General features: G+C 31.4%; 130 protein-coding genes, 1 tRNA gene and 3 pseudogenes (1 of these 134 only partly in view). 73 read left to right on the top strand and 61 right to left on the bottom strand.

Annotated elements, in window-relative coordinates; all coding sequences use genetic code 11:
- Both psbC and psbD read right to left on the bottom strand, forming a co-directional pair.
- On the bottom strand, positions 1–71 hold the 5' portion of the coding sequence (gene psbC / locus HA143_RS06750) for a photosystem II reaction center protein CP43 (RefSeq protein ID WP_209084895.1). Its footprint begins 1312 nt before the window's first position; the window shows 71 of its 1383 coding nt (coding positions 1–71); it begins with the start codon at positions 69–71; the stop codon falls past the left edge of the window.
- Positions 55–1131, bottom strand: coding sequence for a photosystem II D2 protein (photosystem q(a) protein) (psbD, locus tag HA143_RS06745; RefSeq protein WP_012008034.1), 1077 nt, complete (start codon positions 1129–1131; stop codon positions 55–57). Before psbD ends, psbC begins: the two co-directional genes overlap by 17 nt.
- Positions 1132–1308: 177 nt before the next feature.
- Here psbD and HA143_RS06740 point away from each other — a divergent pair, with 177 nt between their 5' ends.
- On the top strand, positions 1309–1866 hold the full coding sequence (locus HA143_RS06740; RefSeq protein ID WP_209084893.1) for a photosystem I assembly protein Ycf4: 558 nt from the start codon (positions 1309–1311) through the stop codon (positions 1864–1866).
- A gap of 47 nt (positions 1867–1913) precedes the next feature.
- Positions 1914–2519, top strand: coding sequence for a peptidylprolyl isomerase (locus HA143_RS06735; protein ID WP_209084891.1), 606 nt, complete (start codon positions 1914–1916; stop codon positions 2517–2519).
- Here HA143_RS06735 and ilvN read toward each other — a convergent pair.
- Positions 2516–3040: an acetolactate synthase small subunit gene (gene ilvN / locus HA143_RS06730; protein WP_209084889.1), complete on the bottom strand. Its 525-nt coding sequence runs from the start codon at positions 3038–3040 to the stop codon at positions 2516–2518. The genes HA143_RS06735 and ilvN overlap by 4 nt on opposite strands.
- A gap of 3 nt (positions 3041–3043) precedes the next feature.
- Complete coding sequence (locus HA143_RS06725) at positions 3044–3988, bottom strand: alpha/beta fold hydrolase (protein ID WP_209084874.1); 945 nt, start codon at positions 3986–3988, stop codon at positions 3044–3046.
- Between the two features lie 93 nt (positions 3989–4081).
- Between HA143_RS06725 and petM the strand changes: the two genes are divergently transcribed.
- The 4 genes from petM (at position 4082) to infA (ending at position 5826) form a co-directional block, all read left to right on the top strand.
- The gene (gene petM, locus HA143_RS06720; protein WP_011132786.1) at positions 4082–4180 is read left to right on the top strand and encodes a cytochrome b6-f complex subunit PetM; all 99 of its coding nucleotides are present in this window, start codon (positions 4082–4084) and stop codon (positions 4178–4180) included.
- 57 nt (positions 4181–4237) lie between these two features.
- Complete coding sequence (locus tag HA143_RS06715; protein ID WP_209084872.1) at positions 4238–5200, top strand: NAD(P)H-binding protein; 963 nt, start codon at positions 4238–4240, stop codon at positions 5198–5200.
- 54 nt (positions 5201–5254) lie between these two features.
- Positions 5255–5467, top strand: coding sequence for a hypothetical protein (locus HA143_RS06710; RefSeq protein WP_209084870.1), 213 nt, complete (start codon positions 5255–5257; stop codon positions 5465–5467).
- Between the two features lie 92 nt (positions 5468–5559).
- Positions 5560–5826, top strand: coding sequence for a translation initiation factor IF-1 (gene infA, locus HA143_RS06705; RefSeq protein ID WP_209084868.1), 267 nt, complete (start codon positions 5560–5562; stop codon positions 5824–5826).
- A 13-nt stretch (positions 5827–5839) separates the two neighbouring features.
- Here the strand turns inward: infA and trxB are convergent, their stop codons facing one another.
- The 3 genes from trxB to HA143_RS06690 form a co-directional block, all read right to left on the bottom strand.
- Positions 5840–7216 (bottom strand): thioredoxin-disulfide reductase, encoded by a 1377-nt coding sequence (gene trxB, locus HA143_RS06700; RefSeq protein ID WP_209084866.1) that lies wholly within the window; start codon positions 7214–7216, stop codon positions 5840–5842.
- A 79-nt stretch (positions 7217–7295) separates the two neighbouring features.
- A complete protein-coding gene (locus HA143_RS06695; protein WP_209084864.1) occupies positions 7296–7520 on the bottom strand; it encodes a hypothetical protein in 225 nt (74 codons plus the stop codon).
- A 166-nt stretch (positions 7521–7686) separates the two neighbouring features.
- Positions 7687–8265, bottom strand: a complete 579-nt coding sequence (locus HA143_RS06690; RefSeq protein WP_209084862.1) for an EF-1 guanine nucleotide exchange domain-containing protein — start codon at positions 8263–8265, stop codon at positions 7687–7689.
- 128 nt (positions 8266–8393) lie between these two features.
- Between HA143_RS06690 and HA143_RS06685 the strand changes: the two genes are divergently transcribed.
- The 4 genes from HA143_RS06685 to HA143_RS06670 are packed head-to-tail and all read left to right on the top strand — an operon-like array spanning position 8394 to position 12345.
- Positions 8394–9524, top strand: coding sequence for a Re/Si-specific NAD(P)(+) transhydrogenase subunit alpha (locus HA143_RS06685; RefSeq protein ID WP_209084860.1), 1131 nt, complete (start codon positions 8394–8396; stop codon positions 9522–9524).
- 13 nt (positions 9525–9537) lie between these two features.
- Positions 9538–9831 (top strand): NAD(P) transhydrogenase subunit alpha, encoded by a 294-nt coding sequence (locus HA143_RS06680; protein ID WP_025926772.1) that lies wholly within the window; start codon positions 9538–9540, stop codon positions 9829–9831.
- 8 nt (positions 9832–9839) lie between these two features.
- Positions 9840–11279, top strand: a complete 1440-nt coding sequence (locus tag HA143_RS06675) for an NAD(P)(+) transhydrogenase (Re/Si-specific) subunit beta (RefSeq protein ID WP_209084847.1) — start codon at positions 9840–9842, stop codon at positions 11277–11279.
- The gene (locus HA143_RS06670; RefSeq protein WP_209084846.1) at positions 11260–12345 is read left to right on the top strand and encodes an alpha/beta fold hydrolase; all 1086 of its coding nucleotides are present in this window, start codon (positions 11260–11262) and stop codon (positions 12343–12345) included. Before HA143_RS06675 ends, HA143_RS06670 begins: the two co-directional genes overlap by 20 nt.
- Here the strand turns inward: HA143_RS06670 and HA143_RS06665 are convergent.
- The 5 genes from HA143_RS06665 to HA143_RS06645 all read right to left on the bottom strand — a co-directional run bounded on the left by HA143_RS06665 (position 12332) and on the right by HA143_RS06645 (position 19473).
- Positions 12332–12676, bottom strand: a complete 345-nt coding sequence (locus HA143_RS06665; RefSeq protein ID WP_209084845.1) for a (2Fe-2S) ferredoxin domain-containing protein — start codon at positions 12674–12676, stop codon at positions 12332–12334. The genes HA143_RS06670 and HA143_RS06665 overlap by 14 nt on opposite strands.
- A gap of 2 nt (positions 12677–12678) precedes the next feature.
- Entirely contained in the window at positions 12679–13908 is a 1230-nt protein-coding gene (locus HA143_RS06660; RefSeq protein ID WP_209084844.1) for a 1-deoxy-D-xylulose-5-phosphate reductoisomerase, read from the bottom strand.
- Between the two features lie 82 nt (positions 13909–13990).
- Positions 13991–15460 carry a cysteine--tRNA ligase gene (gene cysS, locus HA143_RS06655; RefSeq protein WP_209084843.1) on the bottom strand — a complete coding sequence of 490 codons (1470 nt, stop codon included), beginning with the start codon at positions 15458–15460 and terminating at the stop codon, positions 13991–13993.
- A gap of 24 nt (positions 15461–15484) precedes the next feature.
- Positions 15485–18415 carry a DNA polymerase I gene (gene polA / locus HA143_RS06650; RefSeq protein WP_209084842.1) on the bottom strand — a complete coding sequence of 977 codons (2931 nt, stop codon included), beginning with the start codon at positions 18413–18415 and terminating at the stop codon, positions 15485–15487.
- Positions 18412–19473 carry an efflux RND transporter periplasmic adaptor subunit gene (locus HA143_RS06645; protein WP_209084841.1) on the bottom strand — a complete coding sequence of 354 codons (1062 nt, stop codon included), beginning with the start codon at positions 19471–19473 and terminating at the stop codon, positions 18412–18414. The genes polA and HA143_RS06645 overlap by 4 nt, the downstream gene beginning before the upstream one ends.
- Positions 19474–19617: 144 nt before the next feature.
- Between HA143_RS06645 and ychF the strand changes: the two genes are divergently transcribed.
- From ychF to HA143_RS06615, 6 genes are all read left to right on the top strand, one after another.
- The gene (ychF, locus tag HA143_RS06640; RefSeq protein ID WP_209084840.1) at positions 19618–20709 is read left to right on the top strand and encodes a redox-regulated ATPase YchF; all 1092 of its coding nucleotides are present in this window, start codon (positions 19618–19620) and stop codon (positions 20707–20709) included.
- A gap of 6 nt (positions 20710–20715) precedes the next feature.
- Positions 20716–21411 (top strand): hypothetical protein, encoded by a 696-nt coding sequence (locus HA143_RS06635; protein WP_209084829.1) that lies wholly within the window; start codon positions 20716–20718, stop codon positions 21409–21411.
- A 20-nt stretch (positions 21412–21431) separates the two neighbouring features.
- Positions 21432–23168, top strand: coding sequence for a carbamoyltransferase C-terminal domain-containing protein (locus HA143_RS06630; RefSeq protein ID WP_209084827.1), 1737 nt, complete (start codon positions 21432–21434; stop codon positions 23166–23168).
- 9 nt (positions 23169–23177) lie between these two features.
- Complete coding sequence (locus HA143_RS06625; RefSeq protein WP_209084825.1) at positions 23178–23342, top strand: hypothetical protein; 165 nt, start codon at positions 23178–23180, stop codon at positions 23340–23342.
- Between the two features lie 89 nt (positions 23343–23431).
- Positions 23432–24706: a hypothetical protein gene (locus HA143_RS06620; protein ID WP_209084823.1), complete on the top strand. Its 1275-nt coding sequence runs from the start codon at positions 23432–23434 to the stop codon at positions 24704–24706.
- Between the two features lie 116 nt (positions 24707–24822).
- Positions 24823–25140: a hypothetical protein gene (locus HA143_RS06615; protein ID WP_209084821.1), complete on the top strand. Its 318-nt coding sequence runs from the start codon at positions 24823–24825 to the stop codon at positions 25138–25140.
- A gap of 22 nt (positions 25141–25162) precedes the next feature.
- Here the strand turns inward: HA143_RS06615 and HA143_RS06610 are convergent, their stop codons facing one another.
- Both HA143_RS06610 and HA143_RS06605 read right to left on the bottom strand, forming a co-directional pair.
- Positions 25163–26062 (bottom strand): tetratricopeptide repeat protein, encoded by a 900-nt coding sequence (locus HA143_RS06610; protein WP_209084819.1) that lies wholly within the window; start codon positions 26060–26062, stop codon positions 25163–25165.
- A gap of 350 nt (positions 26063–26412) precedes the next feature.
- On the bottom strand, positions 26413–27129 hold the full coding sequence (locus HA143_RS06605; RefSeq protein WP_209084817.1) for a hypothetical protein: 717 nt from the start codon (positions 27127–27129) through the stop codon (positions 26413–26415).
- A gap of 122 nt (positions 27130–27251) precedes the next feature.
- On the opposite strand from HA143_RS06605, the gene HA143_RS06600 reads away from it, so the two are divergent.
- The 4 genes from HA143_RS06600 to HA143_RS06585 all read left to right on the top strand — a co-directional run bounded on the left by HA143_RS06600 (position 27252) and on the right by HA143_RS06585 (position 43315).
- Complete coding sequence (locus HA143_RS06600) at positions 27252–29510, top strand: TolC family protein (RefSeq protein WP_209084815.1); 2259 nt, start codon at positions 27252–27254, stop codon at positions 29508–29510.
- Positions 29511–29518: 8 nt separating this feature from the next.
- On the top strand, positions 29519–32437 hold the full coding sequence (locus tag HA143_RS06595) for an ABC transporter transmembrane domain-containing protein (RefSeq protein WP_209084813.1): 2919 nt from the start codon (positions 29519–29521) through the stop codon (positions 32435–32437).
- A 17-nt stretch (positions 32438–32454) separates the two neighbouring features.
- Complete coding sequence (locus HA143_RS06590) at positions 32455–33435, top strand: HlyD family efflux transporter periplasmic adaptor subunit (protein ID WP_209084810.1); 981 nt, start codon at positions 32455–32457, stop codon at positions 33433–33435.
- 265 nt (positions 33436–33700) lie between these two features.
- Complete coding sequence (locus HA143_RS06585; RefSeq protein ID WP_209084809.1) at positions 33701–43315, top strand: FG-GAP-like repeat-containing protein; 9615 nt, start codon at positions 33701–33703, stop codon at positions 43313–43315.
- Positions 43316–43358: 43 nt separating this feature from the next.
- On the opposite strand, the gene HA143_RS09845 is transcribed toward HA143_RS06585, so the two are convergent.
- A complete protein-coding gene (locus tag HA143_RS09845) occupies positions 43359–43808 on the bottom strand; it encodes a type IV pilin protein (protein ID WP_209084806.1) in 450 nt (149 codons plus the stop codon).
- 105 nt (positions 43809–43913) lie between these two features.
- On the opposite strand from HA143_RS09845, the gene HA143_RS06575 reads away from it, so the two are divergent.
- The 3 genes from HA143_RS06575 to HA143_RS06565 all read left to right on the top strand — a co-directional run bounded on the left by HA143_RS06575 (position 43914) and on the right by HA143_RS06565 (position 45278).
- Positions 43914–44147: a DUF6447 family protein gene (locus tag HA143_RS06575; RefSeq protein WP_209084798.1), complete on the top strand. Its 234-nt coding sequence runs from the start codon at positions 43914–43916 to the stop codon at positions 44145–44147.
- 344 nt (positions 44148–44491) lie between these two features.
- Complete coding sequence (locus tag HA143_RS06570) at positions 44492–44671, top strand: hypothetical protein (RefSeq protein WP_209084796.1); 180 nt, start codon at positions 44492–44494, stop codon at positions 44669–44671.
- Positions 44672–44675: 4 nt separating this feature from the next.
- On the top strand, positions 44676–45278 hold the full coding sequence (locus HA143_RS06565; protein WP_209084794.1) for a YSC84-related protein: 603 nt from the start codon (positions 44676–44678) through the stop codon (positions 45276–45278).
- 68 nt (positions 45279–45346) lie between these two features.
- Here the strand turns inward: HA143_RS06565 and HA143_RS06560 are convergent, their stop codons facing one another.
- The gene (locus tag HA143_RS06560; RefSeq protein WP_209086668.1) at positions 45347–45508 is read right to left on the bottom strand and encodes a hypothetical protein; all 162 of its coding nucleotides are present in this window, start codon (positions 45506–45508) and stop codon (positions 45347–45349) included.
- 141 nt (positions 45509–45649) lie between these two features.
- Here HA143_RS06560 and HA143_RS06555 point away from each other — a divergent pair, with 141 nt between their 5' ends.
- Positions 45650–45949: a cytochrome B gene (locus tag HA143_RS06555; RefSeq protein WP_209084792.1), complete on the top strand. Its 300-nt coding sequence runs from the start codon at positions 45650–45652 to the stop codon at positions 45947–45949.
- A 787-nt stretch (positions 45950–46736) separates the two neighbouring features.
- On the opposite strand, the gene HA143_RS06550 is transcribed toward HA143_RS06555, so the two are convergent.
- The 4 genes and pseudogenes from HA143_RS06550 to HA143_RS06535 form a co-directional block, all read right to left on the bottom strand.
- Positions 46737–46916 carry a hypothetical protein gene (locus HA143_RS06550; RefSeq protein WP_209084790.1) on the bottom strand — a complete coding sequence of 60 codons (180 nt, stop codon included), beginning with the start codon at positions 46914–46916 and terminating at the stop codon, positions 46737–46739.
- Between the two features lies 1 nt (position 46917).
- Positions 46918–47028: pseudogene (locus tag HA143_RS06545) on the bottom strand (chlorophyll a/b-binding protein); the annotation flags it as partial.
- A 53-nt stretch (positions 47029–47081) separates the two neighbouring features.
- Positions 47082–47342 carry a chlorophyll a/b-binding protein gene (locus tag HA143_RS06540; protein WP_209084788.1) on the bottom strand — a complete coding sequence of 87 codons (261 nt, stop codon included), beginning with the start codon at positions 47340–47342 and terminating at the stop codon, positions 47082–47084.
- A complete protein-coding gene (locus HA143_RS06535) occupies positions 47342–47548 on the bottom strand; it encodes a high light inducible protein (protein WP_011376777.1) in 207 nt (68 codons plus the stop codon). Before HA143_RS06535 ends, HA143_RS06540 begins: the two co-directional genes overlap by 1 nt.
- Before the next feature lie 304 nt (positions 47549–47852).
- Here HA143_RS06535 and HA143_RS06530 point away from each other — a divergent pair, with 304 nt between their 5' ends.
- Positions 47853–47981, top strand: a complete 129-nt coding sequence (locus HA143_RS06530) for a high light inducible protein (RefSeq protein WP_011863249.1) — start codon at positions 47853–47855, stop codon at positions 47979–47981.
- A 72-nt stretch (positions 47982–48053) separates the two neighbouring features.
- Here the strand turns inward: HA143_RS06530 and HA143_RS06525 are convergent, their stop codons facing one another.
- The 5 genes from HA143_RS06525 to HA143_RS06505 form a co-directional block, all read right to left on the bottom strand.
- On the bottom strand, positions 48054–48791 hold the full coding sequence (locus HA143_RS06525; protein WP_209084786.1) for a type 1 glutamine amidotransferase: 738 nt from the start codon (positions 48789–48791) through the stop codon (positions 48054–48056).
- Positions 48788–49117, bottom strand: a complete 330-nt coding sequence (locus tag HA143_RS06520) for a heat-labile enterotoxin alpha chain (RefSeq protein ID WP_245210906.1) — start codon at positions 49115–49117, stop codon at positions 48788–48790. The genes HA143_RS06525 and HA143_RS06520 overlap by 4 nt, the downstream gene beginning before the upstream one ends.
- Complete coding sequence (locus tag HA143_RS06515; protein ID WP_209084784.1) at positions 49098–49388, bottom strand: inward rectifier potassium channel; 291 nt, start codon at positions 49386–49388, stop codon at positions 49098–49100. The genes HA143_RS06520 and HA143_RS06515 overlap by 20 nt, the downstream gene beginning before the upstream one ends.
- Positions 49389–49501: 113 nt before the next feature.
- Positions 49502–49639: a hypothetical protein gene (locus tag HA143_RS06510; RefSeq protein ID WP_209084781.1), complete on the bottom strand. Its 138-nt coding sequence runs from the start codon at positions 49637–49639 to the stop codon at positions 49502–49504.
- 262 nt (positions 49640–49901) lie between these two features.
- Positions 49902–50171 carry a DUF1651 domain-containing protein gene (locus HA143_RS06505; RefSeq protein WP_209084779.1) on the bottom strand — a complete coding sequence of 90 codons (270 nt, stop codon included), beginning with the start codon at positions 50169–50171 and terminating at the stop codon, positions 49902–49904.
- 150 nt (positions 50172–50321) lie between these two features.
- On the opposite strand from HA143_RS06505, the gene HA143_RS06500 reads away from it, so the two are divergent.
- From HA143_RS06500 to HA143_RS06490, 3 genes are all read left to right on the top strand, one after another.
- Complete coding sequence (locus HA143_RS06500) at positions 50322–50504, top strand: hypothetical protein (protein WP_011863245.1); 183 nt, start codon at positions 50322–50324, stop codon at positions 50502–50504.
- Between the two features lie 73 nt (positions 50505–50577).
- Positions 50578–50739, top strand: coding sequence for a hypothetical protein (locus HA143_RS06495; RefSeq protein ID WP_179852273.1), 162 nt, complete (start codon positions 50578–50580; stop codon positions 50737–50739).
- Between the two features lie 53 nt (positions 50740–50792).
- A complete protein-coding gene (locus HA143_RS06490; protein WP_209084771.1) occupies positions 50793–51215 on the top strand; it encodes a cupin domain-containing protein in 423 nt (140 codons plus the stop codon).
- A 44-nt stretch (positions 51216–51259) separates the two neighbouring features.
- Here the strand turns inward: HA143_RS06490 and HA143_RS06485 are convergent, their stop codons facing one another.
- The gene (locus tag HA143_RS06485; protein ID WP_209084769.1) at positions 51260–52963 is read right to left on the bottom strand and encodes a protein adenylyltransferase SelO family protein; all 1704 of its coding nucleotides are present in this window, start codon (positions 52961–52963) and stop codon (positions 51260–51262) included.
- Positions 52964–53367: 404 nt separating this feature from the next.
- On the bottom strand, positions 53368–54711 hold the full coding sequence (locus HA143_RS06480; protein ID WP_209084767.1) for a sodium-dependent transporter: 1344 nt from the start codon (positions 54709–54711) through the stop codon (positions 53368–53370).
- Positions 54712–55143: 432 nt separating this feature from the next.
- Between HA143_RS06480 and HA143_RS06475 the strand changes: the two genes are divergently transcribed.
- The 3 genes from HA143_RS06475 (at position 55144) to HA143_RS06465 (ending at position 57562) form a co-directional block, all read left to right on the top strand.
- A complete protein-coding gene (locus tag HA143_RS06475) occupies positions 55144–55443 on the top strand; it encodes a hypothetical protein (RefSeq protein ID WP_209084765.1) in 300 nt (99 codons plus the stop codon).
- Positions 55444–55522: 79 nt separating this feature from the next.
- Positions 55523–55879, top strand: a complete 357-nt coding sequence (locus HA143_RS06470; RefSeq protein WP_209084763.1) for a hypothetical protein — start codon at positions 55523–55525, stop codon at positions 55877–55879.
- Between the two features lie 378 nt (positions 55880–56257).
- Positions 56258–57562 (top strand): NRAMP family divalent metal transporter, encoded by a 1305-nt coding sequence (locus HA143_RS06465; protein WP_209084760.1) that lies wholly within the window; start codon positions 56258–56260, stop codon positions 57560–57562.
- Positions 57563–58314: 752 nt separating this feature from the next.
- Here HA143_RS06465 and HA143_RS06460 read toward each other — a convergent pair.
- Positions 58315–58680 (bottom strand): hypothetical protein, encoded by a 366-nt coding sequence (locus HA143_RS06460; RefSeq protein ID WP_209084758.1) that lies wholly within the window; start codon positions 58678–58680, stop codon positions 58315–58317.
- Between the two features lie 233 nt (positions 58681–58913).
- Here HA143_RS06460 and psbF point away from each other — a divergent pair.
- The 5 genes and pseudogenes from psbF (at position 58914) to HA143_RS06435 (ending at position 61342) form a co-directional block, all read left to right on the top strand.
- Positions 58914–59211, top strand: a pseudogene (gene psbF / locus HA143_RS06455) (cytochrome b559 subunit beta, long form).
- Between the two features lie 788 nt (positions 59212–59999).
- Positions 60000–60413 carry a hypothetical protein gene (locus HA143_RS06450; protein WP_209084750.1) on the top strand — a complete coding sequence of 138 codons (414 nt, stop codon included), beginning with the start codon at positions 60000–60002 and terminating at the stop codon, positions 60411–60413.
- A gap of 208 nt (positions 60414–60621) precedes the next feature.
- Positions 60622–60897 (top strand): DUF3764 family protein, encoded by a 276-nt coding sequence (locus HA143_RS06445; protein ID WP_209084747.1) that lies wholly within the window; start codon positions 60622–60624, stop codon positions 60895–60897.
- Positions 60894–61124 carry a hypothetical protein gene (locus HA143_RS06440; RefSeq protein ID WP_209084745.1) on the top strand — a complete coding sequence of 77 codons (231 nt, stop codon included), beginning with the start codon at positions 60894–60896 and terminating at the stop codon, positions 61122–61124. The genes HA143_RS06445 and HA143_RS06440 overlap by 4 nt, the downstream gene beginning before the upstream one ends.
- A 2-nt stretch (positions 61125–61126) precedes the next feature.
- Positions 61127–61342, top strand: a complete 216-nt coding sequence (locus tag HA143_RS06435) for a DUF2839 family protein (protein ID WP_209084743.1) — start codon at positions 61127–61129, stop codon at positions 61340–61342.
- A 348-nt stretch (positions 61343–61690) separates the two neighbouring features.
- On the opposite strand, the gene HA143_RS09840 is transcribed toward HA143_RS06435, so the two are convergent.
- Positions 61691–61822: a hypothetical protein gene (locus HA143_RS09840; RefSeq protein ID WP_257469949.1), complete on the bottom strand. Its 132-nt coding sequence runs from the start codon at positions 61820–61822 to the stop codon at positions 61691–61693.
- A gap of 225 nt (positions 61823–62047) precedes the next feature.
- On the opposite strand from HA143_RS09840, the gene HA143_RS06430 reads away from it, so the two are divergent.
- The 4 genes from HA143_RS06430 to HA143_RS06415 all read left to right on the top strand — a co-directional run bounded on the left by HA143_RS06430 (position 62048) and on the right by HA143_RS06415 (position 63559).
- Entirely contained in the window at positions 62048–62323 is a 276-nt protein-coding gene (locus HA143_RS06430) for a hypothetical protein (RefSeq protein WP_209084740.1), read from the top strand.
- 283 nt (positions 62324–62606) lie between these two features.
- Positions 62607–62777 (top strand): hypothetical protein, encoded by a 171-nt coding sequence (locus HA143_RS06425; protein WP_209084738.1) that lies wholly within the window; start codon positions 62607–62609, stop codon positions 62775–62777.
- Between the two features lie 193 nt (positions 62778–62970).
- Positions 62971–63261, top strand: coding sequence for a hypothetical protein (locus HA143_RS06420; RefSeq protein WP_209084736.1), 291 nt, complete (start codon positions 62971–62973; stop codon positions 63259–63261).
- 151 nt (positions 63262–63412) lie between these two features.
- Positions 63413–63559, top strand: coding sequence for a hypothetical protein (locus HA143_RS06415; RefSeq protein WP_209084734.1), 147 nt, complete (start codon positions 63413–63415; stop codon positions 63557–63559).
- 165 nt (positions 63560–63724) lie between these two features.
- Here HA143_RS06415 and HA143_RS06410 read toward each other — a convergent pair whose 3' ends face one another.
- Positions 63725–63868, bottom strand: coding sequence for a hypothetical protein (locus HA143_RS06410; RefSeq protein WP_209084732.1), 144 nt, complete (start codon positions 63866–63868; stop codon positions 63725–63727).
- A gap of 589 nt (positions 63869–64457) precedes the next feature.
- On the opposite strand from HA143_RS06410, the gene HA143_RS06405 reads away from it, so the two are divergent.
- Both HA143_RS06405 and HA143_RS06400 read left to right on the top strand, forming a co-directional pair.
- Entirely contained in the window at positions 64458–64769 is a 312-nt protein-coding gene (locus HA143_RS06405; protein WP_209084730.1) for a DUF3303 domain-containing protein, read from the top strand.
- Positions 64770–64832: 63 nt separating this feature from the next.
- Complete coding sequence (locus tag HA143_RS06400) at positions 64833–65000, top strand: chorismate-binding protein (protein WP_209084721.1); 168 nt, start codon at positions 64833–64835, stop codon at positions 64998–65000.
- A gap of 655 nt (positions 65001–65655) precedes the next feature.
- On the opposite strand, the gene HA143_RS06395 is transcribed toward HA143_RS06400, so the two are convergent.
- Both HA143_RS06395 and HA143_RS06390 read right to left on the bottom strand, forming a co-directional pair.
- Positions 65656–65820 (bottom strand): hypothetical protein, encoded by a 165-nt coding sequence (locus tag HA143_RS06395; protein ID WP_209084718.1) that lies wholly within the window; start codon positions 65818–65820, stop codon positions 65656–65658.
- Between the two features lie 11 nt (positions 65821–65831).
- Positions 65832–66017 carry a hypothetical protein gene (locus HA143_RS06390; protein ID WP_011376708.1) on the bottom strand — a complete coding sequence of 62 codons (186 nt, stop codon included), beginning with the start codon at positions 66015–66017 and terminating at the stop codon, positions 65832–65834.
- A 318-nt stretch (positions 66018–66335) separates the two neighbouring features.
- Between HA143_RS06390 and HA143_RS06385 the strand changes: the two genes are divergently transcribed.
- Entirely contained in the window at positions 66336–66974 is a 639-nt protein-coding gene (locus HA143_RS06385) for an SOS response-associated peptidase (RefSeq protein ID WP_209084716.1), read from the top strand.
- A 57-nt stretch (positions 66975–67031) separates the two neighbouring features.
- On the opposite strand, the gene HA143_RS06380 is transcribed toward HA143_RS06385, so the two are convergent.
- From HA143_RS06380 to HA143_RS06355, 6 genes are all read right to left on the bottom strand, one after another.
- Positions 67032–67181 (bottom strand): hypothetical protein, encoded by a 150-nt coding sequence (locus HA143_RS06380; RefSeq protein WP_209084714.1) that lies wholly within the window; start codon positions 67179–67181, stop codon positions 67032–67034.
- A 113-nt stretch (positions 67182–67294) separates the two neighbouring features.
- Entirely contained in the window at positions 67295–68017 is a 723-nt protein-coding gene (gene rluF, locus HA143_RS06375; protein ID WP_209084712.1) for a 23S rRNA pseudouridine(2604) synthase RluF, read from the bottom strand.
- Positions 68018–68341: 324 nt separating this feature from the next.
- Complete coding sequence (locus HA143_RS06370; protein WP_209084710.1) at positions 68342–68656, bottom strand: hypothetical protein; 315 nt, start codon at positions 68654–68656, stop codon at positions 68342–68344.
- A gap of 419 nt (positions 68657–69075) precedes the next feature.
- Positions 69076–69225, bottom strand: coding sequence for a hypothetical protein (locus HA143_RS06365; protein WP_209084708.1), 150 nt, complete (start codon positions 69223–69225; stop codon positions 69076–69078).
- Positions 69226–69408, bottom strand: coding sequence for a hypothetical protein (locus HA143_RS06360; protein ID WP_209084699.1), 183 nt, complete (start codon positions 69406–69408; stop codon positions 69226–69228). It abuts the gene before it with no gap.
- Between the two features lie 689 nt (positions 69409–70097).
- Positions 70098–70547: a DoxX family membrane protein gene (locus HA143_RS06355; RefSeq protein WP_348534784.1), complete on the bottom strand. Its 450-nt coding sequence runs from the start codon at positions 70545–70547 to the stop codon at positions 70098–70100.
- Between the two features lie 427 nt (positions 70548–70974).
- Between HA143_RS06355 and HA143_RS06350 the strand changes: the two genes are divergently transcribed.
- Entirely contained in the window at positions 70975–71361 is a 387-nt protein-coding gene (locus tag HA143_RS06350; protein WP_209084695.1) for a hypothetical protein, read from the top strand.
- Positions 71361–72002 carry a hypothetical protein gene (locus tag HA143_RS06345; RefSeq protein WP_209084693.1) on the top strand — a complete coding sequence of 214 codons (642 nt, stop codon included), beginning with the start codon at positions 71361–71363 and terminating at the stop codon, positions 72000–72002. Before HA143_RS06350 ends, HA143_RS06345 begins: the two co-directional genes overlap by 1 nt.
- 115 nt (positions 72003–72117) lie before the next feature.
- Here HA143_RS06345 and HA143_RS06340 read toward each other — a convergent pair whose 3' ends face one another.
- Both HA143_RS06340 and HA143_RS06335 read right to left on the bottom strand, forming a co-directional pair.
- Positions 72118–73476 (bottom strand): S1C family serine protease, encoded by a 1359-nt coding sequence (locus tag HA143_RS06340; RefSeq protein ID WP_209084691.1) that lies wholly within the window; start codon positions 73474–73476, stop codon positions 72118–72120.
- Positions 73477–73808: 332 nt separating this feature from the next.
- Positions 73809–76568, bottom strand: coding sequence for a CHAT domain-containing protein (locus HA143_RS06335; protein ID WP_209084689.1), 2760 nt, complete (start codon positions 76566–76568; stop codon positions 73809–73811).
- A 346-nt stretch (positions 76569–76914) separates the two neighbouring features.
- On the opposite strand from HA143_RS06335, the gene HA143_RS06330 reads away from it, so the two are divergent.
- Both HA143_RS06330 and HA143_RS06325 read left to right on the top strand, forming a co-directional pair.
- On the top strand, positions 76915–78144 hold the full coding sequence (locus HA143_RS06330) for a hypothetical protein (RefSeq protein WP_209084687.1): 1230 nt from the start codon (positions 76915–76917) through the stop codon (positions 78142–78144).
- A gap of 8 nt (positions 78145–78152) precedes the next feature.
- Positions 78153–79118 (top strand): hypothetical protein, encoded by a 966-nt coding sequence (locus HA143_RS06325; protein ID WP_209084685.1) that lies wholly within the window; start codon positions 78153–78155, stop codon positions 79116–79118.
- Between the two features lie 599 nt (positions 79119–79717).
- Here the strand turns inward: HA143_RS06325 and HA143_RS06320 are convergent.
- From HA143_RS06320 to HA143_RS06305, 4 genes are all read right to left on the bottom strand, one after another.
- The gene (locus HA143_RS06320) at positions 79718–80023 is read right to left on the bottom strand and encodes a hypothetical protein (protein ID WP_042850607.1); all 306 of its coding nucleotides are present in this window, start codon (positions 80021–80023) and stop codon (positions 79718–79720) included.
- A 186-nt stretch (positions 80024–80209) separates the two neighbouring features.
- Positions 80210–80350, bottom strand: a complete 141-nt coding sequence (locus tag HA143_RS06315; protein WP_209084682.1) for a hypothetical protein — start codon at positions 80348–80350, stop codon at positions 80210–80212.
- Positions 80351–80425: 75 nt separating this feature from the next.
- Entirely contained in the window at positions 80426–81487 is a 1062-nt protein-coding gene (locus HA143_RS06310; protein ID WP_209084680.1) for a GTP 3',8-cyclase MoaA, read from the bottom strand.
- The gene (locus HA143_RS06305; RefSeq protein ID WP_209084630.1) at positions 81477–82082 is read right to left on the bottom strand and encodes a molybdenum cofactor guanylyltransferase; all 606 of its coding nucleotides are present in this window, start codon (positions 82080–82082) and stop codon (positions 81477–81479) included. The genes HA143_RS06310 and HA143_RS06305 overlap by 11 nt, the downstream gene beginning before the upstream one ends.
- Positions 82083–82303: 221 nt before the next feature.
- On the opposite strand from HA143_RS06305, the gene HA143_RS06300 reads away from it, so the two are divergent.
- Both HA143_RS06300 and HA143_RS06295 read left to right on the top strand, forming a co-directional pair.
- Positions 82304–83857, top strand: coding sequence for a NarK family nitrate/nitrite MFS transporter (locus HA143_RS06300; protein WP_209084622.1), 1554 nt, complete (start codon positions 82304–82306; stop codon positions 83855–83857).
- Positions 83858–83892: 35 nt separating this feature from the next.
- Positions 83893–86004: a molybdopterin oxidoreductase family protein gene (locus HA143_RS06295; RefSeq protein ID WP_209084620.1), complete on the top strand. Its 2112-nt coding sequence runs from the start codon at positions 83893–83895 to the stop codon at positions 86002–86004.
- A 9-nt stretch (positions 86005–86013) separates the two neighbouring features.
- On the opposite strand, the gene HA143_RS06290 is transcribed toward HA143_RS06295, so the two are convergent.
- Positions 86014–86475, bottom strand: coding sequence for a nitrate reductase associated protein (locus HA143_RS06290; RefSeq protein WP_209084618.1), 462 nt, complete (start codon positions 86473–86475; stop codon positions 86014–86016).
- Positions 86476–86582: 107 nt separating this feature from the next.
- Between HA143_RS06290 and moaC the strand changes: the two genes are divergently transcribed.
- Complete coding sequence (gene moaC, locus HA143_RS06285) at positions 86583–87062, top strand: cyclic pyranopterin monophosphate synthase MoaC (RefSeq protein WP_209084616.1); 480 nt, start codon at positions 86583–86585, stop codon at positions 87060–87062.
- Positions 87063–87074: 12 nt separating this feature from the next.
- Entirely contained in the window at positions 87075–88340 is a 1266-nt protein-coding gene (locus HA143_RS06280) for a molybdopterin molybdotransferase MoeA (RefSeq protein ID WP_209084614.1), read from the top strand.
- Here the strand turns inward: HA143_RS06280 and HA143_RS06275 are convergent.
- Both HA143_RS06275 and HA143_RS06270 read right to left on the bottom strand, forming a co-directional pair.
- Positions 88335–88820 carry a molybdenum cofactor biosynthesis protein MoaE gene (locus HA143_RS06275; RefSeq protein ID WP_209084612.1) on the bottom strand — a complete coding sequence of 162 codons (486 nt, stop codon included), beginning with the start codon at positions 88818–88820 and terminating at the stop codon, positions 88335–88337. The genes HA143_RS06280 and HA143_RS06275 overlap by 6 nt on opposite strands.
- Positions 88780–89031, bottom strand: a complete 252-nt coding sequence (locus tag HA143_RS06270; RefSeq protein ID WP_209084610.1) for a MoaD/ThiS family protein — start codon at positions 89029–89031, stop codon at positions 88780–88782. The genes HA143_RS06275 and HA143_RS06270 overlap by 41 nt, the downstream gene beginning before the upstream one ends.
- Before the next feature lie 35 nt (positions 89032–89066).
- On the opposite strand from HA143_RS06270, the gene moaB reads away from it, so the two are divergent.
- Complete coding sequence (moaB, locus tag HA143_RS06265; RefSeq protein ID WP_209084608.1) at positions 89067–89561, top strand: molybdenum cofactor biosynthesis protein B; 495 nt, start codon at positions 89067–89069, stop codon at positions 89559–89561.
- 9 nt (positions 89562–89570) lie between these two features.
- On the opposite strand, the gene HA143_RS06260 is transcribed toward moaB, so the two are convergent.
- The 3 genes from HA143_RS06260 to HA143_RS06250 form a co-directional block, all read right to left on the bottom strand.
- Positions 89571–90299, bottom strand: a complete 729-nt coding sequence (locus tag HA143_RS06260) for a hypothetical protein (RefSeq protein ID WP_209084606.1) — start codon at positions 90297–90299, stop codon at positions 89571–89573.
- An 11-nt stretch (positions 90300–90310) separates the two neighbouring features.
- On the bottom strand, positions 90311–91834 hold the full coding sequence (locus HA143_RS06255; protein WP_209084604.1) for a ferredoxin--nitrite reductase: 1524 nt from the start codon (positions 91832–91834) through the stop codon (positions 90311–90313).
- A gap of 658 nt (positions 91835–92492) precedes the next feature.
- On the bottom strand, positions 92493–92654 hold the full coding sequence (locus HA143_RS06250) for a hypothetical protein (protein ID WP_209086665.1): 162 nt from the start codon (positions 92652–92654) through the stop codon (positions 92493–92495).
- Between the two features lie 375 nt (positions 92655–93029).
- On the opposite strand from HA143_RS06250, the gene psbN reads away from it, so the two are divergent.
- Positions 93030–93245: a photosystem II reaction center protein PsbN gene (psbN, locus tag HA143_RS06245; RefSeq protein ID WP_209084602.1), complete on the top strand. Its 216-nt coding sequence runs from the start codon at positions 93030–93032 to the stop codon at positions 93243–93245.
- A 663-nt stretch (positions 93246–93908) separates the two neighbouring features.
- Here the strand turns inward: psbN and HA143_RS06240 are convergent.
- Entirely contained in the window at positions 93909–94058 is a 150-nt protein-coding gene (locus HA143_RS06240) for a hypothetical protein (protein ID WP_209084599.1), read from the bottom strand.
- Positions 94059–94368: 310 nt separating this feature from the next.
- On the opposite strand from HA143_RS06240, the gene HA143_RS06235 reads away from it, so the two are divergent.
- From HA143_RS06235 to HA143_RS06225, 3 genes are all read left to right on the top strand, one after another.
- Complete coding sequence (locus HA143_RS06235; RefSeq protein ID WP_209084597.1) at positions 94369–94623, top strand: high light inducible protein; 255 nt, start codon at positions 94369–94371, stop codon at positions 94621–94623.
- A 202-nt stretch (positions 94624–94825) separates the two neighbouring features.
- The gene (locus HA143_RS06230) at positions 94826–95089 is read left to right on the top strand and encodes a DUF1651 domain-containing protein (RefSeq protein WP_209084595.1); all 264 of its coding nucleotides are present in this window, start codon (positions 94826–94828) and stop codon (positions 95087–95089) included.
- A gap of 387 nt (positions 95090–95476) precedes the next feature.
- A complete protein-coding gene (locus HA143_RS06225; RefSeq protein WP_209084593.1) occupies positions 95477–95614 on the top strand; it encodes a hypothetical protein in 138 nt (45 codons plus the stop codon).
- A gap of 584 nt (positions 95615–96198) precedes the next feature.
- Here the strand turns inward: HA143_RS06225 and HA143_RS06220 are convergent.
- From HA143_RS06220 to HA143_RS06205, 5 genes are all read right to left on the bottom strand, one after another.
- Positions 96199–96333, bottom strand: coding sequence for a high light inducible protein (locus tag HA143_RS06220; RefSeq protein WP_011376693.1), 135 nt, complete (start codon positions 96331–96333; stop codon positions 96199–96201).
- 179 nt (positions 96334–96512) lie between these two features.
- Positions 96513–96890: a DsrE family protein gene (locus tag HA143_RS06215; protein WP_209084590.1), complete on the bottom strand. Its 378-nt coding sequence runs from the start codon at positions 96888–96890 to the stop codon at positions 96513–96515.
- A gap of 52 nt (positions 96891–96942) precedes the next feature.
- Positions 96943–97068, bottom strand: coding sequence for a hypothetical protein (locus tag HA143_RS09835; protein WP_280634049.1), 126 nt, complete (start codon positions 97066–97068; stop codon positions 96943–96945).
- 53 nt (positions 97069–97121) lie between these two features.
- On the bottom strand, positions 97122–97418 hold the full coding sequence (locus HA143_RS06210) for a DUF1330 domain-containing protein (protein ID WP_209084588.1): 297 nt from the start codon (positions 97416–97418) through the stop codon (positions 97122–97124).
- Positions 97419–97959: 541 nt separating this feature from the next.
- Positions 97960–98106, bottom strand: coding sequence for a hypothetical protein (locus HA143_RS06205; protein WP_209084585.1), 147 nt, complete (start codon positions 98104–98106; stop codon positions 97960–97962).
- A 128-nt stretch (positions 98107–98234) separates the two neighbouring features.
- On the opposite strand from HA143_RS06205, the gene HA143_RS06200 reads away from it, so the two are divergent.
- Positions 98235–98483 (top strand): DUF1651 domain-containing protein, encoded by a 249-nt coding sequence (locus tag HA143_RS06200; RefSeq protein ID WP_209084582.1) that lies wholly within the window; start codon positions 98235–98237, stop codon positions 98481–98483.
- Between the two features lie 385 nt (positions 98484–98868).
- Here the strand turns inward: HA143_RS06200 and HA143_RS06195 are convergent, their stop codons facing one another.
- On the bottom strand, positions 98869–99018 hold the full coding sequence (locus tag HA143_RS06195) for a hypothetical protein (protein WP_209084579.1): 150 nt from the start codon (positions 99016–99018) through the stop codon (positions 98869–98871).
- 94 nt (positions 99019–99112) lie between these two features.
- Between HA143_RS06195 and HA143_RS06190 the strand changes: the two genes are divergently transcribed.
- Positions 99113–99502, top strand: a complete 390-nt coding sequence (locus HA143_RS06190; protein ID WP_209084577.1) for a DUF3804 family protein — start codon at positions 99113–99115, stop codon at positions 99500–99502.
- 143 nt (positions 99503–99645) lie between these two features.
- Here HA143_RS06190 and HA143_RS06185 read toward each other — a convergent pair whose 3' ends face one another.
- Positions 99646–99786 carry a hypothetical protein gene (locus tag HA143_RS06185; RefSeq protein ID WP_209084575.1) on the bottom strand — a complete coding sequence of 47 codons (141 nt, stop codon included), beginning with the start codon at positions 99784–99786 and terminating at the stop codon, positions 99646–99648.
- Between the two features lie 110 nt (positions 99787–99896).
- Between HA143_RS06185 and HA143_RS06180 the strand changes: the two genes are divergently transcribed.
- The 7 genes from HA143_RS06180 to HA143_RS06155 all read left to right on the top strand — a co-directional run bounded on the left by HA143_RS06180 (position 99897) and on the right by HA143_RS06155 (position 102371).
- On the top strand, positions 99897–100052 hold the full coding sequence (locus HA143_RS06180; RefSeq protein ID WP_209086662.1) for a hypothetical protein: 156 nt from the start codon (positions 99897–99899) through the stop codon (positions 100050–100052).
- Between the two features lie 28 nt (positions 100053–100080).
- A complete protein-coding gene (locus HA143_RS06175) occupies positions 100081–100374 on the top strand; it encodes a vanadium nitrogenase (RefSeq protein ID WP_209084566.1) in 294 nt (97 codons plus the stop codon).
- A gap of 227 nt (positions 100375–100601) precedes the next feature.
- Positions 100602–100736, top strand: coding sequence for a hypothetical protein (locus HA143_RS09830; RefSeq protein WP_257469948.1), 135 nt, complete (start codon positions 100602–100604; stop codon positions 100734–100736).
- Positions 100737–100762: 26 nt separating this feature from the next.
- A complete protein-coding gene (locus HA143_RS06170) occupies positions 100763–101104 on the top strand; it encodes a DUF1330 domain-containing protein (protein ID WP_209084564.1) in 342 nt (113 codons plus the stop codon).
- 132 nt (positions 101105–101236) lie between these two features.
- The gene (locus tag HA143_RS06165; RefSeq protein WP_209084556.1) at positions 101237–101524 is read left to right on the top strand and encodes an RNA recognition motif domain-containing protein; all 288 of its coding nucleotides are present in this window, start codon (positions 101237–101239) and stop codon (positions 101522–101524) included.
- 36 nt (positions 101525–101560) lie between these two features.
- Entirely contained in the window at positions 101561–101938 is a 378-nt protein-coding gene (locus HA143_RS06160) for a 5'-3' exonuclease (protein WP_209084548.1), read from the top strand.
- Positions 101939–102185: 247 nt separating this feature from the next.
- Positions 102186–102371: a hypothetical protein gene (locus tag HA143_RS06155; protein ID WP_209084546.1), complete on the top strand. Its 186-nt coding sequence runs from the start codon at positions 102186–102188 to the stop codon at positions 102369–102371.
- A 338-nt stretch (positions 102372–102709) separates the two neighbouring features.
- Here HA143_RS06155 and HA143_RS06150 read toward each other — a convergent pair whose 3' ends face one another.
- Positions 102710–103774, bottom strand: coding sequence for a DnaJ domain-containing protein (locus tag HA143_RS06150; RefSeq protein WP_209084544.1), 1065 nt, complete (start codon positions 103772–103774; stop codon positions 102710–102712).
- Between the two features lie 487 nt (positions 103775–104261).
- Between HA143_RS06150 and HA143_RS06145 the strand changes: the two genes are divergently transcribed.
- From HA143_RS06145 to HA143_RS06125, 5 genes are all read left to right on the top strand, one after another.
- Complete coding sequence (locus tag HA143_RS06145) at positions 104262–104894, top strand: hypothetical protein (protein WP_209084542.1); 633 nt, start codon at positions 104262–104264, stop codon at positions 104892–104894.
- A 459-nt stretch (positions 104895–105353) separates the two neighbouring features.
- Positions 105354–105749, top strand: coding sequence for a hypothetical protein (locus HA143_RS06140; RefSeq protein ID WP_209084540.1), 396 nt, complete (start codon positions 105354–105356; stop codon positions 105747–105749).
- Positions 105743–106183, top strand: coding sequence for a hypothetical protein (locus HA143_RS06135; RefSeq protein ID WP_209084538.1), 441 nt, complete (start codon positions 105743–105745; stop codon positions 106181–106183). Before HA143_RS06140 ends, HA143_RS06135 begins: the two co-directional genes overlap by 7 nt.
- A gap of 438 nt (positions 106184–106621) precedes the next feature.
- Positions 106622–109396, top strand: coding sequence for a tetratricopeptide repeat protein (locus HA143_RS06130; protein ID WP_209084536.1), 2775 nt, complete (start codon positions 106622–106624; stop codon positions 109394–109396).
- A gap of 122 nt (positions 109397–109518) precedes the next feature.
- Complete coding sequence (locus HA143_RS06125) at positions 109519–109944, top strand: hypothetical protein (RefSeq protein WP_209084534.1); 426 nt, start codon at positions 109519–109521, stop codon at positions 109942–109944.
- Between the two features lie 190 nt (positions 109945–110134).
- Here HA143_RS06125 and HA143_RS06120 read toward each other — a convergent pair.
- Together HA143_RS06120 and HA143_RS06115 are read right to left on the bottom strand one after the other, a co-directional pair.
- A tRNA-Pro gene (locus tag HA143_RS06120) sits at positions 110135–110208 on the bottom strand.
- Positions 110209–110607: 399 nt separating this feature from the next.
- Positions 110608–112293 carry a hypothetical protein gene (locus tag HA143_RS06115; protein WP_209084532.1) on the bottom strand — a complete coding sequence of 562 codons (1686 nt, stop codon included), beginning with the start codon at positions 112291–112293 and terminating at the stop codon, positions 110608–110610.
- A gap of 848 nt (positions 112294–113141) precedes the next feature.
- Here HA143_RS06115 and HA143_RS06110 point away from each other — a divergent pair.
- From HA143_RS06110 to HA143_RS06100, 3 genes and pseudogenes are all read left to right on the top strand, one after another.
- Entirely contained in the window at positions 113142–113654 is a 513-nt protein-coding gene (locus tag HA143_RS06110) for an adenine phosphoribosyltransferase (protein WP_209084523.1), read from the top strand.
- 451 nt (positions 113655–114105) lie between these two features.
- The gene (locus HA143_RS06105) at positions 114106–114276 is read left to right on the top strand and encodes a hypothetical protein (RefSeq protein WP_209084521.1); all 171 of its coding nucleotides are present in this window, start codon (positions 114106–114108) and stop codon (positions 114274–114276) included.
- Positions 114277–114428: 152 nt separating this feature from the next.
- Positions 114429–114798 (top strand): annotated as a pseudogene (locus HA143_RS06100) (porin); the annotation flags it as partial.

Raw genomic sequence — 114798 nt, 5'->3', positions numbered from 1 at the left:
TACCAGGCATAACCAGTCTCTTCAATACTTTGGTTTGGAGCTCTTAATAAATTATTAAAGGGCGTTTCCACGTGGAAGAACCTCCTCAGGGAATACAAAATTTTCGTGTGGTTGATCCACAGAAGACATCCATGCTCGCATACCTTCGTTCAAAAGTATATTTTTTGTATAGAAAGTTTCAAATTCAGGATCTTCTGCTGCACGGATCTCTTGGCTTACGAAATCATAAGCTCTTAAGTTTAGTGCTAAGCCGACAATACCAATTGAAGATGTCCACATACCCATAACAGGTACAAATAGCATCAAAAAGTGTAAGAAACGCTTGTTTGAAAAAGCAATACCGAAGATTTGACTCCAGAATCTATTTGCTGTAATCATTGAATAAGTTTCTTCTTCTTGAGTGGGGTCAAAAGCTCTAAATGTTGAACTTTGAACCTTTCCATCTGTATAAATACTTGTGTCTTCATACAATGTGTTTTGTACTGTAGCTCCATGAATAGCGCAAAGTAGAGCACCACCAAGAATTCCAGCTACTCCCATCATATGGAATGGGTTGAGAGTGATATTATGAAAACCTTGAATGAACAGGATATAACGGAAGATTGCTGCTACACCGAATGAAGGTGCGAAGAACCAACTATGCTGTCCTAAAGGATAAATAAGGAAAATACTTGTGAATACTGCAATTACTGCTGAGAAAGCTAATGCATTGTATGGTCTAATTCCAACAAGGCCAGCAATTTCAAACTGACGAAGCATAAAACCAATAAGGCCAAATACTCCATGTAATGCAACGAAGTTCCAAAGCCCACCAAGTTGTAGCCATCTAACGAAACTACCTTGGGCTTCAGGACCCCATAAAAATAGAAGACTGTGTCCCATGGCATCACCAGGGGTACTTACAGCTGCTGTTAAAAAGTTACAACCTTCAAGGTATGAGCTTGCAACTCCGTGAGTGTACCAAGAGGTAACAAATGTTGTTCCTACGAACCAACCACCTATAGCAAGATATGCACAAGGAAGTAAAAGTAGTCCGGACCAACCAATAAATACAAAGCGGTCGCGCTTTAACCAGTCATCGAGGATGTCAAACCATCCTCTTTGTGGAGCGCTCCCAACTGCTATCGTCATGAGAAATAGTTTTAGCTTCGGGATACGGTGTGACTGTAACAAAGATTGAGAGTAATGTGGGGAAAAATTTGTATATCTGAAATGCCTTGTAAAGCTTTCCTGACTTTTTTATTAAAAATTAGGTAAGAATACTCCCTTAGTTTGTTAAATTATTTGAATTAGGCCTTAAAAATAAAAATGAATTCAGAAATCACGTCTTTCGATAAAATCGAACAAAAAATTGGAGGGTCAAGAAAAATTTCTAATTACATTATCGGTGGAATGCTAACAATTGGGGGTATTGGTTTTCTTTTGGCCTCTTTATCTAGTTACACAGGAAGGGATTTATTACCTCTCGGGAATCCGTCAACTTTATTGTTCATACCGCAAGGAATAATAATGGGAGCCTATGGAGTAATAGCCAATTTATTAAATTTTTATTTATGGTATTTGGTTTATATAGACTTCGGTTCAGGAAGCAATTCTTTTGATAAAGCATCAAAATCTGTAGAAATAAAAAGAAAAGGGTTATTTAAAGAAATTGAAGTTAAATTTAATTTCGATGAAATTAAATCAGTTAAGTTAGACATAAGTGAGGGATTTAATCCTAGAAGAAGAATAGCTTTAGTACTCAAAGGTAGAAAAAAACCACTCCCTTTAAGCGAAGGAGGTGAACTTAAACCACTACTTCAAGTTGAAGAAGAAGGAGCGCGGCTGGCGAAATTCTTGAATGTTAATTTGGAGGGTTTAAAATAAAAAAAAATTTTTTATTAAAACCATTATCTTTTTTTCAGATTTTGTTTTTGGTATCATCTTGTAGTTTTAGAAATAAGATTGATTCAAATTATTACTGCCAAAAAAATAAATTAACTTGTAATAAAGTTAATAAAATAGTTAATTTTAAAACTTCAAAAGGTGATTTTGAGGTTGAATTGTTTGGTAAAGATAACCCAGTAACAGTATCAAACTTTCTAGAAAACATAGAAAATAATATTTATGTAAATCAAAAATTTTATAAAATAATAAATTATACCCAACTAAAATTTATACACGGAGGTGTTAATCCTGAAAATAAATTTTATATTGAACGAAATCAAACCCTAAATAAGACAAGTCCTTCAATACCATTAGAAATAAAATTCAAAGAAGAAATTAAACCAAGATACAACTATCAAATAAAAAATCCTAATGAAACTGAAAATTTAGTTAATACTTTTGAGAGTGGTTCAATAGCTATGGTTAAGACTAGTAAGAATAACTCTTCCTCTACTGAATTTTTTTTTGTAACTAATAAGATTCCAGAACTAGACGGAAGATATTCAATTTTTGGAAGAATTATTAAAGGATTTGATGTACTCGAAGAAATCAAGAAAGAAGACTATATAAAAGAAATCAAAATATATAATTAAATTTCTAGAGAATATTTGTTGATTTTTAACATTTCTGTATTCACTCCTGAAGAACGTTTAAGAGCGACCTTTCCAGTTCTTGCTATTTCAAGAATGCCGTAGGGTTCTAGTAATTTCTCTAAAGCAACTAACTTCCCAGGATCTCCCACTACTTCAAGTGTTAAGGCTATATCTGAAACATCAACAACTTTTGCACGGAATATCTGAACTATATCTAAGATTTTACTTCTGGTATCTTCTTTCGATGAAACTTTTAGTAACATCAATTCCCTCTCAACAGCTGGGAGATTAGTAAAATCTACAACTCCAAGAACATTAAATAACTTATTTAGTTGCTTAGTCATTTGTTGAAGAGTTTCATCGTCACCTTCTACAACCATTGTTAACCGTGAAATCCCTTTGGATTCTGCAGGTCCTACTGCGAGGCTATCTATGTTGAATCCCCTTCTGGCAAAGAGACCTGAGATTCTACTCAAAGCTCCGGATTCGTCTTCTACAAGTACTGATAGTGTATGTTTCATATTTTAAAAGGTTTTTAAATCTCTAATCCATTCATAAGAGATTCTATTGAATACTGAAGGGTCTTCATCATGGATACAATGTCCTGAATCGGATACTATTTTTAATTTTACCCATCTATAGAAATTTGCAATCTTTTTACCAATAAACAAAGGTATGAAATTATCTTTATCTCCCCAAATTAATAAAAAAGGAACTTTTTTTGAGGCGCTAAGTTTTCTTAAAAGGTAGGAGGCTTGAAATTTTTCATCTCTTGAAGACATTCCAATACACATTGCTCTTAATGATCTAGCTGAAGTACTCCTTAAGACTGGTTTTATTACTAAATCTATTAGTTCGTGATCAATATTATCTTTTTTGAAATAGGCATAATTTAGACCCAGTCTTATAACCCCTAATTTGGTTATTAAAAATAAAATAATCTCTAAAGGGAAAAATATAAAAAATATTGTTATGAATCTATCTTTAAATTTTTTCAATAATTGATTCTTTGTTATTTTCTTGTTTTTTTCCTGAATTTGATCTGGTAGAGGCGATGCAATAACTGTTGCAATCTGGTCCTCTAATGAAACAGCACATGTTAAAGCCACTAATGATCCAAGGGAATTGCCAATAAGAATGACTTTACCAGAATTCTTTGGTCTTATGACCTGTGCAATAAAGTCTTTCACTTGGTTACACCAAATCTCATTATTTAATCTACCAATTTGTCTTATTCCAGGTTGATCTGAATCTCCAAACCCTATTAAATCTAAAGAATAAGAAGCACAATTCCTTTTTGCGAAATATTCTAAATTGTTTCTCCAATGTTTTCGACTAGCACCAAATCCGTGGAGAAAGATAATTGGAATTTTATTTTCTTCGCCTATAACACTCCAACAAATTTTAAAACCATTCCAATTCCAGTAATTAGGATAATTAATATTTTCTTCTTTAAAATTGGGATTCATATATTCAAAAATTTTCAAGATATTTGCATTATCTACTTTTTTGACAAATAATTGTATATTGAATGTAAATTATAGTAATCATTAAATTTTACTATGGCTAAAGAAATTTTTAGTATTGCGGCAGTTTTCTGGATACTGATCCCAATAGGATTGGTTGGTGGTGCATTATTATTAAAGTTTCAGGGAGATTGATTCTCACGAATAGATAACAAAGTGAGTTATGTTCTACAGGTTAAGTAAATCCTAAATATGAAGATTCTTTTAGTAGGAGCAACAGGTACTCTTGGAAGGCAAATAGCAAAGCAAGCTATAGAAGATGGACATCAAGTAAGATGTTTTGTGAGAAATCCAAAAAAAGCTTCTTTTCTACAAGAGTGGGGTTGTGAATTAACAAAAGGCAATTTATTAAATTATTCCGATATTGAATATTCATTGCAAGATATTGAAGTTGTTATTGATGCGGCAACTAGTAGACCGGATGATCCTAGAAGTATTTATGAAATAGATTGGAATGGAAAACTCAATTTATTCAATGCTTGTGAATCCTTAAATGTAAAAAGAGTAATATTTCTTTCAATACTTCTAACAGAAAAATTTAGAAATGTTCCATTAATGGATATTATATATTGTACTGAAAAACTTCTTGAGAATTCTGACCTAGAATATACAATCTTCAAATGTGCAGCTTTTATGCAAGGAGTTATAGGTCAATTTGCTATCCCAGTCTTAGATAGTCAAGCAGTATGGATAAGTGGAACTAAAACGAAAATTGCTTATATGAATACTCAAGATATGGCTAAATTTATTGTCGCAGCAGTAAATAATCCAAAAACTTATAGAACATCATTGCCATTAGTTGGTCCCAAAGCATGGGATTCAAACGAAGTTATATCCCTATGTGAAAAAACTAGCGAAAAAAAAGCTAAAATTTTTAGAGTTTCCCCCTTCCTTATTACTGTGACTCAAAAAGTAGTTTCTTTTTTCCAAGATTCTTTAAATGTAGCTGAAAGATTAGCTTTTGCAGAAGTAACCAGTAGTGGAGAATCATTAGATGCTGACATGAGCAAAACCTACGAAATATTGGATCTAAAAAAAGAAGATATTACATCACTAGAGATTTATATCAAAGACTATTACCAACAAATACTGAAAAGATTAAGGGAAATGGAAGCAGATCTAAATATTGAGGAAAAAAAGAGATTACCTTTTTAATATTGCAATTCTAGTCTTTTATAGTATATTTGTACCATATACCTATTATTTGTTATGTCTGTTTCCAGGTCTAAAAATCTAGAACGAAAACTAGATAATTTTGCAAAAGATGCAAAGAATGAATTGAATAACGTCTGCGGATCTTCATTATGGGAAGGCCTTGGCTTTGTTTTTTTTGATCAATTAGAAGATCCTGGAAAAATTGCGAAGGCTAATTTTTACTATGGTCAACTTCAAATAATTAATGAAATTAAATTTTCAATTTAAAGTGAATTACATATTTTTCAGTTGGTAATTTTTCTTAAATCAATTTTGACCAATCTTTTTCTGATAATATAAATTTAGCAAAAAATTAATTAATGATTGAAACTTCAGGTGTAATAGAAAAAGAGCAGGGAAATGGATTTTATTTGGTTACCTTAGAGCAACCTGAAGGACATCAATGTTTATGCAGAGCTGCAGGTAAATTGACTAAATTTAGAATTAAATTATTGGCTGGGGACAAAGTATTAGTTGAGATAAGCCCATATGATCTTTCTAGAGGGAGGATAACTTATCGAGAAAGGAATGCAGGTGGTGGTGCTAGACCTGCAACTAACAAAAATAATCCTAAAAGGAATAGATAACTAAACAGTTACTTTAGATAATATTTTTTATAGCTTCTTTAAACTCACTTCTTTGCTTGACACCTTGCCATTGTTTTTTTAATAATTTTTCTTTAAAAAGCTGAACTGTAGGTGTGCCGTTAATACCAGCTTGTTTTGCAATATCTTGATCTTTATCAATATCTATTTCAACGCCGAGCACTGCACCATCTAGTTCTTTAATAACCCTTTTTAATTGAGGTTTCAAAACATGACATGGGCCGCAGCTTGGGGAACTAAAAATAACTAAGAGAGGTTTTTTACTCTCGTGATAAAGTTTCCTTAATGCATAACTGCCTTTTTGCCATTCAGAGTTTGAATCGAAAGTATCTTCATTAACTTCCTCTTCATTAAAATCTGATGAATTAAGTTTTTTTTCTGGTTCGGGGGTTGCTCTGACTATAGTTTTTGCTAAGTTCTTCTCGGATAGCCACCTTTCAGTAGCTAATGCTGCCATGCATCCTGTCCCTGCAGCAGTAACTCCTTGTCTCCACTCTGAATCTACAACGTCACCTGCTGCAAAAATGCCTTCAATAGATGTCTCTGGGCGCCCTGATTTGCAAGCAATATATCCTTTATTATCTAAATCAATTTTTTTGCCTAAGAACTTAGTATTAGGTGTATGTCCTATTGCATAAAAAAGACCCTTAATATTAATTTCCCCTTTACCTTCTTGCGAGTGAATAGTTTCTATTTTTTCAAGCCATTCAGAACCATTAGCTTTTTCTACTTTTGTGTCCCAGTGGATTTCAATTTTTGGATTAGCTTTTACTCTATCAACCATTGCGGCGCTAGCTCTTAATTTCTCTGATCTAACAATTAAATGCACTTTGCTTCCATATTTTGTAAGGTATACCGCTTCTTCACATGCAGAGTCTCCTCCTCCTATAACAGCTAATTCTTCATCTCTGAATTGTGGAGTTGCTCCATCACAAATTGCACAAGCGCTTATTCCTTTGCTCCAGAATTTATCTTCATTTATTACTCCTAATCTATTTGCACTTGCTCCAGTTGCAATAATAATTGAGTTTGCTTTTATCGTTCCTTCTAGAGTTTTTATTTCAAAGGGATGTAAATCAGTATTAATTGAGACAACATCACTTTCGTATAAATTTGTACCCCATCTTTCCGCTTGAGCCTTCATGAGATCCATCAATTCAGGACCTAGTACTCCATCTGGGAATCCTGGAAAATTTTCAACAAATGTTGTAGTCATTAATTGACCGCCTGGAATACCACCGGAATTAAATCCTGTTACAAGCAAAGGTTGAAGATTTGCTCGTGCTGCATATATTGCTGCAGTATAACCTGCAGGGCCAGAGCCTATAATTACAACATTTTCTACGTTTGAATTTTTCTCTTTATTTTCCATTTATTTTCTAATTCCACTACTAATAATAATAAATAAACCCAAATAATGTAGGTCGGATTTCACACGATCGATTTATTATTTAATCGCTGACTTTTTGGTCTAATGATTCTTTTAATTCCTTTGGGAAGATTAATAATGAATCTTTTATATTTTCACTCTTTTCTCCAATATGTAGTATCCACTCTCTAAATTCTTCTGAGATAGCATAACTGTCTTCATATTTTTCTAAAGTATCCATTACAGAAATTCTGTTGGTAGCCCAACAGGTCGATATATCAATCCTTTTTCTAATGAAATTTTCCATTTAAACTTAAAAAGTTCTTAATAGATAAGCACAAGAGATAATATATATATGGTCTAATAAGTTACAACTTTGTACTTCAAAACAATAATTTAATTTTTAATTTATATTTGAGCTTATTTTTGAGGCAATTATAAAGAAAATATAAAGAAAATATAAAGAATTAGGGTTAAACTGCTTCGCTGTGATTTGCAAGTAGCCTTTCTACTTCCTCGAAACCCTCTTTGGCTGAATTTATTGCAAGTTCTTCGCTAATTTTTTCTTCTGATATTAATTTTGCAGATATTTTCTTCAAAAGAGTTTCTTTTTTTTCTCTTAGTGAACTAACAATTTCTTCTTCAATGATAGATTTTATTGCTTTAGAAATTATTTTTTTGTCATTTGCTTCTTCAAATGTTCCTTGGACTAATTCCTGAATAAATAATCGATGCACCTCACTACTCCTTAAAAAGCTTTCTGTGGCATTGATAATTCCTTCAACAAGAGCTTCATCAGGCTCAGAATCATTTTCTGCAAGCTTGAATTCCCAATCTAAATGCCTTCTTTGCCAACCTGCAGAGTGTAGACTGGGCATGACTGTCTGAGAATAAGTATCAACTGACATTTCATAAATTCTCTCGGCTAATTTCTCGCACCAATCTTTACCATGCTTTTCTAGATTTTTTTGCATAGCTTGTCTTGGAACAGCATGACCACCATGATGACTATGACATACTCCATCAGGACATTCGATTGCTTTTATACTCATTTGGATTATTTAGTACTTATATATTCTACATAGCTATTTTTTATAGAAAAGAAAATATATTTTTAACAAAAATCCAAGACTTTTGACTTTCTTCAATTTATATTTAGTATGTTAAAAAAATAAATAAATTGACAAAGATACTTATTCCTTCCGAAACATGCTCTGGTGAAAGAAGAGTTTCAGCTACACCAGAAGCGGTAAAGAAATTAAAAAGCCTAGGATGTGATGTTTATATTGAAAGTTCAGCAGGAAAATTATCAGGATTTAGTGACTTATCATATGAAGAATCGGGTGGAACAATAATTAATAACCTAGATCAAAAAATTTGGGGTGAAGCGGACTTAATATTTTGTGTTCAAACCCCTTCAGAGGATAATTTAACTAAATTAAAGAAAGGAGCTGTTCTTCTTGGTCTCCTTAACCCATATGGTAATAAAGAGCTTCTTAGAATTATAAATAGTAATAAGATTTCAGCTTTATCACTAGAGTTGCTTCCGAGGATTAGTAGAGCTCAATCTTCTGATGTTCTTTCTTCACAGGCTAATATTGCTGGATATAAAGCAGTTCTTTTAGCGGCAAGTGAGTTAGATAGATATTTCCCAATGCTTATGACTGCAGCAGGGACAGTCCAACCTGCCAAAGTAGTGGTTCTAGGTGGAGGAGTTGCAGGATTGCAGGCAGTTGCTACAGCAAAAAGACTTGGTGCAATAGTTTTTGTATCTGATATTAGACCTGCTGTTAAAGAACAAGCAGAGTCCTTAGGAGCAAGATTTATAGAACTTCCTGAAGTGGACGAAAAGCCAGGAGAGGCAGGAGGTTATGCAAAAGCCGTAACACCTGAATTCCTTTCAAAACAGAAGGCTACTTTAACTAAATATTTATCTGAAGCTGATGTTGCTATTTGTACTGCGCAAGTTCTAGGTAAAAAGGCCCCTGTTTTAATAGACTCTTCAATGATTGAAAAAATGAGGTCTGGTGCAGTAGTGATTGACTTGGCAGTTTCTCAAGGAGGTAACTGCGAAGGAACAAAATCAAATGAAACTATTATCAAAGATGGTGTAAAACTTATAGGGGCTGGCGAATTACCCTCATCAGTTCCTTACGATGCAAGTTCACTTTATGCTAAGAACTTAACATCTTTGATTACACCATTTATAAAAGATGGTGTAATTAAATTAGATAAAGAGGATGAACTCATTTCTGGTTGTTTATTAAGCGATGAAGGAGTTGTCCTTCAAAATAAAGTTTTTGAAAATTGAGGTTTTTAAAATTATGTCTTTTATAAGTCTTCTTTGGGTCCTTTTACTTGGTAGTTTATTAGGCCTTGAGTTAATTGGAAAAGTTCCTCCTACTCTTCACACACCTCTAATGAGCGGAGCAAATGCAATTTCAGGAATCACAATGCTGGCAGCATTGACTTTAATTGTAAAAGCAGAAGGCAACTTACCACTTTTAATTATTGGTTCAGTTTCTCTTGGATTCGCTCTTTTCAATGTAGTGGGCGGCTTTTTTGTAACTGATCGAATGCTGGCAATGTTTAGCCGTAAACCATCAAATAAGAAGTAATTTTTAGTATGACTCTACCTGAAATCATCAAATTCGTTATTGACCTTCTAGCTGTACTTTTACTGGCTTTGGGAATAAAAGGATTGTCAAAAGTAAAATCAGCAAGGGATGCTAATAGATTAGCTGCATTTGCAATGTCTTTATCAGTAATAGGATTACTATCCTATTATCTGGGGACATCTGGAATTGCTATTCAGTCTTGGATTTGGATAATAATTGGATCAATCATTGGTAGTTTGTTCGGAGCAATACTTGCAAAAAAAGTACCGATGACCTCCATGCCTGAAACAGTTGCATTGTTTAATGGTTGTGGTGGAATGTCATCACTTTTAGTCGCCTTGGGAGTAGCTATTTTCCCGATATCTAATAGAGCAGCAAATCTTGATTTTTTTAAGTCAATGATTAACGAAGTTTCTATATCTGTTTCAATATTTGTAGGTGCAATAACTTTCACTGGTTCAATTGTCGCAATGGCAAAGTTACAGGGTTGGTTGTCAACTCCAGGATGGACTCAGAGCAAAGTTAGACATTTTGTAAATATTGTTTTTGCAGTTGCTTCCTTGATAGCGTTTTTTGACTTGATAAACGGCAATATAAGTTCTATTTGGCTTTTAGTTATAGTTTCTTCTTTATTAGGTATAGGAGTTACTTTGCCAATTGGTGGAGCTGATATGCCAGTTGTTATATCTTTATTAAATAGTTATTCAGGGATCGCAGCAGCAGCAGCAGGTTTTGTTGTAGATAGTCAGCTTTTGATAGTGGCAGGCGCAATGGTTGGAGCAGCAGGTCTAATACTTACTCAAGTGATGTGCAGGGGGATGAATAGATCTTTGGTCTCAGTACTTTTTGGAGGATCTTTATCTGCGCAAAGTACGGCCTCTTCTGGATCAGGAGAATATACAAATATAACTTCTTGCAGTGTTGAAGAATGTGCATTGACTTTAGAGGCAGCAAACAAGGTAATAATTGTTCCTGGTTATGGTCTCGCGGTAGCTCAGGCTCAACATACTTTAAGGGAAGTGACAAAAAAACTAGAGCAAAGTGGTATTGAAGTTGTTTATGCAATACATCCTGTAGCAGGGAGGATGCCTGGACATATGAATGTACTTTTAGCAGAAGCTGATGTTCCTTACGAACAACTTAAAGAAATGGATGTTGTGAATCCTGATTTCCCAGCAACGGATGTTGTTTTAGTTTTAGGAGCAAATGATGTAGTTAATCCTCAGGCGAAAAATGATAGTTCTTCTCCTTTATATGGCATGCCAGTTCTTGATGTGCAGGAAGCAAGAACGGTATTTGTAATTAAACGAGGTATGAGTGCAGGTTATTCCGGAATAAAAAATGATCTATTTGATCTGCCCAATACTTCTATGGTCTTTGGCGATGCAAAGAAGGTATTAAATGATCTAATTGCAGAATTAAAGGATCTTGGAGTTGGGGAGAAATAATAGTATATCTTCAATTTTTTCAGATTACTTAAAAAATAATTCATTTCGACAAGTCTTTCCTTGGATAGGTGGCGACTTACAAACTTTGAGAGATACTTTTGTTATTGATTTTGGTAAATCAAAAAAAAATAAAAAAATATTCTTTCCTATTAATAAAATTCTTTCTGAAAAATTTGAATGTGATTATCTTCTGGGATTTTTAGAATTACCTGAAAACTTAAGCTATCCCAGGGGTTTTGTTATCGTTATACATGGGTTAGGGGGCTCAACTAAACGTTTTGGGTTAAGAAGAATCTCTAGGAAATTAGCAAATAATGGTTTTGGAGTTCTTAAATTAAATTTAAGAGGGTCTGGGTCTGCGAGATATCTAGCTAAAGGAAATTATTGTGCTAGATGCTCTAGTGATGTTATTACAGCAATAAAATATTTTAAAAAATTAATTAATTTAGAGTTCAAAGATCTCATTAAAATGAATAATCTTCCAATCTACGGTGTTGGATTATCTTTAGGTGGCACAATTCTTTTAAATGCTTGCTTAGATTACGATGAAAACAAGGGAGAAAAACTTTTAGATGGCCTAGCCTGCGTAAGTAGTCCTTTAGATTTATCATCATGCAGTCTTTGTATTGAAAAATCTAGAAATTATATCTACCAAAAATGGTTACTTCACCGACTAAAAAATCAGTTATGGGAAGGATTTAATGATGAAGGAAAACTTCTTAATAACGAGAAATTAAGAAAAAAAATTAGAAGTTTAAAAAGTATAAGGGAATTTGATCAGAAATTTACAGCTCCTAGTTGGGGATTTAATTCTTTAGAAGATTATTATATTAAAGCTTCTCCAATATTTAGAGTCCAAAACTCAATAAAAAAATTACCTAAAATGCTTTTTATTCATGCCAAGGATGATCCTTGGGTTCCATATAAGGATACTTTGAATTTAAGAAAAGAACTTATTGATAAATTTACTATTCTTATAACTGAGAAAGGAGGTCATAATGGGTTTCACTCGATTAATGGCTGCTGGTCAGACGAAGTCGTAAAGAACTGGTTTATAAGTATCTAGGACTATTTAAAAATGGTGTTTTTTTAAAAATCCATTTTTCTATTGGCTTGTCGTTAATAATATGTGAGGTAAAAATTTCTGAAATTTTTTCTGGAGAAACTTTCTCGTACCAAATACCATCTGGCCAAACAAGAAGAATTGGGCCGTTCTTACATATCCTTAAACAGTCGGCTTTTGATCTTAATATATGAACGTTTTTTGTAGAGGGATCATTCTCAAATTTTTTTAAAGTCTTTTTAAGACATTCCCATGTTTTTTGACCTTCATTGCCTTTAAAGCATTTCTGTTTTGTGGGTGTTGCGCATAGTAGAATATGCTTTTTAATATTCACTTTTATCCAATACTTACGTATTTTTTTCCTTTTTTAATTTCTTGCTCAACAAAAAGTCTGGCCCAATTGTCTACTTCAAGAATATCCTCCAATTCGGGACTCAAATTCAAATTCTCCATATGTGATTCGCAAGCTTTACTTATAAATGTCGGAATTTCTTGAAAAGAAATTTTTTCTTTAAGGAATTGTTCAACAGCCATTTCATTAGCAGCATTTAAGACTGCAGGCATAGTCCCAGAAGATTTTCCTGCGGCATAGGCAAGTCCCATGCATGGATATTTAAACTCGTCTGGATCTTTAAAAGTTAATTTTCCAATTTCACTTAGGTTTAATCTTTTCCAATTTGTTTTAAATCTTTCAGGCCAACTCATCGCATATAAAATAGGTAGTTTCATATCCGGCCAACCTAATTGAGCTAATACTGAAGAATCTTCCATCTCAATCATTGAATGAATAATACTTTGAGGGTGGATAACTATTTCGATATTTTCGTAAGAGGTCCCAAATAAATAATGAGCTTCTATAACTTCTAATCCTTTATTCATAAGAGTTGCAGAATCTACAGTTATTTTTTTCCCCATATCCCAATTAGGATGTGAAGTCGCATCTTCCACTGTGACATGCTTTAAATCCTCAACTGCCCAATCTCTGAAAGCACCACCAGAAGCTGTTAAATGTATAGCTTTTAAACCTTTAGGGATCTCTCCTGTTGAAAAATCTGCATTTTCATAATTGGGTAATCCTTGTAAACATTGAAATATAGCAGAGTGTTCTGAATCAGCAGGTAAAAGCCTACTATTATTTTTCTTTAATGCAGGAATAACAATTGGCCCTGCCGCAATTAAAGTTTCTTTGTTAGCAAGTGCAATATTTTTACCCGCATTAATTGCTGACATTGTTGGAATTAAGCCTGCACAGCCTACTATTCCTGTAACTACAGTATCTGCTTTATCCCATGCTGCAACTGTGTTAATCCCCTCCTTCCCACTCAAAACCAAGGGAGCACTATCCAAATTTAAGTTATTAATATTATCTTTTAAATCTTCTATAAGATTTTCATCCTCAATCGCAACTACTTCTGGTTTATGTGTTTTAACTTGTTCGGTTAATAAATTAATATTTCTTCCTGCCGAAAGAGCTACGGCTTTAAACTTATCAGGCTGCTCACTAGCTATTTCGAGAGTTTGAGTCCCAATTGAACCAGTAGAACCGAGCACAGTAATGTATTTCAATTTTCTCTTATATTTCTAATATCTTCCCATTTAAAGGTGTATTTAAAAAACAAAAATTTCAAATTGGTTTTTTTCTTAAAATTTAGACCCTTATCCATGTTGTTATATCCTTTGATTGATCAATAAGTTCAATACCTTTTTCTTTTAACAAATTCCTAATTTCATCAGCCTTCGTATAATTCTTTTCCTTTTTTGCTTTCAATCTTTCATTAATAAGCGTTGATATTTCTTCTTCTGTTATTTTACTTTCTTTTACTAAAACTTCTTTTTTTAGACCAAGTACCTCAGTCAACTTTTCAAGAGTTTTAAAATTCTCAAGTAGAAAGAATTTTTCATTTAGGTCTATTTTAAAACCTTCGACCCTTTGAAATTGGTTTAAAAAGTTTTTTAATGGTTTTGCTAAATCGTAAATAATTGCAATAGCACCTGCTGTATTAAGGTCATTTCCCAGAGCCTCAGAAAATTTAAGCTTTTTTTGAGATAATTCAAAGCTTATTTTCTCTTTATATTCTTCTTCGATAGATTCATTTTTATTAATAGATCTAAAAGCACCTTTTGTAAGGTCCATAAAAGAAAGGGCTACATTAATGTTTTTCCAAGCTTCTGAAGCACTCCTTAAAGCTTCTTCAGTAAAATCAAGTGGTTTTCTATAATTCACAGTCATAACAAAATATCGCAAAGTCATAGGGCTTATACCTGAATTAATTAGCTCTCTGATAGTTTTAAAATTTTTAAGGGATTTACTCATCTTTTGTCCATTTACATTGACCATCCCATTGTGTAACCAATAGTTCGCTAGCTTTTTGCCATTGGCTGCTTCTGATTGGGCGATTTCATTCTCATGATGTGGAAAAATCAAATCAGAACCACCTAAATGAATATCAATAGTATCTCCTAATTCATCTTTAACCATCGCCGAACATTCAATATGCCATCCTGGCCTACCTTTTCCCCATGGTGAATCAAAAAATGGTTCATCATCTTTGGCTTTTTTCCATAGTGCAAAATCTTGCGGATTAAGTTTTTTACTATTTTCATTATTAGCCATTCTTCCTTGCTGATTGATATTTTGTTCTTGTATATTTTGATTACTTAGCTTTCCATAATTTTTATTTTTAAAAACAGAATAATAAACATCTCCATCCCTAGAGTATGCATAACCTTTGTCCTCAAGGATTGTTATGAAGGAGCAGATATTGCATATATGATTCGTTGCTCTTGGCATACTATCCGGACGCATTATTCCTAAAGAATCCATATCTTTATGAAATTCAATGATATTTTTTTCAGATACTTCCTTCATTGAACTGCTTTCTTCTTTAGCTCTTTTTAAGATTTTGTCATCAATATCTGTAAAATTTTGAACATACTTCACTTTGAAATCACTGTAAATTAAAAATCTTCTCAATACATCCCAAGCTATATAACTTCTGGCATGACCAAGATGACATAAATCATAAACAGTTACTCCACAACAATAAATTTTTACTACATCATCAATAGGCTTAAAAACCTCAACTCTTTTGCTTAAAGTATTAAAAAGTTTGATCATCTTAAATTAAGTATTTCATAAGGTTTATTTTGTCTCCATCCAATTGTCTCCAATACCAATATCAACTAAAAGAGGCACATTTAATTTTACACAATCTTCCATAGTCTTCTTTACTAATTTCGTCGTAAATTCCAAAGAATCTAGTTCAACTTCAAACAGTAATTCATCATGTACTTGTAAAAGCATTTTTGCGGGAACATTCATTTCTATGAATTTCTTATTTAGTTGAACCATTGCAATTTTAATAATGTCTGCACTTGAACCCTGAATTGGTGCATTAGCTGCGGCTCTTAATGACTGTGCTTCCATGCCAGCCCTTCTTGCAGATTGCAGGTCAATTTCGTAAGGATCTTTCCCTATTAATCTTCCAAGTCCATTTTTATCAAACTTAAATTCTCTTTTTCGACCAAAAATTGTTTTTACATAACCTTTTGATAAGGCAAGCCTTTCTTGGAGTTCAAGAAATTTGAAAATTTTTGAATATCTTTCTTTGTATTTTATTAGGAATTCTTTTGCCTCTGGAGTACTTACTCCTGTTGAACGGGCAAACTTTTTTATCCCCATACCATAGATAACTCCAAAATTTATTGTTTTCCCAACTCTCCTTTCGTCGGATGATATTTCTTCTTTCTCGAAAATTAATCTTGCAGTCAAAGAATGAATGTCATCATTTTTATGAAACGCATTAATTAGTATTTCTTCATCCGCTAAGTGAGCAAGTATTCTTAATTCGATCTGAGAATAATCAGCTGATAAAAGTTTCCAATTTTTTTCAGGCAAGAATGCTTTTCTGATTCTCCTACTAAATTCAGTCCTGATCGGGATATTTTGAAGATTAGGATTGCTACTACTTAGTCTCCCAGTAGCTGTAGCAGCTTGATTAAAGTTTGTATGAACTCTTCCTGTCTTTTCGTTAATAAGATTTGGAAGAGCATCAATATAGGTGCTAAGTAATTTGCTAAGAGTTCTGTGTTTTATTAAATGTTGGATTATTTCATGTTCGTCGATTAATCTTTCAAGAACTACTGCATCTGTACTCCATCCTGTTTTTGTTTTCCGTGATTTTTTCTTATCCAAATTTAATTTTTCAAACAAGATCTCACCAAGTTGTTTTGGTGAAGATAGATTAAAAGTCTCCTCTGCTAATTCATAAACTTTACTTTCAATATCTTCTAAGGTACTTTTTAGTTCTTTTGAGAGTTTATGTAAATAAGGGATGTCGATGGTTATTCCATTCATTTCCATTTGAGACAATACCGGCTCTAAGGGCAGCTCGATTTCTTCGAACAATTTGATTAATTCATTTTTTTCTGTTGAAAATCTTTCTTTAAAATTTTTGACAATCTTAAAAGTTAGAAATACATCATAACCGCAGTAAATGCTTGCTTCATCAATATCAACGAATGAAAAGTCTTTATTTTTACCAACTGTTTCTTTAAATGAAGGGGGCTTAAATCCAAATAATCTAAAACTAATTTCACTTAACCCATGCTTCTCCTGATTATTTAGAAGGTAGTCTGCTAACAAGGTGTCAAAGGTTACGCCTTTAAGATCAAGTCCATGATTAAAAAATATTTGCCTATCAAATTTAGAATTTTGGAGTGCTTTTTCTTTTTTTGGATCTTCTATCCAAGTTCTTAGTTTTGAGAAAACATCTTCAATTGATAATTGATTGGGAGTCTCTTTTTTTGTTTGATGACCAAGAGGTATATAAAATAAATCATCAGTTTCTTCTCCAAGACATAACCCTATCCCGACAAGCTCTGCATCGATTGGATTTAAACTATTGGTCTCTGTATCTAAAGAAACTATCCCATTGGTCTTGTCTAATCTTTGAATTAATTTATCAAGTAATTCAAAATCATTTACAACAGCTACTTTGATTTTAGGAATTTTATTTTCAATATTTTCTAATTCATTTTTACTAGAGAATTTTGAATCTTTCTCATCCTCTTTAGCTAAATTGTTTTTGTCAAAACCACCTTTGCTAAAAGTTGAATTGAAAATATCAATTTGCCTTAGTAATGTTGATAATTCTAGTTTTTGCAATGACTCTGAAAGAAGTTCTTGATTTATATTTTTTAATTCATAACCATCACTTAATATTAAAGGTACTTCAGTATTGATTTTTGCTAAATCCCTGGAAAGAAAAGCATTATGCTTATCATTTTTGAGTTTTTCTATAATTGAACCTTTGATGCATCCTTTATATTTTTTATCATTATTCTGTAGAATCTTATCTAAAGCTTGATAGATTCCATCAAGTGTGTAGTTTTCTTTAAGCAAATTAATTGCAGTTTTTGGACCCACCCCTTTAATACCCGGAATATTATCAGAACTATCACCCGTAAGAGCTTTTAGATCTACTACTCTTTCTGGGGCAACACCTAATTTTTCTTTTACTCCATTTTCATTAATAAGGGTTGGATTTCCACTTTTCGCATATGGACCACCACCCATATAAAGGACATAAATATCTTTTTGATCATCAACTAATTGAAATAAGTCCCTATCTCCAGAAAGAATATTCACGCACCATCCTTTAGAAGAAGCGTCATTTGCAATCGTTCCTAGGAGATCATCTGCTTCATAACCTGGACATTTAAAAATTGGTAAATTAAGACTTTCTTCTAAGATGATTTCTAGTTGTTCAATATCCTGAAAAAAAACATCAGGTGCCACATCTCTATTTGCCTTATAATTTGGATCTAATTCATGCCTGAAAGTAGGTTTTTCTGTATCAAAAGTAATACATACACCCTCAGGACTAATATTTTTGCAATTATCCATAAGGCTTTTTAGAAATCCATAAGTGACACTTGTTGGGAACCCCTCTTTTGTAGTTAAACCTCCATCAATCCCTTTGCTAAATGCATAGAAGCTTCTAAAAGCAAGTGAATGTCCATCGACTAAAAGTAAAATTGGTTTTTTAGAGTTTTCAGTTTTTAAACTCATTTTCTTTTCTTAGCCCAAGGTGGAATATCAATAAAGATTTTCTCTCCAGGTTCTAATCCATCAATAACTGATGTTTTATTTCCACTACTAATACCAATTTCGATTTTTTCAAATTTTGGAGAATTGTTTTCATCGACTTTTAAAATTCCCTTTTCACCTTTTTCTGTGACAATAGAAACTGTTGGCACTAGGATTTTCTCTTCATTACCTTCAACTCTAAATTCAAGATCAGCAGTCATTCCAATTTTAATTTCTTCAGAAATATTTTTAAAATTTAAAGTTACTTCAAATGAGGTTACATTATTATCTTTTACAGCTCTTGTAGCTATTTTTTTAACTATGGCAGTATATTTTTTTGAGGGATAAGCCTCAATTCTTACAGAAGCTTCTTGACCTGTTTTTATTCTGCCAATGTCACTCTCAGGAACTTTGGCAACAATTTCGAGCCCCTCCGATAGTTCAAAAATAAAATTTTTGGTTTTAGAGTCTGAACTTAAATTTGTACTTGGAGTAATATAAGATCCTACCTCTGCATATTTTGCAGTTATCTTTCCTCCATAGGGCGCTTTAATTAGATAGAAACTTTTTTCAGCTTTTGCATCATTAAGTTTGGCTCTACTAATGTTGTAGTTATTTTTATAGCCTTCATAATCTTCTTTGCTTACTGCACCTTCTTGATATAAGTATTCCCTCCTTAAAAATTCAGATTTTAGTTTTTTTACATTTAATTCAAATTCTTCAATTTTATATATGAAGTCTTCATCATCAAGAGAAGCTAAAACCTGACCTTTTTCTACAAGATCTCCCTCCTCTACTTTAATTTCTTTAATTACACCTTGCTTCCTAGGCCCAATATTACTTGTTCTAATTGCTTTTACTTCACCACTAGTATTAATTGAATCAGATAGGATTCCTTTTTCAACTTGAACTACAAAGTCAGAGATATCTTTTGATTTATTTTTCTTGAAGGAATTTGTTATGAAAACAAAAAATATAGCTAAAGAAAGCAATATAATTCCACTTCTTAGGTTTATATTTTTTTTAATTAAATCAAGCATTTCTTTTGAAGACTAGCAATTGAGAATATTTAGAAACTAAATAAATAATCAAGACGATTATAATTAACTTATCCAAGATTGGTTAAGTAAATACTATATTACTAGAAGATGTTTTTTTGATAATTTTTCCACAAATTTTTTAAAATGTTAAAAGCAGGTATTATTGGATTACCAAATGTTGGAAAATCAACTTTATTTAATGCACTTGTAGAGAATGCTAAAGCCCAAGCTGCCAATTTCCCTTTTTGTACTATTGAACCTAATAAAGGTATAGTATCAGTCCCAGATCAAAGGTTGCAGGAACTAGGTAATTTAAGTTCTAGTGAAAACATTATCCCAACAAAAATTGAATTTGTAGATATTGCAGGTCTTGTAAAAGGAGCAAGTAAAGGTGAAGGTTTGGGTAATAAATTTTTATCAAATATACGGGAAGTTGATGCAATAGTTCATGTTGTAAGGTGCTTTGAAGATAATGAAGTAATTCATGTTTCCGGAAAGGTGGACCCCCTAGATGATATTGAAATTATTAATTTGGAATTGAATTTGGCTGATTTATCTCAACTTCAAAAAAGAAGAGAGAGAATTAAAAAACAGGTTAAAACGAGTAAAGAGGCAGCAAAAGAAGATGCCTTATTAGAAAAAATTGAAGAAGAACTACATAAAGGACTATCTGTCAGGTCAATATCTCTGAGCGAAGAAGAAAATTTAATAATTAAGCAATTAGGTTTCCTTACCGCAAAACCAATTATTTATGCAACAAATTTGAATGAAAATGATTTAGCTGAAGGAAATGATTTCTCATCCAAAGTGCAGAGTTTTGCAAGTAATGAAAATACAGAATGTATAAAAATTTCTGCTCAAGTTGAATCTGAATTAATAGAGCTACAACCAGAAGATAAAAAAGATTACCTTATGGGTTTAGGAGTAGAAGAAGGTGGATTAAGTTCTTTAATTAGATCAACCTATAAATTACTTGGATTAAAAACTTATTTCACTACAGGAGAAAAGGAAACAAAAGCATGGACTATAAAAGATGGGATGACTGCGCCACAAGCAGCAGGAGTAATTCATACGGATTTTGAAAAAGGATTTATTAGAGCTCAGACTATTTCATATCAAAATTTAATTGATGTAGGTTCTATCGCTAATGCAAAAAATAAAGGTTTGCTTAGGAGTGAAGGTAAAGAATATGTAGTAAATGAAGGTGATGTAATGGAGTTTTTATTTAATGTTTAGAACAAGATGAAAAAGATTCAGTCAGAACTACCTGTTTTTTATGAAACGGCACATGCAGAGCTAGCTTCAGCTTTAGAAATGCTTGCAGCATGTAAGGCAACCGAATCACCAAAGCAAGCTTTCGGTTATTTTATGCATGCTAAAGATGAATTTAATCATGCCAAGTCTTTTTTTGAAATGCTTTCTAAAAGAGGTAAGAGAGCTTCACTTGAAACAGCCAGAAATTTTAGATTCACTCCTCCTTCATTAATAACAAAAGGCTACATCTCTAATAAAGGCTTTCTGATCGATACAATGAAATTAAAAGACTTCATAGCTTTTGTTTATACAAACGAACTTTTAGCTAGATCATCTTTTGAAAACATATTAACTTTGGTTGGCCAAATTACTGATGAAGGAAAAATAATTTCAAACATTATGGCAGATGAGTTGCGGCATCATGGAATGGCTAAAAAATATTTCTTGAATCACTATCCTGCTCTACAACCTTGGCAGTTAATGATTTACCGTATGAGAGAGACAGTAAATAATAAAGCAAGAAAAATATATGATGCAAATTTAAAGTTTCTTGATAGGCTTTTGACCCCTATATATGAATCTATGGCCTATTTAGCAGGAACTATTGCTAGGAAATTGAATTTAAATGAATTTAAAAGAGAAGGTAAAAATCTTATGAATATTTCATCTAACTCTATTCTCTAAAGTAAGTGTAATTATTAAAAATGTTTATTGGTATTACTGGATATAATCATGAATCATCTGCTGCATTAGTTGATAAAAATGGAAAACTTATTGATTTCCATAGAGAAGAGTCTCTAAGTCGAATCAAGGGGGATAAATCCTTCCCTAGGAGGTCAATAAAAAAATTATTAGATACTAATAACCTTAAGGTCAAAGACATTGAAAGAGTTGCTTTCTATGAAAGACCCTTAAGTGCATTCTTGCATATCGTAAAAGAAGCTTCTTTGCATATGCCAAGAAGCCTAGCACTACTTACTCATCAGTTTCGTAACTTTAATCGTTCATCAGTTTCTTGTTACTATGATTTTGCAAAATCTTTTAAAGGATTAGAGACTAAATTAATTTATTCTGACCACCATTTATCTCATACAATAACTGCTCTTGCATATTCTAATTCTAAAAAAGATATTTGCTCTGTAGTTGTTGATGGTTTTGGAGATAGAAGCACGGCTTCAATTAGTCAAATAGTTGATCCGACTGAGATTAATGAGTTGTGGGAATGCCCATATCCTGTATCTCTAGGGCTTTTCTATTCAAGTATTACCGATTACTTAGGTTTCGCAATTAATGAAGGTGAATATAAAGTTATGGGATTAGCTTCTTTTGGAGATTCAAAAAGTAAGTCAGCAAAGTTACTAAGGAGGCTAATGGATTGGGATTCCACCTCTAATAAAATAATTTCTGATATGACTTATTTTGATTATCATGTTTCAACATCTAACTCATTCAGTAGTAAATTAGAGGAATTATTAGGACCTGCTCGTAATCCTTTTGTTCAACTTATCCCGGGAGATAGTGATTTTCAAAGATGTGCAGATATAGCACGTGGAGCTCAAGATTTAACAATTTATCTGCTTGAAAAAATTTTTATCCATGCCCATAAAATAACTAACTCTAGAAGATTTCTTTTTTCAGGAGGAGTTTCTATGAATTCAGCATCAATTGATAGTCTTGCGCAACTGCCTTTTGTAGATGAAATAATTATACCGCCAAGCCCTGGAGACGCTGGGTGTGCCATTGGAGCAGCTTTTTATTGCTATATAAAATCGAATTCCTATAGTAATTTAAATATTTCTAAGCCCTCTTTATTTCCTTCTCTACAAGAAATAAGAAATGATGGATTTCTAACAGAGCAAATTATTCATAATGAATTTTCTATTTTAGAGAGGGATGAAGATGATGCTTTTTTAAGAGCTGCTGAACTTATAGGTTCAGGAGAAGTTATTGGTACAGTTTTATCGTGTAGTGAAACAGGTCCAAGGGCACTAGGTAACCGATCACTAATATGTGATGGAAAAAATAAAGATGCTGTAAAAAACTTAAATACTGTAATTAAGAATAGAAGTCCCTTTAGACCAACTGCTCCAGCAATGAGATATGAAATCGCGGAAAAATATTATAAATTAAGGCCTGAAATTTATGATTGCTATAAATCTATGAGTGCAACATGCAAATGTCTTGATAATAATGTTTCTTTAGAATTCCCAACAACGCATGTTGATGGAACAGCACGTATTCAAATTGTGGAAAATAACTCTTCTCTAGACAAGTTATTATCTATTTTAGAACCTATGGGAATTGATATACTGGCTAACTCTTCATTAAATGTTAGTGGAGATCCTACTTGCTTTGACTTGGTTGATGGACTTATGGTTTGTTCTAGAACAAAATTACGTTATCTTTTAAGTGACTTAGGATTGTTAAAAAGAAAAGCTTAAGAATTTAAAATGTTTAGTTTTATTCGATTTTTAAAACACATCACTTTATCTGCCTGGAAAAATGCAACACCTATTCAGGCTGCTTTGATAACAGCAATTTTGTTGGCGATAATTGTAATTTTAATAATAAGCGTAGTACAAGTAATTGTTCCATTTACTTATATCGCGATTTAGCTCTTTTTGATAAGATTTGAAGAATTTTGAATTGTTAGATTTAATATTTATTTTTAAAATATATAAGTAATAAATTTATATTTTTTCTAATGAAGAGTAGAAGTGAAATTATAAAATTTATCTTTTATACAAGCATTTTGATTCCAATAATAATCTCTATTTTAGAAATAACCTTCTTATTTATAAATAAATCAAATACTAAAATTATTAGTGGAACAAAATATGATTCTTTAACTGGTTGGAGAGAAAATTGTGAAAATAAGTACAATAATCCCGAAAATTACAAATTTTTAATTTGTGATCGAAATGGTTTTATAAAGACTCCATTCGAACATGACAAAAATCAAAAGGATACATATGGCATTTTACTTCTTGGAAATAGTGTCGCTATGGGAGAAGGACTTTATGGATTTGATAATAAGAAAACTTTTGCTAGTCAGTTAGAAAAAAACTTAAGAAATGAAAATCCTAAAATTGATCTTATAAATGCTGCCTATTCAGGTTTTAATACCTGGCAGGAACATGTAGAGACTTTTAGATATTTAAATTCTGAACCCTTTAATGATGACTTACCACCTTTGGGTCTAATAGTAAGTTTTGGAGGTATCCAAGATTTCTGGAATTTTATAAGGCTTTTATCTGAAAATAATGGATATAGAAACGAATATAGTTTTGCTAATGGCATGATGATTGATAAAAATAATATTGATTACATAAATTCTTTAACTAGTAGTTCGCTAGGAAATATAAGAAGTGGATTCATTGCATTTTCAAATTCGATAAGAAAAAGCAGTAATTTCCTTTCTTATATAGATGATTTTAAATCTAGAAATAAAGTGAATCCAGGAATTTATGAAAAGAAACAGTTAACAATAAAACTAGAAACTAATATAAAAAATAAAAATCTTAGAGAGGTCTTGCAACAGAGACTTAATATAGATTATCAAGAATATGAGAAGATAAAAAATTATGCAATACAATCTACATTAAGGAATATAAGTTCTACTGCTAATCTTAATTTGGATAGCAAATATATATATGTATATGCACCAAATTACTTTAGTTCTTTATCAGAGGAACAATTAAATGGGCAAAATTATAAATATTTGATTGGTATTAAACATCTTGTTGGAAATCCCATTTTTCCTCCAAAAATATTAGAGAGGGAGATGTACTTAATTGAAAAAGATTATAGAGAAACTTTATCTAAAGAGATAGAAAAGAATAGGAAGATAATTTATTTTGATTATTCGCTAGAGGCTGAAGAGAGCAGTTGGTTTTTAGACTATAGCCATTTTACTGAATTTGCAGCGAGTAAATTAAGTTCTAAACTCTCTGAAGATATCTTAGAGATAATAAATTAGATAAATTTTTTAGCTAAATTTGATACAAAAAATATTAACTTATATGTTTTTTATCAATTTTTTACTAAGAAATGTATAGCTAAAATTATAAAATACATAAAATTTTATCTTATCTAATGAAGTTAAACAAAGCTTTAAAATTAACTCTTGGAGCATTAATTGCCATTCCATTTAGTTTAATTGTAGGCAATGAAATTCTTGCAAATAATCTTACGGAGAATTTTAAGTATGAATTATCTAGCGATAATCTAATTGCTTGTGGTGGTGGTGGTGGTGGTTCATCTCCAGCCGCAAAGAAAGCCAAAAAAGCAAAGCAAGCCAAAGCTAAACTAAGTTTCAAGAAAAGACAATTGTCTAAAAAGGCAGCCGCAGGAGAAGATACTTCTAACTTAGCAGCTGAAATAGCAGAACTTGAGGCATTAATAGCCGAATAGAGAATTATTTATTACTCAATATTTAAAAATTTTTAAAACATATTTTTGAAAATTCTTCTTTGAATATTTCTTTACCTAGCTTGTTTGACTTTTTTAAGTCAATACAAGCTTTTTTAAATTCTTTTAATTCAAAATGAGTAATAGATTTATTATAAAAAGTATTGTAATTATTAGAATTAAGTTTCAGAGACTTTTTAAAATCTTTTAAGGCGCTCTTATACTTTTTTAATTTAAATTTACTAACTCCCATATTATTGAATGCTATATAGGATTTTTTATTGATATCGATAGATTTTTTATAGTCTTTTATAGAGCCTAAGTAATCACTAAGTTCGAATTTTGCGTTTCCTCTATTTAAATAGGCATTTTCATCATCTTGATCGTATTCAATAGATTTAGTGTAGTTTTCTATTGCTTCTAAATAGTTAAAGAGTATCAAATGAGAGCTGGCGATATTATAAAAAACTTGATCCTTAAAATACTTTTTTAAGATTAATTTTTCGTAATCTTTTATTGCTCCATTATGATCTCCATAAGCGTATTTTGAATTGGCCATATAAAAAAATATTTTTACATCAGGATTGAGACTAAATGAATTATTAAAATCCTTTATTGCTCCCAAATAATCTCCGTAATCATGTTTTGCTCTGCCTCTTTCTAAATAAAATAAAAAATTAACAGGATCTTTTGATATTGCCTTAGAGAAATTACGTATGATTTCTCTGTTCAATTTATTATTTAGTTCTTTAGATAAATCTTTACCTTCAGAAAAAATAGAGCAGCCAGAAGTTACAGCTAAAAAGATTATTGAAAGAAATGTCTTTATTGGGACATTAAAAATTTGTTTTATTTTTTTTAGAATAACTATATTAATATTTTTGCAAGTCTTATTATATCCTTTGTCTGTGAATAATTTAACCATTATTTTTCAAATGTATTTTTAATAAAATTGGTAAATTTTTTGTTTATCTCCTAAATCCATTTTTTAATAATTTTGAGATTTATGTAATTTCATTAACTATTCTTTTTGAATAAAAGGTATTTATTTAAATATGGTTCACTTAAAAAAAGACTAAGTTAAAGTTATCAAATTCCACTTTTTTACTAATTGAACTAATACTGGACTAGTAACAGTAATAAACAAAAGTTGCAGTTGATTAGTAATTTAATTTCCATCTAAAATATCATCCTAATCATAAATGAATTGTAAATATTGCCAATGTTGTAAAAGTATCCTCTAGCAAAAGAGGGTTGGGGAATAAATTTAAATTTTCAAGAAAAATTAAAGCCCCTTTTTTTTTGATTTTCTATAAATTTATTGTGAAGTAATTTTTCGCCTAGCTCTAGAGATAATTTGATTTTTTGATTGTAATTAAATTCTGCTTTCAAAACATTATCTTTTCTTAAAATGAACCAAAATCCATTTGATAATTTTGGCTCGAATAATTGATTCAAATTTCCTATCTTGATAAGAGAAGCTATTGCATCTTCCATCTTATTAATTGGAATAGGCCCTATTTGTTCGGCATGAAAATTTTCATTATCAGGTGAAAAGTTATTTACTATTTCCTCAAATGTTGATTCTTTCTCTTTTAACCTTATATAGATTTCATCTGCGAATTCTTTATTTTTGAGCTTTATTATTGTGTAGTAATAAAGATCTATATAATCTTTTCTTTTAATAAAGTATTGATTTAGTTCATCTTTATATTTGTCCATACACCAATATGTCCAAAGATAATCAGAATTTATAAAATTAATCCATTCATCCATATTTAATTCATAAAGATATAACCATTGCTCAAGTTCTGAATTTGAGTTTATTGAATTCTTCTTTTTCCAGTCATTAATTATTTTTAATTGTTGTTTATTATTAATAGATTTTTGTAAAATTTTTGTGTATTTATATTTAAGTTTTCTCTTGAAAAAGGTTTCTAAAATGCCAAGTTTGGCCAATTCTTTACTGTTTATATTTAACCCAAAATCCATATTAAAATGTGTTTTTTTTAAGATTTAAACATATACTTGATTTAGTTTAATCATCTATTGTTTAATAGAATTTATTGAATTAAAAATATTAAAATTATTTATTAATTAAAAGTGTTGATTTAATGAAAAGTTTTATTTTTATAAAATTAATAATATTAAGTAGCCTTTTCATTAATGTTAGGTCGGAGCAAAAACCTACTCAGGTTGAACAGAATAATAAGCATGAAAATCCTTATTTGTCTAAATCTAAGGAATTAAAGGAAATTAGTTATGAAAATTTAAGAGATTTATTGGTAAACAATAATCTGGAATATGCTGCTGCAATTGAGAGGTTTAATCAGGCTGCATATGATTTAAAGGCAACCTTAAAACTTAAATATCCAACAATTGATCTTCAGTCTAATGGACTACCATCTTATTTAATAGGAGATGAGTATAGAAATCCTAGATATAATGCAGCAACTGATTTCGAAACTAATCAACTTGAAACATCACTTTCAACTTTAATAAAATGGGACATAATTGATCCTGAAAGGAAGCCTGAAATTGCCATTAAAAGATTGGGTGTAGATAAAGCCAAAAATGCTTTAAAAATGATTATAGAAGACTTGAATTTAAAAGCTCAAAGTCAATATTATCAACTTCAAACTGCAAGGGCAAAAATTAATACATCTAAAATTATGGTTAATTCTTCCAAAAAGAGTCTAGAGTCAACCATTATAAAAAATAAAGCAATGTTGGCTCCTCGTTTAGAGGTTTTTGAAGCAGAAACACAATTATTGAGAGATAAAGTTTTACTTAATAATTTCTATAGAGACGAAGCTGAAGCTATTAGATTACTCTCTAATACGCTTGGTTTAAGTGATAATTATTTGGCAATTACAAATGATCAAATTAGTATTAAGGGTCTCTGGAATAACTCTTTAGAAAAGACTAAAAAAAATGCTATTCTATATAATCAAAAACTCAAGGAACTAGATCTAGAAATAAAATTAGCTGATAAGCAAATAAAAAAATCTAATGCCCTGATTAAGCCGAAATTTAGTATTGTTAATACTCTTTCTGGTTCTTATAAGTTTGGACAAGAAGAAGTATCTCCTCCAGTTGAAAATAATGATTACAGAAGAAATTTTAATAACACTATAGCTTTGACTTCACAATGGAGAATATTTGATGCAGGGAGATCCAAAGAATTAAAACAAAAAAATATTAGTAGAAAAAAAGAATTTAAAGCGAAGTATAAAAAAGAAAATACTAGGATATTTGAAAATTTAGAGAACGCTTTTACGAAATTATCTTCTGCAAAACAAAATATTTTAAATTCATATATTCAAGTAATCAAACAAAAAGAAATTTTAAATATATCATATAAAAGATTTGAAGCAGGAGTTACTAATCAAAGAGAAATTATAAATAATCAAAGAGATCTACTATTTGCCAGAAACTCTTTTATTGATGCAGTATCTTTTTACAATAACAATCTTATTTCTCTTAAAAGAATATCTGGAGATTTAAAAATAACTCCATGTAGTAATAATTTTGATCAAATAGGAGATGTCTCTAATTTAGATATAGTTTCAGATATCCAATATGAGCTCTGTGAGATTGACTTTCAAGAATTTAATAAATTTGAAATGAATACTAATAAATTTAATAATGAGGAAATTAAATCAGAAAAATTAATTGAAGAGAAAAAAGATACAAAAAAGATTAATGAAATAAAAGATGTAAAAGATATTAATAAATCAGAAGAGAAATCCTCTAATGAAACATTGAAATCGGACAGGATTTCTGAAGAGGAAAAAGAGATTATTGAATTTAAAAATGAATCATCTGATAATTCTTCAGGATTTTTTAAATTTTTAAAGAGATTTTTACCTTGGGGGAAAGAAGTAAATCGAGATATAAATGAATTAAATAGTAAAGGTGTGAAAGTTAAAGAAGTAAAAGAAGTAAAAGAGGAAGAGGAAGAACTTAAATCAGAAATTGAAGAAGTAAAAGAAGTAAAAGAGGAAGAGGAAGAACTTAAATCAGAAATTGAAGAAGTAAAAGAGGAAGAGGAAGAACTTAAATCAGAAATTGAAGAAGTAAAAGAAGTAAAAGAGGAAGAGGAAGAACTTAAATCAGAAATTGAAGAAGTAAAAGAGGAAGAGGAAGAACTTAAATCAGAAATTGAAGAAGTAAAAGAGGAAGAGGAAGAACTTAAATCAGAAATTGAAGAAGGAATAGAAGAACTCGAACAAGTAAATCTAGATTTTAATGGATATTCTCAAGAGCAAATCAAACAAATAACATCTGATATTAATTGCCAAGATTTTATAATTGAAAAAAATAAAATTTATTGTTGGGATGGGAAGAAATTTAATCTTTATACAAAATAAAATTCTTCATGAAAAGATTTGATCAAATACCAAAAGAACTAAAAGATTTATTTCATCAAAAAGCTGAAAAAGTTGAATTTTCCATAGGTCAGGTTTTTTGCGACTTTGATTCAAATCCAAAGGGACTTTTGCATTTAATAAAAGGAGAATTGAGATTAATTTATAAAGATAAAAATAAAGGAATATCAACTATAAAAATATATAAAACCGGTGATATTGTTGGGTTAGAACAGATACTTTGTGGTACAAGAGGAACTTCTTTAAGAGCGTCAAGCAAACTTGAAGCGAATTATCTTCAAACAGATTATTTCCTGAATTTTTTGGCAAATAATAAGGCTAATTTTCAATTTTTTGATGATTTTACTAAATATGAGTTTTTAAATATTTTGATTAAATTAGAAAATAAATTAAAAATTAAGAATATTGATTTAATTGAAAATCTTAAAAACTTTAATGAAAATCAAGAAATTAAGATTCAATTATTTAAACCTGGTAAACATATTCTTAAAAGCAATTTCAAGGAATTCCTAATAACCTCAAATAATATCAAGAATTATAAAGAAGGGGATGTTGTGAGTAATGGAGATAAGTTAGAAGTAATTGGAAATTTACCAGCGAGGATTATAGATACTGCAAAACTTTCTATATTTTCAAATAATAAAAAAATATCATTTGGATCGAAGCTCAAGGAGACTACAGGTTATGAAAATCAGAAAAATTTAAATGATAAAAAAGAAGCTCTTGCTGATATGTTTGGCGTCATAAATTATCAAGATAGCTTTCCTCATTTCAATGGAGCGGGAGTCAGTCAAAGTACCATAGCTTGTTTGAGAATGTTATCACGATTTTTTGATTTGCCTTTTAAAAAAGATATCTTAAAAAGAATAATCGATGATCAAAATAATTTTTCTGATAGGGAAGAAATAAATATTTCAAAATTAGCAGCTTTAATAAACTTTCTTGGTTTAAGAACAACCCCCTTGAAGCCAGATTCAAAAAGTCTAATTAAAAGAATTCCACTGCCATCTGTTTTTATCTTTGAGAATAGACCTTTAATTCTTTGGAAATATAAAAATAATCAATTTTATATTGGAGATCCATCTCGCAAACCATACTGGATAGAGATTGATCAATTAGAAAATATTATCATTAAAAATGAATTGAAGTTTCTTTACTTAGAAAAGACACCAAGTTCTCCTAAAAATAGATTTGGATTCTACTGGTTTTTACCCGCAATAAAGAAACATAAAGTTCCTTTATTACAAGTTGTTGTAGCGAGCTTTTTTGTTCAACTATTAGCACTTTTTAATCCTCTTTTGATACAGCAAATAATTGATGCGGTAATAAATCAAGGCAATCTCTCAAGCCTCAATGTTTTAGGAACTCTTCTAATTGCAATGGCTTTAGCTCAGGCTTTATTATCTTCTTTGAGAACATATTTATTTTCTGATACTTCAAATAGAATAGATCTATCCCTTGGGGGGAAAATTATTAATCATTTACTTAGACTGCCCTCGGCTTATTTCTCAAAACGAACAGTAGGAGAAACTAGTAGTAGAATTAGTGAACTTGAAAAAATAAGGGAATTTCTTACCGGAACAGCACTTACTCTTGTCTTGGATGTTGTTTTTTCAATAATTTATATTGCGGTAATGATGATTTATTCAATTCAACTAACGTTTATATCTCTTGCGGTTATTCCATTTTTTGTATTACTAACTCTATCTATATCACCAATTATAAGGCGTCAAATTAGAGAAAAAAATATAGCTAACTCTAACTTGCAAAGTCATATGGTTGAGACGATTTCAAGCGTGGATACAATTAAAGGCCAGGGTATTGAGATCCCCAGTGAATGGAAATGGGGGCAATTATATGGGAAACAGATGAAGGCAGGATTCAGAAATACTTTAACTAAATCTATATCTGGATCTGCAAGCAATTTTCTTTCACAACTTTCGGGCCTTTTAGTTATTTGGGCAGGAGCAGTCCTTGTATTACAAGGGAAATTAACAATTGGGCAATTAATTGCATTTAGAATTTTGTCTGGATATGTCACAGGTCCAATTTTGAGGTTAACCACGATGTCCCAAAACTTCCAAGAGATAGCTTTATCTCTCGAGAGAATTTCGGATATTATTGATACCCCTCAAGAAATTGAAATAATTGGTCGGGATCTTCCTCCAATGCCACCAATAGATGGAAAGGTTGCTTTTGAAAATGTAAATTTTCAATTTTCTAATACAAGTAAATTGATTTTAAAAAATATAAATTTTCAGATTCCAGCTGGAAGTTTTATTGGAGTTGTTGGTGAGAGCGGTTCAGGAAAGAGTACTTTGCTTAAACTCATAAATCAGATTTTAATCCCAACAAATGGAATCATTAGAATTGATGATTTTGACATCTCAAAAGTAAACTTATATTCATATAGATCACAGATTGGAGTGGTTCCACAAGATAGTATTTTGTTTAAAGGAACCGTTCAACAAAATATTGCTTTAGCGAAGCCAGAAGCTGATTTTGATGAGATCTCTAAAGCCGCAAAATTAGCAGATGCTCATGACTTTATTCAGGCATTAACCTCTGGTTATAGTACAGAAGTTGGAGAAAGAGGTACAAATTTATCTGGTGGACAACGTCAGAGAATTGCAATGGCAAGAATGTTTTTGCAAAGTCCAAAATTATTGTTATTAGATGAGGCTACAAGTTCTCTCGATATAAAATCAGAAAAGAAAATACTACAAAATTTATTAAAAATATCAGATAATAAAACAGTAATTTTTATTAGTCACAGATTAAATAATTTTATTGAGGCTGACCAAATTTTTTATTTGTATGATGGAAATATAGTTGAAAATGGTTCCCATAATGACCTTATGTCTTTGGCTGGTCGTTACAAGGCCCTTTTTGATGAAAGAGTAAATTAGATATTATGACCAAAGATATGAATGTTAATTCTGATGATTACTTTTTAAATTCTACTGGACAAGATCTAGTTTATAAACAACCTCCAAAGTGGACAAAAGCTCTGGTTTGGTCAATAGCAGGTAGTTTTGGATTTGGGTTGATTTTCTCCTGTATCTCAAGAATTGATGAGGTTGTTATTGCTAGAGGAGAACTTCAAGCAATTGGTGCAGAGAGACCAATTAAATCTCCAATTTCAGGAATTATTAGTAAAATTTATGTAAGCGAAGGGAGATTGGTTAATACTGGAGAAAAGCTTATTGAATTTGATTCAAACGTTTTGTTAGCTAGAGAGGAAAGCTTGAAGGCAAAACTTGAAGAATTAATTATTTCTAAGAAGTTAGAAGAAGATATCCTCAAAGAAGTTGCAACTCTTGCTGAAATAGGTGGAATTCAGATGATCCAATATTTACAACAGGAGAAAAAAGTTAATGAAGTGAATTTTGAAGTTAAACAAATTCAAGCAAAAATTAAAGAAATCAATTTTGACAAAAGAAAGACTATAATTCTCTCTCCAGTTAAAGGTAAAGTATTTAATCTAATCCCACAAAGCATTGGATATGCGTCTACTTTGGGTGAAAATTTGATGAATATAGTTCCTGATGGTGATGTTGAGGCAAAAGTTTTCTTATCAAATAATGATGTTGGGTTCGTAAGAAATCAAATGGAAGCAGATATTAGAGTAGATGCTTATCCCTTTACTCAATTTGGATCTATTAAAGGGAATTTGAAATTTGTTGGAGATGAAGTACTTCCATCTGATTATCAGAATCCAGAACCACGATTCCCTGCCTACATAAGTCTTTCTGAACAATATTTGATGAAAAATGGAAATACCTACAAAGTAAGATCTGGTCAAAGCGTATCTGTTAATCTTAAAGTGAGAGATAAGCCTGTTATTAGTCTTCTTACTGATTCTATTGATAGGGCATTTGATTCCCTCAAAGGTATTAAAAATTAAAAAGAATCAAAAATAAAGTTTTATATTATTGTTTAAGTAATTTTTACTTAACTTAAAAATTTTTTAATAAGATATATTTAAGTTTTAGGTTCTTAATAGGAGCTTAACGATTACAGATTCAGCAGGTAAATCTTCAAATTCTAATCCTGGATTTCTTGAGAGGATTCAGAATATTTTACCGTGGAACAATAATGATAAAAATATTGAAAATAATCAAGAGAATGACCAACCGCAAAATACATTTGATAGCGAAGGAACAGTTTTTGTGGAATCTAGTTTTAATACTAAATATTCATCTGATTTAGAATTTGATTTAGATTTAATAGAGTTTAATCAATCTTACTATTCTCCTTTTACTGGTTCATTCTCTGAGACTAATTTTTCAAGTTTAGATATTAATCTAGATTATTCAGAATCTCTTGATATAGATACAGATACAACAATATTTATCTCACAACCTTCCCAAGATCCTCTCACAGGAGAACAAAGCTTAACTAATATACTATTTGACTCTAAATCATCACTCTCTTTTGATAGAGACATAAATTTTTCTTATGGCGATAATATTTTTGAAAATTTTTCATATGATGCACTTACCGGATATTACACACAAACAATAATTTATGATATAGATCTTGATATCTCTTACTCAGAATCTTTAGATTTTTCTAATCAGGAAACTTTATTTATAAGTAGCGAAGAATCAGATTTATTTTATACAAGGGATGAAAAATTATCTTTTGATCGGGATATTGATTTTTCATACTCAGAGAGAAACTATTATAACTTAGTCTTTAATCCGGATACTGGATTCTTTGCTGAAACTTCTTTTTCCTCAAGTTCGATAGATATATCAATTGAGGAATCTTTTGAGACTTCAATTGAAGAAAATTTTGTTTTTCTTCCCAAGGAACAAGTAAAGAAACCAATTATTCCTGCCATATCAATTCAAGATGTTGTCGTCTCAGAAAGTGATGGCAATCTTGCTTTGACGGTTACGCTTTCAGAGGAAACAACAAACACAGTTACTGTTGAATATACGACGTCTAATAATCAATTAAATTTTGCCGAATCAATAATCACCACAAGTGTTGATGGAGCCTATGACGTTCATGTGGCTGATATTGATAGAGACGGTGATATGGATATTATCGCCAGTTCTATGAATGATGACACTATTAGATGGTTTGAAAACAATGGCAATGAAAATCCATCTTTTACTTCTGCAGTAATAGCAACAACCGCAGACGGGGCAAGAGGGATTACTGTTGTTGATATTGATGGAGATGGAGATTTAGACATTGTTTCTGCCTCTGCAGACGATGACACAATTGCCTGGTATGAAAATGATGGAGCAGCAAATCCAACATTTACAGCAGCAGATATTGCCACAAATGCAGATGGAGCGCATGATGTAAAACTTGCGGATATTGATGGAGATGGAGATTTAGATATTATTTCTGCATCGCCTCTTGATGACACAATTGCCTGGTATGAAAATGATGGAGCAGCAAATCCATCATTTACTGCGGCAGATATTGCTACAAGTGCAGATGGTGCAACTTCAGTTTTCTTAGTTGACTTAGATAGTGATGGAGATATTGATATTCTTTCCTCTTCTTATCACGATGACACAATTGCCTGGTATGAAAATGATGGAGCAGCAAATCCAACATTTACAGCAGCAGATATTGCCACCAATATTGATGGTGCATATTTTGTTTATGCACAAGATATGGATGCGGATGGAGATATTGATATTCTGGCAGCTTCTATCCTTGAAGATAAAGTTGTTTTATTGAAAAACAATGGAGCAGCAAATCCTACATTCAATGCCTCAGATATTATTACTTCTATAAAGCCATTCGCTGTAGATGTAAATGATATTGATGGAGATGGAGATTTAGACATTGGTATTGCAGCACATGATGGACTTCTTGCTGCAACTTCTGCAGATAAGGTTGCATGGTTCTCTAGTGATGGAGCTTCATCTCCAAGTTGGACATTTGTCGAAAGTACAATTAATCCAAAAAATGGAGTTGAGAGTATATTTACTGCAGATTTAGATGGAGATGGAGATTTAGATGGGGTTTCTGCTTCATTCAAGGACGATACTATTGCTTGGTATGAAAATTTGGGAACATCAAATAATATTCCTGCTAATAGGATTGCACAAAGTGGAGAAGACTATAGCTCAGTAAGTGGAGTATTAACTTTTGAACCTGGTACGACAACAGCAACAATAATTATCCCAATTACAAACGATAAATTACCTGAAAATATAGAAGATTTTACTTTAAGTCTTACTAACCCGACTAATGCCACTTTAACTAATGAATCTGCCAAAATCTCTATTAATGCCAATGACCAAATTGGTTTTATAGCAAGAGATATAGTTACAAATGCTAATGGAGCTGAAAATGTTTATGTAGCTGATATGGATGGAGATGGGGATTTAGATATAGTTTCTGCATCAATCGAAGATGACACAATTGCCTGGTATGAAAATAATGGATCTGCAAATCCAACATTTACTAAGTCTGTAGTCGCAACCAGTGCTAATGGAGCAGAAGATGTACACGTTGCAGATATTGATGGCGATGGAGATTTAGATATAGTTTCTGCCTCTAGAGAAGACAGCACAATTGCCTGGTATGAAAATAACGGAGCAGCAGATCCTAGTTGGACAGCTGCAGATATAGCAACCAGTGCTAATGGAGCACAACGAGTATTTGTAGCTGATATGGATGGAGATGGGGATTTAGATATAGTTTCTGGTTCCTATTTTGATGACACAATAGCTTGGTATGAAAATAATGGAGCGGCTAATCCTTCTTGGGCTTCTGCAGATATAGCTACAAGCGCAGACGGTGCGCATGATGTTTATGTTGCAGATATGGATGGAGATGGAGATATGGATATAGTTTCTGCCTCTTATTTAGATGACACAATTGCCTGGTATGAAAATGATGGTGCGGCAAATCCATCTTGGACTTCTGCAGATATTGTAACTAATGCAGATGGTGCAAATGATATCTTCCTCGTTGATTTAGATGGTGATGGTGATATGGATATTATTTCAGCATCTGAACTGGATGACACAATAGCTTGGTATGAAAGTGATGGCGCTGCTAATCCCAGTTGGACTAAGAGAGTAATTGCTACAAGCGCAGATGGTGCTGGTAGTGTGTTTGCTGCAGATATAGATGGTGATGGAGATTTGGATGTTGCCTCTGCATCAATTAACGATGATACTATTGCATGGTACATAAATGATGGCGCAAATGATCCAAGCTTTACTGCTGTTGATATAGCTACTAATGCTGACAATGCTAATAGTGTATTCGTTGCTGACTTAGATGGAGACGGAGATCTTGATATTGTTTCTTCTTCTTATATTGATGACACAATAGCTTGGTATGAAAATGTCGGTGCTACAAGAATTTCTATAAGTGATGTAACGACTTCTAATGAAAATGCCGCCAATGCATCAATAACTGTAAGTTTAAATCAAACTACTGATGAAGATGTCACTGTTGCTTATGCAACCTCTAATGGAACAGCAACGGCGGGAGCAGACTATACGGCAACATCAGGAACATTAACAATATCTGCAGGAGCAACCTCTGGCACATTTAATGTACCAGTTCTTGCCGACTCACTCGATGAAAATAATGAAACGGTAAATATAACCTTAACTAATCCCACTAATGCAAGTATCAGTGATTCAACAGCTACATTAACTATCACTGATGACGATGCAACTCCGAGTATTACAATTGCAGATTTAACCACGTCAAATGAGAATGCATCCAATGCAACATTTACAGTGAGCCTTTCCAATGCATCTAGTCAAGATATAACTCTTGATTATGCAACATCAAATGGAACAGCGACAGCAGGATCTGACTACACAGCAACATCTGGAACATTAACTATTTCTGCGGGAGCAACATCAGGAACATTTAATGTTCCAGTTTTAGCTGATTCACTTGATGAAGTTAATGAGACTGCAACGATAACTTTATCCAATGCATCTAATGCAAGTATTAGTGATTCAACAGCGACATTAACTATTACTGATGATGATGCAGCCCCAACTTTAAGTTTCAATAACATTAACGGTTCTGATCAATATGGAGTACAAGAACAAAATGCTAATGCAACAGTAGATATAAGATTATCTGCTGCATCTGCAAAAACTATAACTGTTGATTACGCTACAACTGCAACTGATTCATTCCCAACTTTTACAGCATCTGCAATAAGTAATGATTCAGCTAAAGATATAGTACTTGCTGATTTAGATGGAGATGGCGATTTAGATATTATTTCATCAGGCGGATGGTATGAAAATGACGGAGCAGCAAATCCATCCTTCTCAGATCGTGGGGTAGTAGGTAATGAAAGTGCCGTACACGTAGCCGATATTGATAGTGATGGAGACTTAGATATTGTTGCTGCATATGAACATACTGACACTATTAGATGGTATGAAAATGATGGAGCAGCAAATCCATCTTTTTCTACAACAGTTATTACTACAAGTGCAGATTATGCTCATGATGTTTACATTGCGGATATAGATGGTGATGGAGATTTAGATATTATTTCAGCATCTAACAATGACGATAAAATTGCTTGGTATGAAAATGATGGAGCAGCAAATCCAACATTTACAACATCAATAATTGCTACTAATGCAGATGAAGCAAGGGAAGTATTTATAGGAGATGTTGATAATGATGGAGATTTAGATATTGTTTCTGCTAGTCGTACAGATGGGGCAATAGCCTGGTATGAAAATGATGGAGCAGCAAATCCAAGCTTTACTTCCTCAGATATCGTCAATTCTTTAGACGGAAGTGGAGGTAAAACGGATGTCCATTTGGCAGATATAGATGGAGATGGTGATTTAGATATTGTTGCTGCTGATTATGATCGTAATCCTGTTGTTTGGTATGAGAATGATGGAGCTGCAAATCCTAGTTGGACAGCTCAATCAATAGTTGGATATCCAGATACTTCGCCTACAAGTCAACACATTATTTACGGGGTTGGTGTCCATGTTGATGATGTTGATAATGATGGCGATCTAGATATAATTTCTGCCGTTACAGCTGGGACAACAAAGGTAGCCTGGTATGAAAATGATGGTGCCCCCAATCCTGGCTGGACTGCAAGAGATATAGATATATCTAACAAAGGGTTTTATGAAGTTGCATCCGGAGACTTAGATAATGATGGTGATATAGATTTCCTTTCAGCTGCTAGTTCAGGAGGAATAACTTGGTATGAATCAGATGTAGCTAGTAATAACGATACTGCTGTAATGGCTCAGGTTGACGATGACTATACAGCAACAAGTGGAAGCGTAACCTTTAGTCCTGGAGAAACATTAAAAACATTCACCGTTGCAATAAAAGAAGATCAAATTACAGAAAATCAGCAGGAGTCAGTTCAACTTGTTTTGTCTAATCCCACCAATGCAACTCTTGGAGACAGTAGTGGAGTTCTTCTTATAAGTGATGATGATGGAATTTCATTTACAGAATCAATAATTTCCACAAGTGCAGATGGTGCTTATGACGTCCATGTAGCAGATATGGATAGTGATGGTGATATGGATATCGTCGCCAGCTCTATTCATGATGACACTATTAGATGGTTTGAAAATGATGGCAACGTTAATCCATCCTTTACTGCGGCAACTATTGCTACCAATGCTGATCATGTAAGAGAAATCACTGTTGCAGATATGGATGGTGATGGAGATTTAGATATTCTTTCTGCCTCAGAAAATGATGACAGCATTGCATGGTATGAAAACAATGGTGCTGCAGATCCGACATTTACTAAAGCTGTAATTGCCACAAGTGCAGATGGAGCACAAGACGTACAAGTGGCTGATATGGATGGTGATGGAGACTTAGATATTGTCTCTGCCTCATCTTTGGATGACACTATTGCCTGGTATGAAAATGATGGTGCGTCTAATCCATCATGGGCAGCTGCAAATATAGCTACTAATGCAGATGGAGCAACTTCTGTTTTCTTGATTGACCTTGATAAAGATGGAGATATAGATATTCTTTCTTCTTCTTATAACGACGATACTATTGCCTGGTATGAAAATAATGGAGCAGCAAATCCTACATTTACTGCAGCGGATATAGCAACCAATATTGATGGTGCATATCATGTTTATGCAGAGGATATGGATGCCGATGGAGATATAGATATTCTTGCTTCTGCAGCTATTGGAGATAAGGTTGTTTTATTTAAGAGTAATGGAGCAGCAGATCCTACATTTACTGCCTCAGATATTATTACAAGCTTTGATACTCCAATTGGATTAGATGTTGCAGACGTTGATTTTGACGGAGATTTAGATATTGGAATTACTGGTAATGATGGATTAAATGGTGCTGGAGCAACTGATTTAGTTGCCTGGTATTCAAGTGATGGGGCAGCCAATCCAACTTGGACATTAATAGATAAAACTACTTCTCTCCCTAATGGTGCGGAAAATGTATTTTTTGCAGATATTGATGGTGATGGAGATATTGATGCGGCTTCTGCATCTCACAATGACGACACTATCGTTTGGTATGAGAATCTTGGTCCCGCACAAAATCATGTTTTATCAATCGCAGATGTAACTACTTCTAATGAAAATGCAGCTAATGCAACATTTACTGTGAATCTATCTAATGCATCACCTAGGGATATAACTTTAAATTATGAAACTATTGATACTACAAGCACAACATTTACAGGGGAAACACTTGTTAGCAATGTAACTAATGCAGAAGAAGTACAACTTGGTGATATGGATGGAGATGGAGATCTAGATATTGTTTATGCAGGTTTAACTAATGATACGTTTGGATGGTTAGAAAATAATGGTAGCTCTTGGTCGCAAGCAAGCATAGATACCTCCGCTGATGGTGCAAAAGGAATACATATCGCAGATATAGATGGAGATGGAGATCTTGATTTTGTTGGTGCGATGTATTACGGAGATAGCATTGCTTGGTATGAAAATGACGGAGCTGCTAATCCTTCATTCACTAAAACAGTAATTAGTACAGGTACAGATGGAGCAAATGATATTCATGTCGGAGACATAGATGGAGATGGAGATTTAGATATAATTTCTGCTTCTGGTAATGACGATGAAATTACTTGGTTTGAAAATAATGGAGCAGCAGATCCTACTTTTGCAACAACTGTAATTGCAACGAGTGCGGATAATCCTCATGAGGTATTCATCGCAGATATGGATAGTGATGGTGATCTAGATATTATCTCAACATCAGTAAATGATAGTACAGTTGCCTGGTATGAAAATAACGGAGCAGCAGATCCTTCTTTCGCAGCAACAAATATCGCAACCAATGTTTCAGGTGCTCATGGAATTCATGTTGATGATATGGATGCTGATGGAGATATGGATATTGTTATCGCATCATTTACTGATGATACTGTTCGCTGGTATGAGAATAATGGAGCAGCAGATCCAACATGGTCTGCTGCAAATATTGCAACATCGATTGATGGAGCAAGAGATATTGAAGTTTTAGATCTAGATAAAGATGGCGATTTAGATGTTATGGTGACAGCCCAAGATGCTGATTCGATTTCTTATTGGCTTAATAATGGAGCAGCTGATCCATCATGGAGTGGTCAGAATCTTTTTTCAAGTGAATTTGATAAGCCTCATAACATCGCAATAGGAGATGTTGATAATGATGGTTATTTAGATGTTGTTTCAAGCTCTCACAATGATCATAAAATTGCTTTGCATAATGTTGATCAAACAGCTACAGCGGGATCTGATTACACATCAACTTCTGGTACTTTAAAAATTTCTGCAGGGGCTACGTCAGGAACATTTACCATTCCAGTTCTTGCAGATTCAATTTCAGAAGCAGAAGAAGTTGTAACTGTAAAATTCACCAGGCCTTCAAATGCTTTTGTCTCGCCAACTGATGGATTATCAGATTCTAATAACTATGTAACTACAGCAAGATTAACAATCACTGATGATGATGCTTTAACTTTCACCGCTTCAGACATAGCAACAAGTGCTGACGGTGCACAAGATGTAAAAGTTGCAGATATGGATGGAGATGGAGATTTGGATATAGTTTCAGCTTCTCCGTTGGATGACACAATTGCCTGGTATGAAAATGATGGAGCAGCAAATCCAACATTTACAGCAGCAAATATTTACACTAGTGCTACAGAAGCTAGAAATATTCATATTGTAGATTTAGATGGCGATGGTGATTTAGATATTGTTGGAGCTGGAAGTGGTAATGATGTTGTTGGTTGGTTAGAGAATGACGGGGCTGCAAATCCTACTTTTAGTAATGAAATATTAGCAACAAGTGCTGACGGAGCTCATGATGTTTACGTGGCAGATTTAGATGGTGATGGCGATCTAGATATCGTATCTGCTTCTATCAATGATGACACCATTGCCTGGTATGAAAATAATGGAGCAGCTGACCCAAGTTTCACAGCGGCTGATATAGCTACAAATGCAGATTATGCTTTGGGAGTTCATATCGCAGATATGGATGGTGATGGCGATTTAGATATTGTTTCTGCTTCTCAATTAGATGACACCATTGCTTGGTATGAAAATGATGGGGCTGCAAATCCAACATTTACAGCAGCTGATATAGCAACAAGTGCAGATCATGCGACAAGTCTTTATGTGGCTGATATGGATGGAGACGGAGATATGGATATTCTTTCATCTTCTGAAAATGATGACACCATTGCCTGGTATGAAAATGATGGCGCCGCAAATCCAACATTTACAGCAGCAGATATAGCAACAAGTGCTGATGGAGCATGGTCAGTTAAAGCTGCAGATATGGATGGAGATGGAGATTTAGATATTATATCCGCATCATTCAATGACGATACAATTGCGTGGTATGAGAATAATGGAGCAGCAGATCCAGCTTGGACTGCTACTGATATAGCAACAAGTGCTGATGGCGCCAGAGCAGTAACAATAGCAGATATAGACGGAGATGGAGATTTAGATATCATTTCTGCTTCTGCGAATGATGATACTATCGCTTGGTATGAGAATAACTGTGATGGTAATGACCCTCTAATATTTGATCTTGATAATGATGGTATTGAACTAATAAGTACAAAAGAAAAAGTTTTATTTGATGTTGATGTTGATGGTGATTTAGAGATTACAGGATGGACTGCTCCTGATGATGGATTACTTGTTATGGATATAAATAATGATGGATTTATAAATGATATGTCAGAAGTATTTTCAGAACACTTTAATTCTGGGGCATTTATTTCTTCATTAGATTCATTAAATAGTATTGATTCTAATAACGATGATTTAATTAACTATCAAGATGAATTATTTGAACAAGTAATGATATGGCAAGATCTTAACTCTAATGGAATTTCTAACTCTGGGGAACTTTCAACTTTAAATGAAGTTGGAATCGAATCCATTTCACTGTTAGCTGAGATTATGGATGATGAAATAGAGGGTAATACGATAAATGCCAAAGGTTCTTATGAAGGTACTGATGGAGTAACAAGAGAATTTGTTCAAGCAATTTTTACATCAGAAGATTTAGAGAATATTCAAGAAAATGATTCATTCTTCGAAGATGAATTGATCTTAGGAAATCAAGAATTTGATTCCTTCGAGAGAATATCTTTAGATTCTGGATATGAGCTTAATAATTTGGATACCTTAGGAGGCAGTGATATTGATTATGAAAAACAACCTATATTTGAAGATTTAAATAATCAATTATTAGCTTCTTTTTATGAAGAACCCGAATTAGATACTCAAGAACAAGTAAAAGTTTCTATTTAAAGTCAAAGATGTTTTTGAAAAAATTACAACTTATCTTTTTAAATTAATCCCACTTTAATTGTCCTTTCACAGTTCTTTCTCCGGTACTTAAATTTATCCATAGCTCTCCATTTTTATTTTTACCTTTTACTTTTCTTACCCCTAATCTATGAGGTCCTAAAGGTCCAATACAGTTCCCAAGTTTAGTTGGAGGTATCGATCCATCTTTTCTTGGAATGTAATCATATTGTTGGTAAAATGTATAAAAGCCATTTCTTCTAACAGTTCCCATATCTAGCTTGAAAGTTGGAACTTTTTCATCACTAATGATATCTATTTGACATTCTTTAAAAGATTGCAAAAGACTAGTCCTAACAACTCTATCTGCAGTCTTTTCAATAACAGTTAAGAAAGATGGTATAGCAATTATTGAAAGTATTCCCAATACTCCTATTACTATTACTAATTCTATTAATGTGAAACCATTATTTTTTTCTATTTTATGACAATGCATTAATTAAAAAGCTCTTTAATTTGAATAGAAATTTGCAGATTTAATGACATTATTAACTCAATTCAAATTAGTTATAATAATCTTTAGAAAAATACTAACTAAATAATGACAGATTCTGGAGCTACTGAACAAAAAAGAAAATTGAAATTTGAAGGTTCAGATTATTATATGGATTCATTGCCTGAATCAGTTAAACAATTAGTAGCAGGGATTAACGCTGCAGATTTACAAACCAAAATGTATCAAGACACATTAAAATTAATAGCTGTAGGTAAATCAAAATTAGTAGAAGAATTAAAAAAGGGTTTAGAAGATATAGATCCTATAAATACTAATTAATTTTTTGTTTCTTCTTTTTCCAACATTTCTTTAATTGTCTAAAATTCTGAGAATTATTTACACAAATTAGTTTTTTATTTAAGTATTCGATTTTCATTATTTTAATTTTTTCAAAATCTTCCTTTTTATATTTTTTATTTTCTTCTGAGAATATAGGATCAAAAAGACTGAATATCAGCATGGATACAAGAAATAACTTCATAAAGTTTAAATTTAAGTTATTCTAATTTATCAAGTTTTTATTTATAAATCTAATGTTGAATTTTTAAAGTTTTTATCTAGGAAGCCCTTTCTTATTTTCTAAAAATAAGATAAAAGTGGGTTAATAATTTCTTTAATATTTAATGCTTAAAAAAGCCTCAAGTTTTGACGATTTTTTAGTCGCAACGATTTTGGCAGATCTTTTTGACCCTTCAGGTTCAGATGATTTTGATTTTGTATCAAGAAAGATTGTTGATGGTTTGGATGCTCAAGGAATGATTAAAAGCCATTACTTTGATAATGAAGAAGGGTTAGCGGCCTAAATTTATGAAACTATTTAATATACTGGCTTCAGTCATTTTTTATTCAATCTTTTGCTTTTCTCATCAACCTATAAAGGCTAATCCTAAATTATATTTTTCTAATACAAATGATTTATTATTAATAGGATGGAAAATCAAAAAAAATTCAGATTTAGAAAGAAAAGCTAATTTTAAAACAATAGATGCTTTAAAAAAATTCAAGAAAATAAAAAGATTAAAACCATATTTTAAAGAAGCTGTGGGATATGCGGTCTTTCCTAATGTGGGTAAAGTTGGTATTGGGATAGGAGGAGCCAGAGGAAATGGTGAGGTATTTGAAAAGCACAAGGTTATCGGTTCTGCTAGTTTGACTCAACTTTCTATTGGGTTTCAGTTAGGGGCTCAAGCTTTTAGCCAAATAATCTTTTTTCAAAACAAAAGCGATCTAAATAGATTTACTAAAGGTAATTTTGAATTTGATGCATCAGCTAGCGCAGCATTGATTACAGGAGGAGCAAATGCTTCTGCAGACTATAGTAATGGGGCAGCAGTTTTCACATTTTCTAAGGGTGGCTTAATGTATGAAGCAAGTATTGGAGGGCAAAAGTTTTCTTATCAAAGCTATTAAAACTAGCTATCTTTTTGAAAGATCTAATATAATCATCATTCTAAAAAAGATAATCAATAAATTAACTATTATTTCTCAAAGGTACTTTCAATATCTTTTAATAAATGTTTAGTTGATCTACTAAAACCATTAGTTTTTAAATAGTTTTGAGCCTCTCTAAATTTTTCAGCTACTCTTTTTGCATAAGGAGTATTCATGGAATTTTGAGTCATGTTGAAAATGCGACTCATTTTATAATCTGATTTAGGTAACCCCTTGATAAGTATTCAAAAATACAAGAATATAAAAATAGGATTTTTTACTTACTAAGAAATTTATTGTGAAAAGTTCTTGATTCTCAAATAAAGTTTTTCAAATTAGAAAAATTGACAATGACAAATATATTATTAATTCTTTTTTTTCTTATTGTTTTTTTAGTAGTTTTATTTCTCTCGTTTTTTTATTCAAAGCGAAAAAAATTTTTAGACAGAAAAACAACAATTAGTCCTACTTATGTACCTTTCTTAAAAGAACAAGAATTTAATCCTGACATAAGTACTGATAATTGGGATTTACACAAACTTAGATTAGATAAATTTAAAAGATCACAATATAAGGGATTAACTTTCTTCGTAAGTTCAGAAAATAAAATTTACTATCTTTCTGAAGAAGGGGATAAGGTTTATTGCTAACAGGTGAAATTAATTTTATAAATAAGAAAAGCCGATAGAAATTAATAATATTAATGAAGTATTTATTTTTATTATCAGAAAAGTTCTACAGGATTATTCAATGGGAGTGGAATACCTTAAAAAATCTAAGAAGAACAAAAAGAAAGAATTATTTTTTAAGAGGATCATTTGCTTTATTTAGTTTATTCTCTATTCTTTTTTTAATATTTTCGCCTCCTATTACTTTCGGAATATTATTTGGAGAGGGATTAAAATTTAGTATTTTTTTTATTTGGATATGGATTTTAAATTTAAAGTTTTTTTGAAAATGTATAATTTACTTCCCAAGGTTATTTAAAATTAATAATAAAAAAAAACTTATGCCAAAAATATTCAAACAAAATAAGTTCGCTTTGTTGGGAGCAAATATATTAATAATTTTACTTTGGGTAACTATATCTTCCTTTTTGATGAATTTATTTCAAAGTGAAAATGCCCCATTTTATATGTATAAAATTTCTTTTTTAATAAGATTCCTCCCTCCTATTTGGGTTACATGGTTCCTTTGGATAAAAAGAGGTGGTTTAAAAAGATAAATTACAAAAGCATTTTTACGGATTTACTATAAAAACAAATCAGTTAAGATCTGAAAGCTTACTTGAAATTTTCATGTAAGAATTAGGTAATTGAGAGATTGTTTTTAGCTAAGAAACAATCTCTTTTTTTACAAATATTTTTACTCATAAAAAAGTGTTTGTCAGTATCCCTATTGACAAACACTCATGACGATCATTTTTTTAAATTAAAATTAAACAGGCAATCTATTATCAATTTCTATTACTCTAGAATCCATAAGACGGCCGATCTTAATAACTAAAGCCATATCTAACCTTGAAAATTCAGATTGATGGTTAGTTATCCAATCAAGTTCAGAAAGAGTTATAACTCCCAAAGTATTTACTTTAAGAAAAAGTAAGCCTAAATTCATTTTAAAAAATTCCTGGGATTATCCAGCCGAATAAGCCATAATTTACAACTAATGCAAATAAGCCCATCATTGCCATTCTTCCATTAGTTCTCTCGGCGTTTTGCCAATAAGTTGGTTTTGAATTTTCCATTTTTCTGATTTGTAGAAATGTTAAATAGTAGGTTTTTAAACGAAACCAGGAATTATTTGACCTGTTGTTAGGTATGCTCCAACAGCAGCAATTAATCCAAGCATTGCGAATCTGCCGTTAAGAGTTTCAGCAACAACTTTTTCTTTTTCGATTATTTTGACTTTTGTGTTTGTGTTTTTCATTTGATTAGAAGATGAATAGTTTAAATTTTCGTTTTGGAATTGCTTGGTTAAATAAGCAACGAGGATGGCTGTAAAGAATACAATTACGGCTAAGAAACCTGTAAGTGGACTCATTAAAAAATGCCAGGAATAATTTGTCCGGTTGAAACGTAAGCACCTACTAAGGCAACAAGGCCAATCATTGCCCAACGACCGTTAACTTTTTCTGCATTTTGTGGGTAGCTGTCGTAAGAAACAGACTCATCTATGTAAGGACGTGTCTCAGTAGGAAACATGTTCTGCCTGCCGCCTGATTCAGTAGTAACGTTTGAATTAGCCATTGAAGTTGTATAATTGTTAATTAATGTAACACTACTATTAACAAATGTAAAGTATTAAGCCGAAATTAAGTTGTATTGAAGATATTTATTACATTATTGTAGCATAGACGTTACATATTTTGTTGAATAGTTGTTTTCTGGGCTCGCTACGCTTTACAGATTGGTTCGCAAGATTTTAAGAGTTCAATGCGGTTTTTAATTATTAATTTATAAATCTTTAGAAAGATATCAATTTGGTAGAAAAAACTACATCATTCTGAAATTTGAATAATTAGTTTTTAGATATAAACTATTTCACTTTATTATGGAATTCGCAAAAAAAATCATGACCGAAAAAGCTGAAAAGCTTAATGGTAAAGCCGCAATGCTTGGAATGTTTGCTCTTGTAGGAGCTTATTATTTTACTGGTCAAATTCTTCCAGGAATTTTCTAGTAAAAATCCTTTTTAAATTTTTTTCAGGGCTTTATCAAGCCCTTTTTTACTGGATGATTAATTATTCCCTTTTTAATTATCTAATAATTCAAATAATCTACTTATTAGAAGCTTTCTTTTTAAAAAAGTTTTATCAATATATTTTTTATTCTCTTCTTTTAAAATTTCCTGACCATTTGATCCTAATCCCTCAAGGACAAACTCTTTATCTTCTTTAATCCAGTTATTTATCATTCTCCCCGTCGTCTCTATATGGAATTGTAATCCGTAAGCAAAATTACCAATCCTAAAAAACTGTTCCTTACAACGCGCACTACTAGCAATGAGTACTGCTTTATCAGGTAATAAAATCCTATCTCCATGCCAATGCAGTACATGAAAAGGTTCTTCAAACAGTGCTTTAAAGTCTTTATTTGATTTATTAGTAAAAATTTGAGACCATCCAATTTCTGGTAATGCTTTTGGAGGTGATCCACATTTAAGAATTTCTACATCTCCTCCAGCCGCATTCGCAAGCAACTGAGCACCTAAGCAAACACCGATTATAGGTCTCTCATTTTCTAATTCTTTTTTTATAAAATCTCTTTCTAACTTAAGCCATGGATATCTTTCGCTTCCAATATCTTTAACTCCCATTGGCCCACCCATAATTAAAATTAAGTCACCTTTTTTTGTTTGCGGTAGAGCATTTTTGTTATCTAAACGAATAATTTCTATTTTTAAATCTCTTTCTTTAGCAAATTGTTCAAAAAGACCTGGCCCTTCTATTTCTAAATGCTGAAGAACTAATAGGCGTCTTATTCCCTTCATTCACTTTCCATTATTTCAGCTGATTCAGAACAGACATTAACGCTAAACCACTTCATTGCCGACCAAGTATCTTCTTGGTAAGTACCTGCTGCAATACTTACAAAACAATCATTTTCATACCAACTTCGATAACTGGGAGTTACTCGCGTTCCTTTTAAACTATTTTCTAAGCCTTTTCCATATTTTTTAATAACAAGATTTAAAGCTTCATTCTCAATTTCTCTTTGCTTTTCATCAGCAAAACCTCCTAGTGGAATAAAAAAAAGAATTGATGCAATAAGTAAACGTATCATTGAGTCTTTTGGTTTATATGTAGTTAATTTCATATCGATTAATTAATTTTTTAAAGTCATCAACTCTTTTTTGTCCATTCTTTAATGGTCTTGAGGAGTCAAGAACGGCTGCACAACATAATTGCCAACAAGAATTTTCATCTAGTCCTAATTTCTTACATATATTTTTTGGAGCTTTTATGACTGTATTTATTTCTGCAATATGTTGAGTAGTTTCCCATAATTCTCCTTCTAGAAAGTCAATTTCAATACTTGATAATAATTCTGTAGCAACGTAATCCTTAATTAGCTCAGTTAATTCCACGATAATTTATTAAAGCAGAGAAGTTAAATCATCTCTTAGTATTTGTATAGCAAGATAAAAAAAAAGGAGCTAGTTTCTACCTCATCTTGAAACTCCTATCGATAATTAAGAAACTACATCATTTCGTATTGATCAAGTTTGGTTTTTAATTTTGTTGCTTGTTTAATTAATGAAAAAGATTCTTTTCTGCCAGTTGAATTATTAGCCTGGACTATAAGATCGGCGTATTTCTTTGCGATTTTTTTTTCCATGATTTAAGTTATATAAATACCGTTTTTGAATCTTGAATCTAGCGAGTCAAAACTAGAAGTAGATAAGGAGTCAACGGTTAAAACCTCAGAGTCAACAAATTGGAACGGGTTAACTCGTGTTCTTAATTTATAATCAATTAATAAAAAAGCAGTTGGTATCTACGATTACATTGTTTTCAAACCCTGATTTAATTTGTAGTTGTACATGAATAGGATTGAAAGTTTTCAAATAAACAAAAATACTTTTTATTGGAGGGATCCCTTATCCGTAATTGTGCGATACTTCTGTCCATCCTTTTCGGTGAAGTTCGTGCCACTTTTTCCAAGCTGAATTTATGTTGAGTTTTTCAGAGGATTTGTACCCTCCTGGTTCTCCAAGGTGATTTGTGTAGAAAAGATGAGTATGAATTTTTAAATTAGGTTTAGGAGAATTTTTGCATTCTTCGAAAAAGATCATTCTGCTGCCTTCGGGATTTAGTAGACATCCGTTGGGTTTGCTAGTGCTACAACCAAATGAGTACTTAGGCTCCATAATTTATCTTATAATCGGCTAGTTAATTATTGATACGTTTGTACTATAAATTATATCCTCCCTGTTTTGCTGTCAATCCTTTTAAGGTTAAGTACTTATTTACTAATAATTATTTTGTTTTTTAATAAATAAGATAATTTCTTTAAGCTTATGAATTACAGGGAAGATCTAGAAATCAAACTACAAAAAGTAACACTTGCAATGCAGGAAGTTGTAGATGATATCCACAAAACTGATCCTGAGAAGCAAAGAATAATTTCTAAACTTATTGAATTTAAAGAAGCAATTATTTCAAAGGGAATTGAACTTAATATTGAATTAGAGGCAGCCTAGAAAAATTCCAAATCTCATGAATGTTTAATAACTTTTAGAATAATGTTATTAACAATGAAGGGTTATTTATCAAATGCAGCCTGGTACTTTTGAATTATTGATCCTAGTATTTATCTTTTTAGGTCTTCAAGCCTGGTGGATTATCCCAATAGTTATTAAAAATAATAAATTAAATAAGAGAGGTAAGGATTTAAGAGAGGAAATTAAGCAATTAGAAAAGTTATATAAGAAATAAATTAGTTTATTATTTGTGCAAACTACCTATTATTAGTGAAACTTAAATATCTAATGCAAATAAAAACATTTATTCCATTTTGTTTCCTTTTTATTGGGACTTTAGCTTTGCCACAACCTTCTCTTGCTGAAGAAAAGATTGAAGTTATACCTATTATTCAAAGTTCAAAAGGACTTAGTGGTAAAAATTTTAATTATCTCGAGGGTAAGCCTGAATTAAGACTCTTAAAAGTCAAGATTCCAGTTGGCTTGAAAACTCCAATTCATACTCATCCTTCCCCAATGTTGATTCATGTCACCAGAGGAAGATTAAAACATGTTAGGGGTGAAGAAATTAATTTCTTTAAAGCGGGTGATGCATTTATAGAGAGTAATAATGGGGGCACCCACTATGTGAAAAATGTTGGAAAGAAGGCGGCCATACTTCATGTGGGAGTTGTATCAGTAGTTGGAATGCCTACGGCCATAAATGAATAAAATTTTCTCTAAGTTATTCAATCTGCATTTTTAGGATTTACCTTTTACGAAGAACAACTGTAATGAGATACTCCTCCATAGTTAAAATACTGGCTTGGCTTTAGTCGATTATATTTTTGATCTATTTCTGCGGGTTGTTCTACATATGGATTGCTAAAGATATCCTGTAACTCTTTTATTTTCTTATAATTTCCCTTTTCAGCTTCTTCATATGCAGGAACGACCATCCATTCGCGCCAAGTATAGACTGGATTAAGGGATTTCATTGATGCCGATTTTGCTTTAATATTTCCCTCTTTCTTCAACACTGTTTGCCAGTTTTCAAGCCATACTTCCCACCTATTATTGAGCTCGTCATTAATTGGTAAATAGAAACAATCTTTTAAAGAATCTAAGTTATCAGGGATTTCAGAGAGTTTACGGAACAAAATTGTATAGTCTGCTTTTGAAATAACCATGAGATTAAAAAATTCATTTATTAGAGTTTCGTTGTAATGTTCTAAACCAAGCTTGTTTGCCCACATTTTCATCAATTCCTTATTCATTAATTCAGAAAAGTCTTTTTCGATTTGATCTAACTTTTCTTGATCTTGTTTCCTTTGTGAAATTAACGGACTAAGAGAGGAACAGAATGTTTTAAAGTTGATTGCCGCTGCAGAAGGCTGGTTAAAAAATGAGAAATGTTCACCTCCACCTGTCCATGGTTGAAATCTTGGATCAAATAATTCACAGAATCCAAAGGGGCCATAATCCAAGGTATAACCTCCAGCAGCACAATTATCACTATTGAAATTACCCTGGCAATAACCAACTCTCATCCAGTTGGCTATAAGTGATATAAGTCTTGATCTGTATAAAGAAGCCAGTTTTATTACTTTACTTTGAATCGAAATCTCATATTCAATTTCATCTTTATAATTTCTATCAATTAGATGTTGAACTATCATCTTTAGTTCATTGAGGGCCTCATCATGCGCATTATCGCGAACTCTTCTTGCAAAAAGTTCAATCTGGCCTACACGTAAAAAAGATGGAGCGACTCTCGTAGTAATTGCTGCTTGATTATCAATCATGATATCAGGTTCAAAATATCTGGACCCTTTGGAATACCACGGTCTTCTAACTATTTCTGAACGTGAGACATAAAGTGTTAAAGATCTTGAGGTAGGGATTCCCAAGGCATCCATTAATTCCTGTGCGAGAAATTCTCGAACGCTAGACCTTAAGACAGCTCTACCATCTGCTCCACGACAGTAGGGAGTTGGACCTCCTCCTTTAAGTTGCATTTCCATTCTTTTACCATTGAATAAACCTTCAAAAACAGAAATTGCTCTGCCATCGCCATAACCATTGCCAGTGCCATAGGGACATTGTTGGGTATATTCAGTCCCGTAAATAGATAATGCATAACCTGTTGCCCAACCAACAGAACTCATTGGATAATTAGCAACAGAAATATCACCTGAGAAAAAACGACAAAAATTCTGGTCTTTAGTAAGATTTGAGCTTAGCCTTAGTTCTTTAAAAAGTTTGTTGCTATGGGAAATATATTCTGGTTCTGGAATAGCAGTTGGAACAACTGGTACGTAATGACCTGAATATACTGAACGCGGCTTATGATCATTTCCATCTTTTGTTGATTGAGGATCTGCTTTAAGAGAATTCATAAAAGAATAGTCAGATAGTTGAGAAAATTCGGAAAAATTTTCTGTAAGCTTTCCTTTTAATGAATCAGATTTGGTTGACATCAAATTTGTTATCTATTCTTTTAGGCGCTCTAATTCCTTTAAATTAAACACCTAAATTTATTTTATATAGATTCTATTAGGGATGGTTTTTGCCGATACGTTTGAGATTTAATATGAGTTAAATTTTAATACTTCATTAAAAAAAGGTTCCGCAGTAAAACATTTTCTTGAGAAAAATATTTAGACTTTGGTAATAAAACAAAGCACTTAGTCTTCATATCAATTTTTTAATTAATAACCATTGCAAATACTTAATTATTGACTAATATTTTTTTGAGTTTGATCAAAAATAATGCGAAAAAGTTAAACTATTTTATCTTTTTTAGACTTGCACCCCTCCCCCTATTTCCGCACTATATCGCAGTAAATTTATTCAATTATATAAATTATAATTTTATTTATTTTTAACTTACCCAGCCTTTAAGCAAATCAAAAACACTAATAAATAGTCCAAAACCAATAATTGGGGGAGCAACCCATCTTGTCATGAATTTCAAGTAACGTGTCGTTTTGATTCCGACTTTTGAGTCACTAAGTTCTTCATTGAACTTTCCTGGGACGACCCATCCCATAAAGAAGGTTACCAAGAATCCACCAAAGATAAGCAATACTCCTCCAAAAATCGAATCAACTGTTCCAAGAATGTTTAAGTTCAAGGCAGAAGGAATGCCTGCTAAGAATAGGAATAGAGTTATCAACCAAACCGATTTTTCTCTTCTAAAACCAAATTTATCCATTAAAGATGCAACTGGAACTTCCAATAATGAAACAGAGGAAGTTATAGCTGCAATATAGGCTAGTGCAAAAAATGCAACAGCTACAATTCTTCCTGCTGCACCATATGAACCTAGGCCTGTTGGAATTGATATGAATAAAGCACCAACTACGGATTCAGAAATAGCGTCACTTAAACCGAATGTTAAAACTATTGGGAAAGTTATCAATCCAGCCATTAGTCCAACCAAAGTATCTAATGATGCCACTCCAACACTTAGTTTTGGAAGATTACTTTTTTTATTTAGATACGAGGCGTAAGTAACCATAATTCCAATGCCTAAACTTAATGAAAAGAATGCTTGTGTAAAAGCGTTTCTTATTGTTTGAGGATTTCTTAATTCATTAAAATCAAACTTAAGTAGAAATGTTTTATATCCTTCCCATGCCCCTGAAAGTGAAGAAGCCCAAATAGCAAGAATTACAATAATTATAAAAAGGATTGGCATGAAATATCTAGTAACCTTTTCTATCCCTCTTTTTACTCCTGATGAAACTATTATGGCTGTAAGTACAAGACTTAATAGGTGCCCCAACAAAACACTGCTACCACTACTAATAGAGCCAAAGAAGGTTTCTGCTTCAGTTAAATTCTTTGGTAATCCAAAAAATAAAGAATGGAACAAGGTGTCGGCTGTCCAGCCCATTATCACTGAATAATATGATGCTATACCCAAAGGAGCTATAAAGAACAAGATCCCTAATGGATACCAATTTTTCCCAGCCAGCTTAACAGGTGCAAGTAATGTACTTGTCATTGCATTTCTACCTAAAGCCATTTCAGCAACAAATACCGGAATACATACAATTAAAACGATCAATATGTATAAAAGTACAAAAGCTGCACCTCCACCTTGAGAGGCTCTGTAGGCAAAACCCCAAAGGTTTCCGAGACCAACTGCGCTACCAGCAGCAGCTAAAATGAATCCCAGCTTACTAGTCCATTGTTCTCTTTGAGAAATTTTTGAGTCCAAAATTAAAATCGATTTTTATAGTTGATTTATAACTCATAAATAAAAATTAGTTAATAGCTTGCTTAATAAAAACTAATTTTTCTTAAAATTGCTTCTTGGAAAAGATTTAGAATTAAAAAACTCTTAATTATTTTTATGGTTATTGAAACGACTATTCTGGATTTTCAACTAAGTAATACCTTTGAGGAGTATGAATCACGTATGAATGAATAGAAAGAGAAAGCGATGTTTAGAGATTTGGGACTTAAAACAATTTATATTGGTAAATAATTAGATAATTCTCAAAGAGCAACTGTAATTTTTCAATGACCACAAAATGTTTTATATGATTTTTTTAGGAATTCCTAAACAAAAACTATTCTTGAGGATTCAGGAAATATTTGTTATAGCAAAAAATAACTCGCTGGATTTCTTGAAAAAATAAACTTTTTTATGAATTATCAACTTTTAATTGAATCATATTCGTTTGGAATAGCCCTTTCTGATCAAGAAATAGAACTCTTAAGTCTGGAACTTGAAACTCAAGTCATGAACATTAATATATCAACAGATTTTGATTGTTTTAAATCAGCTCCCTCCCATATTTGTGAAGGGCTTAATTTAAAAAAAGATACTTATTGGATTATGTGTCTTGCTGAAATATTAGATTTACATAAATCAACCAAATTAGGGAAAACAAAAAGTGTGGAGGTTTTCGATTTACTTCTTGAAAAAGGACTTGTTATCGGTTAATTATCCAGTTATGTGATTATTAAAAAAATTAGTTGATTTTTCTTTATGCTGATAGGATCAATTTAAGACATAAAAAGAAATGGCAGAATCTGTTGGATTGATATTGGAAAATCTTATTAAGCTAACTAGATCAAGTGAAAAGAAATTTAAGCGAGGAAATTTTAAAGGAGCTATAGAAGACAAAATCAAGGCTAATGAAATATTGAAATCTAAATCTTGTGATGAAAAAATTATTGAAAAATATAGAGAAGAATTATCTAGTTTGTATTCCTCAAAATTCGATCTTATATTCGATCATAAGCTGAAAATTGATGAAATAAAGAGAAATGAAATAGTAAAAATGTTGGAACAAAAAAGCAAAGAAAAATTAAAGAATCTTGACTATAAAGGCGCGATAAAAGCTTTGAGGAGGTCAGAAAAATATTTATCAAATTAAGAACAACCTAAATCACAATGCATTTTAGAGATTTTAAGAAGTTTTGCTTATTGTGTTTTTTTTAACTCAATTTATAGTTGAAATACTTAATTAATAATTTATGCAAAAACAAAATAATAGGAACCTCAGAAAGGTTGATAAAAAGAAATTAGATATTCTAGATAGGTTTTTGAGGATCTTATGGAAAAAAGAGGTTGAATATAAAATAAATATCTGATAAAAGCATATTTGAAGGAGGTGTTATATGAAATTCCAAATAGGATCCCTAATTATACTTTTTATTTTTAACTCATAATCTGATATTGCACTAAAAAAAAGAATATTAAAAAATAAATATAGAAGGGCTAAAAAAGTAAATTAAATTATTTAATTAAAACAATGAATTTAACAAAAAGAATACAAAAAAGTTTAGGTCCAGGGATTTTACTAGCGGGAGCAGCTATTGGGGGTTCACATTTGTTGTCATCAACGACGGCTGGTGCGAGGTTTGGATTTTCATTGGTAGGCCTAATCCTTCTTACTAATCTTTTAAAATATCCATTTTTGTTGGTTGGGACTAGATTTACAGCCTCTACTGGTAAATCATTATTAGAAGGTTTCAAAGAGAGGAATTCTTATTATCTTCCTTTATTTTTAATAGTTAGTTTAATTACAGGTACTTTCACAATAGCTGCTGTAAGTTTTGTTTCTGGCGTTCTATTAACTAATATCCCCTTTTTCTCTACTTTCCCCCCGATGGACTTGTCTATAGGAATTCTGGGTGTCTCTGGAATGATTTTAATTCTTGGTAAATATAAAGCACTTGATAGAATTTCGAAATTTTTAGTAGCTCTGCTAACCTTTTTAACATTATTTGCAGTCTTATCACTTTTATTCAAAGGTTCAATAAATGAGTCTCTAAATATGAGTTTTGTTGAACCAGAAATAAGCCCATGGAAGTTAACAAACTTAGCTTTTTTGATCCCTCTAATGGGATGGATGCCTTGCCCAGTAGAGTTATGTGTTTGGCCTTCTTTATGGATGTTTTCTCGAGCAAAAGATTCAAAATATACACCAAACATCAGAGAAGCAGAATTTGATTTTAATCTCGGTTACGCAATAACTGTTGTTACAGCTATTTTCTTCCTTATGCTTGGAGCAATAACTATGTATGGCACTGGAGATGGAATGCTTTCTGGGAGTGGAGTCTCCTTTGCTCAAAAGTTAATACTCCTCTACACTAAATCCATTGGTGATTGGTCTAAATGGATCATTATCCCTGCAGCATTTGCCGCAATGTTTAGTACTACAATTACTTGCCTAGATGCATATCCAAGAAGTATTTCTGCTATTCAAGGTTTATTGAGGGGTACTGATTTTGGACACATGGATTCCAAGGCAGAGAGAAATAGATTTCAACAGTGGATGATTTTGCATATCTTTGCATCCTTAATAGCTTTGCTTATTGCGAGGTCAGGCGGTATTGGAGTAAAAGATTTTGTATTTGCAGCAATGACTGGAAGTTTCCTTACCGCACCTTTATTTGCATGGATGGCAATGGATACTATAAATAGCAAATTAGTGCCAATTAAAAATAGATATGGATTGTTTCTAAAAACAATATGTTGGATAGGATTGATTTTCTTAATTTTATTTAGTTTATTGTTTATTGCAAATTCATTTTTTGGTATTGGAATTGGTTAATTGTAAATAATCAAAAAACTTTTATCTAAGAGAATTTTTTGATACTAATTAAATTTATTAATTTGAACATAAAAATAATTAAAGGGTTGATTTTTCTGCAGCATTCGTTTCTCTAGAAATATATTATTTTTAGTACTAATTATGGTTATGCCCCAATCTACTTTGGAAAGTTTATTATTTTTTCTGATACTATCTCTAGTAGCAACATACATTGTAAATTTAAAATATTCTTCAAAGTTAAAACCACAAAAGTAGATTTTATATTTACCTTTTTTCCTAAATTAATCATTTGTATTTTTATAATATAAATTTAAAAAGTTGTATATCTACATTTAGATATATTTACTTATTGTTTTTCACTTTCTAGGATGAAGTTCAAGAGAAGTAATAGATTTGCCAATTATGGATGAATTTTTATAATTAAGAAATTTAGATAAATATGGAAATTAAATAAACATTTTATACATCAAATTGATTTATTTATTTCAATTAAAGATTCAAAAATAGGATATAGTTTTTCTAATTTGTTTTTAAGTAATTGGAAAACTTTAGTTATTATGAATATCTAAATTCAATTTCATTGCATCCACCAGTGATGATAATAACTACATTAGTTTTCTTTTATATAAGAAGAAAAATTTTATTGAAGGGTAAAAAGCATTAGCAATTTATTTGATACCTGTATTTTTTAAAGAGTCGAAAATTATATAAATAAAGCAAATTATGAAAACAATTACATATATCGATTCCATTTAACTGGCCGTTGTAATAGAGCTACTTAGTCCATATGATAGAAATATAAAGCTTGCAAATGTTACACCTATCATCACAGTTGTATAGAGTTTATTTAGTGTCAAATTATTACTTGATGAAAAATCGGCTAAGACTAAATTTTTCATTGAATATTTTTCCCTACTTTTAAAATTGTTGCTGTTAACTAAATTGCCTAAAATAGGTTCTGTTGAGACATTGATTTCTTGATTGATAAAAGAATTTAAACCTTTATCTTCATTAAATAATTTTGGAAACATATAAGTATGCCATAACGCTATTACTGCCACCCAAAAAACAACGCTTACTCCTGCTATTCCAAAAAGCAAGAATCTAAAAGTATTCATAACAATTTTTTTTAATTTTCTTAGTTAAATTTAATCTACATCAAACTAAACATCCAAATATCTAGATTTAAAAAATATACTTTAAAAAAATCAATTAATCATAATTAATTGTGATTAATGATTAAAAATAATGTTATTAAGTGTTTTTGGATAAATATAAGTTAATGATTTAATAAATTATTAATTTCAAAAAGGAAAAATAATTATCAGATTTATTATTACTTTTTAAAAAAATGGATTTCAGAGTTGTACTTGTTATTTCACCAATAATATTTGCATGGATATTTACAGTTTTTTGGTTAGGTAGATGGGATGTATTTAGATTAACACCACTAGGATTACCGAAGAATGGATTAGCTCCTTTCAAAAACTATCAAGTCTGGGAAGATTCTGCAATAGTTCCTGATACTGGCAGACCAGCAGAAGGGTATCCAGTATTTACTGTAAGAACTGCAGCTGTAAACGCTTTAGGAATTCCGACTGTTTTTTTTTCTAGGAGCTATTTTAGCAATGCAGTTTAAATCTTATTAATAAGTAACTGAAATGGATATAAGATTCTTTATTGTAGGAACCCCCTTCGCTTTAGCCTTTTTCTATACCTTATTTTGGCTTAGGAAATGGGGTGCTTTCAATTTACCTAATGATAATTTGCAAAAAAAAAAAGACTCTTGAAAATTAATTTATAAATCAATATTATATTTTAGAAAATATCTTTTTAACAAAAAATTAATCCAAATTTATCAATTTTAAATTTATAAATTGTCATGATTCCAATAGAACAGTATTTATTCTTTGCAGTTTCTCTTTATGCTTTTTTTCATCTTTCAATAAGCATAGTAAGCACATTAATTAGATTTTCCTAATTTATAATCAAATAAAAAATTAAACACTTTTTTGTATAATATTAATCTTTCTAAATTAATAAAATTATTATATAAATATATAAGTAGATATTAGGGCAATCTACTAGCCGCTAGCTTTGATAAGTACGGTTTGTAATGAGAACCTCCCTTTAACCTCATTTTCTTTTTTTTGCAATCTTAGAAAATGAGGTTTAAGTATTCTTGTAGAAGTAAAAATATTAAATCAAAACCCCATATTAAAAATTATTCATGCTTGTGTATATTATTTACTTTAAAAAAAATAGTTTTTTATTTATAAATAATATGTAGATATTTGGCGCATCTGCAACGGTTTACAATCCGTCTATATGAACCTAGCCAACGAAAATATTCTTAACTACATTTTAGTTATTTTGGTAGTTAGGAATATTTTTATTTAAATTCAAATTTTGATGTTTTTACTTATTGGATAAATAAATGTTTAACAAACAAGAAACAGAATATACTTTAGAAAATATTTATAAAGATTTAGAATCCGGATTGCCAGAGAATAAATCTATAAAAGATTATGCCCTTCCTAATGCAAGGCAATGGTTAGGAGGTAGATTTTTTGCAGTATGGGTCTTGCCTATTTATTTTATTAGAAAAATCGCAAAGTTTTCTACCTCATCTGCCTTAATTAAACCATATTCTCCTTCTGAAAATAGTCCATCTTATAAGCAGCCAGAAACTCTATTTACTTCTTTGCGTAAAGTGTTCAAGGGTGAAGATCATCTAAGATTTTTTGATCATAGATTTATTGGTATTTGGGTATTGCCATTCGCATTGACTGGGATAGTTTTTGAAATCCTATTAATAGCTCCTATTAATAACACTGCACCTTTTAATTAATTAAGTATTTAATAAAATCTATTTTTTGTGGTTTATAAGACTTTCAATTGCCACTATATATCTTTTAGAGGCCCATAGAAACTTACTTCAATAAAAGATTGTGATAATATTGCTATCTCATACTTTTTGTTTTCTTAAAATTAGATTGTTCTAATAATTGATAATTTTTTACATGCCTTTTAGAATAAAAAAAATTTCTTCTTCTTTTATGTCTAGAAGCATAACAAATGTAATTTCTTTTAAGATTGAAAGTACATTTGAAGAATGGTTTGAAATTTTTGACAGTAAAGAAGCAGATAGAAGACACTCTGAGTTTGATATTAAGCAAATTTTTAGAGGATTCAGTAAAGATGATATCAAAAAATTTATTTGCATAAATCAGGTTCGAAAGGGAAATATTCAGAAGTTTATTCAAGCAAATATTGAATCGATTAGACCTCACAAAGTTGATTTCTTAACGATGGAAGAATTAACTTGGATATGATTCGTTTTAGGATTTCTATAATAATTATAGTTTTTTCTTTAGTATCTTATTTAAGCGTAACTTTTTTAAGAAATTATAATTCTCCAGAAAATATAGAAAAAAGATGTATTCTTAAATTTGAAAAAGATTTTAAAAATCCTTTAGAAACATCTAGTAAAGAATGGGGTCTAATTTTAGATTTAGCAGATAATAATTATTTAAAATGTATGGGGTTACCTCAGTATTAATTATGGGAGAAGCAAAGAGAAGAAAAAATTTAGGAATTCCCGCTAGAGAGAAAACTGAAGATATAAAGGTGCCTCAAATCGATAAAAAAGCCATACAACAAAAAGTTAGGTCTACGCTTTATCAATATCCTATTATCCCTTTTCTTTTTTATGGAGTTGCAATAGTAATCTTAATCAGCGTTTTATTTTATATTTACAAATACTATAAGATTGCCTAATTATTATGATTGCTAAATTTAATAATAAACTCTCTATTGATTGGCATTATTTATCCTTATTAGTAATCATTAATTAAAAAGTTTTTTAAGGATAATAAAGTGAAAAAAAAAACAACTGTAAATGATAAAAAATAATATATATAACTTATTTACGATTGACATAATCTTATGTTGTTGTAATTTTGGATTAAATTAAAAATTTTTATGAAAAAAATAAATAAAAAATATGCTGAAATAATGAGTCAGGCTGATAATGCAGTTGGAAGAAAAGAAGTAGTTAGTTTATTAAAAAAAGCTGCAATGCTCATGTCAAAATCTGAGGAAAACGTAGCTGCTTAAGTTAGAAAACTATTTTATAAGAAAAAATAAAACTCCATAAAGAATAATAGATGAAGAGGCAGCCATAAAAACTAATGGCAATATCATTCCTGAGTTCAACCATCTTAAAAATCTTATTTTTTTGTTAATTACTCTTGTCATTGTTTTCCATATTTCTTATTTAAAACTTAACAAGTTAATAAAAGGTGTAAATGATTAATTCATCTTTTTAAATATGGATCTCTCGCAATTTTAAATATTAAATTTTCTACAGAAAAAGATTTTAATTTCATCCTGATTTTTTATTATAAAAAACTTTTAGGTAATTAATACCTTGTATTTTAAAAATTTTTTAAGCAAGATTTATAAATATAAGATTTCATAATTATGATTGATAATTTCAAGGAGAGCTCTAATTATATTAGAGATTATAATTCCGAATTGTTACTTAAGATTCTTAATAAGACCTCCATCAAAGAAAAAAATAGTGACGATAAAGAATTATTTGTTGATGAAAATTGGAAAATTAATTCAAAAAATATTAATAATATAAAATCTTCCGATAATTCAAATTTAAAAAGAATATTATTAGAAATTTTTCCAGATAAAAAAATATCGATTCAGGATAATAATGATGGTTCTCAAACAATTCTATTATCTTAATCTAGCTAATATTAGAAGATTCTTTTAAAAATAGGATATTAAAATTTTTATGAAACTCATGATTTTATATAATTAAATTTTAGGATTTTTTAATTTAATCCCTGATTTAAAGAAATAATTTTTCATTCATTCACTATTTATTTTTTAGAAAAAAAAATTAGTAAAAATTACTCTCGCATTAATTTTTTGGAGGTGTTATTCTTCATTAACGTTCATCCAAGTTATATCATTGGACGCATGACATGGGAATAGGGAACGGGATTTTCATTAACTGCAAAAGACCATGAATAACCTCTTACAAATAAGAGAAAAAATCAACCGAGCCAATAGGCTTTATGAAGCCAAACTTTTGGCAACTAAAAATGGAGAAGTAATTCCATATAGAAGATCAGTCTTTGAAGAAAGAATCAGGCATGCACAAAAAGAAATTAGATTAAAAGAATCTAAAAATTAAATTCTTATTTGTAACTGATCAAAAAAAGAGGTTTTCAAACCTCTTTTTTTTTTATATATACTAATAAAGTATTTTTTTAATAATTTCTTTTCCCGATTCTCGATTATTAAAGATCATAATTTTAATGTTTTGTACTATTGCATTCAAATATCTAAATGGCAAATTTAATTAAGGAATTAATATGTAAATAACCATGTTTAAAGAGAAATCTAAACAATTTAAAGTCTCACCTAATCAATCAAAGTTAGATCAGGTTTTATGGTTTATAGAAAATTATTTGCCCCAGAAGAAAAATCGAGTTGTTCAAAAAAAAATGTTAATGCATAATCTAGAGACTGAGACTATTAAAAAATTCTCAAATTTAGCTTCTCATCGTTCTAAAACATTATTCCCAAGTAAAAATAATACGACATTATCTTTTACCTTTGGTAATTGGGCCTTACCTTACTTTAAATTGCTTAAGAAAGTAGGAATAGCTAAATAAGAAAATTGTGATGGACTAGTTGAAGACTTTCCACCTGATAATTTGATAAAGATTAGTAAATTTCACTAAACTCTTTTCGGGATTTAGGGATGATTACTTACTTTACATAAAAAATACAATTGCTAAGTTTAAAATAAGAGATTTATTAATTATGTTTCTAAATTATCTGCCTAGAGAGATGGTTGAAGTTGTTGGTTTAACAATTATTTTTTCATTTCTAGTTGGAACTATATTAATTTTGTTATTTACATCAGATCAGGCAAATACAAAGAATCTATATTTAAAGAAGGCTAAATAAATTTTAAATAATTTATCCTTATATAAAGGACTATTTTTTTAATAAAATTACCTCGCAGGTGCAGAACATGATTTTTAATATTGATATATAAATATATTTAAGATTATGGGCGAAGCTAAAAGAAGAGAGGAGGTAGTCCTAATTCTTTTAGCTCTTTTTCTTTTATTAGGCAGCTTTGGATATGTTGTTTTTCATTTCTTCAATTTTGTTGATTAATTCATCTAACCATTCTGTATTGTTTTCTGATCTTTTCTTGAAATATGAGATTTTTGGTTGGTTGATTTCTAATGTCTCAAAATCTCCACTCATGAATTTCCTCTAAATTTATATTCTGCCTAATGTATCTAGAGAATTTATCCTTATCAATAGGAGCTAATACTTATTGGCAATTTACCATTGCTAATAAGTTCCCTTTTTTCAATAATATAAACATTAAAGATATTTATTCCTTATAGTATGAATAGTAATGAAGATTTAGAAAAAAGAATTCAGACTTTAGAAAAAGAGGTAGACCATCTAAAAGCTATTCTGAAATATCAAAAGGTTCAAATACATGAATCCTTGATCAGCCTTTATTGAGTAAAGTAAATATTTCGATAAAAAAAGTGTGTCAGCTTCGCTCCAATTTAAAAAAGCGGGATAATCCCCATCACCCAGCTCTTTGTGAAATCCTAGCACTATATATGGTGCTTGTAAGTAATAAAAATTACCTATTGATGGGGTTGTTTGTTTTAATTTAATTTGTCATTATAGGAGTCCCCATCACCTAGGCTCGTAAGAGTCTTTTTTTTTGTTATTTTATCCATCTAGGCTTATTATTTTTAAAATCAGTGTTTAAAGACTTTTTATTTAATTTTTAAATTCGATAATTAATAATTAAACAAAAATTATTTTATTCATGCAAACATACATTGTACACTGGCAATTTCCAGATCAAGAAAGTCATATGCAAGGGGCAGAAGCTTTCGCCGGTTTTGTGGAAGGAGGATGCGAAGGTGATGAATTTGATGGATTTAAAGTTCTTAATCGAGTAGTAAATCCTGAGGGAGCTAATGGGTGGGCAATAGTTGAATCTTCAAATCATCAGAACATTTGGAAATGGAGTAGTATCTGGGTCGATAATTTTGGTGTAGAAATTGAAGTCACACCAGTTTTAAAAGATCATGAATTTCTATCTGTCCATAAAGAAATTGCAGCAGTCTCGAATTAGTTGTTTATCTTTTAAAAGATTGACAGTCGATCTAAAATAGAGGGATAAAATCCTCTTTTTTTTATGGGAAAATTCTCTTCTCAAGAAATTGAAAGTCAGTACAACTTGATAAAAGTGCTTTTAGCTGAACCTGAAAAGTATAAAGACGCCATTGACGCAATTAAGAAAGATATTGCTTATATGCCTATAGAGCTTAAAAAAAAACTTGAGGAAGAAAATATTATCTTATGAATGTAAAACTAAATGCATAAGTAATTTTCATTAATTTATTATTATTTTGCGATGAATAAATTGAGGCCAAACCTCATTGAGTACCTTCTAAGTTTACTCCAAGATATAAATTGACTTTGTATATTACGTGTCAATTTAAAAACCCTTTCATTATTTGGGATTTCTTGAGAGATTTTTTTTATTATGGAATAAGAGAAATTAGGGTTGCTATTTAAAAATCTTGAGAATAAATAATAAAGTAACATAGGATGTTCGAAGTTATCTTCAAATGAATTCATATGTTTTTAGGAAACAATCATATATCTATCTATCTTTTTTAAGTTTGATTTATATTTTGACAAGCAAATCTATAACAACAACACATATTCAATAAATTTTGTCTACTTTCGATAAATTGTGCTCAACTGAATTGAAAGCAAGAACATTGGTTTGACTATCATTAAATGGTCTTTAAATTAGAAAACCATCTATAATCAATATTTCTTGGGCTTAAATTGTATCTTTCTTATCTTCAGCCTTAAAGTTCTTATAAGGAGAGTATTCAACTTGAACGCGTCTTTAATAAATTCCCTTCTGATAATCCATTTCTCTAACTCCTTATTTTAGGATTGATAATTTTAACTTTTAAGATTAGTAATAAACTATTCGTCAAAAACTAACCAAGAGAATCTAAGTCTCTTCTATGATGGACTGTATTCGAGTCATCGTTTGATACTTTCTGATCTCTCATTAAATCTGCAATTGTTGGGAAATCTATCGCATTATCAAGATCTTTTGCGTGCTTATCTTGAATTGCGAATGGTGATCTTTTTAAGTTCATAATTAATTACCTCAAAATTTTTGTTGGATTCTAGTTACAGAATTTGGATGGTCATGTACATAAGAATTAAATTCTCTAGCAAGCATCAGGCAGTCATATGCATCTCGAGCGTAGAACCCTATTTGATGTGTACTGTTTGATGAATCTTTGTAACTTAGTACATATTTTTTACAAGATCTGATAGGTGTTGAAGACATTTGAACTCATGGCTGCTACTACTAAGTTCTAACTATACTGACTCACCAACCGACTAAAAAAGATGTACGGTTTGAGGTACAAACATATACGGATAGAGGACCAACAATTTAATTTTAAAAGCTATAAAATGTTCAAGTCTTGGAATATCGATAGAGATCTCACTCTGTTATTTATATACATCTAAAAAATTGTTTCCATCTGACTCTTGGATATTCTTAAATAATTAAATTTATAAATTTTGATTGAGAATAGATCACAAGTAAGAAAGAATAAGCAAGTTTTATTAAAATGAGTTTTAAAAAGTTTTTAGAAAATAAATGTGCGGAAGATTTGAACTTAACTCTGAATTTGAAGATTTGCCTAAAGTTTTGAAGCAAGACTATCCAGGTGGACTTGATACTAAATACGAGACTCAAAATTTAATTCAACCAACTGATCCAGTTCTGGTGATTAAGAATGAGGGGAAAATGAAAACAACTTTTATGACTTGGGGATTCATTTCTCCTTGGGCTAAAGACCCCTTCGATAAAAAGATAGCAAGACCATTTAATGCGAGATCAGAAACTGTAGAAGAAAAAAAATTATTCAGTGGAAGTTGGAAATATAAGAGATGCTTAATACCTGCAAGTGGTTTCTTCGAGAAAAATTATCGCATTCGTAAAGAAAATTATGAGACTTTTTGGTTAGGAGGAATCTGGAGCAAGTGGACTTCGCCTGATGGAGCTGAGATAGAAAGTTGCTGTGTTTTGACAACCGAACCAAATGATCTTATTAAACCTTTACATCATCGTATGCCTGTAGTTGTGACTAATGGATATGAGGAGAAATGGACTCAACATGTAAAAGATTCTTATGAATTAAAAGGATTGCAGCCAATTATTAAGGGTTGGTCACCAGATGGATGGGTATTAGAACAAATCAATAAACAACCAAGTGATCAAATGAGTTTGTTTTAAATGAAACGCCTAATAGTTACAGTTCTAGCCGCTTGCGATTAACCAACTGACTCATTACTACCTTGCTAAATTGATGTATCTCGGATTATACATATATTTTTCTCCATCATCATTATTATCATCATCATCATCATGGAAAGAAGAGATCAAAACATAAACTCCTCCTAGTCCTAAAATTATTGATAGGTATAGAATTGGATCTGTCATAAATTAATTCTGAAACATTCAAGTTAAATTTGAGGAAGCTTTTCGGAATCTATATTTTCTCTTAATTATTAAATTACAAAATTTTCTTCATAAAAACAGATGGGGATTGTTGATTAGTCAAATGTTTTTGAAGAATTTTCTAGTAATCTATTTAATTCCATGAGTTCTTCTTTCGTAAATTGGCGATATTTTCCCGTTGGTACGTCTAACTTAATATTCATAATTCTTACACGCTTTAATGACTTTACTTTGTAGCCTAAAGACTCACACATTCTCCTGATCTGACGGTTAAGTCCTTGAGTGAGTATGATCTTAAATTTCTTTGGCTCTAATTTTTTTACAAAACATTTCTTAGTTATGGTGTCTAATATTTCAACTCCATTACTCATTCTTTGAATAAAGTCTCTACTAATCGGAAGATTAACGCTTACAATGTATTCTTTTTCATGATTATTTCTTGATCTGAGTATTTTATTTACGATATCTCCATCGTTAGTCAAGAAGATTAATCCCTCACTAGGTTTATCTAATCTCCCAATAGGGAAAATTCTTGTAGGGTAATTAATGAAATCTATTATATTTTCGGGGCCTAATCTTTTATCTGTTGTGCAAACAATTCCAACAGGTTTATTAAAGGCTAAGTATATATTTTTTTGTTTCGTTGATGCATCTATTCTTTGACCTTCAACTTTTATTTGATCGCCTTTTTCTACCTTGGTACCAATCTCTGGAATATTGCCATTAATGGTTACTTTACCTTCCGAAATTAATTTATCTGCCTCTCTTCTGGAGCAAAAACCTACTTCGCTTAAATATTTATTTATTCTAGTAGCCATTTGGATACTTCTTTTTAATCTGCCCTAATAATTAAATAATTTCCCCTTATTTTAGCCCCACTGTCAATAAATAATAATTTATACCTAATAAAAGCAAAACGTATAAAGCTAGCTAATAATTATATATTTAGATTTATTTTTTCTACTTAGGTATATTTTTTCTACTTAGGTATATTCTTGAGATTCATACTTTCTTAGGTATCGCAAAAAACTTGACATCCCCAGACTTGCTTATTTTGGTTGCATTCTTAAAATTAAGGTAGTGTTCTTTGGGTGCAATAGGTCGAAGGTTCAATTTAATCAATCCTTTATAACGTAATCAAGTTAATCCCTTTTCATATCTTTCTTTTTTTTCTTCTTCTTATCTTTCTTTTTCTTCTTTACCTTTTCAGCAACCTCATCAGCCTTTTGTTCAATATTATCCAGCTTATTTGAGAGTTCCTTTATAGCGTTTGCTTTTTCTTCAATAACTACTTTTTCTTTTGCTTCAATTTTTTTAACTGTCTCTTCTTTAACTACGTTATCTTTTACCTCTTCCTTTTTAACGCTAAATCTACCTTTAATAAAATTTGCTATAAAAATAAGAACAGGAACATGGGCTAGACCACCAATTACTATTCTTGTTTCTGAATAAGCCATTTATTTTTAATAGAACTGAGATATTTAAGCATAAATTTGATTTTTAGAATCCTTTTATTAAGCCATTAGTAAAGCAATAGCAGTTACTAGTAGGCGTAGTAAGCATTTCATCTTATTCAACTGGAGTTAGTGAATAACAAATATCTCTATAATCATTTTCTTTATCCCACTCTTTCATCTCTGGAGCACTTGTAGCAGCAGCAAATCCTTCTAAATCCTTGACTTTAAGTTTTTATGTTCATTTACCCTGATGAGTTAATAGTCTTCGACATATTTATAACTCTCCTTTTCATGGCAATCGGCTACAAATTTATCGAAATCTTAAAAAGAACAAACAAAAGTAGAAACTATTAAAGTATTCATAAAAAACATTGTGTTATCCCCTCAGTTTAGATCGATTGACAATTAATAAAAGGCATTTAATTTTTATTTACTACTTCTCCGCCATACTCTCTTGCTATTACATCTAAACACCTAAGAATATCTTTATTTTTTAATAGATCTGTTTGTTCCAAATAATTAAGAAGAGTTCTTATTTGTTCAATAGTATTTTCTTCTAATTCCTTCATTTAGGCCCCCATCTTTTTTTCAAATTTAGCAAAGGTATCTGTAGGAATAAACCTTGTGTAATTGTGTTGATGTACTTCTTTTTCATGAACCATCACAAAAGAAATATCTTTAATGTTTAGATTTAGTTCTTCTCTTCTTTGATAAGTTACTTTTGTATATCTTTGATTGAAGGCATAAGGCACTAATACTTCTGTTTGTTTATCGGTTTGTTTTCTATATTTAGTCTATATTGATTTTTAATTAATCTGATTCTTATAGGATCACTTCTTTTACTTTCTTTCCCTACAAATGCTAAATCTTCTCCGTTTTCTTTTACCTATAGTCTTATAGACTCTCGATTTTTACCAACAAGTATTTATGCCTAGCGTAAACAATTCTTTCAAAAAATCTCTCCATTCACTTGTCCATGAAAACTTTTATTTAATGCGTGGCATTAGAAAAACCGATCATCTATTTATCTACATTGCGGGATAGTTGTGATTTAGAATCAAGAATGCGTTAGAAGATTATGGAATTTGGAGAAAGTAAATATAAGACAGAACTGTTGATAAAACTAAATAGTCTTATCATAGCTTGATTTGTAAGAGTGCTTTGGGAGTACTAGGTCGCAGGTCCTAATCCTGATTCCAAGCTTGTCTTCTCAGTCTTCTCAATATTCCTTTTAGTGATTATTTGTATAGCTTTAATATATTATTTTAGCCTTAATCGCTAATCAAAAGAATAATTTTTATGAGAAAAGTGTAATTAGTCTGAATTTTTCTCCAAAAAAATTAAGACAAAATAATCTTCACCTACATTTATTTTAGATGTTTTGTTCTATCCAGGATCAGCCTGCAAATCAATACAATTTATCTTTAATAGTAGAATGACACTAATTATCTTCATTCAAATCAGAATACTCAATTTCTTTAGAGTTTTTTTTGTCGTCTTGCTTAAAATAATGAAGATTCGTTTTGTCAATCGCTATTAGTAATCCTCCTATTAATGATAGATTTCGAGCAATTGCCATAACTTGAAGAGGCACTAAATGAAAAATAATCGTTGTAGGGATTAAGAAAATGAGGAGTAGAGAGCACGCAAGTTTGGTTTTTTCTGAAAAAATCAAAAGAATTGAACCGCTTATTAATAGTGCTATTGCTGCAATTAATAAAAGATTAGAAAGTGGCTCTGGGAATCCTCTGCTTGTTATATATTGGGCTTGACTGCCGAAGTCAGTAATCTTACTAGGTATGGCATTTACAAAAATCGCACTTAGAAGTAATTTGGCAAGAAAATTTAAAGAATAAAATCTTTGAAAGTTCATAAATAAAGTATCAGCTATTACATAATTAACTTAATTAGCCTTTTTTACAAGGATTATTTGTTACTCAGATAATGCATAAATGAGTGAACCTTAATTTGATAATTTATGGCAATAGTACTTTTTCTAGCGATTATTTAGTAATTTAATTGTATTTCTATGTTCAACTTTGTATACATTTGGAGTATTTTTGAGATTGGTAACATCTTGGTCATTGAAACTATTAAGCAATAGCCTAACTTGTTAATTTGTTTTAATGTCTCAATTTACAGACGGGTGCTTTGGTAGCACTAGGTCGCAGGTTCGAATCCTGTCGCCCCGATCAGTTATAGCAGTAAGTCTCAGCTAACAATATATTTAACCTAAAAAGTAGAGTGCCCAAAAAGTGTCCAAAATTAGTCAAAACATTTTGAATAAGGTTAAATAAACTCAACTGCAAGGAATTAAATTGGTTAATGCTTCTTTAAATTGGGCTTCAATAGCTGGAATATTTTTAATAATAATTTGGATACCCGCTATAACATCTGGTGTCTTTCAAATTTGGTTTACTTTAAATAGAAGAGCAGACACTTCCCCAAAGGTCATACTTAAAACTTTTTTCATTATTTTCTTAACAACTGGAAGAGCTTTTTGTATCCCTTTAGCGGGTGGGATAATGTTTTTCCAAGGGTGGAGACTTGATCCTATTCTGCAATTTGGGATGTCGTTATTAGTACTTGGAATTGCTGTTGAAATGATCCCTTCATTTATAAATGATTACCAAGGGTGGAGATCAAGAATTGGCAGAGCATCAGCTACAATTTTGGTTAATAAACAACCAAGCGACAAAAAGTAATGAAAATATTTTCGTTTTTTTCAAAATTCAAATTCAAATGGTGGAGCTGGGAAATAGATACGGTAAAACTTTTTCCTTTTATAGTTCTTGTTTTAGCTTTCTTGCCTATCCTTCCTTATGAGAAAAAAGATGGACAATTAATTTCTGTAATGGGATTTGAGGCAAAAGAAAATAATTTTTATTTGAACCTAAATGATTTCGTTCTACTTGAGGGAACAGATAATAATGTAGAAAATAAAAATGTTGATCCTAAAGTAAATAATAAGCCAGATAAATATCAAAGTCATTTGGCAAAGATCAATTCTTATTTAGATAAAAATGGCATTGTAAATAACGATAAATATAAAAATTATCTGGAATCAAAAAATTACAGCGAAGAACTAAAACAATGTCTTATCTTGAGAAATATTTTAATGACAGAGCTTGTGATTTCCGGAGAGACAAAAAGGTTATTATCTCAATGGGTGCCAAGTCCAGTTCCAGCTGTATGGATAGCCAGGTTAGGAATATTTTGGATTTTAGAGCTTATAATGAATCCTTATTTTAGCCCCGAGACGCTTGAAAAAGGAGCCAAGAAATGTAATCAGTTTGAACACCTATGGCCATCTGAAAAATATCTTGATCTAACTTTCGAAGAATAAGGTTAATTAGTGCCCATAATGTGCCCATAATCCAAGTCACAGAAAGTTTTCCCAGCCTGTCTTTTTTGTTGCTCAAAACAAGACCACTTTAATTGTGGTCAAATAGTGGTCATTATTAGACAGCAATATTTCCACATTCGTTTAAAGAGGAATCATTTATACCACTTAAGTCTGGTCTTTCCACATTTAGTTGTTGAAGTATATCAATAATCGAAACAGCGAAATTAAGACCTTGAGTACCTCCAGTTGTAGTTCTAGCAAATGTATTTATTCCAATAACTTCTCCTCTTGAATTAAGGAGTGGCCCACCACTATTCCCTGGATTAATGGCGGCATCAGTCTGAATGAGTGATGCTCCTGAAGTTGCATAACCCTCAAAATTACCTGACTGTCTGAATGCACTCACAATTCCTCTAGTAATAGTATTTGTTAAACCTCTTGGAGAACCAAGTGCAATAACTTCTTCACCAGGGACTGGATAACTCGAATAACAAATAGGTATTGAACCTGGATAGTTGTCTCCAATTATCTTCAATACAGCGAAGTCATCTTCTCTACTAACAAAAATTACATTTGCAAAAAGTTTTGCTCCAGTTGCTGTTTCAATTTGAATTTTTCCTTTTGTACCTGAACCAATAACATGTCTATTGGTTATTAATAATCCATCATTATTAATAAAAAAACCTGTTCCTTGACCTCTACTTGATTTAACAGTTACTACCTTTGGTAAAGATTTACCTGCTATTTCCTTGATAGATGATTCGTTTTTTACTTCAGATGGATTTAAAGAAATTTTAGGTATTTCCCATTTTCTAATAGCCTTAGAATAAAGTTGGGATAGTTTTTCAACTGTTACTTCTCCCATTGGAACAAACCTATTGTTTTTTCTTATGGCTAATCCTTTATAGTCTTTTGTATTTTTAACAAGGTTTATAAAATCATTTGGGAGAGTGAAACGTCCATCGTCTCCATAGAGAGTAAAATTTTTATCTTTAAATTTAATTTCTAGAGGCGAAGATAAATTTCCTTCATCTGAAATAATATTTGGGCATCCAAAATAAGAACAGCCTTCTTTAACAAAATAAATAGCATGAACATAATCTGCAGTCCATTTCGTAAGAATCGTATACTCCTTAATGTTGTAACTATTGGAAAAATCTTTTTTGTAATCCCTATCAAAGACGGCATAGTCAACTGAGCCGTCAAAGCTAGAAGTCAATTTGACTATGTTGTTATAAGGGATTTTAGGATTTTGTTCTGCCCATTCAATATCACTTTCCATTTCAATAACCATTAGTCCAGTTTCTGGATCCAAAGTAGTTTCCTCTTTTTTTGGTTTACCAGCCTCTCCTTTACATCTGGGCTTATTTTTGTGAACTGGTGAATTGCAATTTATTTCTAAGGCCTTTGAAGGTTGAGTAATAAATATTTGAGTAACGAACAAAAGTAGAATTGAGAATATAGTTTTATTCATGAAAACCAAAATTTATTAAAATTTGAATTGTGTGTAGTTTAGAAAAAGTGGTCAAATAGTGGTCAAATACTTCATGATTTGTCTTGAGAAAGTACGCAACACTACGCAAGAAAATAGTCATAGCTTGAAAACCTAGTGCTGCACTATAGCTAATAAGTGCTTTGGGAGCACTAGGTCGCAGGTTCGAATCCTGTCGCCCCGATCAGTTATAGCAGTAAGTCTCAGCTAATAATATATTTCCCTCGAAAATACCTTCCCTCATATTTCCCTCAAATAACTATTTTTGATATTTTTGTTGAGGATTCTTTTTGTGATTAAAAAATTTAATAATCCTAAAATTTTATTTTTCTCCAGTCTCCACTCAACTGAAATGCTGCCCAAATTCCAGGGTGCCGGAATCCAGGAATAGAATGTTTTTTGAACTCTTCTTGAGTATCAATTAAAGCCTCAGATCTACTTTTGCCTGACAATATTTTTTCAAAAAAACTTTCCATAAAAAATGCTGTTCCTACATCATCAACCTTCCATAATGAAAGCAAAGTAGACTTCGCTCCTGCAACAGAGAAAGCGCGTTTGAGCCCATAAACACCTTCTCCAGATTGAAGATCTCCTTTCCCAGATTCGCAACCAGAAATGACAACCAATTCCGTTCCTTTTAAATCAAGTTTAGTAACCTCTAAAGCTGTTAAATATCCATCATCATAAGGGTTAAGATCTGGTTGATTTGCTCCGGCCAAAACAATCCCACTTCTTAATAAAGGGTTTTCTCCCTCGGATTGGTTGGGCATGTAATAAGCATGACTAGCGATGTGTAATATCTTTGGAGAAACTTCTTTTTGAACAGCTATAACTGTGGCTTTGTTTTGAGTTAGCAATCTTGCATTAATTAATTTTGCAACCTCTTTACCCTCTTTTGACGTTCCTGGTAAGGGACTCCAGTCTAGTGTTCTTAAATCAATTGATCGACTTTGAGGCCTATCAGTTGATAATGATTCTTTTTTAACTTTTATTGGAATAGATTCTTGATAATCAAAAGAGGGATTAGCAACAACCAAAGGCTTTTGAAGATAAGTTTCTAATTGTTTTTCAAGACTTATTAATTCTCGACCAGTAGTTAGAAGACGTAAATTAACTATTTCTCCTAATAAACTATCCCCCCTATGGGAACTAATAGCAGAAAAAGGTACACGATTAAGTTCTGCATCAGGAGAAATAAATAATGTGTCTGAATCTCCTAGAAGGTTTTTTAAAGGTTTAATTATTAATTGTCCTACTTCGTTCCATAAATCTTGAGCATCAACCAATCCTTTTTCTGATGCAACTAGTGCCTTTTGGATCTGTTTATCTATTGGAAGAGAAAGACCGAGGTCAAAACTTTTAGATTTTCCATCACTATAAAGAATAAGAGCAACATATCTAGGTGCACCCCAAATTTCTCCAGATTCTGAAAGAGGTTGATAAGGTGAATATTTCTGATATTCAATCAATATTGATTTTGGAGGTAATTTTTTACTAATAATCTTTGCATCAACAATCTCAAAATTTAATTTTGGTAAAAGACGATATATTTTCTTTTCTAATAAACTTTTTTCCAATATCAATTCACTCCTATCATCCTCAGATAATGAGGTATTAGATAGATTTTTTAAAATTTCATCAAATTGTCTAATTAATTTTTGATCCTTTTTAGATAAATTAATTAATTCATTCTGTTTTCTTTCAATATCCTCCAGTAATCCCTGCCGATTTAATCTTACGAAAAAAGCCAACTCTAAACCGGAAGAGGACTTTAATGCCTGGGTAAAAGCCATATCAGGTCCATCACCAAAGCTATCAACAAAATCAAACCTCTCCTCTTCTGGAAGATAAGGGGCTTCTTTTTGAATAAACCTTAATTCTGTCTCCATACCTTTTCTTGCAAAAACATTTGATTTCTCATCATTTCCAGATTCCTTATAAATTCCTGCGATATTGTTTAAAGTTAAAGATATATTTGGATGGTCGATACCAACATAATTCTCATAATATATATCTAATGCTCTATTGGAGTACTCCAGTGCATATTTAAAGTCCTTTTTATTTAGGTAAGCCATAGCCAAATTATTAAGCGTTACTGCTACATCAGGATGGCTGCTTCCTAAATATTTTTCTTTAGTGAATAATGCTTCTTCATATATTTTTATTGCTTTTCTATTTTTTCCAATATCAAGATAATATCCTCCTAAATTATTGATAGTGGTATGAAATAAAGGGTTATTGTCACTAAGTAAATTTTTAGCTAATTTATAGGCTTTAAAAATATATTTCTTAGATTTCTTTAAATATTTAGAGGATTTTCCATAATCTCCAAAATAATAATAATTTAATTCAGCATATGCTCGCCCCAAATTAGTGAGAGTTGTAATCCAAGAAGTCTTATCGAAGGGGTTAAGTTCCTTTTGCATCAGCAATGCTCTTTCTAAATACTCTGTGGCTATTTCATATTGGCCTTGATCCAAATACATAAATCCAAGATTATTTATCCCTGTAGCAGTATCTTCATGAAATCCCAGTTCCACAACATTAATATCTACAGACTTTTCATATGATGTTTCGGCTTTAGCATAATCTCCTACTTCATAATAAATATGTCCTAATTCCGAGTAATAATATGCTATTTCCAACTTAAGTTCATCATAAAATTTTTCGGCAGTTTTTATAACCTCATCAATTAAATTTATTGCCAAATCATATTCACCCAGTTGACCATAAACAATTCCAATGCTTGTTAACAAATTCAATAGGGATGGACTTTGATCTTCAGAAAAGTTTTCTAAAACTTTTTTATAAGATTCGATTTTTTTATCAGAATTATCAAACTCAGAAATAATCGCTAATATTTGATGTGCAATTTCAAGTTCCTGTTCTAAATTTCCCTCTTGTCTGGCTTTATCAACTAATTTCTCTAATGAATCCAAATCTTTTGGATAAGTTTCTTTCGAGATATTTTCACTAATAATTTCAGATCTTAGTTCTAAAGGATTAACTACAACAACACTAAGAAGTGACAACTCAATCAATATTACCGTTGATATTTTTTTTAGATTGATCATTCTGAATCTATATTATTAGATTTTAGCTTTTCCCTCAAAATTCCCTCAAATAAACTGTGAGTAGTCCGAATTAGTCCACACTTTAGACCTTAAAAGTGTTGATATAGCTTTGAGTCTCAGTTATAATCTTATTCTTGCGGGTGCTTTGGGAGCACTAGGTCGCAGGTTCGAATCCTGTCGCCCCGACTCAATCAAAACCAAGTCATACTAGCGAGTTACCCAGACTCGCTTTTTTATTGGAAATATTTGTCCACGCCCAAAGTGGACAGATAGTGGACAATATTTTCCAATAAACATAAAATATTCAATATATTTAGTTCTTTATAAACGTGAGTTAATTAGTTTTGTGAATAGTAATAACTCAATACTCAAATTATTCTGTAATAAAGAATTTCAAATAATTCTATTTTTGTTTATATGTTCTGTTTCATCCAATTCAGTTTATGCTAATTCAATAAAGTCCAATCAATCAAAAAACAAATCAATAAACCTTAGCTGCCTTCAATATATTGAAACGAAAAGCACATATTATTGTTGGAATGGTGCTAAGTTTACAAAGACAAATAAAATTACACCCAAAGAAGAAAAAAATAAATTAGCAGACTCTTCGCTATCTAATGATATTCAACTTGATGAACTTATTGATGAGGCAAAAAACACTAAATTACAAATCGAAGAAAAAAATAAATTAGCAGACTCTTCTCTATCTAATGATATTCAACTTGATGAACTTATTGATGAGGCAAAAAACACTAAATTACAAATCACTGAAGTGAAGATAGTAAATAATAACGAAAAAGATAGTAGTAAATTATTAATTGCCCCGATAATAAAAAGTGTTCAAGATGAAAAACCTAAAGAAACAGAACCTTCTCCTGGATTGAGCTTTGGCATTCCAAGTGCAATGGGTTCGTCTTGGAAGGATGTATTCGTATCAGTTGCTTATACAGCTGATTATGATGAAGGTTTGTTTACTTGGCATAATCAAGATAATAATAAGGTTGCTGATGGATCAATGAATTTTGGGTTTGGATTTGGAAATCCAAATGAATCAATAGGAGGAGAAATATCTGTTGGAATTATCAGTTTATTATCTCAAAATGGTGAGAGTGGTTTTGGAGCAGATGGAACTGCCGGTTTAAAATTTCATAAAGCATTGCCTTCTTTATTTAATACGCATGCCGCGATTGCATGGACAAACCCAATTAAGTGGGGAGAAGCCACTAAAAAAGACACTATTTATGGAGTTATTAGTAAAGAGTTTGAATTAAGACCAGACACTAATAATAAATTCCCCTCTTTATTAACCCTTGGGGTAGGGACTGGGTCACACAGATCAAATAGGGCAATTGACGATAATAGAAATGATCCAAATTTATTTGGAGGTTATGGCGTACAGATATTACCAAGAGTCTCTATTGCTTCGAGTTGGAATGGGAATGCATTAAATGCAGGTATCGGTCTAAGTCCTTTTGATTTCCCTTTAAATTTTTCTATAGGTTTATCTGATATTACTAATAACTCAACTAATGGTGCTCAGTTCAATATAAATACAGGTTATTCATTCAGGTTTTAAAATTAATTATGAATAAAATTATCATCAAAAAACTAAAAAGATTTCTATTCATCTTTGTTTTTTTCCTGTTTTTTACTCAACAAAATTGTTTCGCAGGCAAGAGTGAGAAGGGTGGTGGAGATTCAGGCAAATCAAGCACAACTGGGAAGAAGTCATCTAATTCGGATTCTTGTAGCTCCTCTTCAGGTAAGACTTCAAATTCAACTGACTGTGATGCTGCATTATCTTCTGCGGCAACCAATTCAAGCGTTTTTTCATGGGGAGGAATGCCTTCCTTTTCACCTAATTCAGAAATAAGTAACTATCTTGGAGGTAATTCATTTGAAATAAGTTTTGTCCCAGGAACGACAACGATTGTCACTAACTCTATTGGATTAGAACTAAGTATTTCAAGTGCTTTTACAACGGAGGGGGCTTCCTTAATAACAAGTACACCTATTGGCTTAGCTAATAGCAGTTCACTTGTAAATTTCAATAATATTGATTCCATAAGTTTATCCATAGGATTAAACCCTGCTACCTCAAATAATTTGTCACCTGCATTGTCTTTATCAGTTTCAGAAAGCAAAGTAATAGTGCAAACAAATGAATCAGCAAATCAAATAGTTGAATCAAAAGGTATAGGTAATTCAAGTGGAGTAGTTTTAACTGTTTCTCCAATAGTTGCCCAAAATATTGAATCATCAATTGCCAATTCTGGATTAGCTTCTTTAGCCTTAACAATCAACGGGCAATTCATCACAGAACCAAGCACAGCTGGAACAAACCTTAATAATGCAATTAATGCGTTACTAAATTCTAGTGATCTTGCTATGGCCGAAACAATTCTCCCTACAGCGCTAAATGATGCATTAGACGCAATATCTCAAATAATTCCTGTAGTTGAACCAGGTGACAATAGCAGAATTGCTAATGTTGCGAGGGCATTGCACGAAATAAAAATTAATTCAATACCAGGATTAAAAACTAATTAATAGAACCTTTTGCATTTATCTAAGTGTGGACAAATAGTGGACAAATGTTGCTTAAATTATCAGGACAACCCACGCAGAACTAAGCAAAAAAATAGTTATAGCTTGAAAACCTAGTGCTGCACTAGAGCTGTTAAGTGCTTTGGGAGCACTAGGTCTAGGGTTCAAATCCCTACACCCCGATAGTTATAGCAATAGATCTCAGCAATACCAAAAAGTGAGTCTCAAAAATCCGTAGAAAATTCCGTAGATATTTATGGAAATTAACAAAAACTTCTACGGAAGTTGGAGGATATGTGTGCAATTAAATGTTGAATACAGGCAATATTGGACTATATTATGATCAATCGGATTGCAGCGAGTGACTTTTCGTTCCCTTATATATAAGGGCGTGATCAACCTTAATCGGCAATGTTTACGAAGAAACCTCCGCCAACCCCCTTCCACTACCTCCACGAAGCAAGCATGGTTGCCCTTCTTGAAAAGCGGAATTATAGATGGAGCTCGAGGAAAAAATTAAAGGAAATATTCAATTTAAAAAATCTAATGTCATTAAAAAAGGGGCTAAGCCCCTTTTTTTTAATAATTCGGTTTAATTAAAATTAATTTCCTCCCAGAGGTGACCAAAGAGTTGCTTCTGATCCTATAACTGGGGCAACACCATGACTTTTGATTTTAGTAGAAACTTTATTTTTAACAATAGGAGTATCTATTTCTCCTAAAGCTGACCATAAAGTTGATTGATGAGCGATAACAGCTGGAACTTTTAACGTTTGAGATTGTAAAGAAGGCTTATGGGTTCTTACAAGTTGTACTCCAAGAGAACCAACAACAAATGCTCCAAGAAAACCTGCAAATATAGCAGTAGTATTGTTACTCCTTACTGAGGTAGATACGTTATTAGACATAATAGTTATGTGACTAAATTTCATTTTTTGACCGAAGTCCCCGTTCCTTGGCTTCAATCTTAATGCGGCTCGCAAAACGAGATGAACGTTTTTGTAGTCTACGCTACATATTAACTATAAGTACAATTTAATTTATAAGTTGTTCATTACTATACAAAAACTTATTAAAAAATAAGAAACTTAATTTTAAAGTGAAGAAAATATATTTGAATTTTGTTCAGTAAAAAATAATTGATTATTTTCATAGTTGTTAGCAGAATAACTTTCAGAAACAACAACCCCGTGAGTTAACCCAAAAATAAAACCAAGTAAAATCGCTAAACGCATTGCGAGATATAAACTAAAATCAATTTCCCTCGAATTAAGAATATATGATGTAGTTATTTATACTTAATAAATTTTTTATCCCCCAAGATATGACATAGATGGATGCATTTTTTGATTTTTGTTAGTTGTTTTTTCTAATTTTTTAAATCTATCTTCACTATAGTTATCTTCTCTCGCTTCCCAAATGCTCTTGATTTTATTTTCCAGTTCATGGAGATTAATTGGTAGAGATAACCATGGGTTTAGATTGATACCTTCACTAGAAAAAAGACACGTGTAAGCATAACCATCGCTAGTTATCCTCAACCTATTACAATCTGAACAAAAAGGATTACTTACTGAAGAGATTGTACTTATAAAACTTTTTGAATCACTGATGTACCATCTATTGGCTGTTTGCCCTTCCTTTCTTCCGTAGTCTTTTAATCGATATTTCTTCTTTAATAAACTAATAATTTTTTCAGAGAAAAAAACATCTGATGGCTTCCAATTATTAGATGTGCCTACGTCCATATATTCAATAAAACGAATTTCTATAGACCTTTTTTTTGCAAAATCAACTAATTCAAAAATTTGATTATCATTTATCTCTTTTTTAATGACTGCATTTATTTTTAATTTCCCCTCCTTTGGATTAAATCCAGCATTAATTGCATGATCTATTCCTTCAAGGACAGTAAATAATTTTTCTTTACCAATAATTTTATTTTCCTCTCCAATCATGTTTGAAAAAATATCAGGTTCAATTGCATCTAAACTTACTGTTATCCGGTCTAAACCATTTTTAAAAAGCTCAATAGCTTTTTTCTTAGAGAGCAAATATCCATTTGTAGTTAGAGAAATATCCTGTAAATTTGCTATTGGATTTGATTCTTCTAACCTTTGCAATTTAATTTCATGAAGCAGTTCATCTAATTGAGAACTTAATAAAGGTTCACCTCCAGTAATTCTTATAGAATTTACCCCTAATCGACAACTGACCAAAATTAACTTTTTAAATTGTTCAATATTTAATACATCTAAACTATAATTTTCTGGCTTACAGTAAATGCATGAAAAATTGCAATTTTGTTTAAGAGATAACCTTAAAACTTTTAACTTTCTTTTTCTATTATCCTCCAATTGCTTAAGTCCCATTATTCATATTTAAAAATTCTCTCTTCGAATTTATATTAATTAAATCTCCATTGTTTGCATAGAAATATTTATGGGGAATTTGATCAACCCATCCAAGAAAGTTTTTCTTTCCAGAGGATAACTTTTTTTTTAATTTAAAATGATTTTCTTCATTGATGGGATAAATACCGAATAATGGTTGTACAAAAATTCCATCATGGGATATTACCGCAGAATTTTGATTTTTTTCCCATGATTGAATAAGTGAATAAATTAATTTTGTATTCAAATTAGGCATATCGATTGGGATAATCAGGATATTTTTAGTGGTTTTTTTAAAAGATGAAAAAATTTGTTCTATACAAGTTAAGGGGCCATCAAAGGGTTTGGCATCTGAAATAAAGCCAACATTATTTATTTTATCAACTTCTTTTGAATGAGAATTATGATTCGTCATTACAAAAGTTTCCAAATTAAGGGTATTTAATATTTTTATTTTATGAGTAAGCCAATTTCCGCCTTCATGATGTTTAATTAGTGCTTTATCAAACCCCATTCTTGTACTCTTGCCACCAGCCAAGATGAATGCCTTAAATTTTTTATGTTTAATTTCCATAACTTAGGTAATATTTTCCCACGAGTATTTTATGTATCGAATAATACCAATAATTAGATTGCTAATTATTCCCAATTTTGAACTTTTCTTAGCACTGACAATAGAATTTTAGCCTTTTAATAAATTTGAATTTATTTTTTCCCAAATTTCGTATTAAATAATACAAATGTGTGCACTGATGGAAATATAAATTGCTTAAAAATTAATTTTGAAAAATTTTTATGTTAAGTGATGTTTGGTCTTTGAATGGCAAATATAGAACTCTTCACCTCACCTGGTTTGCCTTTTTCCTTACTTTTGTTGTTTGGTTTAATCTCGCACCTCTTGCAACTACTGTTAAAGCCGATTTAGGTTTATCTGTCGCTCAAATTAGGACAGTAGCAATATGTAATGTTGCTTTAACTATTCCTGCAAGAGTTTTGATTGGAATGTTATTGGATAAATTTGGTCCAAGAAAAACCTACTCAACAATCTTGATATTTTCTGTAGTCCCATGTTTATTATTTGCTAGTGCGCAAGACTTCAATCAACTTGTAATTGCGAGATTGCTTTTATCAATAGTTGGCGCAGGATTTGTTATTGGAATAAGAATGGTATCTGAATGGTTCCCTCCCAAAGAAATTGGATTAGCTGAGGGAATATATGGAGGATGGGGAAATTTTGGATCTGCTTTTTCTGCACTTTCTCTTGTTGCCGTTGCTGGATTCTTGTCTTTTTCAGGAGGTTTTGAGTTGCCAACTGGAGCTGTACTGAATTGGAGAGGAGCTATTGCGCTTACAGGAATTATTTCTTTTGTTTATGGAATTATTTATTTCTTTAGTGTGACTGACACACCTCCAGGAAAACCCTACCAAAGGCCTGCAAAAACAGCTGGTTTAGAAGTAACAAGTATAAGAGATTTCTGGGGTTTAATTGGAATGAATATTCCATTCGCAGCAATTCTTTCAGTACTATGTTGGAGACTTCAGAAGGTAGGTTTTCTAACTTCTTCTACTTATCCAATAGCTTTGCTTGCAGTATTGGCTTGGTTTGTTTTTCAGACTTGGGGAATTGTAAGGACAAATATTGAATTGTTGAAAGGAACTAAAATTTACCCTAAAGAAGATAGATATGAATTCAAACAAGTAGCTATTTTGGAATTAACTTACATAGTAAATTTTGGTTCTGAATTGGCAGTAGTTTCTATGCTTCCTAGTTTCTTTGAATTTACTTTTGATTTACCTAAAGCTGTAGCTGGAATTTTGGCATCATGTTATGCATTTGTGAATTTAATAGCTAGACCTGCAGGAGGATTAATATCTGACAGAACAGGTAATAGAAAAAATACAATGGGATTCCTGACAATGGGATTAGGTTTTGGATATCTATTGATGTCTTTAATAAAACCTGGAACTTTTACAGGATCAGCAGGAATTCTTATGGCTGTATTTTTAACTATGCTCTGTTCATTTTTCGTTCAATCAGGAGAAGGTTCAACTTTTGCTTTAGTTCCTTTAGTTAAAAAGAGAGTGACAGGACAAATAGCTGGATTGGTTGGGGCTTATGGAAATGTTGGTGCGGTAACTTATCTAAATATTTATAGCCTTTTACCTTTATGGATGGGAGGAGGTAAAGATCCTTCGCCAGAAATAATTGCTGCTTCCAATAGTGCTTTCTTCCAAGTTTTGGGTATAGCAGGATTAATAGTTGGATTCTTCTGTTATTTCTTTTTAAAAGAACCTCAAGGATCATTCGCAGATGCTTATGAAGGGGAAAAAGCTGAAAATTATGTTTAACCAACATCCATGTAGATATTGATAAAAGAAATTTTATGAATTTTACTAAAAGTCAATGCCCATATTGCGGTGTTGGCTGTGGGTTAAAAATGAGGCCTAAAAGTTTGGTTTCTGATGATAAATGGTTAGTAAGTGGAGATAGGGATAGTCCTTCAACTCAAGGTAAATTGTGCGTAAAAGGAGCAACAGTATGTGAGACTTTAAAAGACGGGAGATTAAAAGAACCACTTTATAGGGAAAATTTAAATGAAGAATTTAAACAAATTTCCTGGGACGAATCATACGAAATTCTGAAAGAGAATATTTTGAGTTCTATAAAAAATTATGGACCTGATTCAATAGCTATGTATGGCTCAGGTCAATTTCATACTGAAGATTATTACGTAGCCCAAAAGCTTCTCAAAGGAGCAATAGGCACAAATAATTTTGATGCTAATTCAAGACTATGTATGAGCTCAGCAGTAGCTGGATATAACAGAAGTTTTGGCTCTGATGGCCCACCTTGTTGTTATGAAGATATTGATCATTGCTCTTTAATTTTGTTAATAGGGACAAATACTGCAGAATGTCATCCGGTTCTTTTTGATCGAATTAAAAAACGTAAAAGAAACGTAAATGATAATTTAAAAGTAATAGTAATCGATCCAAGAGAAACTGAAACTTCATCCATAGCAGATTTTTACTTACAAATTTCTTCTGGAACAGATCTTTTTTTATTTATTGGGATTGCGAATTATCTTTATAAGAATCAATTAACTGATCAAAATTTCATTAATAAGTCGACCGAAAGCTATTTTCATTTTGTAAAACATATACAAAAATGGGATTTAAAAAAAATAAGTGAAATTTGCAATATATCTGAGCAGACAATTTTTGATATTGCAAAATTATGGGGAGAAAGCAAAAATGTTTTAAGTCTCTGGTCGATGGGTTTGAATCAAAGGCAAGAGGGTACAGCAGCCGTAAATGGGCTAATAAATCTTCATCTAATGACCGGCCAAATAGGCAAAGAAGGTTCTGGTCCTTTTTCCTTAACTGGCCAACCAAACGCTATGGGTGGGAGAGAAGCTGGAGGACTATCTCACCTTCTTCCAGGATATAGGTTTGTAAAAAATAAAATAGACAGGAATGAAATTGAAAAAATATGGGGGTTCCCTGAGGGAAAGATATCTGCAAAACAGGGTCTATCTGCATTTGAACAAATAGAAGCTATAAAAAAAGGATCTGTGAAAATTTGGTGGATTGCAGCTACGAACCCTTTGGTTAGCATGCCTAATTTAAACTTTGTAAAAAAAGCACTTTCAAAATGTCCTTTAATTATCCTCAACGAATCATATGAACAAAGTGAATCAATTAAATATGCTCATCTAGTTTTGCCGGCGGCTCAATGGAGCGAAAAAGATGGTGTTATGACAAATTCAGAAAGAAGAGTAACCCTTTGCCCATCTTTCAGAGAATCGAATAAAAATTCAAAACCAGATTGGCAAATATTTGCTGAATTAGGACAGAAGATAGGCTATTTAAAACAATTTGAATATGAATCTTCATCGGATGTTTATGATGAATTTTTAAAAACGACTACAAAAAGATTATGTGATATGAGCGGATTATCATATCAATTATTAAAAAATCATGGTCCTCAACAATGGCCTTATCCTAAAGGCAGCGTACCTAGTACATCTTCAAAAAGATTATATGAAGATGGTCATTTCCCAACTGAGACTGGCAAAGCAAATTTTTGTATTGATGATCCTATAGGGTTGGCTGAACCCCCTTCAGATGAGTACCCACTAATTTTGACAATTGGAAGATATCTAAGTCAATGGCATACAATGACAAGAACTTCTAAAGTTCAAAAACTTACAAAAAAGAATCCAGAACCGTTATTGGAAATTAATTCTAAAGATGCTTTATCTTTAAAAATCAAAAATGATGAAATAGTAAAAATTAAATCCAAAAGAGGGGAAGTTCAAGCAAAAGTTCAGATTACTGACAAAATTAAAGCAGGTACAGTTTTTTTACCAATGCATTGGGGTTTTAGTCAAAAAAATATGTGTGAAGTAAACTCTTTGATGCATGAGAAGTCATGCCCGATATCAAAACAACCAGAATTAAAAGCATGTGCAGTAATAATTGTTCCAAACTAGGCAAGAATCTTATTTTAGAATCTCATCAAATGCTCTATCCAAATTGTTGTGTTCATGACTGGGTCTAACTAATTTGCAAAAAGCAAATCTATCTAGTTCGTTTAAATTGCTCCATTTTTCAACAGAAATATTAATTCCCCTTGCTAGTGCCGATTTTAGAACTTGGTCAGGAACTTTATTTTTATTTTGCCAAGGTTGATTAATTGAAATTTCTATTTCTTTTGCTTCTCCATATTTTGAATTGGATGTAATTTCTTTCAAAAAAGTTTTTAAATCAAAAAGATCGTTTTTTGAATCTGGCCAATCTACTATCTTATTTTTTTCAATTAAATTAAAATCTTGCCAATGAGTAAGTTTCAATTTTATTCCAATTAAATCAAGTTTCCTTCTTACACACAAAGGTATGCATCTTAAGTCTTTAATAAAATCATCCTCGAAATTAAAATAATGATTTGATTGACTGTTGACCAAAATTAAATTGATATTTTATTAATAAATTAATGCTAAGTATAAAAAATTGATATTAGCTTTATTAAAAATTTTATTTTTTGTATTATTGAATAAATTGCTAAATGTAAATGGATAAATCTTTAACTCATATTAATGAAAGGGGAGAAATGAGCATAGTTGATATTTCAGATAAAGTAGAAACTAAAAGAGAGGCTTTAGCAGAAGGATACATTAATTTAAACAAAGAAATATTAGAAAAAATAAAAAATGAAAAAATTAAAAAAGGTGATATTTTTGCAGCTGCTAGATTTTCTGCAATAAATGGTGCAAAAAAAACCTCAGACCTTATTCCTCTCTGTCATAATTTATCATTAAATAAAATCACAATTGATTTTGAAATTTGTGAGTCAGTGAAAGCAATTAAAATTATTGCTTTTTGCAAATCTCATTCTAAAACAGGTGTTGAGATGGAGGCTCTTACATCAGTTTCAATTGGTCTTCTTACTCTATATGACATGCTTAAAGCTTTAGATCCTTTTATAACAATTGACAATATTCGCCTTTTAGAAAAAAAAGGTGGTAAAAATGGAATATTAAAAAGAAGTTAAGTACTCACAATAATGGGAATTGATATCAATAATCAGGGTCTTTATTTAAATGATGCTATTAAAAAAATCTTGGAAGAGATAGATACTTTAATAGTGAAAAATAATATTTTACATAAGGAAGAGATCAATTTAGACGAAGCACTTGGAAAAGTTTCTATGGAGGAAATCTTATCTGAGGAAGATATACCAGGTTATAGATCATCAGTTATGGATGGATATGCTTTAGGAGAATCAACTACAAAAGGAAATAAATGGAAAATTGTCGGAGAGTCTTTTCCCGGGAAGCCATTTAATGACCTTCTTAAAAAAGGTGAAGCTGTAATGATTAGCACAGGTTCGTTTGTGCCAGATAATTGTTTCTCTGTGATACCTCAAGAACAAGTTTCTTTAGAACTTTTAAACGGAAATGAGTATATTGTTATAAAAGAAAAATCATCTAATAACTCTTGGATTAGAGAAAAAAATGATCAAGTATTTAAAGGTGAAATATTAATCAAGAAAGGGGTAAAGATTACACCAGGGATTTTAAGTAAATTAGCAAGTTGTGGGATAAAAACTATAAAAGTTAGTAAAATTTCTAAATTAGGTTTACTAATTACTGGAGATGAACTTATCAAATCAGGAACTGCAAGAAAGAAAGGAGAAATATGGGAAAGTAATAGTATTTTGATAAAATCAATCGCAAATAATATTGGATTTGAAATTAATGAAATTCATATAGAAAAAGATAATTATCAAAATATTAAAAATTCTCTTAGAAATATTTCTGAATTTAATGATGTGGTTATTTCAGTTGGTGGGATATCAGTGGGTAAAAAAGATTTTTTAAAAGATATTATTAATGAGATAGGAGAAATTAAATTTTGGAAACTATTTTTAAAGCCAGGAAAACCCTTTGCTTTTGGATTGATAAATAAAAAAATTCCTTATTTTGGATTACCGGGGAATCCCGTTTCAGCAGCTATTACGTTTATCCAACTTGTGTGGCCCGCGCTTCAGAAACTTGAAGGCATTACTAATATTGAATTCCCTCTTAGGATTAAGGTTAAGCTGAATTCTGATTTGAAAAGAAGAAAAGGGAGACCAGAATTACTTAGAGGAAAACTTATTGTTAATGAAGAAGGTGAATTGATTGCAGATATTTCTGAAGAACAATCCTCATCAAAGATTAGTTCAATATCTAATTCAGATTTATTAATAGAAATACCCTCTGAAATTGATTTTTGTCAGAAAGGAGATTCATTATGGGCACAACTTTTAAAAAATAATTTTTTATAATTCAAACCCTAAGTCAGTATTCTTTTTTACCCATGAGGATCCTTTAAAAGTCCATTCTTTTTTCCAAAAAGGAACTTTATATTTTGTAAATTCAAGTATTTCCTGGAGATATTTATTTGCAATGCCTCTATGATTAGCACTTACTGCTATTAAAATAATAGGTTCATTAGGGTAAATGAAACCTATCCTGTGTAAGAGAAAAATAGATAAATCATCCTGTTTTTCAGCAATGTTCACTAAATATCTTTTAATATAATTTTCGGTCATTCCTTTATAATGAACAATTTCTAGTTTCTTTAAATTATTTCCAAATTGATCAAAGGGTCTTACTCTTCCAATAAAAAGTGAGTTTGCTGAATTTTTATTGACATTCTCCCAAAGTTCGAATTCTTTATAAGGATTAAAAGTTTCTTCTAGGATTTTAAATTGTATTCTTAAATTATCCACCAGTAAACATTGGCATAAATGCCACCTCATCATCCGGATTAATCTTCGCATCCATATCTGTAATTTCTTGATTTATAGAAACGATAATATTATCTTGAGGTAATTTAGAATTAATTAACTTCCATACAGAAAAAACCTTCATTTGAGAGCCTTCAATTTTAAGAAATTTTTCATTCCATCCTAGATCTTCAGCGATACTAGATAATAAAACCACTTTAATTTTGTTAGATTTCTCGCTTTCCATCTATAGTGATCTAGTAACTAATGGTTTAATTTTAAGTGGTTTCTATAGCTTTGCTTACTGTTTCTGATACTCGTAACACAAAAAATGATGAGAGTGGAAATTATCTCCTGCAAGAGGCTGAGAAATCAGGACACAATATCTTTGATAAGATAATTTGCAAAGATGATATTTATTTAATTAGAAAATATATAAGCGATTGGATCTCAGATCCAAATATTGATGTGATTATCACAACAGGTGGTACAGGAATTACAGCAAGGGACGTTACTCCTGAAGCTATTAGACCTTTATTAGATAAAGAGATTGATGGTTTTGGGGAAACTTTTAGATTTTTATCATTTAAAAAGATAGGAACAAGTACTTTACAAAGTAGGTGTATTGCAGGGTCTGCAAATGGGAAGTTTTTATTCGTTTTGCCTGGATCTAAGGATGCTGTAATGACAGGTTGGCAAGATATAATTTCTTATCAACTTAATGAAAATACAAAACCTTGTAATTTAATAAATCTCATTGATAAGTTAAAAAAATAATTCACTAGTTTATTTATTTATTAGAAATTGATTTGAGATCACTTTTTGATTTTTTATGCATTTAAGTAGAGAAGGATCTTTTATTTCATTTTCTAATTTAGATAATTGTTCAAAACTATTATCATTCCAAATACTCCCTAAAGAAAATATTGCATATTTAGCGATTTCTAATTCTTTATTTAAAGAATATTTATAGAGCAATTTACAAACTATTTCGCTTTCTCTTCTTTTTAAGATAGAGATTATCTTGTAGTTGATTTTGAGATTATCGTAAATTTTGATTTGATCAAAAAAATATAATAATTTTTCATCAGTTAATTGATGGGCTTTGAAATGGAGAATATTAAGGCCTGCAATCCAAAACTCTGTTTCGCAAATTTTGAATATTTCTCTAATTAATTTAAGTTCGATTTCTCCTCCCCATGGCTCTAAAGCTTTAATTATATGAATATTTAACTTATTATTTTGATAAAGATTTTTTAGTAAAAGATCTTTTGCATTTTTTTCATTTGTTAATTTAAGGGCCTCAATAAATTCAACTTTAAGGCCAAATTTTTTTATCATCTTTTCCAGTAAAAAATATCCTTTCCTTTCTTGCATTCCTATCTTTTCCGCAATAACTTTACGAATCTCAAAAGATAATTCCAATGAATAGTAGGAAAATAGAATATCAAGATCTAATTTTTTTGAACCTAATCCATTTAAAACTTCTAATATTTCAGTTTCACTTTTGCTCATTAAAATATTTTTTAGGTTTTTAACTTTGCATTAAACTTGTTGATTAAAATTTCTTTGATTAAATTATAAATTTCATGTTTACTAACTTTTTTAAATTCAGTTTCGCCTAAGGTTTGCAGGTGATCTTGTCTCCCTCCAATACTGACATTATAGCCATCCTCAGTTCCACCTCCCTCTTTTTTTACCTTTGTACCAGTCATGCCAATACCACCCATATGAGCTTGTCCACAATTATTTGGACAACCTGTCCAATGAATTTTAACCTCCTCTGATAATTCAAGTTCTAGATCTAATTTTTCAGAAATATTCCTTGCTATATCTTTGGTATTTGCAAGAGCAAAGCTACAATAACTACTCCCTGTACATGAAACTGTACTCGCTGAAAAATGGGATGGATTTAATTTGAATTTATTAATAATTTCTTCATCACCAAATTCTTCTAAAATATTATCTTTCAGGCCAACAATAATTAGATTTTGATCTTCGGTTAGTCTTACTTCACTTTGTCCATATTTTTCACTTAGTCTTGCAATTTCTTGTATGTCTTCTACACATAATCTTCCTACAGGAATATGTAATCCAGCGAAGTAAAGATTGTTTTGTTTTTGTTTATTAATCCCAAATAAACTTCTTTGTTTTGCGTTGAAAATTGAGCCTGGATCGTTAGACAAGGTTCCAAATTTTTCTTCTACAAGTTCTCTAAATTTTTCGATACCTATAGAGTTCAAATAATATCTAAATCTTCCTTTATTTCTGAGAAATCTATCTCCATTATCTCGCCAAAGAGAACAAATAATTCCAGTTATTTTGCATATATCTTTTTCTTCTACCCAGACATCTAGAGGTAGAGCATAAGCATTCAAAGTTGCTGACAATATTCCTCCTACCCAGACACCAAAGCCTAAGATTCCATTTTTAAAAACAGGATGAAAGATAAGATCATTATGTAGAAGAAAATTATCTTTTGCTCCTGCAACTGCAGTATTCCACTTCCTCGGTAAATTCGAGAATTCGGGGTTGCCATTACCAGAATTTGTTAAGTAATTTTCTAATTCAGAAGTATATTTTCTTGTATCTATAATTTCTTCAGGATCAATTCCCGCTAGTGGATTGCCAGTAACATTTCTTGGATTATCCATTCCAGACTGAACGGATGTAATATCAACCTCCCTAAGTCTTTTAATAATATCTGGTAGATCATTTATCAAAACTCCCCTTAATTGAATATTTTGCCTAGTTGTTATATCCGCAGAACCGTCTTCTCCATATCTAGCAACTATTGATGCTATTACTTTTAACTGATTAGAATTTAAAATACCATTAGGAACCCTAAGCCTCATCATAAATCTTCCAGGAGTTTTTGGTCTCCAAAAAAGGCCATACCACTTTAAGCGCATTTGCAAATCCACTTCATCCATTTCTTCCCATCCTTTAAGAGCGTAATCATCTAACTCTTCAAAAATTTTCAGACCATCTTTTTCCGCCTTTTGCTTTTCAATCTTATTTAATTTTTTATCATTTAAATAATATTGCATATTTATTTTTGAATCCGATTATTTTCCCTAGATTTTGGGGTATAAAATGTATCCTATTATACGAATTTCTATAAATATTTTTTATTTTTAAAAATCTATTGCTTTCATTAACAATTTAGTTCATTTACTCTAATAATTGTAATTTTCTAGAATTAATTTTTAAATTTTCCCAACTTGTTTTCTGATTTCCTGATAACAGAATCTCACTAATTGCGTGTTAGTGCTTTGGGAGCACTAGGGCGCAGGTTCGAATCCTGTCGCTCCGACTCTATAAAAAACAAGTCATACTTATGAGTTTCCCCAGCTCTCTTTTTTATTGCCTGTTAGTCTCATTACCCAAAAGGGATCTCTAGGGGGATCTTCGAAGATTCTAAAAAGGTACTTAAATTTACTCCTTCATCTATTTCCTAATTCAGCTCTTTCTTCCGAACTTAATCATTGCGACAGGGAACCCAACAGTCAAAACAAGTCCAATTAAAATAATCAAAATCCCTATTGGAGAAAAAATATCAACACCTTGTCCAGTTTGTGCGAAGAGCACGGGTAATAATAAAAATAAACGCATAAAAAATTACTTCTTATATGTATAGTAATTATTTTCTAATTAAATATCTATTGCTTGGGGTTCTCCTTCAAGTCTTTCAATAGATACTCTGTATTAATTTGGTTTTAATTCCGCTTCTTTTTTGACTTCAACTTTAGGTTCAATGCTTACTTCTTTTTCCTCCTCTCTACTTTCTTTAATTATTAATTTTTTTTCGGTTCTACCAAAATCATCTTTACCTGCAATAAATAAAACAAGTGCGGTAATAAAAAACATTGTCAAAAGCAATACTTCCATTTACTAAGCCTATTGAAGTAAATCCAACTTAGTTTAGAAATCTTATTTTAATCAACATCAAATAATACAAATCATAGTAAATTTCGTTCAATCAAATTAAAAATATAAACTTCTTTACTATCAATCTATTTAAATAGATAACAACCTAAAAGTGTTATTTATTTTACTATGATAAATATTAAAAAGATATTAATAGATGTAGTTATTAATTTTGATATCGATTAACTTAATTACATTTTGATCATTTAATCTTTATATTTAAGAATGATTTTTTCTTCTTTGTCTTATAAATTTTGAACTTGAATAAATATTGAAAGATGTTTATGGTTACTTGAGTTATTAAATTTTTATAAAATGTTAGGAACAATTAAAGATCCAACTTTATTTTTGCTTTTGAGTAGTGTTGGAATTTCACTATTTGGCTCAGTAGGCTATGGAATTTATACAACAGTTGGACCATCATCTTATAAGTTAAGAGACACAATTAAAGATCATGCAAGAATGCATGAATTAGGAATTGCTCATGCTCACAATCGTCATAATCATAATGAAGCAGAACATATTCACTAAGAAATATAATTGTTTAGCACTTAAAAAATTCTTTTAGATGTTTATTTGACGGCATTAAGCAATTAAAGAAATAAGAAGGGTCATTATTTTTTCAGCGATAAATCTTCTGTCCATAAAAAAGGAGATAATTACGCCTTATTGTAGATCTGCTGTCAATAATTACTACTTATGTATTGAGTAACCATAAACCATATATAAAAGCTATCGACAATGATAGTACTAGCCCACTTACACCAATAATTTTATTTGGTTGGTTCTGCCAAAGTTCATTAAAATCTGCCATTAAAAATTACTCCTTATATATAAAGAGTAATTATTATCAAATTAAATATATAGAGTAATTATTCTCTAAATTTTCTCATTTCTAATTTACTTTGTCTATTAACTACCCCTTCATGGAGAATAGACATGCAACACATAATCTTAGGATTAGTAAGCATTTCATTTAATCTTTCTGTTTATATTTCTTTTTTTATTAGTTCCTTCTATATATGGAACAAGTAAATCTAGTAACCACCTTTTAAATATGTCTATTGGGTTCTTCATTATCTATCTAATAAAATAAATAATCCCACCAACAAATGTGCTTCCTACAAGGAGTAATACCATAGCAAGTGCAATTAATTTTGGTAAGCTTCCCATCTTTTAATACTTATTAGCCATCTACCAGTCAGGATAACGAAAATCTTCACCTATAGGCTCTTCGTAAAAGTCCCCAGCTTTTATTCCACGCTTATAATTATTAATTGCTTGATTCCAATTAGAAAAGGAAGGGATTAGGTCACCCACATAAGAAGGAATATCTTTATCCATTTTAAAAGAGATGGAGTCTACAGATCCATGTTAGATCGTCTGTCAATCAATTAAAGAAAAATAAATCAGCATAACTACGCATATACAACATAAATTAGTTTGACTAGTATCTTAATAATCGAATGGAGGGATCAGAAATGATTGATAGTCCACCAGAGAATTTAATAAGATTGGTTTAATCAGTCAGACTATTAGAAAAAATTACTAGCAATTAAATAAGTTCATGAGATTAGTTCTTTAAGGATGGAGTTAATCTCTTTTTTTATGTAATTAATTAAGTAGAATATATAAAATTCAAATTTCTAATAGGATGAGTAAATTTAAAGATAATTTTTCAAGCGAAAGCTTTTACCCAGATAGTAATTATTATCTTGATCAGGAAAATACTCCTAAAGAGATTCCACTTTCAGAAGATCAAATATCTAATATGGGGGAAATCTTTGAATGGCCAGATAGCTATTGGTTTATTGCGGAAAGAACAAATGGCAGGCTTGCAATGATTGGATTTATGGCTGTCATTATTAACTACACCTTATTTGGTTGGATAGCATATCCAATTCTTTAAATGAATATAGAAATTTTTAAAGAGCTTTGGCATAATCAACCAACTATAGTTCTTGGTACAGGTGCAATAGGACTAATATTGTTGATAATTTATATCAGATTACTCAATATTTATAAGTAGTATTTTTCAATGAAAATTAACTCGCAGGGGTGGAGCCTAATTTTTAGTATTGGAGCAATCGTTTGCTTATTGCTTATTTAATATGGATAGTGAAGCAAGAAAGATAACAGAGGAAGCATGGTTAATATGTCCTAACTGGACTGAGGTAAGAAGATTTACGAAGAATAAGAATAATAAGGATAAGTTTTTTGAGTATATGTTTATTGATAGTGGAATAGTTGTTGGAGCGTTAGGTGAAAATCCACCGCTTATGAAAACAAGAAAAGAAATAGAAATAGATGAAGCTAGGAAGGAGTATCAAAAATTAATTACATCAGGATGGCAAGTAACTGAACCTAAATGGTAAGCACCTATTGGGGATCTATAATCTTCGAAGAACCCCCTAGAGATCCCTTTTGGGTTATGAGACTAACAGGCAATAAAAAAGAGAGCTGGGGAAACTCATAAGTATGACTTGTTTTTTATAGAGTCGGAGCGACAGGATTAGAACCTGCGACCTAGTGCCCCCTTTTGTGCCCCTTAGCGACCTAGTGCCTAGTATCAGCTAGGTCGATCGAATGATTTATTCAATAATTCAACCTTTACTTATTAACGATTGACAGTCGGTCAACTTTAGCTGATTAAAACTAGAGAACTCTTGAATAATAGATATTTAGATTATTTCTTTTTTATATATATTAGGTATATTTTCCTCTAAAATTCTGTATGATTTCAAGATGTTCGTTTTTTAATCATGAATTTATTAGCTTCATTTGCTATAGGTGGTTTCAATCCTTCTGCAGCTGCCGTAGGATTTGGTTTTATGGCTCTTTTTGCCCTTATAGGGATTTTTGCTGGACCAAACTTTAGTAAACTTGACCCTGATCAATAAATTTTTTTATAGATTTGAATTAAAAGACTCATTAGAGTCTTTTTTTTTGTGTGAAATGCTATTAATTTTTTATTATTTGAATCACTAGTTTATTTATATAAAATGAATATTAAATTTAGAAATAACATATTCCGTAATAGATAAGGAGAAAACTAGGTAAATTTTAGATCAAACTATATCTATTAAGTGCCCTTTTCTCAAGATGAGACAGTAAGCAATAAAAAGCGACTTTCCCAACTCGCTTTTTTATTTCTCATTTGTCTTAAAATCTCTGCGGGCGAGGATTTGTATAACTTTGGATAACTTTGGAGGTTAGCTCGCCCGTTATTACTGATAAATATCGAGTAATTCCATATTCTCTATCCTTTAATTATTAGTTATGATTTAATTCTTCAAAGTCACTTGCTCAATAACCATTAAAAAAGTCAGCCTGTATCCCTACTAGCTGACTTTCATAAAGATGTAAGTTTTGAAAACTATACGAATGTATTTGTTGTTGTGATGCTTAAAACAACAGCAACAAAAAATATGTAAGGAACCACTTTAAAGGGTACATATCCTTGTTTTTTAGATATAAAATCCATTTATACAAACCCTGGAATAATTTGTCCTGTTGTTAGATATGCGCCAATAAGTGCAATAAAGCCAATCATCGCAAATCTACCGTTAAGCTTCTCAGCTACGATTTTTTCCTTCTCAACTGTTTTTGTTTCGTTCATTTGTTTGGTTGGTTGTTTAGCTAAGACGCTTCCTAATGCAATCTTGAAACAAATCTAATAATGAAAAACTATAAGTGTGAGTATAATTACTTACTCTCATGCCCTCTATAAGCTGAACTTATTAAACCTTTTTGGATTTTCTCGATTTAATAGGGCAATTATCTAATAAAATAGTCGATTTAATAGCAAAGTACGCTATCCGCTTTAATTGACTCTTCAATTAGTACATTGGGCATCGCAAATTCTGCCTTATATCCGTGAAGCAGCGTGTTATCGTAACCCCTCGATTTGGCTGACATTTCTGAGACATATATGGTGACGTTTGAATTTTTTAAATTTTCAAGATGTTCGTATAAATCTCCAGTCCCCTTACCAACTATTTCACCAGCTGTTTTGCAATTTAGTATGTTTACTCCGTTTCCCTCTAGAAAAAGAGTTACTTGATGCCCTTCGTTCTCTGCAGCAAGGGCAGCCAATAATCCTAAAGTTACTTTATTCTTGGATTTTATACCGCTGGAAATATTAACTAGTACTTTATTGTCGGTAATGATAGACATTTAATTTTGCTTAAAATTTACTTATGTAATCTAGGTTTTTCTTTTAACTTTATCAACCATCTAATCTATCAGCGTAATCCCTTAAAATTTCGGCCATCTTTTGAGGTGGGATTTCTTCTTGATATTCTCTACATAAATCAAAAAATTTGTCTAAGAAATCTTTCATTGAAGAGGACATAAAAAAAGAGGGTTTAATCCCTCTAGTTTAAATTGACTGTCAATCGTATTTACTTAATGAGTCACACCACCATCCATTATTGTGATATTTGTATCACTTGAGTTGGCCCAGCGTAACTTACTTAGTTCCTGATATTCAGAACTATTGTAAGCATCAATTGCCGCTTGCTTAGATGGGAACTGAATAATTACTGATAATTTTCCACCCTTTCCTTCTACAGTTTTACTTTCTAAATCCTTTGCTAATACAGAACCACCTACTGACTCGATCCACGGTTGAAATGCTTCAACATATTCAGCAAACGCTTGATTTGTAACTGTGGTAGTAACGAGCCAAAACCCTTTGGACATAAAAAATATAATAAATTTTTAGGACTTTAACATGAAATAGAGGTGTAAGTAATAAGCGTTTAATGTATTTAGTAAAAAACGAACAAAATCAATCGAATAGACAATTAAATGAGCTTAAATTCTCTAAAAATAGTTTCTTTTGCATTTATTTTGTACTATTCTAATTTATATATTTGTGAATAGATGCTAGTTATATTAAGTTATTTAGTATTTCTGCTTATTGTATCGCTAGATTCTCGACAATATAATTAAAAATAAACTTTAAATATGGGATTCCCTCATTGCCCTATATGTGTAGCAGTAGCATTTCTAACCGCTTGTATAACGGTTACTAGATGTTATTTTTTGTATTTCCTTTATACGGAGGCTGAGAAGAGAAGAGCCTTAACATTAGTTCCCGTCTATGATTAATTTTCCTTTATTTCTAGAGGGTTTACTAATACCTTTAGTCTTTTTAGGATTTTTTGCGGTTTATAAGAAATCAAAAAGAAAGAAAAATAATAAAGTCTATAATCGACCTAACAAGAAACCTCCAATTTAATTAAGCAAATTGGTTGGTGTTGTACATTTTTCTATAATCTTCATGCAAGCTTTTAGTTTCTAACTTTCTGTTTTTCATTGCTTCTCTAATAAATTCCATTTCGTGGAAGTTCTTATTGAGGATAGTGAAAGGAGTAATGAGTTTCATAAGACCTCTCGAATCTACATCTATATTGTCCTCCTATTGTTATTAAATTAATAGTGTGGTTTTAGGAACTAAAAACAACATAATAAAAAAATTTACTCATTATTTAGAGAGAAAATTATTATATATATATGGAGAAATTTACTCTTATAAATAAGGATAGATCGAGAATAAAAGTATTCGAACCTTTCGAAGATGTTTCCAAGCCTTCTCCTTCTATTGATGCAATGATGATTTCCTATGGTTGTGTTTTCAAGAGAAGTAGTAAACCAGTCATGAAGGGAAGCAGAGTGGAAACTATAGAAGAAGCGAGAAAAGAATATAAGAAACTACTAGAGGAAGGGTGGAAGAAAACCTCAATATTCAGAAGCTACTTCTAGCTCCACCTTCAGCACCTATTTGTACTTGTACTTACTTCCTAGCTCCTCTTTCTCATCTGAGAATGAGAACAATAAAAAAGAGAGTCTGGGAGACTCTCTAGTATAAATTGGCTTTTAAGAGTCGGGGCGATAGGCTTCGAACCTGCTACCTAGTTCTTCCAAAGCACTCGATCTATTATTTGAGATTACAAAACAAAACTAAGCTATGACTAGGTTATAACCAAGAGAGTGGAACGAGTTTGAGTCTCAATATTGTACAAAGTTATAGTTCTATATACAAAATATATAGCCTCAGCCCCCTGTAGCTCCCCCCTGAGCGACCTAGTGCCTCATGTTAATTAGGTCGTAGAAATGATGTTTTTCACTCTGAACCATACACTTAAATTTAAGAACAAAAGTGATGAAATCTTTGATCATCAACGTCAGCCATTAAATCATATTCTTCCAATTTTTTTGTAATCCTTTTATATTCAATATCATTTACAAAATTAGATATATATTTTTCTAAAAAATTTAGATTGATTTTTAGTTTCATTAATATCCTTTATTTATTAATAGCTATTAATTCTCTTTTTAACTTTTATTTATTGACAGTCGATCTAAACTGAGAGGGATAAAACCCTTTTTTTATGACAGATAGAGAAACAATTGAATCAATGTTGTACAAGTTAGCAACACCTCAGAATATGGGCTCATTTTTTGTAAATAATGCCACTTCAGATTTTTTACTCATCAGGCCCAGTGGGAATCCAATAAGTGCAAAGGGATTCGAGGAAATGATGAGTTCTGGAGATGTTGTTCAGGAAAAAGCAGAAATTACAAAAATTCATAAGTTTGAATTTCTTTCTTCCGATGTAGCAATGTGTGTTTTTACGCTTGGGGCAAAATTCTCTTACAAAGGGACTCCCAATGATGATTTGCCAACTGTAACTTCTATTTTTAAAAAGATTAATGGGATTTGGAAAATCCATTGGATGCAAAGATCAACAGGAGATTCAGATTTGTCTTTATGGGATTAGCAAGTAATTAATAGTCAGAATTATGTACGGCATAGCAATTACTTATGCAGTTGCTAGTTTGTTATTACTAGTTGGTTTTGCGTATTTAACCTCCAAGATGACCTCTAAAAAATGAAACCCTTACTTTTTAAACCAGATAAGATTTATTGTAGATTATTTTTAAATTCAGGCCTAAATTCAGTAAGTTTTGAGATCTCTAATTCAAGATCTTCTTCGGAATTAAAACCTAGTTCTTCGTAGGATTCTAGACCTAGTGAAGTTTCTCTTTTTAAAATTATTTCCATTTAATATAAATTTATTATTTATACTAGATTTTTATAATATAAAGAAAATACTTAGTTGTTGATTCAACACCTTTTGTCTAATTTAATAATTGACAATCTATTTACAATGTATGAATGAGCCCCTTCTTTTATTTATGGAGGAAAAAGGATTTAACGTGACCCAGGGAATGGCTTTGCTACTTTTGAAGCCATTAAACTTGCCTGCTAATTACGTTTTAAATCTAATAATTTACATAACCAACCCAAGAAATAATATTGGTTATTAATTATGCCTCTCGAAGTAAAAAAAATTAAATGAAAGTTCTCGAAAATATTGCATCCGATTTAGAACAAAGAACTGCTGAGGCTTCAATAGGTAATTCTTCTAGGCCAACTATCTTGTTCTGTGGCTGCGATACTCGACTTAAAAAGGATTTGCATAAACGTGCAAAGCGTATTGGCTTTAATCCATCTTACGCAATAAAACATCCATCTATTAAAGTTGAATTGCAGAATTTTGGGAATAGAAAAATAGAAACAGATAGGTTTAAGACAATAACTATGGACTACGAAAACTTTGAATTTATTTGCAGGTATTTAGAGAGTTAAGCACCTTTAAAAGATCTATTTTTGTTCTTGTGTTATTGTTAATAAATATCAGGTAGAGATAAGACAAAGCAATATTGACCAGCTAAAGAATTTTTGAAAAAGAATCCCACCTGCAAGAGTCAAATACTTTCTGATAAACAAGTTGTATTGATCTATTCAATAGAGCAAATGCAAAAAATGACAATCACTTATTAAGCCTGTGTCTATGACACTAAACAAACAAACAAATGAAAAAACTAAACAAAAAATATGCTGACTTAATGCGCCAAGCGCAACAAGCGACAGGAAGAAAAGAAGCAGTTGGATTAATCCATAAAGCAGCAAAGTTAAAAAATAAATTTTATCAATACGAAATGATGTAGTCTATTTGAAATACATAGATAAAAAAATGAATAAAAGAGGAGCTAAAGGTTATTGGATATCGACTGCAAAAATAATTAATCAAGATTTATTTGATGAATATGTAAATAAAGTTGGACCATGGCTGAAAGAGGTTGGAGGCCAAGTCTTTGCAAAAGATACAGAGCCTCAAGGGAAAGAGAGGACAGAAGATGTCGATTTAGCCGTTATTTGTGAATTCCCTTCCATGAAAGATGCGGTCGAAGCTTATGAATCTGAAGAATATAGAGAACTTTCAAAGCTAAGAAAAGAAGCTACTGAAAATTCTACATTTACAATTATGGAAGGTTTAGATGAGGCTGCAAAGCTGAGAAGAGCAATGGGTATGTAAGATATCTAAGTTTTCCTACTCGTTATTTAGCGAATAAAGAGTTAAAGTAAAAACAATGGAAGCATTTGATTGGAGATAACTTCACTAGTCCAAAGCAACTATTTATACCTTCATAAAAAAAAAATTAAAGAAATGACTATTTTTATTGGAAATTTATCTTGGGAAACTGAGGTCGAAGATCTTGAACAACTTTTTAGTAATTATGGAGTAGTTAAAAAATGTTATTTACCTCTTGATAGAGAAACAGGAAGAAAAAGAGGTTTCGCTTTCGTGGATTTAAATGATCATAATTCCGAAAAAAAAGCTATTGATGATCTTCAAGATGTTGAATGGATGGGAAGAGAGATAAGGGTTAATGAGGCTGAAAAAAGAAAGGGACCCAATAATAAAAAAAACTATAAGTTCAATAGAAACAATTAGTCCTTATTAAGTGGTGATGTTGCACCACTTTTTAAAATGGATAAAACTAAAACTTGGGTAATCAGAGTATTTGCTGTTTTTGTTATTGGTGTATACCTTCTTTTATATCTAAATGTACAGAAGAAACCATCCTTACTTTTTTTTAAACCTAGCATTGAAGATTTGAAATATAAAGAATTAGATAAGAAACGGGTAAATGCAGAATTTGCTGCAAAAAGAGATTATACGGACTATGAAAATTTTGGAAGTATAATTTTTTGCAATTCTTCATTCAATAGTTGGATTGAATCAGCAAACTTTTTGAAACAAATGGATTTGTACATTTCTGGGAAAGAAGCCGATTTATCAGAATGGGATATTGCTATCAAAGATTATGAAAACGAAAGATCAAAATGTAGAGATTTTAATCCTTGAAACGCTTTCCCTATAAAAATAAATTCTAAAAAACTACAATTAATTAGAGAATAATCTTATGGTTGCTATCCTTATTGGCAGGTGACAATTAAGTACTAATGAAAGAATTACAAGAAAAGACTATTGATCAAATAAGAACTCTTCTTAGGTATTTAAGTGAAACGGATCTTTTAAAAATAGGGATATTCTTATGTGTTTAGATGTAATACCTAGAGATTATAGCGGAGAAGGAATAGATAAAAATTAAATGGCGAATTTAGATCAAAAAACAATTTTACTAGAACAAACTTATGACGAAATTAAAGTCATTTGCAACAAGTTCCAGGATGAATCTGGAGCTACAGATATGGAAGTAAAAACTCTACTAAGAGAACTTGCAAGGGTTTGGGGAAAAGATATTGATGAAGATTACGACATAGATTGGGAGGTATAGCTTCTTACTAACTCTTTACCTGTGACCTGTGTGTCGTTAAAAGGCACTAAATACATCAAAGTACTCCTATGAACTCCTCCTACAGCTCCCCTTTCTCAATTTGAGACATTAAGCAATAAAAAGCGAGTTTAGAGAGTCGCTAGTATGACTTGGTTTTTAAGAGTCGGAGCGACAGGATTCGAACCTGCGACCTAGTGCTCCCAAAGCACTTGACACCCCAAAGCGAGCACTACGGTTTCGAGCTATAACTAATATCTTGCGTGGTATTGCGTTATTTGACGTGTGAAAATTCAATACTATTGACATCAAAATGACATCTAAGAGTTAAAAAACTTAAATTATTTTGGCCCTTTAAATCCATATTCCCACCAATATTCATTTGATTTGCAACCTGGTTTAGATGCGTCTCCACATCTAGTTAGAGTGTTACTTGTATAGTGCCTTTCAATAGGTTTTTGATCATATCCTGCAAAGAAATTTATTTTGGGTTGATTAATCCAAAACCAAGTGTTTTCAGTATTCAAAGGAATTGCTTTAGCTTCAAAGCAAGTAGGTTTATAACGTTTAACTAAATTTTCAACTTTCCCTTTAGTTATTTCTTTACCTTTTTTATTCCTTATAACAGGCACTATCTGAAACTCATCAAAATTCCCTGAAAATGCTGGAGCATCTTGAAACCTCGTAGAAAGATTATTTCTATATCTTTTACGACATTGATCAATACCTTCATATAATGCTTTTTTGACAGATTCGACTTTGCGATTAGTATCTTCACCTCTTAAAACTCTCTGATCTTTGTCCAAAAATAAGATATACGAAGTAATCAGAATTATTATGGAAGAAAAAATCCACCATAATTTAGCTAGGCTTCTAATTGCTTCGTTAGAAAGTTTTCCTCCAAAATTTTTGTACCAATTTAATTGAAAATTATTAATCCTATAAAACGCTATTGAACCCAGGACCAAAATTAAAATTATTAAAAACTTGAATAATCCTGCTTCTGCATTGATGATGTTAATGCTAAAAAGTACAATTCCAATAACAGAAAATAATGGGGCTATAAATCCCCCTGAATAAAAAATTAATTTTTTTAAAATTAACTTAATTGGAGAAAAAATATTTGTCATTGACCAGACCTTATTATTCTCACTTTTTGATGCACTATTTCTTGAATAAGAATTAGAGCTTTTTCTTTTGGTTGAGTTATTGTTTTTGGAGCCTTTTAAAAAAGCATATGCTTCATTAATTAACTGCAATCTTTCCTCTGCGTATATGTCATCTTTATTTAAATCAGGATGCCATTTTTTAGCCTCTCTACGATAAGCATCCTTAAGCTCTGTCTCATTAAAGTTGCTTGATAAACCTAAAACTTGTAAGTAATAGGCCTTGGATTCATTTTTCACAAGCCTAAAAACTCATTTGCTTAAATCAAAATAACCCTAAATTTTTAAATTTTCCATTGGTTTTTACAAAGAAGTCTCGATAAAATATTTTCTTTTTAATTAAATTGACATCAAATTGACATCAAGAGAGTGATGTCAGTTTTTACATAATAAAAAAGACAGGCTGGGAAACCTGTCTGTAACTTGGATTCTAAGAGTCGGGGCGACAGGATTCGAACCTGCGACCTAGTGCTCCCAAAGCACTCGATCTATTATCTGAGAATATTCAATAAACTCAATCTATGACTAGGTTATAACTAAGTGAGTGGAACGAGTTTGAGTCTCAATAATGTACAAAGTATATAGTTCTACATACAAGATATATAGTCTCAGCTACCCCTACAGCTACCCCCTGAGCGACCTAGTGCCCTGTGTTAACTAGGTCGGTGATTTGTTAGTTTTTTTAGGAAAGTGGATCTAAACTTAGAGGGATAAACCCTCTTTTTTAATGAAAAAAAAGGATAAATTTATTTTTTATTTAGGTGGAATTGCTTCCCCATATTTGTCTTTATTTATATGGATAATTGCGGGAATTATTGTACTTTCGATTCTATTTTCTCCTCTTAGTCAAATAATTACATTTATAGTCTTCCCAATATTGGGCTTTAAATATATAAGAAAAGTCCATAGGTACCAATTAAGAAAATATATTAGAGACCTTGAACAATCATCCAAGGATAAAATTTCTTCACTTGCTCAAAACTGGTGGACTTTGCATGTAGTTATATTTCCTGTCTTATTAATTTTGATAGCAATATCTATACCAGCATTTAACAATTCAAGATCTTACAATTATTCTTCTGCTATAAAGTATGGATTAGTTAATGGTGTTAAAGAATGTATTGTTCATAATGCTGATAATCAAACTACAAGATTTGGCGATGTTCAATCATTCTCAGCTAACTATTCAAAATTTAAAATAGAATCATTAGATCCAAATAGTTGTTATAAAGCAAAAGCAGTTCCTACAAATAATCAGAACACATGGTTTGAAATTGATTTTAATAATGAGACTGGAAAAGTATCAAAAACATGCGGGGATTCATCCAAGCCAGGCTGTGAAGAAGGAAATACTTGGTAATAGGTCTTTCTAGACGTTTGCATGTGTGTGGTACAAAGGCACAAACTACATCAAACTATATCTATTGAGCTACCCCTAGAGCTACCCTTTCGCAATCTGAGACTATATCCAATAAAAAAGCGAGTTGGGAGACTCGCTAGTATGACTTTGTTTTTAAGAGTCGGGGCGACAGGATTCGAACCTGCGACCTAGTGCTCCCAAAGCACTCAGTAATTTATTTGAGAATATCCAATAAAGTATTGTTATGACTAGAGTTTAGGGTAGTAAGTGGAATGTATCTGAGACTCAATATCGTACAAAGTATGTACATTTATATACTTAATATATAACCCTAGCTCCCCTTCTAGCTCCCCCCTTTACGACATAGTGCCCTCTGTTAACTAGGTCGGTGATTTGATGGTTTTTTAGGAAAATCAATCTAAACTCAAGGTTGAAATTAGACTTTTAATCTTTGATTTTATGCCAATATTTTTTGTAGAACTTTTATTACCAATAATAATTATTATAGTTCTTCCTTTTATTGCAATTCCTCAGTTTATAAATGTGCAAAATAGAGCTAAATCATCCGCAGCACTAAATATAGTTAGGAATATTGCGAAGGAATGCTTAGATGCATTATCGAAGAAGGATCTGGCTTATACATTTTCAGACGTTGAGCTTCCTGGATATCAGCTTTTTCCCTTAGATGGTAACTGCAAAGGAGATGGAAATAATTTAATAAAGGCGAAATCTGAAAATACGAAAAAATATCCCACATATTCTTATAACACCGTGACAGGCGAAAAGACATGCTCCCATGACGGCCAAAATGATGAGCTAAATGGTTGCAGTGCTAAAAGAAATGGAGAATGGTGAAACACAAATCACCAGAGAAGCCAAAAAAAGGCTGTATTGGATGTCTCGGTTTTACTGCTTTAATAGCAATATTAAGTGCAGTTTTAATTCCTCCGTTTGATGATTATTCAACCAAATCAAAAACTAACTTCATAAAAAATACAATCATTAATATCTTTGATGAATGTACTTTTAGATCAAAAGAGGGTTTATCCACAAGATTTTCTGATATTAATTCCTTAATTGATGGATCTGTAGGTGCCATACAGGCTCCAGATTTTCAGATAGAAGTATTTGGTGCAGATACTTGTTTCAATATAATTGCTTATCCTCCTGATGAAGATGCAAATGAAATTACTTGGTTCTCCATTAAATTAGATCCAGAAACTAGATTAATAAAAAGAAATTGTGGAGACCCTTCCAAGTTTGGATGTGATGAAGGAAATACTTGGTAATAGATTCTTTCTAGACGTTTGCCTGTCGTTCGTTCAAAGGCACAAACTAGATCAAACTATATCAATCTAGCTACCCCTAGAGCTACCCTTTCGCAATATGAGACTAGCTCAAATATTTATAATCCATTGCTATAACTGATCGGGGCGACAGGATTCGAACCTGCGACCTAGTGCTCCCAAAGCACCCGCTACGCAAATTGCGACAGTAGGCCAAATAAACAAGTGAGGCTATAGCTTATTAGTTGCTAATAAAGGGAAATATCTGAGTCTCAAAAAGTTGGAATATATAGCAAGGTATTGCATAAATATGCAAAATCTCGCTCAAATCTCGCTCATAAGCGACCTAGTGCTCATAAGGCACTAGGTTTAATGTTTGTTATATAAAAATCAAATTATTAGATTGAATGTACAATTTAAAGAAATCAATCAAATCAAAGAGTGTTCAAGGGTTTACAAGCAGCTTCAGCTAGATTTAATTTGCGTTCTACGATGAATCGATTGAACGAAAAGATTGGTGCTGGATCAGGTAAAGCCCTTGATTCAAAGACTGCTGGACTAGATATAGATTTAATGAAGGGGTTGTTTATTGATTTGAGATTTTTAATTGATAATTGGAATCCTGAAGTTAAAGATTTGCCTCCAGAAAAAGTAATAAGAGATTTTAATTTATTTTTGTTTTCTGGTAAATATGATTTATTTGTAACACATACTCTTGCAATAACTGTCTCTTATCTTGATGAAAAAAGACTAGGGATATTTACTTCAATATTAAATTACTATTTTTCAACATATGGACAGAAGGATTGTAAAGAAAGAAAATTAATACAGATTTTTGTCAGCTCCATTTTTGATGGATTTAATAATCAACGCAACGAAGGGGGGGCTGATAAAAAATTTATAAATGAATTTGAAAGTGCCCAAACTAGTTTTTGGGAATTAGATAAAGAATCGACAATTAAGGAAATCGCGAAATCTCTTGATGATGCTTTAAATAGAAGGAAAGAAATTTCAGATGTAAATGAGGACGTAAATTCAGATTTTAATTCTCTTTCAAATTTAGCTTTTGATCAACTTAAAAAGAACGACAATGAAGCTGCTATCAATACTATATTGAAGGCAATTAAATTAGCACCTAATAAAATAGAGATTGTTAATTGTTATACAGGGTTAGGCATTGCAAAATATCAACTAAATGATTTTCATGGTTCTATAGATGCTTTCACTAATGCTATTCAGCTGGAAGAAGATCCCTCTTCTACATATCTTAGACGTGCTAATGCTAAATATGAAGCAAAAGATTTCTCAGGTGCAATAGCTGATTACGATAAAGCTTTAGAAAATTATCCTACAAAATATCCAGAGGCGTATTACAACAGAGCTAATGCAAAAATGTTTTTAAATTATAAAAAAGGAGCCATTGAAGATTTGAATAAGTCAGCTGATTTAGGATCTCAATCAGCTAGGGATCTATTAAAAACAATTCAATCTGATCTAGAGAAAACGAAGGTAAATAACATAGATAACTTGAAAAATAAATCTATAGATAATAAATATTCTAAAAAAAATGAGAAAAAACCGATTCGTAGAGATGCCATTCAAAATGTTCTCGAAACCAAATTAGACAATTTCAACCCAACTTTTAAAACTTGGGCAACTTTTAAAGCATTAAAGAGATTAGCTTGGGTAATGGAAGATGATGAAAGTGATGATAAAGAATTTTATCCTTTTTTATTGCAAAGATATGAAGCAGTATCCTCTTCAGAAAAATTTAAAGAATGGATTAAGGAACTTTTATATGATAAAACTTACGATAACGATGATCCTGAATGGTTAGAGAGTGAGTGGAATATTGGCCCAAATAGTGATTTACATGCTTTTAATTCAAAAGAGAGCTTTTTAAAATCATTTGATAGTGAATATACATATTCGATTTTCAGTAAATGTTGGGAAATCGCATGTTCAGAGGACTTGTATAAGTTGAATGATTATGAGAGTTGGAGTAAAAAGAAATACTGGTTCTTTAAAAATAAAATCTGGATTATTACTGCAGAACAAGTCAATAAATATTACTTAAAAAATGATGTTCTTAATAAATTCTTAGATTCTTCTCAGTTGGAGAGTTTTTTTAACTACAAAATAGGTAATGGTATATCCGTCCTGGAAATTAGTGGAGTAAAAGAAGTAGGTGAAGAACTAAATTATATGGATAAGACTGATTTAATAAAGTTTCATGAATTACCAGTTGAACTATTAGATAATTTAGCAACACGTCCAATCTCAAAAGAGGATTCTGAATTAGAATTCGATTATGTAGAAGGAAATGATACTTTAGGAATCTTACCCGGAGGATATTACTGGATTGGTGACCCTATTAATATTCAAGGTAATTTTCGCAATAAATTAAACGATTCTTCAAATGGTGGATGCTTTTATTCAAAAAATGGGATGCCATTTGCTTTTTTTGAAACTGCTTTAGGAGACGGTGTCTTTGAGGATCAGAAATCTAATCAATACCTTGTTGATAGTGGACAAATTGCATGTATACCAATGGAAAAAATTCCAGAGGAATTAGATGAACTAGGACATATATTTCATATTACTAACCCTTTTGTCTGCCAATATATCGATAATGGTGGATTTATTTGCTTCGGAGAAATTGTAATCAAGACAGACATAACCAATGAATGTTCTTTCCCTGAACCATTAAAAATTGAAGAGCTTGGAGCTTTAAACTACGGTAAATATCTTTATGAAAATGATTGTGGCAAGGCAGATACATGGTCTAAATGGGCTTCAACTATTGCGAATGAAAAGATAGAAGATCAATCTTTTAAAGCTGCTGTAGAAATTTATGCAAAGGTTAAAAAATCAGAGATTTCTGCTGAATCTGCCTTTAATTTAATTGTTGGTAAATATGGATTGAAATGTTCTTCTGGTTCCTTCATGGCTATATATAGCACCCTAGATAACCAATCGAAATCTAAGGAGATTGATCTTTCCGATGCAGTCTCTACTCAAAAAGATCTAGTAATGGAATTTTTAAATAAACACTACTCTAAGGAATATATACAGGAAATAATTAATGATAAAAATAAAACTAATGAAGAAATAGAAGAATATTTATTTGCAATATGGTTAGAACGTAATAATTCATTAGTTAAGAAGCTCAGCGCTTGGGTTGAACATAAAGTTTTTGTTCATAAGAATAGTTAGTTTTATTTTTTTTTACAAAATCCCTTTATCTATATTTCTGATTTATTAAATTAGGATCTTAAAGTTTGATTTTCTATAAATTGCCTTAATAATTAATTAAATAGATTAATCAAGCGTTTTTAATGGAAGACCCGAAATCAAGAGATCAAATCAATTCTGCTTTGCAAGATGCTCAGATGAGTCAACAAATAAAGAATCAAGCACAGTTTGAGACTACAAAACTTATAGGTAATCTACTTACAACTCTAGGTTACTTAATTGGTGTCATCGCTCCCTTCTTATTGATGCTAATTAAAGGTTCGATCTCTCCATTAATTCTTATACTTGTTCCAGTACTTGGCACAATCATTCCGACTATCTGGTTTAATTCATCAGGAAACATATTTTTAAAAGTTATAAGTATTGTTTTGGTATTAATAACTAATTTGGTTATGAGCGCTGGCTTAGAGTCAGGACCATTTTTCTATTGGATAATTCCAATTTCTTTATTTATTGGGTTTTGGATTACTCAACGAAAAATTCCAAAGATGGAAAAAGAAATTAATTAGGATCAATTTTTATCTCATTAAATGGGACTTTATTAATTCAAATAACTTAAGTTTTAGAGACATGAGGCAGCAAAGTATTGCAGGGTATAGCAGAATCTCGCTCAAAGCTCGCTCAGTCTCATCTTTCTAAGTGTTGCCAATAAAAAAGCGAGTCTGGGTAACTCGCTAGTATGACTTGGTTTTAATAGAGTCGGGGCGACAGGATTCGAACCTGCGACCTAGTGCTCCCAAAGCACCCGCGCTACCAAGCTGCGCCACGCCCCGCTCATAAGATCTTAGTCCATAACATGCATCTGTTAAAGACTAAATTTCTAAATTTTTTATAAAAAATCACTTTTGAGGCTAGAAAATAATATTTATCACTAATTTTTAACTAGAAAAATAAGTTTTTGTCGCAAGAAATTATTCTTTTTAGTAACTCAACTTATCTTTGAACTTGATTGAAATTTCTATGCAATATTTTCTAATTTACTTAATCTCGATAAAAGTTTTTTGTTGTGAGAAATTATCTCATCATTTTTAGCTTTTGAAATTTTATGATCTTTTTCAAGAATTGAAATTCTTTTTTAATAATTTTATTGTCTTTAAAACCCTATCTGAGTTGGTTTTGAGGATTTACCTTTTTTTAAGCAAATCCTGCTCTTGCAGAAAAATTTGGGAGCTTTATTTTGAGGTCCCAAAACGCCAAATCAGACTAGCTTCAAAGATATTGGCATCGAGATTCCCATTATTAGAAATCACTTTTCCTATGCCAGTTTGAAGGCTGAAGTCCTTATTTAGAGTGTACTCTAAGCCGATACTCGGTTTGTACAATAAGGCGCTACCGCTATCAACACCTCCGCCACCTCCGGCACCAATGAGCATTTCGCCATAGAGTTGCAAGTTCATCCAGTTTGGGCTAAAAACGCCTGCCCCCCAGAATCCTTCTGAATAGCCACCGGCTCCTCCTGCATACGCGCTTAATCCTTGTCCAGTAAGGTACCACCACTCTCCTCCCATCCAATCGATTTTCCCTCCCATAAGTTGCATATCACGTGAAGCGCCTCCCTTACGTTGCGCATCAAGATACCATTGGTGCGCCGGGCGAAAGCGCCATTTAGCAGTTTGTATAAGGTCTGTTTCTTTTAAGGGAGCACCTTTTTGATCCTGAGCAAAGGTTTCCATTACGTATGCCAAATTTAAGCCAACATATGGGGTGTCAAAATTAGCATCTGGGGCGGCGAGATAGCCGCCGTCCATAATTAGGCTGAGATGTGGAGACATTCGGTATTCCAATCCTAGATTTGCTCGACTAACAAATCCTCCGCCGGTCTCGACCCCTCCTCCACCCGCCCCCCCGATGGTTAGGGCGGGGAGTAGGGCTAGACGATCGTCTTTGGTTAAGGGGAAACGATAGCCTAACCCGGCTAAAAGCTCGGCATACCCGCCTACGCCACCTGATACCGCGCCGGCAGTCTCAAAGGTGGCAAACCAGTTTTGATCAAGAAAATAAGAGTACTCTACGCCCACCAGGCCCAATGAATTATCAAGCGACCTACCGGAGGTTGTTTTGCTGCCGCTGGAAGGATAATAGGCTCGAACACGCGCTGCCAGGTGCGATCGGTGGCGACTCACGTTGCTCAAGTCGGATCCGAAGTAATCCGCTGCAGTCAGCCCATCATCTTCCCAGTTGAGTGTTGGAGAACTAAAGGGAATATCCAGTGAAAGCGCCGTTGCATCGCTGGATATATCTCCATTGGGAAAGTCTACGTAGGTATAATTTAGCCCCATTGCGCCCCAGCTAAATTCGTACTTGATACCTATATGGGGGCGGATCATTAACCCTCCCCCTTGTGCGGCGGCACCGCCGCCGCCGGCACCCACATAGCCTCCGGCATCGAGAATCCAGTTATCGGTCAACTTACTTTCCACTCCCAAGGTATAGCCGCCAGTAAAGAACCCGCCACGGCGTCCACTGGCGGCACCGTAAGCAGTGATACCTCCGTATAGCCAAGGGTTGAGCCGATCGTATGCCCCTATACCGTACAAACCCATATATTCGCCAGGATCTGGCATTTCAATTTCCTCAAAGGAAAACCTCAAGGTGCGATTGCGCCAAGTTGGATGATCCATTTGAGTTTTATCAAGATTCTTCTTTGATTTATTTATTATATTTTTATTTTCAAAATAACTTTTTTCGTTCTTATAAGATTTCCAAATAATTTTTTTTAAAGGTTTTTCCTTATTTTCTCGTACCTTTTCCCACTTAATTGAATTTAATGTAGGAGAATTTTTTTTAACTTTTTCGGCAAAGACACCTAGAAAGTTTAAAAATTGAAAAATTATAATAATATAAAATACTAACTTCATTTAAAGAATATTTGATTTGTTAAGTTCCCTTTATTAATAGTACTCTCAACAAACTAGATCCATCAATTTATAGATTTACTGAAAAATTAATACAAAAAAACATAATTTTTTTGTATTAATTTATAAGCGATAGAGTGGCTAAATAATGCTACAAATTATTCTCTCGTAAATAAGAATAGTGTCACTTTTTAGGAAAATTCTGCTTTAACAGGATTACATAAAACTGAGATAAAAATTTCTAGAAATAAGACTTTAGAAGGATTTGGTATGGGAATTTAGATATCTAGTGAGATCATATTTAGGTAATGTTTCTAGTCAATAGGATTTTTTTATTAGCTAAATATATAGTGACTTTAAGCCCCTTCACTACTATGGGTTGTAAATGTTGGTCAAGTTATGGCTCATAAGAAAGTCAGTTATTGCAATCAGTTTCGCTTCTAAAAAGGTATGCTCCTAAAGCTCCCGAGCTGCCAAGCTGCGCCACTACCAGCTTAGATGATATTAATTCATAAAAGTCATCTATTATTTAAAGACCAAATTGCAAATATTTTATAATTAATAGGCTTTTAGTTGAAAATTTACTCCTCATAACTATTTAGTAGCTAATGTTTGTAAATATTTTTTTAAATAATAAAGATGATGCTTGCATTTAAAAGTGCTATCAGCCTTTTAAAACAAGTCTCCTATTAATAAATACATTTTCAAATATATATTCTCGTTGAGATTTCTGAAAAAAATACTTAAGTATATTATTTTTTAAAAGGTTTAGATTAAAAAAATCATACAACTTAGAATTAAGATTAAGTAAATCATATAGACCTTTAAACTTTTACAAATGGTTTTGGAGAATGAAAAAGCTTTTAGAATTAATTAACACATATAAAGATTTTCCTAAAAAAGGAATTGATTTCAAAGATGTTCTTGGAATTATGCAAGAACCGAAGATATTTAAAGAACTAATTTTAATGATGACATCTAGTGAAATTATTAATAATGCAGATGCGATAATTTCTATAGATGCCAGAGGTTTTATTTTCGGTTCTGCAATATCTTTGGAAGCTTCAAAACCAATGATTGTGGCAAGGAAGCCTGGCAAACTTCCAGGAGAACTTTTTAAAGAAGATTACTGTCTAGAGTATGGTGAAAATTCGCTTTCCGTTCAAAAGAAAGCTCTTCATAAATATAAATCTTTTGCCATTGTCGATGACTTATTGGCAACAGGAGGAACAGTTAATTGTGTCTCTAAGCTGCTTGAACGTAATCACAAAGAAATTACTGGACTTTTAGTTGTAGCTGAATTGGGGAAGTTGAAGGGAAGACTAAGATTTGATTTTCCAATAGAATCATCAATAATTCTTTAAATTTAAAAAATATTAAATTAAGAAATTACTACATTTTAAAATATTATGAAATGTCTAAAAATTTATTAGAAGATTTAGAAAATGCTTTTTGTTGTTAATTCTTTTATTTATTATTATTTTAGAAATTTAATAAGAATTAAATTAATCCTATAGAACCAGCCGTGAATCCGATTACTAGAAATAATGAAAACTCTGCTAAATCTCTCGGTAAAGAATTGACAATAATTTTTAATTGAGTCATTTAACCTTGTGCTCCTCAGGTTTATTTTGGATGAATCTAACTTAAAAGTTTCTAAGTCGAGGGCAAAGCATGTATTTTTTTCTTTTTTCTAAAGAATTCAGAAAAACTTTATTTTTAAATGCAGATTTCTATTAATAGAACTGGAAATTTACATTATATATTTATAAATCTTTCTTCAGTGCTATCTTATATATTAACTATTATAAAAAGATGGATTATAAAAAGAAATCATTAAAGAAACTTAGTTGCAGTAAAAGTTATGAAGAAATAGATTCAAGATTAGCGTCTGGCTGGTATGTAGATTCTTTAGCAAATGGTAAGAAAAAAAAATATAAAACTAAAGAGGTAAAATTTATTATTGCTAAAAAACAAAAAGATTAAAAAATTTTTTTTTAATAATTTTCTAAGTGAAATCAATAATGTTCAAATAAAAAACTGTCACAATTAAAAGAAAATGTATCGTAGGATACTTGCTTTTGTATCTCGATATACATTATTTTAAGGTGTACTTTAAATTTCGTGTGAGGAAATTTATGAAGCTTTTCAAAAGCTTGCTTGTAGCTCCTGCGACATTAGGCTTGATTGCCCCAATGTCTGCTACAGCAAACGAAGTTACTATCAGTAACTTTGCCCCAGCAGAACAACTGGCTGTAACTAATAGTCGTGTAGATGGTTTAGAAGCAAGACTAAACAACATTGAAGCCGGTAGTTTCTCAGAAACAACAACTGCATCATTCTCCGCTGATATGGCTATCGGTGCTCTTGATGGAATAGCTGGACAAGAAGCAGTTACCGCTCTTTACGGTTTCCAAATCGACCTTAATACTAGTTTCACTGGTGAAGATTCTTTAGATATCTCTATTGACGCTGGTAATGGTGCAGCGGCTGGTGATGGACTTGATG

It is taken from the genome of Prochlorococcus marinus CUG1415, from assembly GCF_017696015.1.
Lineage (GTDB): Bacteria > Cyanobacteriota > Cyanobacteriia > PCC-6307 > Cyanobiaceae > Prochlorococcus_A > Prochlorococcus_A marinus_AE.
This window is presented reverse-complemented; position numbering and strand designations above follow the sequence as displayed.

Coding starts and splice junctions, on each gene's coding strand:
- HA143_RS06680 (WP_025926772.1), top strand. CDS start 9,538: ATGTCTTTTATAAGTCTTCTTTGGGTCCTTTTACTTGGTAGTTTATTA.
- HA143_RS06615 (WP_209084821.1), top strand. CDS start 24,823: ATGAAGTTAAACAAAGCTTTAAAATTAACTCTTGGAGCATTAATTGCC.
- HA143_RS06550 (WP_209084790.1), bottom strand. CDS start 46,916: ATGAATTTAGGCTTACTTTTTCTTAAAGTAAATACTTTGGGAGTTATA.
- HA143_RS06450 (WP_209084750.1), top strand. CDS start 60,000: ATGTTTAACAAACAAGAAACAGAATATACTTTAGAAAATATTTATAAA.
- HA143_RS06270 (WP_209084610.1), bottom strand. CDS start 89,031: ATGGAAAGCGAGAAATCTAACAAAATTAAAGTGGTTTTATTATCTAGT.
- HA143_RS06390 (WP_011376708.1), bottom strand. CDS start 66,017: ATGTCTTCAACACCTATCAGATCTTGTAAAAAATATGTACTAAGTTAC.
- HA143_RS06595 (WP_209084813.1), top strand. CDS start 29,519: ATGAAAAGATTTGATCAAATACCAAAAGAACTAAAAGATTTATTTCAT.
- HA143_RS06305 (WP_209084630.1), bottom strand. CDS start 82,082: ATGGAAATTAAACATAAAAAATTTAAGGCATTCATCTTGGCTGGTGGC.
- HA143_RS06600 (WP_209084815.1), top strand. CDS start 27,252: ATGAAAAGTTTTATTTTTATAAAATTAATAATATTAAGTAGCCTTTTC.
- HA143_RS06465 (WP_209084760.1), top strand. CDS start 56,258: ATGAATTTAACAAAAAGAATACAAAAAAGTTTAGGTCCAGGGATTTTA.
- HA143_RS06555 (WP_209084792.1), top strand. CDS start 45,650: ATGACAAATATATTATTAATTCTTTTTTTTCTTATTGTTTTTTTAGTA.
- HA143_RS06135 (WP_209084538.1), top strand. CDS start 105,743: ATGGTGAAACACAAATCACCAGAGAAGCCAAAAAAAGGCTGTATTGGA.
- HA143_RS06605 (WP_209084817.1), bottom strand. CDS start 27,129: ATGGATTTTGGGTTAAATATAAACAGTAAAGAATTGGCCAAACTTGGC.
- HA143_RS06395 (WP_209084718.1), bottom strand. CDS start 65,820: ATGAACTTAAAAAGATCACCATTCGCAATTCAAGATAAGCACGCAAAA.
- HA143_RS06505 (WP_209084779.1), bottom strand. CDS start 50,171: ATGGAGCCTAAGTACTCATTTGGTTGTAGCACTAGCAAACCCAACGGA.
- HA143_RS06250 (WP_209086665.1), bottom strand. CDS start 92,654: ATGTTTTTTATTACCGCACTTGTTTTATTTATTGCAGGTAAAGATGAT.
- HA143_RS06235 (WP_209084597.1), top strand. CDS start 94,369: ATGAGTAAATTTAAAGATAATTTTTCAAGCGAAAGCTTTTACCCAGAT.
- HA143_RS09840 (WP_257469949.1), bottom strand. CDS start 61,822: ATGACAAGAGTAATTAACAAAAAAATAAGATTTTTAAGATGGTTGAAC.
- HA143_RS06590 (WP_209084810.1), top strand. CDS start 32,455: ATGAATGTTAATTCTGATGATTACTTTTTAAATTCTACTGGACAAGAT.
- HA143_RS06310 (WP_209084680.1), bottom strand. CDS start 81,487: ATGGGACTTAAGCAATTGGAGGATAATAGAAAAAGAAAGTTAAAAGTT.
- HA143_RS06110 (WP_209084523.1), top strand. CDS start 113,142: ATGAAAAAGCTTTTAGAATTAATTAACACATATAAAGATTTTCCTAAA.
- infA (WP_209084868.1), top strand. CDS start 5,560: ATGATTGAAACTTCAGGTGTAATAGAAAAAGAGCAGGGAAATGGATTT.
- HA143_RS06425 (WP_209084738.1), top strand. CDS start 62,607: ATGAATAACCTCTTACAAATAAGAGAAAAAATCAACCGAGCCAATAGG.
- HA143_RS06510 (WP_209084781.1), bottom strand. CDS start 49,639: ATGGAAAAAAAAATCGCAAAGAAATACGCCGATCTTATAGTCCAGGCT.
- HA143_RS06420 (WP_209084736.1), top strand. CDS start 62,971: ATGTTTAAAGAGAAATCTAAACAATTTAAAGTCTCACCTAATCAATCA.
- HA143_RS06445 (WP_209084747.1), top strand. CDS start 60,622: ATGTCTAGAAGCATAACAAATGTAATTTCTTTTAAGATTGAAAGTACA.
- HA143_RS06205 (WP_209084585.1), bottom strand. CDS start 98,106: ATGAAACTCATTACTCCTTTCACTATCCTCAATAAGAACTTCCACGAA.
- HA143_RS06610 (WP_209084819.1), bottom strand. CDS start 26,062: ATGGTTAAATTATTCACAGACAAAGGATATAATAAGACTTGCAAAAAT.
- HA143_RS06400 (WP_209084721.1), top strand. CDS start 64,833: ATGGGAAAATTCTCTTCTCAAGAAATTGAAAGTCAGTACAACTTGATA.
- HA143_RS06415 (WP_209084734.1), top strand. CDS start 63,413: ATGTTTCTAAATTATCTGCCTAGAGAGATGGTTGAAGTTGTTGGTTTA.
- HA143_RS06170 (WP_209084564.1), top strand. CDS start 100,763: ATGAATAAAAGAGGAGCTAAAGGTTATTGGATATCGACTGCAAAAATA.
- HA143_RS06490 (WP_209084771.1), top strand. CDS start 50,793: ATGCAAATAAAAACATTTATTCCATTTTGTTTCCTTTTTATTGGGACT.
- HA143_RS06175 (WP_209084566.1), top strand. CDS start 100,081: ATGAAAGTTCTCGAAAATATTGCATCCGATTTAGAACAAAGAACTGCT.
- HA143_RS06695 (WP_209084864.1), bottom strand. CDS start 7,520: ATGGAAAATTTCATTAGAAAAAGGATTGATATATCGACCTGTTGGGCT.
- HA143_RS06475 (WP_209084765.1), top strand. CDS start 55,144: ATGAATTATCAACTTTTAATTGAATCATATTCGTTTGGAATAGCCCTT.
- HA143_RS06485 (WP_209084769.1), bottom strand. CDS start 52,963: ATGTCAACCAAATCTGATTCATTAAAAGGAAAGCTTACAGAAAATTTT.
- HA143_RS09830 (WP_257469948.1), top strand. CDS start 100,602: ATGAAAAAACTAAACAAAAAATATGCTGACTTAATGCGCCAAGCGCAA.
- HA143_RS06225 (WP_209084593.1), top strand. CDS start 95,477: ATGAATTTATTAGCTTCATTTGCTATAGGTGGTTTCAATCCTTCTGCA.
- HA143_RS06340 (WP_209084691.1), bottom strand. CDS start 73,476: ATGAATAAAACTATATTCTCAATTCTACTTTTGTTCGTTACTCAAATA.
- HA143_RS06630 (WP_209084827.1), top strand. CDS start 21,432: ATGTTTATTGGTATTACTGGATATAATCATGAATCATCTGCTGCATTA.
- HA143_RS06410 (WP_209084732.1), bottom strand. CDS start 63,868: ATGAGTGGAGATTTTGAGACATTAGAAATCAACCAACCAAAAATCTCA.
- cysS (WP_209084843.1), bottom strand. CDS start 15,460: ATGATCAAACTTTTTAATACTTTAAGCAAAAGAGTTGAGGTTTTTAAG.
- HA143_RS06160 (WP_209084548.1), top strand. CDS start 101,561: ATGGATAAAACTAAAACTTGGGTAATCAGAGTATTTGCTGTTTTTGTT.
- HA143_RS06255 (WP_209084604.1), bottom strand. CDS start 91,834: ATGCAATATTATTTAAATGATAAAAAATTAAATAAGATTGAAAAGCAA.
- petM (WP_011132786.1), top strand. CDS start 4,082: ATGGCTAAAGAAATTTTTAGTATTGCGGCAGTTTTCTGGATACTGATC.
- ychF (WP_209084840.1), top strand. CDS start 19,618: ATGTTAAAAGCAGGTATTATTGGATTACCAAATGTTGGAAAATCAACT.
- HA143_RS06725 (WP_209084874.1), bottom strand. CDS start 3,988: ATGAATCCCAATTTTAAAGAAGAAAATATTAATTATCCTAATTACTGG.
- HA143_RS06435 (WP_209084743.1), top strand. CDS start 61,127: ATGGGAGAAGCAAAGAGAAGAAAAAATTTAGGAATTCCCGCTAGAGAG.
- HA143_RS06675 (WP_209084847.1), top strand. CDS start 9,840: ATGACTCTACCTGAAATCATCAAATTCGTTATTGACCTTCTAGCTGTA.
- HA143_RS06280 (WP_209084614.1), top strand. CDS start 87,075: ATGGGAATTGATATCAATAATCAGGGTCTTTATTTAAATGATGCTATT.
- HA143_RS06560 (WP_209086668.1), bottom strand. CDS start 45,508: ATGAGTCGCATTTTCAACATGACTCAAAATTCCATGAATACTCCTTAT.
- HA143_RS06470 (WP_209084763.1), top strand. CDS start 55,523: ATGGCAGAATCTGTTGGATTGATATTGGAAAATCTTATTAAGCTAACT.
- moaC (WP_209084616.1), top strand. CDS start 86,583: ATGGATAAATCTTTAACTCATATTAATGAAAGGGGAGAAATGAGCATA.
- HA143_RS06195 (WP_209084579.1), bottom strand. CDS start 99,018: ATGAAACTAAAAATCAATCTAAATTTTTTAGAAAAATATATATCTAAT.
- HA143_RS06295 (WP_209084620.1), top strand. CDS start 83,893: ATGAATTTTACTAAAAGTCAATGCCCATATTGCGGTGTTGGCTGTGGG.
- HA143_RS06430 (WP_209084740.1), top strand. CDS start 62,048: ATGATTGATAATTTCAAGGAGAGCTCTAATTATATTAGAGATTATAAT.
- HA143_RS06565 (WP_209084794.1), top strand. CDS start 44,676: ATGAAACTATTTAATATACTGGCTTCAGTCATTTTTTATTCAATCTTT.
- HA143_RS06365 (WP_209084708.1), bottom strand. CDS start 69,225: ATGAAGGAATTAGAAGAAAATACTATTGAACAAATAAGAACTCTTCTT.
- HA143_RS06500 (WP_011863245.1), top strand. CDS start 50,322: ATGAATTACAGGGAAGATCTAGAAATCAAACTACAAAAAGTAACACTT.
- HA143_RS06575 (WP_209084798.1), top strand. CDS start 43,914: ATGACAGATTCTGGAGCTACTGAACAAAAAAGAAAATTGAAATTTGAA.
- psbD (WP_012008034.1), bottom strand. CDS start 1,131: ATGACGATAGCAGTTGGGAGCGCTCCACAAAGAGGATGGTTTGACATC.
- HA143_RS06345 (WP_209084693.1), top strand. CDS start 71,361: ATGAAAATATTTTCGTTTTTTTCAAAATTCAAATTCAAATGGTGGAGC.
- HA143_RS06620 (WP_209084823.1), top strand. CDS start 23,432: ATGAAGAGTAGAAGTGAAATTATAAAATTTATCTTTTATACAAGCATT.
- HA143_RS06525 (WP_209084786.1), bottom strand. CDS start 48,791: ATGAAGGGAATAAGACGCCTATTAGTTCTTCAGCATTTAGAAATAGAA.
- HA143_RS09835 (WP_280634049.1), bottom strand. CDS start 97,068: ATGTCCTCTTCAATGAAAGATTTCTTAGACAAATTTTTTGATTTATGT.
- HA143_RS06335 (WP_209084689.1), bottom strand. CDS start 76,568: ATGATCAATCTAAAAAAAATATCAACGGTAATATTGATTGAGTTGTCA.
- HA143_RS06210 (WP_209084588.1), bottom strand. CDS start 97,418: ATGTCCAAAGGGTTTTGGCTCGTTACTACCACAGTTACAAATCAAGCG.
- HA143_RS06125 (WP_209084534.1), top strand. CDS start 109,519: ATGGAAGACCCGAAATCAAGAGATCAAATCAATTCTGCTTTGCAAGAT.
- HA143_RS06740 (WP_209084893.1), top strand. CDS start 1,309: ATGAATTCAGAAATCACGTCTTTCGATAAAATCGAACAAAAAATTGGA.
- HA143_RS06155 (WP_209084546.1), top strand. CDS start 102,186: ATGGCGAATTTAGATCAAAAAACAATTTTACTAGAACAAACTTATGAC.
- HA143_RS06315 (WP_209084682.1), bottom strand. CDS start 80,350: ATGCGTTTAGCGATTTTACTTGGTTTTATTTTTGGGTTAACTCACGGG.
- HA143_RS06275 (WP_209084612.1), bottom strand. CDS start 88,820: ATGATGAGGTGGCATTTATGCCAATGTTTACTGGTGGATAATTTAAGA.
- psbN (WP_209084602.1), top strand. CDS start 93,030: ATGTTAGGAACAATTAAAGATCCAACTTTATTTTTGCTTTTGAGTAGT.
- HA143_RS06710 (WP_209084870.1), top strand. CDS start 5,255: ATGTCTGTTTCCAGGTCTAAAAATCTAGAACGAAAACTAGATAATTTT.
- HA143_RS06105 (WP_209084521.1), top strand. CDS start 114,106: ATGGATTATAAAAAGAAATCATTAAAGAAACTTAGTTGCAGTAAAAGT.
- HA143_RS06385 (WP_209084716.1), top strand. CDS start 66,336: ATGTGCGGAAGATTTGAACTTAACTCTGAATTTGAAGATTTGCCTAAA.
- HA143_RS06635 (WP_209084829.1), top strand. CDS start 20,716: ATGAAAAAGATTCAGTCAGAACTACCTGTTTTTTATGAAACGGCACAT.
- HA143_RS06215 (WP_209084590.1), bottom strand. CDS start 96,890: ATGTCTATCATTACCGACAATAAAGTACTAGTTAATATTTCCAGCGGT.
- HA143_RS09845 (WP_209084806.1), bottom strand. CDS start 43,808: ATGCATTGTCATAAAATAGAAAAAAATAATGGTTTCACATTAATAGAA.
- polA (WP_209084842.1), bottom strand. CDS start 18,415: ATGAGTTTAAAAACTGAAAACTCTAAAAAACCAATTTTACTTTTAGTC.
- HA143_RS06145 (WP_209084542.1), top strand. CDS start 104,262: ATGAAAAAAAAGGATAAATTTATTTTTTATTTAGGTGGAATTGCTTCC.
- HA143_RS06520 (WP_245210906.1), bottom strand. CDS start 49,117: ATGAAATTAACTACATATAAACCAAAAGACTCAATGATACGTTTACTT.
- HA143_RS06325 (WP_209084685.1), top strand. CDS start 78,153: ATGAATAAAATTATCATCAAAAAACTAAAAAGATTTCTATTCATCTTT.
- HA143_RS06240 (WP_209084599.1), bottom strand. CDS start 94,058: ATGGATAAAGATATTCCTTCTTATGTGGGTGACCTAATCCCTTCCTTT.
- ilvN (WP_209084889.1), bottom strand. CDS start 3,040: ATGAAACATACACTATCAGTACTTGTAGAAGACGAATCCGGAGCTTTG.
- HA143_RS06230 (WP_209084595.1), top strand. CDS start 94,826: ATGGATAGTGAAGCAAGAAAGATAACAGAGGAAGCATGGTTAATATGT.
- HA143_RS06185 (WP_209084575.1), bottom strand. CDS start 99,786: ATGGAAATAATTTTAAAAAGAGAAACTTCACTAGGTCTAGAATCCTAC.
- HA143_RS06190 (WP_209084577.1), top strand. CDS start 99,113: ATGACAGATAGAGAAACAATTGAATCAATGTTGTACAAGTTAGCAACA.
- HA143_RS06690 (WP_209084862.1), bottom strand. CDS start 8,265: ATGAGTATAAAAGCAATCGAATGTCCTGATGGAGTATGTCATAGTCAT.
- HA143_RS06405 (WP_209084730.1), top strand. CDS start 64,458: ATGCAAACATACATTGTACACTGGCAATTTCCAGATCAAGAAAGTCAT.
- HA143_RS06320 (WP_042850607.1), bottom strand. CDS start 80,023: ATGTCTAATAACGTATCTACCTCAGTAAGGAGTAACAATACTACTGCT.
- HA143_RS06530 (WP_011863249.1), top strand. CDS start 47,853: ATGGAATTCGCAAAAAAAATCATGACCGAAAAAGCTGAAAAGCTTAAT.
- HA143_RS06200 (WP_209084582.1), top strand. CDS start 98,235: ATGGAGAAATTTACTCTTATAAATAAGGATAGATCGAGAATAAAAGTA.
- HA143_RS06220 (WP_011376693.1), bottom strand. CDS start 96,333: ATGAACGAAACAAAAACAGTTGAGAAGGAAAAAATCGTAGCTGAGAAG.
- HA143_RS06440 (WP_209084745.1), top strand. CDS start 60,894: ATGATTCGTTTTAGGATTTCTATAATAATTATAGTTTTTTCTTTAGTA.
- HA143_RS06380 (WP_209084714.1), bottom strand. CDS start 67,181: ATGACAGATCCAATTCTATACCTATCAATAATTTTAGGACTAGGAGGA.
- rluF (WP_209084712.1), bottom strand. CDS start 68,017: ATGGCTACTAGAATAAATAAATATTTAAGCGAAGTAGGTTTTTGCTCC.
- trxB (WP_209084866.1), bottom strand. CDS start 7,216: ATGGAAAATAAAGAGAAAAATTCAAACGTAGAAAATGTTGTAATTATA.
- HA143_RS06260 (WP_209084606.1), bottom strand. CDS start 90,299: ATGAGCAAAAGTGAAACTGAAATATTAGAAGTTTTAAATGGATTAGGT.
- HA143_RS06570 (WP_209084796.1), top strand. CDS start 44,492: ATGCTTAAAAAAGCCTCAAGTTTTGACGATTTTTTAGTCGCAACGATT.
- HA143_RS06495 (WP_179852273.1), top strand. CDS start 50,578: ATGCAGCCTGGTACTTTTGAATTATTGATCCTAGTATTTATCTTTTTA.
- HA143_RS06625 (WP_209084825.1), top strand. CDS start 23,178: ATGTTTAGTTTTATTCGATTTTTAAAACACATCACTTTATCTGCCTGG.
- HA143_RS06645 (WP_209084841.1), bottom strand. CDS start 19,473: ATGCTTGATTTAATTAAAAAAAATATAAACCTAAGAAGTGGAATTATA.
- HA143_RS06140 (WP_209084540.1), top strand. CDS start 105,354: ATGCCAATATTTTTTGTAGAACTTTTATTACCAATAATAATTATTATA.
- HA143_RS06370 (WP_209084710.1), bottom strand. CDS start 68,656: ATGGCTTATTCAGAAACAAGAATAGTAATTGGTGGTCTAGCCCATGTT.
- HA143_RS06535 (WP_011376777.1), bottom strand. CDS start 47,548: ATGGCTAATTCAAACGTTACTACTGAATCAGGCGGCAGGCAGAACATG.
- HA143_RS06165 (WP_209084556.1), top strand. CDS start 101,237: ATGACTATTTTTATTGGAAATTTATCTTGGGAAACTGAGGTCGAAGAT.
- HA143_RS06540 (WP_209084788.1), bottom strand. CDS start 47,342: ATGAGTCCACTTACAGGTTTCTTAGCCGTAATTGTATTCTTTACAGCC.
- HA143_RS06115 (WP_209084532.1), bottom strand. CDS start 112,293: ATGAAGTTAGTATTTTATATTATTATAATTTTTCAATTTTTAAACTTT.
- HA143_RS06460 (WP_209084758.1), bottom strand. CDS start 58,680: ATGAATACTTTTAGATTCTTGCTTTTTGGAATAGCAGGAGTAAGCGTT.
- HA143_RS06180 (WP_209086662.1), top strand. CDS start 99,897: ATGAATGAGCCCCTTCTTTTATTTATGGAGGAAAAAGGATTTAACGTG.
- HA143_RS06300 (WP_209084622.1), top strand. CDS start 82,304: ATGTTAAGTGATGTTTGGTCTTTGAATGGCAAATATAGAACTCTTCAC.
- HA143_RS06715 (WP_209084872.1), top strand. CDS start 4,238: ATGAAGATTCTTTTAGTAGGAGCAACAGGTACTCTTGGAAGGCAAATA.